This window comes from Pseudomonas sp. RC10-4-2 (assembly GCF_050433085.1).
In the GTDB taxonomy this organism is placed as follows: domain Bacteria; phylum Pseudomonadota; class Gammaproteobacteria; order Pseudomonadales; family Pseudomonadaceae; genus Pseudomonas; species Pseudomonas aeruginosa.
Genome location: NZ_JBNPXX010000004.1, coordinates 224,736 through 340,078, shown reverse-complemented (window position 1 = coordinate 340,078; position 115,343 = coordinate 224,736). Strand labels below are relative to the sequence as shown.

Here is a 115,343-nt window from a genome sequence, read left to right as displayed (position 1 = left end):
CCGGCGTCGGCGACCCCGTTCCAGGCGTCGGCGACCGAGTCGCCCAGCGCCAGCGCCAGTTCTCCACGCCCGGCCTGCAACAGGTTGAGGTTCTCGACCGAAGCCTTGGTGGCCTGCACCGAGGTTTTCGCGCCCTGGATATCGTGTCCGTAGATCTGCGAGAGGCCGACCCCTATGGGGTAATAGACCCCGCTGGTGCCGCCGGTGAGGATATTGATGAAGGTCGGCGCGGCAAAGACCGCGGTACTGAAGGTCACCGTTGCGGCAAGCGTGAAAAGACCGAAGCGTCTGCTCAGCGACATGGGAAGTCTCCTGTTCTTATCGTTGTTGTCGCGCTGTCGCGGAAGCGTCCCGGCTTCCTTCGACCGCGCAGGACTTCGTGCAGACTAGACCGCCCCGCCACGCAGGACAATCAGCAAGGACCGATTGCGCGACCGGCTCCGCAAGGGAGCCGGTCGCCGGCGTTCAGGCGTACAGGTCGCGCCGCGACCAGGGCAGCTCGTGGGAGCCATCCTCGTGGGGGCGAATGGCGAGGATCTGGTGCAGGTTGATCCAGCCGCGCTTGAAGCCGTAGGCGCATCCGGCCAGGTACAGCCGCCAGATCCGCAGGGTTTCCTCGGGCACCAGGCGAGCCGCCTCCTTCAGCCTGGCTTCCAGGTTGGCGCTCCAGAAGTCCAGGGTCCGGGCGTAGTGCAGACGCAGGCTTTCCACGTCGACTACTTCCAGCCCGGCTTCGCTCATCCGCGCCACCGCCAGCGACAGGTGCGGCAGCTCGCCGTGGGGAAACACGTAGCGATCGATGAAGTCGCCGGCCCCCTTGCCAACCGGGCGGCCGTCGGTGTAGCGCGAGGTGATGCCGTGGTTCATCACCAGGCCGCCGGGACGCACCGCATCGTACAGTTGCTGGAAGTACAGCCCCAGGTTGGCGTGCCCGACGTGCTCGAACATGCCGACGCTGACCACCTTGTCGAAGCGGCCATCGCGCGGCAGGTCGCGGTAATCCAGCAGCTTGAGGGTGACTCGGTCCTCCAGGCCTTCGGCCTTGACTCGCTCCCGGCCGAGCGCCAGCTGCTCCTTGCTCAATGTGATGCCGGTGACCTCGACGCCGAACTCGCGAGCGGCCAGGCGCGCCAGCCCCCCCCAACCGCAACCGACATCGAGCAGCTTCTCGCCCGGCTGCAAACGCAGCTTGCGGCACAGGTGACGGAGCTTGGCCAGTTGCGCGGTGGCGAGGTCTTCCTTGCCGGTCTCGAAATAAGCGCAGGAATAGACCATTTCCGGATCCAGCCAGAGCTGGTAGAAGTCGTTGGACAGGTCGTAGTGGTAATGGATGGCTTCGGCGTCGGTGTCCTTGTCATGGCTTTCGCGAACCGGCGGCGCGCCGCCATCGGGTTCGCCGAGCGCTTCGCTGAGGGCATCGCCGATACCGATGACCTGGCTGATCGGTCCTTCGATGTCGAGACGCTTCTCGACGTAGGCCTTGCCCAGCGCATCGAGGCTGGGATGGGTGATCTCGGTTAGCAGCGAGGGGTCGCGAATGACCATGGTTACCTGTGGATCCGGCCCCAGATCGAACGCCTGAGCATCGCCGATGCGGATCCGCAACGGCAGTTGCAGGGACAGCAACTCAGAGGGGAGCTGTGCAATCATGCCAAACCTCCTGGTCACAAGACGGGAACACTATAGTCCAGTACCTGATAGAGTTTTGCTATCGACTACTTAGCCTCCTATCTATCGATGCAAAACCCCTGAGCACTCCGATTCAGGTTAGCAGCCAGTCTGCCCATGGATAGTTGACAGTTCTGATATACAAACTTTCCCTTGCTGCAATAACGGAATGACGCATACACCCTGTCAAAGGAAGCGGAAGCGACATAAGGAATGCCGATGAACGAGACCGTATCCCTCGAAACACGCGAAGTACGCTTTCTCTCCGTGTTCGACTTCGACGGTACCCTGACATACCGAGACAGCTTCGTGCCCTTCCTGCGTTTCGCCTTCGGCAACCGGGTGTTCGTCCGCCGCATGCTGCGCATGGCAGGACCCAGCCTGGCCTATCTCTGCCGGCGTATCGACCGCGACGACCTGAAGGCGCGCCTGATCGCCACCTTCCTCACCGATGTGCCCGTAGATGTGCTGGAAGAGCGGGCGCTGGCCTACCAGAACCGCTTCTGGGAAACACTGATGCGTCCCCACGCATTGACCGCGGTGGCCGACCAGGTCAGCAGCGGCAGCACCGTGACCATCTGTTCCGCCTCCCCTTCGCTGCTACTCAGGCCGTTCGCCGAGAAGCTCGGCGTGCACCTGATCGCCACCGAGCTGGAAGTGGTAGACGGCGTACTGACCGGCAGGATCGTCGGCCGCAACTGCCGGCGCGACGAGAAAGTCTGCCGCCTGGAGCGGCACTACGGTCCGCTGACCCAATACTCCCTGCGCGCCTGGGGCGACTCGCGCGGCGATACGGAACTGCTGGCGGCGGCGCTGGAGCGCTTCTGGAAACCGTTCCGCTGACCGGTTCGCCTCAAGGAACCGTAACCCACTTGAAACGGGACTGCTGGTAGCGCTCCCCCTTCGGAGCCGAAGAAAGCTGGCTGGCCTGAAACCATCGCCTGCGAAAAAGCCGATGCCCGCAGAAAAATAGCCTTTCGCCATCAACCGATGGCCAAAACCAGATCGACGTTTGGTCGGAACCGGCAAGAGGAATCTGGTCTGCCGGAAACCTCTTCGGTCATCTCGAAGCGGCAGTCAGCGAAAAAGAAAATTCTCGGTCTGGCTTGGACTTAGGCCTATTGGTGGCTATTTGCCCTATAGGGCTTCCGGCAATATCCGGAAATCTGGATTTCTTCTCCGCCCATTAAAATTAATAGTTGTTCGATATTCTACAGCGCTTACCCTCACAACGCCCAGAAGTTGCGAAAACCAATTTACGCAAATAATTCGAACAATTCATTATTTCTGGAATTAGCCAATGAACCTGATAGCGGAAGATTTCAGCACACGAAGCCTTCTAGCGGGTGAGCGGTATAAAGCGAAGATCGCTTTCGTTTCACCACACACCAGGCGTAACAGTTTTGAGGACGAGCCAAAGTGCTTTCTGGGCGTCAGCCTGGAAAATAGAAATTTCACTCCCAACCGCTTCCATTCCATGGTCGAGTGGGCGGCTCGGCGCTTTGAGAAATGCAGTATTTTGATAGGCGACCATATTCACCGGATTACCTTGCAGTCCACGCGGGACATGCCCGAGGAAGATGCCCGCCGCGAGGCCGTCAGACTGGGCGACGCGTTCATGGAGGAAAGCCGGCTCATCGTCGATGCCTACCGACACGCCACGGACTTCGAGTACATAACCTGTTCGGAGATCCAGGCCAGTACAGAATGCAAGGATTTCTATACAAGTTTGCGTAACTATTTCCTGGAGCACTCTGGATTCCGAGATTCGGTGGAAAAGTTTGGAAGAAACTACCACCGGCATAATTGGGAGAAGTTGAGTGAAGAACAGCAGAGGCATCGCCTCGACTTTTCCTCGCGATATTTTCTCGAAGAGTTTTCCGTATTCGCCTGCCTAGTAAGAAAAGGCTTCAAAGTCATGGCCTATCCCGGTGCTTTCAGTACGTTGGCAGAAATAGCAGCGGGTGACTTTCCAGGAATGCTCGATGAATTGCAGAAACTTACCGTGGTTTCCCTGCAATTGAAAAGGAGATAGGAATGAGTTCCTCTCCCAAGCCGGTGGCCTGGCAATTGAACCGAGGTTCGATCTACCAGGATGTCTACGAGAAGAGAATCGATAAACGTCCTGTAGATACCCTGGCAAAACTGCAAGAGGCCTATCTGGAGGACGAGCATCTGGTCTTCCCCTCCGAACAAACCCGCGTGGCGGCGTTGAGAGATGGCGTTTTCCTGTTGCGAATACCGGACGATTTCCAGGTCCGCGACTGCGACCTGTTCGCCAGCAATTTCTTCAAGGGCCCGGCCATCGCCCCCTACGGTGCATTTCGCGAACTCACAGCGGAAACCTTCGACGATCCCCTGCTGGGTTTTCATGAACGAATCAACCAGATCGAGCAATTCCTGCTGGAACGACGCTTCTGGAAAACCCACTACCCAGAGGAAATCCTCCAGGCCGGCGAACAGCTGACCGCTTACAGTCGGCAGTTGCTGCGTGCCATCCTGTCGCTCACCGACATCGATCCGGAATTCTGGAGCCTGGCTACCGGCGGTGCCTCGGACGCCCAGGGTTCCTACCATTTAACCTTCAATCACTATCGCCCGCGCTTCGCGGGTGTCGGGCTGGCTTCCCACAAGGACGATGGGTTCCTGACGCTGTTACGCACCACCGAACCGGGGCTGGAAGTCAACCGCAATGATCGCTGGGAGGCGCTGGAGCCCTCACCCGATCATTTCGTGGTCAACTTTGGTCTCTCCATGGAAGTGCTTACTCGCGGCTCCTCCACACCCGTCAGGGCCATCATGCACAGGGTCAGGCATCAGACCCACGACCGCTGCAGCTTCGCTCATTTCACCTCCAGTCACTGCACTCCCGGCACCGAGGCAGGCATCTACAGCTATGCAACGGGAGAGGGACTCAGGAGAGTCTGCAGTTCGCGCGACATCATCGACGCGAACGACGAGGAGATCTACCAGGGTACGGTCATCAGGGAGACGGACAATCCATGAGCGGGCTTCCCCAGTTCCATCCCTGCAAGGCCTATCTGGATGATTCCAGGCACCTGGTCTTCAACCAGGCGGATGGCTTTGCGCGGGCGCTACGCGACGGCTTCTTCGCCCTGCGTATTCCAGAAGAACTGGATCTCGCACCAGGTATCCGCTTCGCCCAAGAGTTCTACCAACCTGCCGTGGAAGAGCCCCATGCAGACGCCCGTTACCGGGGTTTCAGGAACCTTCCCGACATCTATTTCGACCGGGAGAACTTCCAGACCGAACATATCCTTGCCGACGCCAGACAACGCCAGGCGTCGTTTCCAGACGAAGTGAACCGACTGTGCGAACGGATGCACGAGATCGCCCGGCTCATCCTGCGTGAGATCCTCGGCAGCCTCGGCGTAGCGCCACGGTTGTGGCCCGACGTCACCGGCGGGACCAGCGAAGGGAAGGGCGTCACCTGGTTCGCCGTCAGCCACTACCGACCCGAGCGCAACATGCAGGGCGCTCCAGCGCACAAGGACACCGGCTTCGTCACCGTCTTGTACTGCGACCAGCCAGGCCTGCAGGCGCGACTCGAGGAAGGATGGGTCGAGGTCCCCCCCATGGAAGGGCATTTCCTGATCAATTTCGGGGGCAGCCTGGAACTTCTCACCGCCAGGTTGCCAATCCCGGCCGCCGCGGTTCTCCACCAGGTCCGACAGAGTTCATCGACGGTGGAGCGGGGCGATCGCTACTCCTTCGCGGCATTCCTCAATCCACCTGCGACCGGCGCGCTCTACAGCCTCACCGCCGACGGCCAGCGCGCCGAGCCGGTCATTCCGGTAGAGACCTTCCTTCGCGAATTCAACGAGCAGACCTGGAAGGACAGCTATACCGATTTCGGCATCGCCGAAGGGCCTGGGGCCGCCGCCCCAGCCGACGACCACGCAAACCGGTACCTGCGCCCATGAACAGCAAAGAGAATAGCGCGCCCTTCCCCGGCCTCATCGCCCATCATTCCGGCTCTTGTCCGGCTACCGGACACGCCGAGGCTTTCCACCATGCCACGGTGTGCCAGGGCCTGGACGCCTCCACCTACTTCGCCCGTTCCGGCATCGCGGAACTGGCGGAGAACAACGAAGGACTCTGTACCTTCTGGCTCGGAGACGACCTGGCGCTCTACCAGACGACCAACGCGCCCCTCGTCGACGACGAGGATCTGGCGCCCTCGATCAATGCGAACGCCGAGCTCTTCGGTTCCTTCCTCGGTTCCCTGCCCGCGCAGGACGAGCGACGCAAGGCCAAGCGCGCCGTGGTCGAACGCGTGCTCGGCAGCAACCGGTTCGTTACCAGTCTGGACCCGCATGTACGCGAAATGGCCCAACACTACCTGCGAGAGGTGGCAGGTCGCTCGCTGCCCTTGCAGGACTTCTGCCTGCACATGGTAGCGCGCATCGACAGCGGGTTGCCCGGCGTCCTGGATTTTCATCAGAAGCCCCTGACCCACTACCTGCAAAGCACCGAATACGGAGTGATCGCCAGGGACTTCTTCGAGATCGCCTCGGAGGTCATCAGCAAGATGAATCCGGAATCGATCGAGAACGCCGACATGATCGTCGAGATGACGCGCGACATGCTGGATTCGAACTACGAATCGATTGTCCGGGCTCCTCCAACGAACATGATCCTCGCCCAGTTCGACTGCTTCTCCCGGCCCTTCACACGCGAAACCATACGAGCGCTGGATGCCGCATCACTCAAGGAACTGGGTACGATCATCGTCGCGACCTATGACACCACGGCCCTCAGTCTGCTCTGGACGCTCACCTACCTGGAGGACAATCCAGCCGAGAAAGAACGTCTGCTGGGTGTAGTAGACAACCCGGAACAAGCGCTGGACGAGGCCTACCTACTGGTGCTTGAAGCGATCCGCCTGGGTGGCAGCAACCCCACTGCATTGTGGCGCCGGACCAACCGGCCGATACGCATCCGCCATCGCGGCACCGAGGTTACGATTCCCGCCAATACGATGCTCTGGCTCGATCGACGGCGGGCCAATCGCGACGCGTCGCTGTTCCCCCACGCCGAGCGGTTCGATACGGACAACATCCGGCAGCTCATCCGCAACCAGACCAGCCACGGCCAGGCCGTGTCGCTGCTGGCCAGGAACCGCTACGAAATCAACTCCTTCAACATGGTCAACACCCATAGAAGCCCGCGCAAATGCCCAGGCCGCCTGTTCTCCGTCAGGGAACAGGCGCTGATCCTGACGGAGCTGTACCGCCTCTACAAGGTCTGCGTGACAGAAGCCGACTCCACGCTGGCACCTCACAGTTCCATGCCGCGGCCCCGACGTTCGGGAAACATCATCCTCACTGCCAGGGCCGCCGCCCTGTGAACCTGTACGTCATGGAGAACGCTTGATGAGCAATATCCTTCCATCCGCCCGGATGCTCGACGGCATGCTGCACTTCAAGGAAGAAGACGGTTTCAGTCGCGCGCGCAAGCTAGGTGCCTTCCACCTCGAGCACCCACGGGGCTGGGACTTTTCGGCCGGCATCGCCCTGGCCCAGAGCTATTATCTGGAACCCGAGGTAGACGCCGACAACGCCTTCCGGGGGTTCCATCGCAAGGATCTCGGCAAGTCCCTGCTGGGCTATTCCCGCACAGGTGCCGACCAGGACGAACTGCTGCAGATCGAATGCGGCCTGTGGCGGGAATATCTTCCCGCCCCCGCCGCCGACCTGCTTTGGGCAATGAACGACCTGAACCGCAGTGTTCTCTCGCAACTGTTCGCGCTGGTCGGCATCGAGGAAAGACATTTCGACCTGATAGCCGGCGGCATGTCTTCCAACCAGGCGCTGCAGTACTGCATCTTCAATCATTTCCGCGCTGACAGCGCCCACCCGGTGGGTCTCACCGCCCACAAGGACAGCGGTTTTACCACCCTGCTCTACACCACGGAGCCTGGGCTGGAGTCGCTGGAAAATGGCTCCTGGATTCCTTTCGATCCCATGCCCGGCCATTTCACCCTGGTACTTGGACACTCCTTCGAACTCCTAACCGAGAAGTCCGCCACCCCTGTCCAGGCCAGCTATCACCGCGTCCGCAGAATGGAACCGCAAGAGCGAAAAGCGGACAGGTTCACCTTCGGTTCCTACATCGGTCCGCGCTGGGACCAGGACCTGTACCAGATCAGCGGCGAGACCGTTAAGCCGGTGCAATCCTTCCTCGAGTTTCAGAAACGCAAAGCCGCGGAAATGGGTTACGAATTCCATCCCAAGGTGGAGACGGCTCATCGCTGAGCCCATACATCCTTCGCAGGAGGCGCCAGTGAACACGAAACCGAAAACCGCCAGCTCTCCGACGCTACGCGCTCCGGTCAACCTTCCGGCAATGCCACTGGAGAGCCAGGTCCACCAATACCCACCCATCGAGATGGCGCGATCGCGCCTGCTGGAAAGCAGACTCGTCTTCGATCATCCAGACGGCTTCGAACAGGCGCGCAGGCACGGCTTCTTCCTGCTGGAAGTTCCAGCTCGGATGGACTTCTGCCCTGGCGACCTATTCGTCCGCAATTGCTTCCTTCCCCGAGCAGAGGGCGCCTTGTCCACCTATACGGGGTTCAAGGAATGCCAGATACCAGGGGCCTACCAAGGCTATTTCGACAGGGAGCACGATCAGTGGGAGAACGTCTACATCGAACGAGGCAACTGGTCTCTTATACCTGAGGCCGTGGCTGCACTGGGCGTACAAATGGCGGAGCTGGGTATTGGCGTCCTGCGCGCGGTGCTCGCGGAGCTAGACATCCCCCGCGCGGAATGGGCACGCCTGACCAGCGGCCTGTCCGAAGGACAGGGCCACCAGATGTTCGGCTTCAATCATTTCCGCGCCAGCAAGCCGATCCGTGGTTCCAAGTTCCATCGAGACTCGGGCTGGGTCACCGTCCTGCGCTCCACCGAACCCGGACTGATCGCCTATATCGACGGCCAGCTCCGCTCGATCAACCCACTGCCTGGCCATCTCATCATCAACTTCGGCAGTTCCATGGAAGTACTTTCCGAACACCTGTCGAGAAAGGTCCACGCTAATGTCCACGGGGTAGCCCGCACCGAGCGCGCGAGCCCGGACGAACGCTACTCCTATGTCGTTTTCCTGGATAGCGATCTGGGCGGCGACATCTACCGATACGGTCCGGCCGGAGCCCAGAAGGTACAGACGGTCCTCGAATTCGCCGAACAGGAGGTCAGCCGGACCTACAACGACGACATCCTCCTCTGACCCCATGCCAGAGGAGTTCACCCAACCGGTCCCGGGGATGACAAACGATGAACCCAAACGCCACCTATGCTCTGGCTTCGGCCGAACTGATCGACGGAAAGCTACGCTTCGACAGCAGCGATGGCTTCGCCCGCGCCATCGCCGACGGGTTCTTCTTCGTCAAGTCACCGAGCCTGGACCTGGCAGCCGGCGATACCTTCGCCCGCAACTTCTACCTGCCTCGCCAGGAGGGCCTCGGCGCGCCCTACCAGGGTTTCTCGCAGTGGACCGAAGATCGGCTGGCGCGCCGGGAAGGATATTTCTCCCGCGACGTCGACCAGGTCGAGCAGTTCTTCCTCGAGAGCCGATTCTGGCAGACAGTGTTCCCAGGCCCTTTGCTGCGGCAGGCCGAACGGATGCGGAGTTTCAGTCTCGAGGTGCTGCGGGCCGTACTCGCGGAACTGGACCTGCCGGTAGAGCTGTGGGACGAGGCCACGGGACGCTGCCTCTCCATGCAAGGCACCTATCACCTGACCTTTAACCATTTCCGCAGCCACGTCCGGGCCCGCGGGCTGAATGTGCACAAGGACTCGGGTTGGGTGACCATCCTGCGCTCGCTGGAGCCTGGACTTGAGGTTCTTCGCGAGGGAGACTGGCTGCCGGTCTCGCCCCGTCCCGGCGAATTCATCGTCAACTTCGGCTGCGCGATGGAGATACTGACCCGTCACTCGGCCACTCCTGTCGCCGCCGTCGCTCACCGAGTGCAGGAACAATTGCCAGGCCAAGCCGATCGCTTCTCCTATGCCCTGTTCGTGGATAGCAGCCTGGACCCACGGACATGCCCTGGCCTGTTTCGCTATCTTCCAGGCCACGGCCTGGTGCTGGAAGCAGATTTCGAAATGTTCCTCAACGAAATTCTGCACAATACTTACCAAGAGAATACCCAGGGTCTATATTGACCCTCCTCCCCGCAGTACCTGCATTCCCCGGAGAGCCGCCGCAAAGTCGGCTTTCCTTCCCCAGTCCTCGGCAGATCAACTCATCCCTGACCCTGGCGCCGGCTCCACGAGCCGGCGCCCACTTGGCGTTCGTCCGCTCATTCAGCCAAAGAGAACATCATGAAGCAGAAAATTTCCCCGCCTTCACAGAAGCTCGACGGCCTGTTCCTGCTGGCCCTGTCGATGGCCGTATTCTTCGTCGGCGTGACCGAGTTCATGCTGTCCTCCATGCTCGGGCCGCTGGCGCAGGCGTTCCACACCACTACCAGCGGCGCCGCCTGGCTGATCTCCAGCTACGCGTTCTCCTATGCGATCGCCGCGCCGTTGCTGGGCTACTTCTCCGACCGCATGCAACGCAGGAAGCTGCTGCTGCTCGCCCTGGTCCTCTTCGCGGTCGATACTCTGGCCATCGTCATCGCCCCGACCCTGGAAATTGCCGTCGTCCTGCGGGTGATCGGGGGCATCGCCTCGGCAATCATCATCCCGACCACCTTCGCCCTGGTCGCGGAGGTGGTCGCCCCGCAAAGACAGGCCGGTGCCATGGGCCAGGTGATGCTCGGCATGACCCTCGGCATTGCCGCCGGCCCGGCACTGGCCGGCCTCCTCTCGGACTTCTTCGGCTGGGCGGCGCCCTTCCTGATGGTCTCGTGCGGTTGCGTGCTGGTCTTCCTGATGGCACGCCAGCGCCTTCCCGTGCAAGCCGTGGCACCGCGCGCCGAGGGCCATGCGCTGGGCTGGTGCAGGCAATGGAGCATCCTCAGGCCACTGATCGCCAAGGGTGCCTGGAACGGCACCGGGGTCGCCGGCCTGCTTCTCTCGGGAGAGGTGCTGCGCCAGCGCTACGGCTTCAGCACCGCGCAGATAGGCGTCAGCATCGCCGCCTTCGGCGTGGGCCTGGCCGTGGGCAACCTCGCCGCGGGTTACCTGCGACGTTATCTGAAGCGCGACGAAGACATGCTCCTGCTGGTGCTGGCGCTCCTGGTGCTATCGATGTCGACCTTCATGCTCCTGCCGCTACCGTTACCCGTGGCGCTCTGCTGCCTGGGCGCCTGGGGCGCCGCGCTGGGCCTGGGCGCGCCGGCGGGCACGGTGGTACTCGCCTCGCGCTCCGGGCCGGACAAGGGCATGGTGCTGTCGTTCGCCGAGACGTTCAACAACATCGCCATTCTCGCCAGCGTGCCCCTGGCTGTGCGACTGCTGGAGCTGAAGGGGCCGCCCGCCACCCTGTGGGTATTGGGCATCGGCCTGGGGATCGGCGCCTGGCTCACCGTGCTGGACTGGTTCGCCAGCCGCAGGAGCGACGAGGCGCTGCCGTTGCGCGATTGACGGCGAGCGCCGGGGCCGCATGCCTGCCCCGGCTTTCGGGTACGCGGCCGGCGTTACTCGACGGTGACCGACTTGGCCAGGTTGCGCGGCTGGTCGACGTCGGTGCCCTTGAGCACGGCGACATGGTACGAGAGCAATTGCAACGGGATGGTGTAGAGGATCGGCGAGAGCACGTCGCCGATGTGCGGCATGCCCACCACATGGGTGCCCTCGCCGGCCTCGATGCCCGCGCCTTCGTCGGCGAACACCACCAGTTCGCCGCCGCGGGCGCGGACTTCCTGCAGGTTCGACTTGAGCTTCTCCACCAGCTCGTTGTTCGGCGCCACGGTAACCACCGGCATGTCGCTGTCCACCAGCGCCAGCGGGCCATGCTTGAGTTCGCCGGCCGGGTAGGCTTCGGCATGGATATAGGAAATTTCCTTGAGCTTCAGCGCGCCTTCCAGGGCCACCGGGAACTGCGCGCCACGGCCGAGGAACAGGGTGTGGTGCTTCTCGGCGAACAGCTCGGAAACCTTCTCCACCGTCCGGTTCATCGCCAGCGCCTCGCCCAGCCGGGTCGGCAGGCGACGCAGTTCGTCCACCAGCTCGGCTTCGACGCCATCGGCCAGGCGCTTCTGCACCTGGCCGATGCCCAGGGTCAGCAGCAGCAGGGCGACCAACTGGGTGGTGAAGGCCTTGGTCGAGGCCACGCCGATTTCCGGGCCGGCCTGGGTCAGCAGGGTCAGGTCGGATTCGCGCACCAGCGAACTGGTGGCAACGTTGCAGATCGCCACGCTGGAGAGGAAGCCCAGCTCCTTGGCGTTGCGCAGGGCAGCCAGGGTGTCGGCAGTCTCACCGGACTGGGAGATGGTGACGAACAGGCAATCCGGCTGCACCGCGACCTTGCGGTAGCGGAACTCGCTGGCGACCTCCACCTGGCAGGGAATCCCGGTCAGGCTTTCCAGCCAGTAACGGGCGACCATGCCGGCGTGGTAGCTGGTACCGCAGGCGACGATCTGCACGTTGCGAACCTTGGCGAACAGCTCCGCCGCCTGCGGGCCGAAGCTTTCCACCATTACCTGGTTCTGCCCGAGGCGGCCTTCCAGGGTGCGCTGCACGACGCTGGGCTGCTCGTGGATTTCCTTGAGCATGAAGTGCCGGTACTCGCCCTTGTCGGCGGCTTCGGCGCCTTCGTGGTACTGCACGGTCTCGCGCTGCACGTCGTTGCCCTGGACATCCCACAGGCGCACGCTGTCGCGACGGATCTCGGCGATATCGCCTTCTTCCAGGTAGATGAAACGGTCGGTCACCTGGCGCAGCGCCAGTTGGTCGGAAGCGAGGAAGTTCTCGCCAAGCCCGAGGCCGATCACCAGCGGGCTGCCGCTGCGGGCGGCGACGATGCGGTCCGGCTGCGCCGCGCTGATCACTGCCAGGCCATAGGCCCCGTGCAATTCCTTGACCGCGTCCTTCAGCGCCAGGGTCAGGTCGCCGATGGACTGCAGCTTGTGATGCAGCAGGTGGACGATGACCTCGGTGTCGGTTTGCGAGGTGAACACGTAGCCCAGGCCCTTGAGCCGCTCACGGAGAGGTTCGTGGTTCTCGATGATGCCGTTGTGCACCACCGCCAGTTCGTCGCTGGAGAAATGCGGGTGGGCATTGCCTTCGGTTGGCGCGCCGTGGGTCGCCCAGCGGGTATGGGCGATGCCCAGGCGGCCGAGCAGCGGCGTACCGGCCAGGCCTTCCTCCAGGCTGGCGACCTTGCCGACCCGGCGGCAGCGCTGCAGCCTGCCTTCGTTATCGAAGACCGCCACGCCGGCGCTGTCGTAGCCGCGATACTCGAGGCGCTTGAGGCCTTCGATGAGGATGGGGGTGATGTTGCGCTCGGCGATCGCGCCTACGATTCCACACATGGGGTCTTTCTCCTTTCAGGCCTCGACCGGGGCGCAGATCAGCGTGACGCCCCGGGCGGTTATCTGTTCGCGCGCGGAAGGTTCCAGGCGCTCGTCGGTAATCAGGGTATGGATGCTGCTCCAGGGCAATTCCTGGTTGGGAATGCGCCGACCGACCTTGTCGGCCTCGGCCATGACGATCACCTCGCGGGCGACCTCGGCCATCACCCGGCTCAGGCCCAGCAATTCGTTGAACGTGGTCGTCCCGCGTTCGAGATCAATGCCGTCGGCACCGATGAATAGTTGGTCGAAGTCATAGGAACGCAGCACCTGCTCGGCAACCTGCCCCTGGAACGACTCGGAATGCGGATCCCAGGTCCCCCCGGTCATCAGCAGCACCGGCTCGTGCTCCAGTTCGCGCAGGGCGTTGACCACGTTCAGCGAGTTGGTCATCACCACCAGGCCCGGCTTGTGCCCAAGCTCGGGGATCATCGCCGCGGTGGTGCTGCCACTGTCGATGATGATCCGCGCATGCTCGCGGATGCGCGCCGCGGCGGCGCGACCGATAGCCTGCTTGTAGGGCGAGACGGGCTGTGCGGCTTCGCCGATCAGTTCCTGCGGCATCGGCACCGCACCGCCGTAGCGACGCAACAGCAGGCCGTGGCTTTCCATGGCGGCGAGGTCCTTGCGGATGGTCACTTCCGAGGTGGAAAAGCGCTTGGCGAGTGCGTCCACGCTGACCTCGCCCTGCTCGGAAAGCAGCGCGAGGATGGCATGGCGACGTTGCGGCGTATTACGTTTCGAGATCACTTAAGTTTCGTTTCGAAAGAAAAGTGTGCGAATCAAAACTTATCCGGCGATTCCCGTCAATGACTTTTCATCGGCTCGGCAGCACCGTATTGGGATCGAGGTAGAACATTTTCTTCCAACCCTGGGTGCTGGCGTCGGCCAGCCAGGGATAGGGCAGCAAGGTGATGATCGCGTAGTGCAGGTGGGCCGGCTTGCCGCGCGCGTTGCCGGTGGTTCCGACCGCACCCAGGCGGGAACCGGCGAGGACCGGCTGGCCCGGATAGGTGTCGAGGCTATCGAGATGGGCGTAGTAATGCAGGCGCCACTTGGGCGCCAGCACCAGGACGACCTTGCCGCCGAGGGCGATCTCCCCGCGATAGAGCACCAGGCCGTAGCTGGCGGAGCGTACGGGGGTGCCGCTGCGGGCGAAGATGTCGATGCCCTTGTGCACTCCGGAGCGCCCCCAGGGCTCGAACCAGAAGGTTCGCGGATTCCAGTCGCGGGCACTGGCGCCTTCGACGGGTATCCGCGGCCATTCGGGCAGCACCGCCCAGGCTATGAGCAGCCCCAGCACGATCCGTTTCGCAGGCTTCGGCATCCGTGCCGCTCCGTTACTTCTTGATTTTTTCCGGGCGCTTCCAGTTTTCCAGGTTCTTCTGCCGGGCGCGGCCGAAGGCCAGGTTCTTCGCCGGAACCTCATGGGTGATGGTGGAGCCGGCCGCGGTCGTCGCGCCATCGCCGATCTTCAGCGGCGCCACCAGCGAGTTGTTCGAGCCGATGAACACATCGTCGCCCAGCTCGGTGCGGAACTTGTTCGCGCCATCGTAGTTGCAGGTGATGGTGCCGGCGCCGATGTTGCAGTTGGCGCCCAACTCGGCATCGCCCAGGTAGCTCAGGTGGCCGGCCTTGCTGCCCTCGCCCAGGCGGGCATTCTTCAGTTCGACGAAGTTGCCGACATGGGCCCGAGCGCCGAGCACGCTGCCCGGACGCAGGCGGGCGAACGGACCGGCATCGCTACCCTCGCCCAGCTCCGCGCCTTCCAGGTGGCTGTTGGCCTTGATCACCGCGCCACGCCGCAGGACGCTGTCGCGAATCACGCAGTTCGGTCCGATGCGCACGTCGTCCTCGATCACCACGCGGCCTTCCAGCACCACATTGACGTCGATCAGCACGTCGCGGCCGACCGAGATTTCGCCACGGACATCCAGGCGCTGCGGATCGAGCAGGGTCACGCCCTGGCGCATCAGCTCCTCTGCGCGCAGGCGCTGGTAGTGACGCTCCAGCTGGGCCTGTTGCATGCGGTCATTGACGCCCTGCACTTCCATCGCGTCCAGCGGTTGGGCGCTGGCCACCACCAGGCCGTCGCCGACCGCCATGGCGATCACGTCGGTCAGGTAGTACTCGCCCTGGGCGTTGTCGTTGGACAGGCGGCCGAGCCAGTCGGCAAGGCGCTTGCCCGGCACCGCGAGGATGCCGGTGTTGATCTCGCCGATCTGGCGCTGCGCCGGGGTCGCGTCCTTGTGCTCGACGATGGCCTGCACCGCGCCCTGGTCGTCACGGACGATACGGCCGTAGCCGGTGGGGTCGAGCATGTCGACGGTGAGCAACGACAACTGGTCCGGGGTGACTTGCGCCAGCAGGCGCTGCAAGGTGTCCAGCTGGATCAGCGGCACGTCGCCGTAGAGGATCAGCACCTGGTCTGCACTGAGGAACGGCAGGGCCTGGGCCACCGCATGGCCCGTACCGAGCTGTTCGGCCTGGAGCACGAAATTCAGGTCGTCGGCGGCCATCCGCTCACGCACCAGATCCGCGCCGTGGCCGATCACCACGTGGATCCGTTCCGGCTGCAACTGGCGCGCGCAGTCGATGACGTGGCCGAGCATCGGCTTGCCGGCAATGGGATGGAGGACCTTGGGCAGGGCCGAACGCATGCGGGTGCCCTGGCCGGCGGCGAGAATCACGATTTCAAGGGACATGGACTGGACTACCGTTCCTGGTGGTCACAGGCAAAACCTGTGAGTGAAGATGCAAAACGAAAAAAGGGTAGCCCACAGGCTACCCTTTTCCCTGACACCGCTAGAAGTACCGGCTGGAAATCAGCCGCCGAACTTCTTGCGCAGTTGCTGGACGGTGCGCAGCTGGGCTGCGGCTTCGGCCAGACGCGCGGCAGCGGCGCTGTAGTCGAACTCGGCGCCCTTGCCCTGCAGCGCCTTTTCGGCAGCCTTCAGGGCTTCCTGGGCGGCCGCTTCGTCGAGGTCGCCGGCACGAACCACGGTGTCGGCGAGGACCTTGACCATGTTCGGCTGGACTTCGAGGAAACCGCCGGAGATGTAGTACACCTCCTGCTCGCCGCCCTGCTTGACCAGGCGGATGGGGCCCGGTTTCAGGTCGGTGATCAGCGGCGCGTGGCCCGGGGCGATACCCAGGTCACCCAGAGCGCCGTGCGCGATAACCATCTCGACCAGGCCGGAGAAGATCTCCGCCTCGGCGCTGACGATGTCGCAATGGACTGTTATGGCCATACGCTTGCCTCACATGAGCGCCCGTCGCCGGGCGCACAGGATTACAGTTTTTTGGCTTTCTCGACCGCTTCTTCGATACCGCCGACCATGTAGAACGCCTGCTCCGGCAGGTGATCGTAGTCGCCGTTGAGAATGCCCTTGAAGCCAGCGATGGTGTCCTTCAGGGAAACGTACTTGCCCGGCGAACCGGTGAAGACTTCCGCTACGAAGAACGGCTGGGACAGGAAGCGCTGGATCTTACGAGCGCGCGCCACCAGCAGCTTGTCGGCTTCGGACAGTTCGTCCATGCCCAGGATCGCGATGATGTCCTTCAGCTCCTTGTAGCGCTGCAGAACATACTGGACGCCGCGAGCGGTGTCGTAGTGATCCTGGCCGATCACCAGCGGATCGAGCTGGCGAGAAGTGGAGTCCAGCGGGTCGACCGCGGGGTAGATACCCAGCGAGGCGATGTCACGGGACAGTACGACGGTCGCGTCCAGGTGGGCGAAGGTGGTCGCCGGGGACGGGTCGGTGAGGTCGTCCGCGGGAACGTATACGGCCTGGATCGAGGTGATCGAGCCTTTCTTGGTGGAGGTGATGCGCTCCTGCAGAACGCCCATCTCTTCGGCCAGGGTCGGCTGATAGCCCACCGCGGACGGCATACGGCCCAGCAGTGCGGACACTTCGGTACCGGCGAGGGTGTAACGGTAGATGTTGTCGATGAACAACAGAACGTCACGGCCTTCGTCACGGAACTTCTCGGCCATGGTCAGGCCGGTCAGTGCGACGCGCAGACGGTTGCCCGGCGGCTCGTTCATCTGGCCGTATACCAGGGCTACCTTGTCCAGTACGTTGGAGTCCTTCATCTCGTGGTAGAAGTCGTTACCCTCACGAGTACGCTCGCCCACACCCGCGAACACGGAATAACCGCTGTGCTCGATGGCGATGTTACGGATCAGTTCCATCATGTTGACGGTCTTGCCCACGCCGGCGCCGCCGAACAGGCCTACCTTGCCGCCCTTGGCGAACGGGCAGACCAGGTCGATCACCTTGATGCCGGTTTCCAGCAGCTCGTTGCCGCCAGCCTGGTCGGCATAGGACGGAGCTTCGCGGTGGATGCCCCAGCGCTCTTCTTCGCCGATGGGACCGGCTTCGTCGATCGGGTTGCCCAGTACGTCCATGATCCGGCCCAGGGTCGCTTTACCGACCGGCACGGAGATGGCAGCACCAGTGCTGTCCACGTTCAGGCCACGCTTGAGGCCTTCGGTGGAACCCATCGCAATGGAACGAACCACGCCGTCGCCCAGCTGCTGCTGGACTTCCAGGGTGGTTTCAACGCCCTGAACCTTCAGGGCTTCATAGATGCTCGGCACGGCATCGCGCGGGAATTCCACGTCGATCACGGCGCCGATGATTTGAACGATACGTCCGCTACTCATGTCTGGTTCCTCTGAATTTTGAACCTGTTCTTACACCGCGGCAGCGCCGCCGACGATTTCCGAGATTTCCTGGGTGATCGCCGCCTGACGCGCCTTGTTGTAGATCAGCTGCAAATCGCTGATCAGCTCGCCGGCGTTGTCGGTAGCGTTCTTCATTGCAATCATCCGGGCCGCCTGCTCACAGGCGTTGTTCTCAACCACGGCCTGGTACACCTGGGATTCCACGTAACGCACCAGCAGCCCGTCGAGGAGCGACTTGGCGTCGGGTTCGTAGAGATAGTCCCAGTGGTGCTTCAGCTCCTGATCGTCATCGGCCACCAGCGGAATCAGCTGTTCCACGGTCGGCTTCTGGGTCATGGTGTTGACGAACTTGTTGGAGACCACGAACAGGCGATCGATACGGCCTTCGAGGTATGCGTCGAGCATCACCTTGACACTGCCGATCAGGTCGTTGATCGAAGGCTCTTCGCCGAGGTGGCTGATAGCTGCCACGACGTTGCCGCCGAAACTGCGGAAGAACGAAGCGCCCTTGCTACCGATCACGCAAAGGTCGATTTCCGCCCCTTGCTCGCGGTAGCCGCTCATGTCCTTGACGAGGGACTTGAACAGGTTGATGTTCAGACCGCCGCACAGACCACGGTCACTGCTCACCACGATGTAGCCGACGCGCTTGACTTCACGCTCGACCATGAACGGGTGACGGTATTCCGGGTTGGCGTTGGCCAGATGGCCGATCACCTGGCGAATACGCTCCGCGTAGGGACGGCCGGCCGCCATGCGCATTTGTGCCTTGCGCATCTTGCTCACCGCCACTTTTTCCATGGCATTGGTGATCTTTTGCGTGCTTTTGATGCTCGCAATCTTGCTGCGAATCTCTTTTGCGCCTGCCATTTGACACCTATCGGGTTAGCAGGCGGGAGCCTCGCGGCTCCCGCTGCGGCTTACCAGGTTTGGGTGGCCTTGAACTTCTCGATGCCAGCCTTGATGCCCGCGTCGATTTCGTCGTTGAAGTCACCTTTCTCGTTGATCTTCGCCAGCAGAGCGGCATGCTCGCGCTGGAAGTAGGAGATCAACGCCTGCTCGAAGCTACCGACCTTGGCGATTTCGACGTCCTGCAGGAAGCCACGCTCGGCGGCATACAGGGACAGCGACATCTCGGCGATCGACATCGGCGCGTACTGCTTCTGCTTCATCAGCTCGGTAACGCGCTGACCATGCTCCAGCTGCTTGCGGGTCGCTTCGTCCAGGTCCGAGGCGAACTGGGCGAAGGCCGCCAGTTCACGGTACTGGGCCAGAGCGGTACGGATGCCGCCGGACAGCTTCTTGATGATCTTGGTCTGGGCCGCGCCACCTACGCGGGATACCGAGATACCGGCGTTGACGGCCGGACGGATACCCGAGTTGAACATGGCGGATTCCAGGAAGATCTGGCCGTCGGTGATCGAGATCACGTTGGTCGGAACGAACGCGGAAACGTCGCCGGCCTGGGTCTCGATGATCGGCAGCGCGGTCAGCGAGCCGGTCTTGCCGGTCACGGCGCCGTTGGTGAACTTCTCGACATACTCTTCGGAAACGCGGGAAGCGCGCTCCAGCAGACGGCTGTGGAGATAGAACACGTCGCCCGGGTAGGCTTCGCGGCCCGGCGGACGGCGCAGCAGCAGGGAGATCTGGCGATAAGCCACGGCCTGCTTGGACAGGTCGTCGTAGACGATCAGGGCGTCTTCACCGCGATCGCGGAAGTATTCGCCCATGGTGCAACCGGAGTACGGCGCCAGGTATTGCAGGGCGGCGGACTCGGAAGCGCTGGCGGCGACCACGATGGTGTTGGCCAGGGCACCGTTTTCTTCCAGCTTGCGTACGACGTTGGCGATAGTGGACTGCTTCTGGCCGATGGCCACGTAGACGCACTTAATGCCGCTGTCTTTCTGGTTGATGATGGCGTCGACCGCGAGGGCGGTCTTGCCGATCTGGCGGTCGCCGATGATCAGCTCGCGCTGGCCACGGCCTACCGGGATCATGGCGTCGACCGACTTGTAGCCGGTCTGTACCGGCTGGTCTACCGACTTACGCCAGATCACGCCCGGAGCGACCTTCTCGACCGCGTCGGTGGCCTTGGCGTCGATCGGACCCTTGCCGTCGATCGGATTGCCCAGTGCGTCGACTACGCGACCCAGCAGTTCCGGACCGACCGGAACCTCCAGGATGCGCCCGGTGCACTTGGCGTTCATGCCTTCGGCGAGGCCCTGGTATTCACCCAGGACCACGGCACCCACGGAATCCTGCTCCAGGTTCAGCGCCATACCGTAGACGCCGCCCGGGAACTCGATCATCTCGCCGTACATGACGTCGGCCAGACCGTAGATGCGCACGATACCGTCGGACACGCTGACGATGGTGCCTTCGTTTCGTGCTTGGGAGGCGACGTCGAGTTTCTCGATGCGCCCCTTGATGATTTCACTAATTTCGGAAGGATTGAGTTGCTGCATGCCGCTGCCCCTTCAAACTCAAGATTTCAACGCTTCGGCCAGTTTCGCGAGCTTGCCGCGCACCGAGCCATCGATTACCAAGTCACCGGCGCGAATGATCACGCCGCCGATCAGGCTCGCGTCTTCCGACGCATGTAGCCGCACTTCGCGACTGAGCCGGGCGCTGAGAGCCTTGGCGAGTTTGTCCTGCTGTTCTTTGCTCAAGGTGAAGGCACTGGTGACTTCTACCTCGACCGACTTTTCCTGCTCGGCCTTCAACTGCTCGTACATCTCAGCGATGGTCGGCAGCAGTTCGAGCCGCTTGTTCTCAGCCACAGTCCGGACGAAGTTCTGGGCTGGTGCATTCAGCTTGTCGCCGCACACATCGATCAGGCTCTGGGCCTTGGCCGAAGAGGTCAGCTGAGGCTCTTTGAGCAGCTGGCGCACGGTGTCGTCCTGCGACACTGCGGCCAGCACACCCAGCGCAGCCGACCAATCGGCCAGTTGCTGATGAGCCTGGGCGTACTCGAAAGCCGCCTTTGCGTAGGGACGAGCCAACGTGGTCAGTTCTGCCATAGCGCCCTCGCTTAGATCTCGGCTGCCAGTTTGGAAACCAGCTGCTCGTGCGCGTTTGCGTCGATCGAAGCACCCAGGATCTTCTCTGCGCCGGTGACGGCCAGGGCACCCACTTGGGCACGCAGGGCGTCCTTGACGCTGTTCAGTTCCTGTTCGATTTCCGCTTGGGCCTGGGCCTTCAGGCGTTCGCCTTCGGTACGGGCCTGGTCGCGGGCTTCATCGACGATCTGGTTAGCGCGTTTCTTCGCCTGTTCGACGATTTCGGCTGCCTGAGCCTTGGCTTCGCGCAGTTGCTGGCCCGCTTTCTCATGAGCCAGCTCCAGATCACGAGCCGCGCGGTTGGCAGCGTCCAGGCCGTCAGCGATCTTCTTCTGACGCTCTTGCAGAGCCGCGATGACCGGAGGCCACACGAACTTCATGCAGAACAGCACAAAGATGAAGAACGCAACGGACTGGCCAATCAGGGTTGCATTAATGTTCACGCCAACACCTCGCTCGTTCGTTGTCCGTCAAACACTCAAATCGAATGATTCGAGTGATTAGCCGGCGATTTGACCAACGAAGGGATTCGCGAAGGTGAAGAACAGGGCGATACCCACACCGATCATGGTCACGGCGTCCAGCAGGCCGGCGACGATGAACATTTTCACCTGCAGCATCGGAACCATTTCAGGCTGACGAGCTGCGCCTTCCAGGAACTTGCCACCCAGCAGACCGAAACCGATGGCGGTACCCAGGGCACCCAGGCCAATCAGCAGAGCAACGGCGATAGCAGTCAGTCCAACTACAGTTTCCATTTTTCCTCCCGACTTTTTGTCGTGTTGGTTAAAGGTTGAAGCGAATCGATTAATGGTTGTCTTCGTGCGCCATCGACAGGTAGACGATGGTCAGCATCATGAAGATGAAGGCCTGCAGGGTGATGATCAGGATGTGGAACACAGCCCACGCCCAGTTCAGGGCTACGCCCAGGGCACTCAGCAGGAACATTCCGCTACCGAACATGACGGCGATCAGAATGAAGATCAGTTCGCCGGCATACATGTTGCCGAACAGACGCAGCGCCAGCGAAACCGGCTTGGCGATCAGGGTCACGAACTCGAGCAGGAAGTTCACCGGAATCAGCAGGATCTGAACGACGATGTTCTTGCTGCTGAAGGGGTGCAGGGTCAGTTCACCGAGGAAGCCGCCGATGCCCTTGACCTTGATGCTGTAAAAGACGATCAGGGCGAACACCGAGATCGACAGGCCGAGGGTGGCGTTCGGGTCGGTGGTGGCCACCGCGCGGAAGAACAGGTGCTCGTCGCCGGTGATCTTCGCGGCCAGCATCGGCAGGTAGTCCACCGGTACCAGGTCGATCAGGTTGAGCAGGAAGATCCAGACGAACACGGTCAGGGCCAGGGGCGCGATCAACGGGTTCCGCCCGTGGAAGGTGTCCTTGACGCTGGTGTCGACGAACTCGACCATCACCTCGACGAAGTTCTGCAGTCCACCCGGCTGGCCGCTGGTGGCCTTCTTGGCCGCCAGGCGGAAGATGAACAGGAACACCACGCCGAGCAGTACCGACCAGCCCAGGGTGTCTACGTGGAATGCCCAGAAGCCCATTTCCTTGGCTTGCTCGGCGGTGTGGGCGAACCCCCAATCACCATTAGGCAGACGCCCGAAGGTCAGGTTCTGCAAGTGGTGCTGGATGTAACCCGAAGCGGTTTCTGCTGCCATGTTTGCCTCAATCGCTCTAAGGTCTTGTAAATGTTTTTCCCATCAGCAGGGGTGCGCACCAGCTGACCATCAGGGTCAGCAGATAGACACCGAACAGAGCCGGCGCCATCAGTGGCTTCACGCCTGCGAACGTCAGTGCGAAGAGCACCGCCGTCAGAATCAGTTTCCCGGCTTCGCCCGCATAGAAAGAGCGAACGATTTCCCGGGCAGCCCGCGCTCCGCTGAAACGGAACGCCTTGTAGGCGAAATAACAATTCGGCAACCAGGCGATCATCCCTCCCAGCAGTCCGGAATATCCGGCTACCGGTCCCCAAGAAATCCACAGGGAGATCGCAGCAACAAGCACTACTACCAGTTGGACGAGCAGCAATCTGAATGCCGGCAGGCGACTTGGCATGCGGGACTCCATCGCGCTCTCAGTCTTCTGGTGTCGGCACTGCCAAATCAACGACTTGGCATAAAAAGTGCCCACAAAATAGCGCGCAGAGTATAGGGGGGGAGTCCCCCCTGTTCAACTGGCTGGTAGTGATTTCCGACTACCCGCTACAACCCAAAGTGTGTCAACGGATGTGGGCGAGAACGCCCTGCAGTTCATCCAGGGAGCTGTAGCGGATGACCAACTGTCCCTTGCCCTTCTGACCATGCCGGATCTGCACCGAAGCGCCCAGGCGCTCGGCCAGGCGCTGTTCCAGGCGGGCGATGTCCGGGTCGCTCTTGACCGGTCCCGCAGGCTTGCCCGGGGCATGCGTCCACTGCCGAACCAGGGCTTCGGTCTGACGTACGGTCAGCCCATGTGCGACAACATGTCGCGCCCCTTCCACCTGCCGTTCTGCCGGCAGACCGAGGAGCGCACGGGCATGGCCCATCTCCAGGTCGCCATGGGAAAGCAGGGTCTTGATCTCTTCCGGCAGGCCGATCAGGCGCAGCAGGTTGGTAATGGTCGCGCGCGACTTGCCGACCGCTTCCGCGACCTGCTGCTGGGTCAGCTGGAACTCCTGCTGCAAGCGCTGCAGGGCAGCGGCTTCCTCGATCGGGTTGAGGTCCTCGCGCTGGATGTTCTCGATCAGCGCCATGGCGATGGCCGCTTCGTCCGGCACGTCGCGCACCAGCGCCGGGATCTTTTCCAGTCCGGCCTGCTGGCTGGCCCGCCAGCGCCGCTCGCCGGCGATGATCTCGTAGCGGCCATTGGCGATCGGCCGCACCACGATGGGCTGCATCACGCCCTGGGCCTTGATCGACTGCGCCAGTTCCTCCAGCGCCTGAGGGTCCATGTCGCGACGCGGCTGGTACTTGCCGCGCTGCATCAGGTCGAGGGGGATCTGCTGCAACTCGCGGCGGTCGGCCTGTACGGCTTCCTCCTGCAGTTTGGCGGGACTCGAGCCGCCCAGCAGGGCATCGAGCCCGCGTCCCAGTCCACGTTTCTTGGCTGCCATGCGGGTTCCTTATGCGGTTGCGGCGCGGCCTTTGGCGCGCTGGCGGCGGACCAGCTCGCCGGCCAGCGCCAGGTAGGCGATGGCGCCGCGGGATTGCTTGTCGTAAACCAGCGCCGGCATGCCGAAGCTGGGGGCTTCGGCGAGGCGCACGTTACGCGGGATGACGGTGCTGTAGAGGGTGTCGCCGAAATGCTCCTGCAACTGCGCGGAGACATCGTTGGTCAGGCTGATGCGCGGATCGTACATGGTCCGCAACAGACCCTCGATCTTCAGCGTCGGGTTGAGCAACTGGCCGATGCGCTGGATGCTGTTCATCAGGTCGGTCAGCCCCTCCAGCGCGTAGTACTCGCACTGCATGGGGATGATCACGCCGTCGGCGGCGGTCAGCGCGTTGACGGTGAGCATCGACAGCGACGGCGGGCAGTCGATGAGGATGTAGTCGTAGTTCTCGCGGATCGGCGCCAGCGCGTTGCGCAGGCGATTTTCCTTCATGTCCATTTCCAGCAGCACCACTTCCGCGGCGGTCAGGTCGCGGTTGGCCGGCAGCAACTGGTAGCCGCCGTGTTCGGAGAACTGCATGGCCTCGGCGAGGTTGCACTCGCCGGTGAGCACGTCGTAGATGGAGTGCTCCAGGTTGTGCTTGTCGATGCCGCTGCCGGTGGTGGCGTTGCCCTGGGGATCCAGGTCCAGCAGGAGGACGCGGCGCTTGGTCGCCACGAGGGAGGCCGCGAGGTTGATACAGGTCGTGGTCTTGCCGACACCGCCTTTCTGGTTGGCGATCGCGAATACCTTAGCCATGGTTATCCCTGTTCCCCCTCATGCTGTGCGCCGCAGTATCAGCAGATGCCGCTGACCTTGGCAACCGGGTACCGCCAGCGCGTGCTCGGCTTCGACCCGGAAATCCTCCGGGAGTGCCGCCAGCTCTTCGTTCGGATGCACGCCCTTCATCGCCAGCCAGCGGGTTTCCTGGCCACCGAGGTGGCGGGTCCAGTTGGCGAAGTCCTCCAGGCTGCTGAAAGCGCGGGAAACGATGCCATCGAAGGGGCTCTCGGGACGGAAGGCTTCCACCCGGCTGTGCACGACTTCGAGGTTGGCCAGCTTCAGCTCGAGCTTCACCTGGGTCAGGAAGCGGGTCTTCTTGCCGTTGCTGTCGAGCAGGGTCAGGCGCTTTTCCGGGAACAGGATGGCCAGCGGCACGCCGGGCATGCCGCCGCCGCTGCCGACATCCAGCCAGTTATCCCCAGCCTCGGCATAAGGCACGATGCTCAGGCTGTCGAGCAGGTGGCGCGAAACCATCTCGTCCGGGTCGCGTACGGCGGTCAGGTTGTAGGCCTTGTTCCATTTGATCAGCAGGGCCAGGTAGGCCAGCAGCTGGCGTTGCTTGTCGGCGTCGAGGGCGACGCCTAGCTCGTCAGCACCGCGCGCGAGTTCGTCGGCGTGGTGTTGGGTTACCGCAGACATCAAGCGCTCTGCTCCAGTTGGCGGCCAGAGGCACGCTTCTTCAGGTGGATCAACAACAGCGAAATCGCAGCCGGCGTGACGCCGGGGATTCGCGAAGCCTGTCCGAGGGTTTCCGGACGGGCCTGGTTCAGCTTGTTCTGGATTTCCTTCGACAGGCCGGAAATCCCCAGGTAATCGATATCCACAGGCAGGCGGGTATCTTCGCTGGCGCGCAGCCGGGCGATTTCCTCCTGCTGGCGGTCGATGTAGCCGGCGTACTTGGTGCGAATCTCCACCTGCTCGGCCACCTGGGGGTTATCCACAGCGTCGCCGGTGATCTCCACCAGGCCGGCGTAATCGATCTCGGGGCGGCTCAGCAGGTTGAGCAGGTTGTATTCATGGGTCAGCGGCGTACCGAAGCGCTCGGCGATGGCGTCGCCCTGCGGGGTATTCGGCCGCACCCAGGTGCTCTTCAGCCGCTGTTCCTCGCGTTCGATACCTTCGCGCTTGGCTTCGAAGGCAGCCCAGCGCCGATCGTCGACAAGGCCCAGCTCGCGTCCCTTCTCGGTGAGACGCAGGTCGGCGTTGTCCTCGCGGAGGATCAGGCGGTATTCCGCCCGCGAGGTGAACATACGGTACGGCTCCTGGGTGCCGAGCGTGATCAGGTCGTCCACCAGCACGCCGATGTAGGCCTCGTCGCGGCGCGGGCACCAGCTGTCCTTGCCTTGCGAACGCAACGCAGCATTGGCGCCGGCCAGCAGGCCCTGGGCGCCAGCTTCCTCGTAGCCGGTGGTGCCGTTGATCTGGCCGGCGAAGAACAGGCCGCCGATGACCTTGGTCTCCAGGCTGTACCTGAGATCGCGGGGATCGAAGAAGTCGTACTCGATCGCATAGCCCGGCCGCACGATGTGGGCGTTTTCCATGCCACGGATGGAACGCACGATCTGCAGTTGCACGTCGAACGGCAGGGACGTGGAAATGCCGTTGGGATACAGCTCGTGGGTCGTCAGGCCTTCCGGCTCGAGGAAGACCTGGTGGCTTTCCTTGTCGGCGAAGCGATGGATCTTGTCTTCGATCGAAGGGCAGTAGCGCGGGCCGATGCCTTCGATCACACCGGAATACATCGGCGAACGATCGAGGTTGGCGGCGATGATCTCGTGGGTCCGGGCGTTGGTATGGGTGATCCAGCAACTGACCTGCTCGGGATGCTGTTCCTTCGAACCGAGGAAGGACATCACCGGGATCGGCGTGTCGCCCGGCTGCTCGGTCATCACCGAGAAGTCCACGCTGCGCCCGTCGATCCGCGGCGGCGTACCGGTCTTCAGCCGGCCGACCCGCAGCGGCAATTCACGCAGACGACGCGCCAGTGCGATGGACGGCGGGTCGCCGGCGCGTCCGCCGGAGTAGTTCTCCAGGCCGATGTGGATAAGTCCGCCGAGGAAGGTGCCGGTAGTCAGGACCACGTTGTCGGCATGGAAGCGCAGTCCCATCTGGGTCACTACGCCGCGGACCTGATCCTGCTCGACGATCAGGTCGTCGCAGGCCTGCTGGAATATCCACAGGTTCGGCTGGTTTTCCAGTGTATGGCGGATAGCGGCCTTATAGAGCACGCGATCGGCTTGTGCACGAGTGGCGCGCACTGCCGGCCCCTTGCGGCTGTTAAGGATGCGGAACTGGATACCGCCCTTGTCGGTGGCTTCGGCCATGGCGCCGCCAAGGGCGTCGATTTCCTTGACCAGATGGCTCTTGCCGATGCCGCCGATAGCGGGGTTGCAGCTCATCTGCCCCAGGGTTTCCACATTGTGGGTCAACAGCAGGGTTTTCACACCCATGCGCGCAGCCGCGAGTGCGGCTTCGGTGCCTGCATGGCCACCGCCGATCACGATTACGTCAAAACGGGTAGGGAAATCCACCGCGCACCTCGGCCTGTTCAGAAGCAGGAATTCAGGAAAGCCGGACAGTATAAGGATTTAGCGAACCTGAATGAAGACTCCTGGACAAAAAATAGCCAATCCAGATCGAGGGAGCAAAACGGCTCGGCGGGCTTACAAAAAATAAAATAAAAGGAAAGGAATGTTTATATCTTTTTAGAACTTGTGTTTATTACTTGGCAGCGGCTTTTCTGTTGATAAGTACTTCGAGCCCAGTAAAGACATAGCCTGTAGCGAATGATAAGGCTGTCCCAAACCCTATCTGGGCCCTGTTGATAAGCGTTTTTTAGCTGTGGATGGAATGGCCCGTTATCAACATGTGGAGTTATGCACAGAGCTTCGGCGGGTTTATCTACCCTCCTGTCCCTGGGGTTTTCCACAGGTTTCAGGCGAGCGTATCCGGGCCGCGGCAGGACCGCAGCCAGGTAGGAAGAAGGAGGTGGAAAGGCGTGGGAAAGGCTCAGTCGTTGCCGCTTTCCAGCGTATCGATGGATGACGACAGGCGCTCGAAGCGGCGCTTGGCGGAGACCTGGAAATCCCGCTCGGAGCCCTCGTTAGCGGGTTTGCGCAGCAGTAGCCGAGCACTGAGCCCGCTAGTGCGGTCGTAACTGCCGAACCAGTCGATCATCTGTCCGACATGGCATTCGCCGCCGAGCCATACCGCCAGGTTGGCTACGATCTCCATGTTGTAGTGTCCGAGTGCTCGCCCTGGGACGCCTTGGGAGCCGAAGGCGAGGGCCGCGCCTGGCCGGTATCGACGGAGTCCAGGGTCTGCAACAGCTCTTTTCGCAGAATCTCTTCCAGGCTTGTGGATAACCGCTTACCGGGTTGTCTTGCGTGCACGGAACGTCCCGGCGCGTGGCGATAGCGCCAGGCGGGACAACGGGATAGATACGCCGTTCGAGAGGGAGATTGACCACAGCGCAGCGCCTTCGCGGACTCCGGATCGGAGCGCGGTGCCTGTGCATAAACCTCTCCCAGGTGGATATCCATCCCATGCAGACCGACATCGGCGCAGATGGTTTTCTCCGGGACGAAGCGGCGCGCCGGCAATCCATGCCTGCGTGGTTGAGTGCCGGCGGCAAGGGGCACAGTGAAAGGAAAGTACGCAGAACCGGAGCGAACCTTGCCCTGGTTATCCACAACTCGGCGTGGGCCGAGCCCCATTACTTGCCGATGCAGAAGCTCGAGAAGATGCGACCCAGCAGGTCGTCGGGGGTGAATGCGCCGGTGATTTCACCCAGGTGCTGCTGGGCCTGGCGCAGATCCTCGGCCAGCAGCTCGCCTGCGCCATTGTGGATAAGTTGGCTGTGGCCATGCTCCAGCGCCTGGCCAGCCTGGCGCAGCGCCTCCAGGTGGCGCCGGCGGGCGCTGAAACCGCTTTCCGCGGTCTGTTCGAAGCCCATGCAGGCCTTCAGGTGTTCGCGCAGCAGCTCCAGGCCGGCGCCGGTGCGCGCCGAGAGGGTGATGGTGACGTGGCCGTCCGCGCTTTCCTCGAGGCCAATGGACTCTGTGGACAAATCCGCCTTGTTGCGTATCAGGGTGACCTTGCCCGGTTCCGGTCGCTGGTCGAGAAACTCCGGCCATAGGGAAAACGGGTCCGCTGCTTCCGGGGCGGTGGCGTCCACCACCAGCAGCACGCGATCGGCTTCGCCGATGGCTTTCAGCGCACGTTCCACGCCGATCTTTTCCACATGGTCCTCGGTATCCCGCAGGCCTGCGGTGTCCACCACATGCAGGGGCATGCCATCGATGTGGATATGTTCGCGCAGTACATCGCGGGTGGTGCCGGCTATGTCCGTGACGATGGCCGCCTCGCGACCGGCCAGGGCATTCAGCAGGCTGGACTTGCCGGCATTCGGTCGTCCGGCGATGACCACGGTCATGCCGTCGCGCAGCAGGGCGCCTTGGGAAGCTTCGCGCTGCACTGTGGATAATTCTGTGCGTACTTTTTCCAGAAGCCCCAGTACATGGCCATCGGCGAGGAAGTCGATTTCTTCCTCGGGGAAGTCGATGGCGGCTTCGACATAGATGCGCAGGGAAATCAGTTGCTCGGTCAATGCATGTACCCGGCGCGAGAATTCGCCCTGCAGGGAACGCAATGCATTGCGCGCGGCCTGCTCCGAGCTGGCCTCGATCAGATCGGCGATGGCTTCGGCCTGGGCCAGGTCGAGCTTGTCGTTGAGGAACGCGCGCTCGCTGAACTCGCCCGGTCGCGCCTGGCGGGCGCCCAATTCCAGACAACGCTGCACCAGCAGGTCGAGTACCACGGGGCCGCCGTGCCCCTGCAGTTCGAGTACGTCTTCGCCGGTGAACGAGTTCGGGCCGGGGAAATACAGTGACAGGCCTTCGTCGATCACCTGCCCACCGGCATCGAGGAACGGTCCGTAATGCGCATGCCGGGCTTTCAGCTGGCGTCCGCTCACGGCCACGGCCATCTGTCCGGCGAGAGGTCCGGAGACGCGGACGATTCCCACGCCGCCGCGGCCCTGGGCGGTAGCGATCGCGACGATGGTTTCGGTGGCGGCTTGCATGTGGATATCTCCGGATAGCAAGACGCCCCTCGAGGGGGCGTCTTGTTGTGGACAGTTTTCGCGATAGACGTCAGGCGGTCTTCGCGGCTGCCTCGATCTTGCGGGTAATGTACCACTGCTGAGCGATCGACAGGCAGTTGTTGACCACCCAGTACAGCACCAGACCGGCTGGGAACCAGAGGAAGAAGAAGGTGAAGATGATCGGCATCAGTTTCATCACCTTGGCCTGCATCGGGTCCGGCGGGGTCGGGTTGAGCATCTGCTGGATCAGCATGGTGCCGCCCATGACGATCGGCAGGATGAAGAACGGATCCTTCACCGACAGGTCGGTGATCCAGCCGAGCCACGGCGCCTGGCGCATTTCCACGCTTTCCAGGAGTACCCAGTAGAGGGAGAGGAAGACCGGCATCTGGACCAGGATCGGCAGGCAGCCGCCCAGCGGATTGATCTTCTCCTTCTTGTACAGCTCCATCATCGCCTGGGACATCTTCTGCCGATCGTCGCCGTGCTGTTCCTTGATCGCCTGCATCTTCGGCGACACCGCGCGCATGCGCGCCATCGAACGGTAGCTGGCGGCGGACAACGGGAAGAAGGCCAGCTTGATCAGGACGGTCAGGGCGATGATCGACCAGCCCCAGTTGCCGATCAGGCTGTGGATATGTTGCAGCAGCCAGAAGATCGGCTGGGCGATGAACCAAAGGAAACCGTAGTCGACGGTCAGTTCCAGGCCCGGGGAGAGTTCCTTCAGGTGCTTCTGGAGTTTCGGGCCGGCATACAGGGTCAGGTCGGTTTCCACCTTGCTACCCGCCGGAACGCTCAGGGTCGGGCCGGTGAAACCGACGATGTAGTTGCCCTGGCCATCCTTGCGGGTCATGACCTGGTGCTGCTCGCCCTTGGTCGGAACCCAGGCGGTCACGAAGTAGTGTTGCAGCCAGGCGACCCAGCCACCCTGCACGGACTCCTTGAACTGTTCCTTGTCCATGTCCTTGGTGGAGATCTTCTTGTACGGCGAATCCGGGGTCCAGACCGCGGCGCCGAGGTAGGTGGACACCCCGGTGGCGGTGGTCGAGGACGGGTCGGCGCTGCCGTCGCGCTTGAGCTGGGCGAACAGGTTGCCGCTCCAGGTCTTGCCGCTCTGGTTGTCGATCAGGTAGCTGACGCCGACCTGATAGGCGTTTTCATTGATGCACTCGATCTTCTTCTGGGCCTTTTCCTTGTCCGAGCAATCGGCTTTCAGGCCACGGTGGAAGGTGAAGCGCTTGATGTAGTTGACACCGTCGTGGCTGAAGCTCAGGTCCACGACCAGTTCGTTCTGGCCGTCGGCCAACTGGTAGCTGCTCTGCGCACTGTGGAACAGCGGGCGGCCGGCGCTGCTGGCGTCCGGGCCGTCGGCACCGGTGAGGCCGCTCTGCGCCAGGTAGGTACGTTCGCGACCGTTGTCGAACAGCGGGAACGGCACGTCCGGACGGTCCAGGCGGCGCGGATACTGCAACAGGCCGAGCTGGACGATATCGCCGCCACGGGGATCGATGGCCAGGTCGAGGACGTCGGTCTTCACCTGGATCAGCTTGTCGCTGACCGCAACCGGCTTGTCGGCGGCTTCGCTGCCGGCCGCGCTGCTCTGGGCAGTGGGAACGTCACTGCTGGTGCCCGAGGCGGACGGAGTGTCCGGCAGGCCTTGCGTGGTGTTCATCGAAGCGCTGGCGGCGGGCAGCTCAGGCTGACCGTAATCCTTGTTCCACTGGAGAACCAGCAGGTAGGACACGACTGCAAGGGCGACGATGAGAATCGAGCGTTGAATGTCCATGGTTACTCGGCCATCGAGAAAGGGCGGTGCTTGAAGGAAACTGACAGTAGCAGATCGCGGCTACGGGATTGCCAGTGATGGAGCCGAGTGGAGGAAACCGCACTCGGGCGACCATTGCGTCGCGGGCCATGCTGCGCGATAGCCTCGTACGCTAGGGAAGTACAACTTGGCTGGGAACGACGGTGCCGGGTCATCGAAGGGGGGATGACACTACAGGGATCGGGATGCGCGGGCATCGACCTATGCATGAGTACCGTCGGCCACGCCAGGGGCGTCAGCAGGGCTTTCCGTGCGAGGTCGATTGCGCAACAGGCGTTTCCAGAGCTTGCCGAACTGCTGGTGCAGCTCCGGATTTTCCAGTTCGCCCAGGCCTTTGCGCGCGATCACCACGATATCCCAGCCAGCCAGGGTTTCCTGGTTATGGCGGAACGATTCGCGGATCAGGCGTTTGAGGCGATTGCGCTGGACGGCGAGCTTGACGTTCTTCTTGCCGATCACCAGGCCCAGGCGGGGGTGATCGAGACCGTTCTCGCGCGCCAGCAGCAGGACGTGCTTGCCGGGGACCTTGCCGGTCGGAGAGTCGAAGACTGCGCTGAATTGCCGGGCTGTCAGTAGACGCTTGTCCCGGTCGAAGTCCCGACTCACCACCCGTACCGGATAAATCAGACGGTCAGACGCTTACGGCCTTTGGCGCGACGACGCGACAGAACCTGACGGCCGTTCTTGGTGGCCATACGGGCGCGGAAACCGTGGACGCGAGCGCGCTTGAGGGTGCTGGGTTGGAAAGTACGTTTCATGATTCGGTACCTGGGTTGACGACTTGAGGTCGCAGTGACCCCGTTTAAAGAGACCGGCGATTCTAGTGAAATCGAACGGGCAGGTCAATTTCCAACCAGCGATGACGTAATAGATAGATACAAGGAAGTCATTTTTCTTTTAAAGGATAGAAACGGTTAATGCTCTTGGGACGGCGCTTTTCTGTGCATAACTCGATGAAGCCCAGCAATTGCGTGTTTCTCCGGCAGGCAAAAGGTTGTCGAGAACCGGTGTCGAGGCTGTTTCCTTCCTGAGCGAAGCCTGGGGATGAACGAGATGGTTATCCACAGCGGTTTTTTCCACACGGCTGTGCGCAGGGATGTACCCCCTTCAAAGCAAGGGTTATCCACAAAGTCCAGGACGACCGTCCGTCGGCCTGCCTGCTTTTATTAAGGTCTTGATTTGCTTGGGGCCTCAGCGCATCGGCATGTGGATAAGTCCGGCCCGTCCGGCTACAATAGGCGCTTATTTCGTTGTGCCGCCTTTCCAATCTTTGGGGGATATCCGTGTCCGTGGAACTTTGGCAGCAGTGCGTGGATCTTCTCCGCGATGAGCTGCCGTCCCAACAATTCAACACCTGGATCCGTCCCTTGCAGGTCGAAGCCGAAGGCGACGAATTGCGTGTGTATGCACCCAACCGTTTCGTCCTCGATTGGGTGAACGAGAAATACCTCGGTCGGCTTCTGGAACTGCTCGGTGAACGCGGCGAGGGTCAGTTGCCCGCGCTTTCCTTATTAATAGGCAGCAAGCGTAGCCGTACGCCGCGCGCCGCCATCGTCCCATCGCAGACCCACGTGGCTCCCCCGCCTCCGGTTGCTCCGCCGCCGGCGCCAGTGCAGCCGGTATCGGCCGCGCCCGTGGTAGTGCCACGTGAAGAGCTGCCGCCAGTGACGACGGCTCCCAGCGTGTCGAGCGATCCCTACGAGCCGGAAGAACCCAGCATCGATCCGCTGGCCGCCGCCATGCCGGCTGGAGCAGCGCCTGCGGTGCGCACCGAGCGCAACGTCCAGGTCGAAGGTGCGCTGAAGCACACCAGCTATCTCAACCGTACCTTCACCTTCGAGAACTTCGTCGAGGGCAAGTCCAACCAGTTGGCCCGCGCCGCCGCCTGGCAGGTGGCGGACAACCTCAAGCACGGCTACAACCCGCTGTTCCTCTACGGTGGCGTCGGTCTGGGCAAGACCCACCTGATGCATGCGGTGGGCAACCACCTGCTGAAGAAGAACCCGAACGCCAAGGTGGTCTACCTGCATTCGGAACGTTTCGTCGCGGACATGGTGAAGGCCTTGCAGCTCAACGCCATCAACGAATTCAAGCGCTTCTACCGCTCGGTGGACGCACTGTTGATCGACGACATCCAGTTCTTCGCCCGTAAGGAGCGCTCCCAGGAGGAGTTCTTCCACACCTTCAATGCCCTTCTCGAAGGCGGCCAGCAGGTGATCCTCACCAGCGACCGCTATCCGAAGGAAATCGAAGGCCTGGAAGAGCGGCTGAAATCCCGCTTCGGCTGGGGCCTGACGGTGGCCGTCGAGCCGCCGGAACTGGAAACCCGGGTGGCGATCCTGATGAAGAAGGCCGAGCAGGCGAAGATCGAGCTGCCGCACGATGCGGCCTTCTTCATCGCCCAGCGCATCCGTTCCAACGTGCGTGAACTGGAAGGTGCGCTGAAGCGGGTGATCGCCCACTCGCACTTCATGGGCCGGCCGATCACCATCGAGCTGATTCGCGAGTCGCTGAAGGACCTGTTGGCCCTTCAGGACAAGCTGGTCAGCATCGACAACATCCAGCGCACCGTCGCCGAGTACTACAAGATCAAGATATCCGATCTGTTGTCCAAGCGGCGTTCGCGCTCGGTGGCGCGCCCGCGCCAGGTGGCCATGGCGCTCTCCAAGGAGCTGACCAACCACAGCCTGCCGGAGATCGGCGTGGCCTTCGGCGGTCGGGATCACACCACGGTGTTGCACGCCTGTCGTAAGATCGCTCAACTTAGGGAATCCGACGCGGATATCCGCGAGGACTACAAGAACCTGCTGCGTACCCTGACAACCTGACGCAGCCCACGAGGCAAGGGACTAGACCATGCATTTCACCATTCAACGCGAAGCCCTGTTGAAACCGCTGCAACTGGTCGCCGGCGTCGTGGAACGCCGCCAGACATTGCCGGTTCTCTCCAACGTCCTGCTGGTGGTCGAAGGCCAGCAACTGTCGCTGACCGGCACCGACCTCGAAGTCGAGCTGGTTGGTCGCGTGGTACTGGAAGATGCCGCCGAACCCGGCGAGATCACCGTACCGGCGCGCAAGCTGATGGACATCTGCAAGAGCCTGCCGAACGACGTGCTGATCGACATCCGTGTCGAAGAGCAGAAACTTCTGGTGAAGGCCGGGCGTAGCCGCTTCACCCTGTCCACCCTGCCGGCCAACGATTTCCCCACCGTAGAGGAAGGTCCCGGCTCGCTGAACTTCAGCATTGCCCAGAGCAAGCTGCGTCGCCTGATCGACCGCACCAGCTTCGCCATGGCCCAGCAGGACGTGCGTTACTACCTCAACGGCATGCTGCTGGAAGTGAACGGCGGCACCCTGCGCTCCGTCGCCACCGACGGCCACCGACTGGCCATGTGCTCGCTGGATGCGCAGATCCCGTCGCAGGACCGCCACCAGGTGATCGTGCCGCGCAAAGGCATCCTCGAACTGGCTCGTCTGCTCACCGAGCAGGACGGCGAAGTCGGCATCGTCCTGGGCCAGCACCATATCCGTGCCACCACTGGCGAATTCACCTTCACTTCGAAGCTGGTGGACGGCAAGTTCCCGGACTACGAGCGTGTACTGCCGCGCGGTGGCGACAAGCTGGTGGTCGGTGACCGCCAGCAACTGCGCGAAGCCTTCAGCCGTACCGCGATCCTCTCCAACGAGAAGTACCGCGGCATTCGCCTACAGCTTTCCAACGGTTTGCTGAAAATCCAGGCGAACAACCCGGAGCAGGAAGAGGCCGAGGAAGAAGTGCAGGTCGAGTACAACGGCGGCAACCTGGAGATCGGCTTCAACGTCAGTTACCTGCTCGACGTGCTGGGTGTGATCGGTACCGAGCAGGTCCGCTTCATCCTTTCCGATTCCAACAGCAGCGCCCTGGTCCACGAGGCCGACAATGACGATTCTGCCTATGTCGTCATGCCGATGCGCCTCTAATCACGCTGAATGTCCCTGACCCGCGTTTCGGTCACCGCGGTGCGCAACCTGCACCCGGTGACCCTCTCCCCCTCCCCTCGCATCAACATCCTCTACGGCGATAATGGCAGCGGCAAGACCAGTGTGCTCGAAGCCATCCACCTGCTGGGCCTGGCGCGTTCATTCCGCAGTGCGCGCTTGCAGCCGGTGATCCAGTATGAGGAAGCGGCCTGCACCGTATTCGGCCAGGTGATGTTGGCCAACGGCATCGCCAGCAACCTGGGGATTTCCCGTGAGCGCCAGGGCGAGTTCACCATCCGCATCGATGGGCAGAACGCCCGGAGTGCGGCTCAATTGGCGGAAACTCTCCCACTGCAACTGATCAACCCGGACAGCTTTCGGTTGCTCGAGGGAGCGCCGAAGATCCGGCGACAGTTCCTCGATTGGGGAGTGTTCCACGTGGAACCTCGGTTTCTGCCCGTCTGGCAGCGCCTGCAGAAGGCGCTGCGCCAGCGGAACTCCTGGCTCCGGCATGGTAAACTGGACCCCGCGTCGCAAGCTGCCTGGGACCGGGAATTGAGCCTGGCCAGCGATGAGATCGATGCCTACCGCAGAAGCTATATCCAGGCGTTGAAACCGGTATTCGAGGAAACACTCGCCGAATTGGTTTCACTGGATGACCTGACCCTTAGCTACTACCGAGGCTGGGACAAGGACCGGGACCTCCTGGAGGTCCTGGCTTCCAGCCTGTTGCGCGACCAGCAGATGGGCCACACCCAGGCGGGACCGCAGCGTGCGGATCTTCGCATACGGTTGGCAGGTCATAACGCTGCGGAGATTCTCTCGCGCGGTCAGCAGAAGCTGGTGGTATGCGCCCTGCGCATCGCCCAAGGCCATCTGATCAATCGCGCCAAGCGCGGACAGTGCGTCTACCTGGTGGACGACCTGCCCTCGGAACTGGATGAGCAGCATCGAATGGCTCTTTGCCGCTTGCTTGAAGATTTGGGTTGCCAGGTATTCATCACCTGCGTAGACCCGCAACTATTGAAAGACGGCTGGCGCACGGATACGCCGGTATCCATGTTCCACGTGGAACATGGAAAAGTCTCTCAGACCACGACCATCGGGAGTGAAGCATGAGCGAGAACAACACGTACGACTCTTCCAGCATCAAGGTGCTGAAGGGGCTGGATGCCGTACGCAAGCGCCCCGGCATGTACATCGGCGACACCGACGATGGCACCGGTCTGCACCACATGGTGTTCGAGGTGGTGGATAACTCCATCGACGAAGCGCTGGCCGGTTATTGCAGCGAAATCAGCATCACCATCCATACGGATGAGTCGATCACTGTCCGCGACAATGGACGCGGTATTCCGGTGGATATCCATAAGGAAGAAGGGGTTTCTGCGGCGGAAGTGATCATGACCGTCCTCCACGCCGGCGGCAAGTTCGACGACAACACCTACAAGGTGTCCGGCGGCTTGCACGGTGTGGGCGTCTCGGTGGTGAACGCGCTGTCCCATGAACTGCGCCTGACCATCCGTCGCCACAACAAGGTCTGGGAACAGGTCTACCACCACGGCGTTCCGCAGTTCCCACTGCGCGAAGTGGGCGAGACCGATGGCTCCGGCACCGAAGTTCACTTCAAGCCGTCCCCGGAGACCTTCAGCAACATCCACTTCAGTTGGGACATCCTGGCCAAGCGCATCCGCGAGCTGTCCTTCCTCAACTCCGGCGTCGGCATCCTGCTGCGCGACGAGCGTACCGGCAAGGAGGAGCTGTTCAAGTACGAAGGCGGTCTGAAGGCCTTCGTCGAGTACCTGAACACCAACAAGACCGCGGTGAACGAGGTATTCCACTTCAACGTCCAGCGTGAAGAGGACGGCGTGGGTGTGGAAGTCGCCTTGCAGTGGAACGACAGCTTCAACGAGAACCTGCTCTGCTTCACCAACAACATCCCGCAGCGTGACGGCGGCACCCACCTGGCCGGTTTCCGTTCGGCGCTGACGCGTAACCTGAACAACTACATCGAGGCCGAAGGCCTGGCGAAGAAGTTCAAGATCGCCACCACCGGCGACGATGCCCGCGAAGGCCTCACCGCGATCATCTCGGTGAAGGTACCGGACCCGAAGTTCAGCTCGCAGACCAAGGACAAGCTGGTCTCCTCCGAGGTGAAGACTGCGGTGGAACAGGAGATGGGCAAGTACTTCGCCGACTTCCTGCTGGAGAATCCCAACGAAGCCAAGGCCGTGGTCGGCAAGATGATCGACGCCGCCCGTGCCCGCGAGGCCGCGCGCAAGGCGCGCGAGATGACCCGCCGCAAGGGCGCGCTGGACATCGCCGGCCTGCCCGGCAAACTGGCCGATTGCCAGGAAAAGGACCCGGCGCTCTCCGAACTGTACATCGTGGAGGGTGACTCCGCGGGCGGTTCCGCCAAGCAGGGCCGCAATCGCCGGACCCAGGCGATCCTGCCGCTCAAGGGCAAGATCCTCAACGTCGAGAAGGCGCGCTTCGACAAGATGCTCTCCTCCCAGGAGGTCGGTACGCTGATCACCGCCCTGGGCTGTGGCATCGGCCGCGAGGAATACAACATCGACAAGCTGCGCTACCACAACATCATCATCATGACCGATGCTGACGTCGACGGTTCGCACATCCGCACCCTGCTGTTGACCTTCTTCTTCCGCCAGATGCCCGAGCTGATCGAGCGTGGCTACATCTACATCGCCCAGCCCCCGTTGTACAAGGTCAAGCGCGGCAAGCAGGAGCAGTACATCAAGGACGACCAGGCCATGGAAGAGTACATGACCCAGTCGGCCCTGGAAGACGCCAGCCTGCACGTCAACGAGCACGCTCCGGGCCTGTCCGGGGCGGCGCTGGAGAAACTGGTCAACGAGTATCGCGGGGTGATCGCCACCCTCAAGCGCCTGTCGCGCCTGTACCCCCAGGAGCTGACCGAGCACTTCATCTACCTGCCTACCGTGTCGGTGGACGACCTGGCTAACGAGTCGGCCATGCAGGGCTGGTTGGAGAAGTTCCAGGCGCGCCTGACCGCCGCCGAGAAGTCCGGCCTGACCTACAAGGCCAGCCTGCGCGAAGACCGCGAGCGCCACCTGTGGCTGCCCGAGGTGGAACTGGTGGCCCACGGCCTGTCCAGCTACGTCACCTTCAACCGTGACTTCTTCGCCAGCAATGACTACCGCTCGGTGTCGCTGCTCGGCGACCAGCTGAACAGCCTGCTGGAAGACGGCGCCTACGTGCAGAAGGGTGAGCGCAAGCGCCCGATCAGCGCCTTCAAGGACGGCCTGGACTGGCTGATGGCCGAAGGTACCAAGCGCCACAGCATCCAGCGATACAAGGGGCTGGGCGAGATGAACCCTGAGCAGCTGTGGGAAACCACCATGGATCCGAACGTCCGGCGCATGCTCAAGGTGACCATCGAGGACGCCATCGCCGCCGACCAGATCTTCAACACCCTGATGGGCGATGCCGTGGAGCCGCGCCGCGACTTCATCGAAAGCAACGCGCTGGCGGTGTCGAACCTGGACGTGTGACAGGTTGTAGGTGGGCAAAGTTATTTGCCGTTTCGGTCAGAGTTAAATGGTTCGGCCAAAGTAATTTGCCTGTGACCACCTACGAAAAAGCCCCTGCTGGACTACGTTAGCAGGGGCTTTTTGCTTAGCTGAAGGAGCTATTGGGCTGCGTTCCAGTCAGCCAAGAAGGCTTCAGTCAGGCGATGCTTGGTCTTGTACTCCTCAACGATCCCAGCTGATTTCATTCTGCTGAAGGTCGCATTCATCGAGGCTTTGTTGGTTTTGTTTCCCGGTATATGCCTGGTTTGTAGTGGTCTACTGATCCCGGACACCGATTTAGGCGAAAATCCTCGCCGTGAGAGAGGTGTCTGATGAGCAAGCAACGACGTACGTTTTCCGCCGAGTTCAAACGAGAGGCCGCGGCCCTGGTGTTGGACCAAGGCTACAGCCATATCGACGCCTGCCGTTCGCTGGGGGTGGTGGATTCGGCCTTGCGCCGTTGGGTGAAGCAGCTCGAGGCGGAGCGCCAGGGTGTGACCCCGAAGAGCAAGGCGTTGACGCCTGAGCAGCAAAAGATCCAGGAGCTGGAAGCCCGGATCAACCGGTTGGAGCGGGAGAAAGCGATATTAAAAAAGGCTACCGCTCTCTTGATGTCGGACGAACTCGATCGTACGCGCTGATAGACCAGTTGAGTGAGCAGGAGTCGGTGGAAGTGGTCTGTTCAGCTTTCGATGTGGCGCGGTCTTGCTACTACGTCCACCGTCTTCGACGGCGGCGTGTCGATGCTCGCCGCGTGGCGCTACGCAGCCAAGTCAACCAGTTGTTCAGGCTCGGCCGGCAGCCGCAGCATTCTGGACATGCTGCGCGAAGAGGGCGTGACCATCGGCCGTTTCCGAGTGCGTCGGTTGATGCGTGAGCTAGGCCTGGTCAGCAAGCAACCGGGCTCGCACGCCTACAAACAGGCCACGGTTGAGCGGCCGGATATCCCGAATCGGCTGAACCGCGAATTCGCGACCGAGCATCCCAATCAGGTGTGGTGTGGCGACATCACCTACGTCTGGGCGCAAGGCCGTTGGCACTACCTGGCCGCGGTGCTGGATCTGCATACCCGGCGGGTGATCGGCTGGGCGTTCTCGGCCAAGCCGGATGCCGAACTGGTGATCAAGGCCCTGGACATGGCCTACAAACAGCGCGGCAAGCCACAGCAGGTGCTGTTCCATTCAGACCAGGGGCAGCCAGTACGCCAGCCGCCTGTTTCGGCAACGGCTCTGGCGCTATCGGATGCAGCAGAGCATGAGTCGCCGAGGGAATTGCTGGGATAACTCGCCGATGGAGCGCCTGTTCCGCAGTCTGAAGTCGGAGTGGGTCCCGTCAACGGGTTACCTGACGGCGCAGGAGGCCCAACGGGACATCAGTCATTACTTGATGCACCGCTACAACTGGATCAGGGCGCATCAATTCAACGACGGGTTACCGCCTGCGGTGGCCGAAGAAAAACTCAACCCACTGTCCGGGATGGGTTGACCACTACACTCTTCGCTGAAGCTGAACGCTGCTGCTTCGCTCAACTGCTGCTGAAGCTTGATATTGCCGATGCTGCTGCCGTCCTTCGGGAGTAATTGAAGGATCAGGTCGTGCAGGCTGGCGTCGTGTTGACTCATGGTGTTCTTCCTTAACTAAAACGGGGCGGCGCTTGGCCTAAAGTGTGCGAACTCAGTGCTGCTGCGTCCAGCCTGCGGCAGCCCAGTCCAAATTCTCGGGTATCAGGTAGCGGTTACTGGCATCGGCCAGTCGCTGGTTAGCCATTTCTTCTGCAACCTTGAACAGCCCTTTGGAGGATTCAGGGTCGGGGTTATGGGGGCTGTGCTCCGCAGGTGCCAGTAGCCATTGGCTGGCTTTTGCAGGATTCAGCTTGGCTTTACCATCGTTAACCTGGATGGTCACAAACTCCTGCCGCATGCGTTTACCCTGGGGGCCTTGCCAGTGCAGCATGGCCCCAAGCAGAGCACCCTCTTCTAGTTCTGGTGCTTTGAGCATTGCAGCCAGACCGCCAAATTCGTACTCGCAGGCCTTGCCCAGCAGGTACTGCATCAGCTTGGAGTTGAGGTCGAGCATGTGGGTGTCAGGGCGATTGGCTGCCAGCATGCGATCCAAGGTCACATCCATACGCTGCGAGCCCTTCGGGGATAGCCCCATTTCGCGCATCACCTGCTCGGACAATCGGATTCGCAGCAACCGTTCTTTGTGGCTGCGCTCAGCGACCTCAATACCCAATTGATCGAACATCCCAAGGACGAAGCTGTAGAGATGATCGACAGTAATTTCGAGTTCATCGCGCAGTTCATTGGGGTTGCTGGTGGCCGCATGGGCAAACAGCTCTCGTTGTTTAGCGGCAGCAGTACGCGCCTGCTTCAGCGCTTCGTCAATGCGCTCCCGGGTACGGTCTATGCCAAGTTTTGTTGCCTCTTGCAGGATGTTTTCTACGTCGATGAGCTCGGCAAGCTGGCCGAGGATTTCATCCTTCAGACCTTCGTTAAACTCATGCCGCTGAACCTCGGCGAGGTCGGTCACCACGCTGTCGATTCGCTCATACATCAGGTCGACGATGTTCTGATCCAAGCTGTCGGTTTGCTGGATGTTGAATACAACAACCTTCTTTTTCTGGCCATAGCGATACAGGCGGCCAATGCGCTGTACGAGGCGCATTGGGTTCCAGGGCAGGTCATAGTTGACCATGACGTGGCATTTGCTCTGAAGGTTGATGCCTTCCCCGCCTGCCTCGGTCGAAATCAGAAAGCGGCCTTGCTCCTCGAAACGCTTGATGGCCTCGCGTCGCTCAGCATGTTGCATGGAGCCATTGATGAGCTCGACTTGGTCGCTGCCATAGTGGCCAGCCAATGCTTCGCGCAGGTAGTTTTGAGTGGTGCGGTATTCGGTAAAGATCAGCACCTTCTCGTCGGCATTGGCGGCGTGGATCTTGCCGATGATATCTTCGATAAACAGCTTCAGCTTGAGGTCGTTTGCTTTCAGGGCCGCTGCTTCGGCAATCAGGTCTTTAAGCAGCTGCACTTCACCAGCGAAGAATTCGCGGGCATCACTGGTGAACTGTTCTTCCCACTCACCCAGGTAACGCTGGTCTCTGGGCTCTTCATCTGAGAGCCCGTTGGCCTCATCGTCGAGCAGGCGCTGAAGGCGGTTGCACAACGCCCGATGAATAGCCGCTGCACTGGAGGCTGCCAACTTGCGGTAGACGGTCATCACGAAGCCAATGGCATTACCGGTTCGCCCCAGTGCTTCACCCGCGTCATAGCCCTTGCGCAGATAGTCCTGAAGGGTTTTATCGAACTCGATGGATTCCGTGCTGCTGGGTACCTGCAAGGCACTGGTTATTTTGCCTTGGAAGATGAAATTGCCTTCTGCATCCGTCACATCTGCTTTGTGGTTACGGAACACCATGTCATGCAGGATCTCCGGCTTGACGTTGAGTGCCATGAGATCGGTACGTCGCTCGGGGCGAAGCAGTTCCAGTAGAGCGACAAACTTGTCTTGCATGCCTTGGTGAGGGGTCGCACTCAGCAACAGCATGTGCTCGGTTTGACTACGTAGGCTTTTCGCCAGGTCGTAGCGCTCAGAGCTGTCCAGCTTCTGGCCGTATTGGCGACGGCTGAGTCGATGGCCTTCGTCAAATATCACCAGATCCCAGGGCTCAGCCTGGAGCAGGCTCTCCAAGTGACCCTCCTGCTTGAGTCGATCCATGGAGCCAATGACACAGTCGTGCATCTTCCATTGGCGAGGTTCATTGATGAAAAAGTCCTCACCATAGATTTCAAAGTCTTCGATCTTGAACTTGTGGTACAGCTCTTCCTGCCACTGCTTGGTCAGGCCGGCGGGGGTAACCAGCAAGATGCGTTTGATCAGGTCTCGTTGCCGTAGCGCATGCAGGAGCATTCCGGTCTCAATGGTTTTCCCAAGGCCCACATCGTCAGCGATCAACCAGTTGTAGTTGCCGGAGGCGATAATGTGGTGCACCAAGTGAATCTGATGAGGTAGCGGTTCAATCTCTAGGTGAGAAAGGGCCCCCGTGTTTTCATTCCATACCTTGATGGCATGGGCGAGCATGCGCAGTCGCATGCGTTCCGCATCGACCGCTTCGCCTTTACTGGCAGTGACAAACCGATGCTTAACGCCCTTCACCTGACGCAGGTACTGATAGGGCAGCCAATGGCGTTCGCCTCGCTCAGGAAAGTCGACAAGGACTTGCTCGCTCCCCGCCAAGGTGCGTTGCTGCATGATCACGCCCTGCCCTAGTGAGCGAACACCGCTACCAGGTGTTTCGTCGACTACGTCCATGCCATTTTGAAAGCCTGAGCGCACGGCAGATGCATCGACATAGGCCAGTTTCTTCTCCGGACTGAACCAGTGAACCTGAAGCTGATCTTCGGCTTCTTTAGCAATGGCCATTTTGACGATGCCCCGGCGTTCGCCCTGGCCGCTGGGTAGAGTCTGGCTGACCCAGCAACCAGGAACGTGGGAGAGTTTGAGGGGCTTCATGGGCTAGTCCTTTATCCTTACGGCTCAATGCTTGGCGAAGGTTGGTCGATATTCTGTGTGTGCAAGGCAGATGCGAGCGGTGCAGCTGACCATTGAGGCACAGCCGAATCCTCTTCAACACCGTCGATACCTGCGGTGTCATCCTCGATATCTGAAAGAGGCTCTGTGTCTGCGGGATCAGCCTTCACCTGCTTTCTTTTTCCTGAGGCATTAAGGCTTGGCTCTTCTTCTCTGACATAGGGCTTGTCACTGAAGTAGCAACTGGGCTCCTGAGGATGCTTTGTCTGGAATACACCAAATTCCCGCAGGCGCTCGGTCTTCTCGATTTCTAGCGTGTCGCAAATTCCCAGATCACTGTATTCCTCAGCTGGCAGCTCGCGAGGAACATGGAAATCAAAGTGCTGGCTGGCGGGCAAGCAACCTTCCAGGTTGGCAAACCTGAACCATAGGTAGCGTGCAAAGGCTTTAAACGCGCGGCGCAATGTGCTGTTTTCGTACCAAGACGCAAATAGGTTTTCGAGGAAGACCTCGATCTCTTCTACCTGGGGAAGCGACTCAAAGGAGCGCACGATCAGCAGCGCTGTCGGCCAGGACAGAACGTAGTAGGACAGGCGACTACTGCCGGTTTTATCGAAGGCGATCCAGTAGATATCGTTTTCGGCCCAGATCACTTTGATGTGCGCAGCAAGGATCAGCTCCTCAGGAGTGAGCCCCTTTTCGATCTCTCTCTCCAATGCAAGACGAGTTGCCCCCCAGCCGCTCATGACAAAAATCTGCTGAACCAAGGGCAGTGTGCTGAGTGGCCAGTTGGCTTTTCCAATCAGTTCCGCAGCTTTCTGAAGTGCGCGATCTTCACGGGAAAGCTTGTCTGCCAGCCAATCAGTGGATTCGGCTGCTGACGGCTCCTCATTGTCGAAGACTTCATCCGGGTCAAAGGCATAGGCAGCGTAGTCATCGTCTACATCACGGAAGTCATCCAGAGCGGCGTTGGTGTCCCTGTCGTGTTCTTTGCCCAGCTCGATGATGGTCAGATCATGCAGGTCATGATCGAAGTCGATGTCATCTTCAGGATCTTCAAGCCCCAGGCCCATTTGCACCGGACTAAGTACGTCCAGCTCAAGTTCATCTTGAGGAAGATCATCATCGTACTCGTCGAGGATCTCGTCATGAACCTCGGAGGGGATGACAGGTTCTTCGGATACTGGAGCAGTATCCGGCGGCTCGGGTAGCTCATCAGTGTCTGGCCCCGGTGGGCTCAACGGTGATGTAGGGATGATTCTTAGAGGTCGTCCCGATTTATTGAATACTTTGACGCTGGCCTTCGATTCGCCGGGCTCAGTGGGTTTTCTTGGCAAGCCAAGTTTGAGAAGGGGCTTTTTAGGAGTTGGTGAAGAGGTCTCGTCTTCATCTATCTGTTCTACCACATCTTCTGTAATGGCCGGGGCTGCATCAAGAGCGTCGGTCTCCTCACCAGCATCGGTGAGTTCAGTCGTTTCAATAGAGGCGGGTTCAACATGGTTTTCCCACCAACCGTCCTGGTTTAAGGGAGGGAGCTGGGCAGAAGCCTGTTGAATGAAACTGAGCTCGTTGTCGACTGCCACAGTCGAGGTCTGGGCACTGGGCACCGATGGGAGTTCCAGTGTCGCCAATGACGTGGCTGAGTCATTTAGAAATGCCAGGTCGCTAGCTGTCGGTAAGTCGTCTTCTGAATCTAGATCTGGCTCTACAAAAGCCTCTTGTTGGCGTTTTAGCAGTAGTGCACGTTGCATTGCCTTGGCCCCGTCAATAGGGCGGCGTTGCAGCATATACACGCGGCTGAGTAGGTTCAGAAAGTCAGGCTCTTCGCTTGTATCGATAGCCTCAAGCAGGAGTGACTCAGCCGCTTGCAATTTGCCAGCGGCGACGAGGTGATTGACGTCTTGTAGCAGAGTCTCTTTGTTGTGTTGCTTGCTCTTAAGCGAAAGGGGTTGGGGGGCGCGACTTTTCTTGAAATACAGAATGAGCTCAAGACGGCGGCCGATATCTGCTGCTGCCTGGTGGCTTTTAAGGAACTCACTGAGATGCGTTCGGGCGGTGGCGTGCTGCCCTTGGGAAATTAGAAGCGCAACTGCTTGAAGCAGACCTTCTGAGGAATGACCTTTCAAGCACGCGCGAATCTTCGTCTCCAGCTCATTTGGATCCGATGCGGCATAGCTCCACAGTTCGTCTAACAGCGCTTCCCAATCCATTTCCATACCAATTCCGTGAGGACACAGCCCAGACCTGCACAAATCGTGGAGTGTAGGGCGCGCACTACCTCATAGGAGTGGGCCTGTGTCGTCTATCACATTATCCAGACCGACCTTGTGGGTAAAGGCAAACAGCCACTACAACGTTAAATTCTTGTCTGCACGGCCAGTGCTCGCTCGTTGCCGGATTCACTCACTTCAATGCGTCTTGAAAGCTGTATCAACTGCGCCTCATGGGCTCGAAGCATGGCTTTAAGCTCTGCGTTTTCATGTTCCAGCCCAATGATCGTGCGGAGGCGTAGCTCGCTTATCTGGGTCTGGCCGCTGAGCAGGGTTTGGATGACCAGAATGTTCTGGTGCATGACCAGGCCAATCTATCCCGAGACTGCGAGGGCGAGAACCACTAGCTCTCCATAAACCCACGGCTCCATGTGTGGGCAGCGGTCGCCGGTCGGTTCGGTCGATCGTTTCCAGCCGGCCTTGCTTTGCGCCTCGCGTGAAAACAAGAAGCCCCGCTATGGCGGGGCTTCTTTTATCGAATCGGCGCACAGTGCGCCTTGCAGGGGGCTTTGCGGCCCTTCACGAGACCACCGACGGCTCCGGATGGCTGACCCGCTGCTGGATGGGGCTGATCTCGGCCATGGTCTCGCTGACCCAGGCTTCGGCGCGCTGGTTTAGCTCGGCGATGGCGCGCGGGCCTTCGCCTTCGGCGTGCATGGCCGGGCCGATCACCACCTGGATGGTGCCCGGGTACTTGGCCCAGCCGGCCTTGGGCCAATACTGCCCGGCGTTGTGGGCGATCGGCAGTACCGGTAGCCCGGCGTTGACCGCCAGGGCGGTGCCGCCGCGGGAGAACTTGCCCATCTGCCCCACCGGAATACGCGTGCCTTCCGGGAAGATCAGCACCCAGGCGCCTTTCTTCAGGCACTCGTCGCCCTGCTTGGCCAGTTGCTTGAGGGCCAGCTTCGGCTGGCTGCGGTCGATGGCGATGGGCTTGAGCAGGGCCAGGGCCCAGCCGAAGAACGGCACGTAGAGCAGCTCGCGCTTTAGTACCTGGCTGAGTGGCTCGAAGAAGCCGGAGAGGAAGAAGGTTTCCCAGGTGCTCTGGTGCTTGGAGAGGATCACGCAGGGCTTTTCCGGGATGTTCTCCAGTCCGCGCACCTCGTAGCGGATGCCGGCGACCACGCGGGTCAGCCAGATCGCGAAGCGGCACCAGTTCTGTACCACGAAGCGGTAGCGGGCGCGGAACGGCAGGATCGGCGCGATGAAGAAGCTGAGGGTGCCCCAGACGAACGCGCTGGCGGACAGCAGCAGGTAAAAGAGGACGGTTCTGATGGCCTGCACTGTCGACATGTATTCTGACCTTACTGAAGTAATGCGCTGGCGACTGCCGCCAGATCGTCGAATATCAGGGTGCCCTCTGGCAAGGGCTTGCCCAGCGTACGTACACCTTTTCCGGTCTTTACCAACACCGGCTGACAATCGACGGCCCGCGCCGCCTCCAGGTCACCGATGCTGTCGCCGACGAACCAGATACCCGACAGATCGACCCCGTAGTACTCGCCGATCTGCCGCAGCATACCCGGCTTCGGCTTGCGGCATTCGCAGCCGTCGTCCGGTCCATGCGGACAATAGACGATGAGGCCGACCTCGCCGCCCTGCTCCGCGACCAGTTCGCGCAAGCGCGCATGCATGGCCTCGAGCACCGCCAGGTCGTAATAGCCACGGGCGATGCCGGACTGGTTGGTAGCCACCGCGACGGTCCAGCCGGCCTTGCTCAGGCGGGCGATGGCCTCGATCGAGCTGGGGATGGGGATCCACTCGTCGAGGGTCTTGATGTAATCGTCGGAGTCGAGGTTGATGACTCCATCGCGGTCGAGAATCAGCAGGGAACGGGACATCGATGCGCAGTTGGCCATGAACGGAAAGGATCGATTCTACCTCAGCCAGCCGGAGCATCGCGGATGGATCGACGAGCCCCCTACGCTGGACAATCTGTACTAGATTCAATAATGGCAATGGAATGGCAATCCCAGGCCAGGGAGTCATTTGGCACGCAGCAGTGGGTGTCTCGGAGTACGTGCGAACCCCTTGGCGGGTGGATCACCGGAGTAACGCAGTAAGCGCCTATCGCATGCCAGCACGGCCGACCGGCCGTGTTTCCACCACAGGTGGAGCGGGCATGACGACGGGGAGTTCCGGGGCGTCTGCCCGTTCCCAAGGACGGTAACCGTGAAACGCCTGAAAAAGACACTGCACCTTTCAAGCTTGTCCCTCGTTTCCCTGGCTCTTTCTTCCGCCGCCCTGGCGGCCGCTCCGGTCATGCTCGACCAGGGCAAGGAATGGACCGAAAGCCACCGCCAGGACTTCTACAGCCGCGACCAGGGCTCGCAGGTGATGCCCCTGCCCTGGCTCAAGGCGTTGCGACAGCCGGATGGAACGCCTTTCCTCGCCGACAGCCTGGCCCGCTACGGCTATTTGCCCAATCCCAAGGCGCCCGCGGAAGGCCTGCCGGTGGGCTTCACCGTAGCCGGCACGGGCGCCCGGCAGATGGTCGGCATGACCTGTTCGGCCTGCCATACCCGGCAGATCGAGGTGAAGGGCACGGCCTATCGGATCGACGGCGGTCCGGCGATCGTCGACTTCCAGGCATTCCTCGCCGACCTTGATCGGGCCGTGGGACCGCTGACCAGCGATGACGCCGCCTTCGACGCCTTCGCCAAGCAGATCCTCGGGGCCAATCCGCCTCCCGGTGCGCGTGACGCCCTGCTCGCGGCGGTGAAGGAATGGTACGAGCCCTATCACACGCTGATCGAGCGCGCGCTGCCCAAGGACACCTGGGGACCGGCGCGACTGGACGCGGTATCGATGATCTTCAACCGCCTTACCGGGCTGGATATCGGCACCGCGCCGCCCTATCTGATTCCCGACAACATCAAGGCGGCGGATGCGCCGGTGCGCTACCCGTTCCTGTGGAACGCGGCGCGGCAGAACAAGACCCAGTGGCCCGGCTTCGCCGCCAACGGCAACGACCTGCTCGGCCTGGCGCGCAATGTCGGCGAGGTCTACGGGGTGTTCGCCACCTTCCACCCGCAGAAGAGCAAGTTCCACCTGCTGGGCATGGACTACCTGAAGGTCAACTCGGCCAACTTCCACGGGTTGGGCAAGCTGGAGGAGCTGATCAAGAAGATCGGCCCGCCGAAGTGGCCCTGGGCGGTGGACAAGCACCTGGCCAGGAAAGGCGCGCTGATCTTCGCCCGCAAGACCGACGAGGGTGGCTGCGTGGAGTGCCACGGCATCCGGATCAAGGACCTGGTGCTTTGGGACACTCCGCTGAGGGACGTCGGCAGCGACAGCCGCCAGCACGCCATCCTCGATGGCCAGGTGCAGACCGGCGTGATGGAGGGCGCGCGGATGCCGTTCGGCCAGCCGCTGAAGGCGACCGACGGAGCCTTCGATGTACTCGCCGTAGCGGTGGCCGGTTCGATCCTGCAGCACTTCGTGCCGATCCTCGGTGAGAAGCACGATGCCAAGGCGGCGGCGGTCAAGCCGGAAAGCGTGATGACCGACGAAACCCGGCAACTGCTGACCGCCTTCCAGAAGCCGGTGCGTACCCAGGCCGACCCCTACCCCTACGAGTCGCGGGTCCTGCAGGGGATCTGGGCAGCGGCGCCGTACCTGCACAACGGCTCGGTGCCGACCCTGGAAGAGTTGCTGAAGCCGGCCGCGGAGCGGGTGGAATCCTTCCCGGTGGGCTCGGCCTACGACGTGGAAAAGGTCGGCCTCGCCGCCCAGCAGACCCAATTCGGCAGCTATGTGCTGAAGACCACCGGCTGCGAGCAGCGTGATTCCGGCAACAGCCGCTGCGGCCATGAGTACGGCACCAGCCTGTCGGCCGAGGAGAAGCGTGCGCTGCTGGAGTATCTGAAGGTCCTGTAGTGAAAAAGGCCCGGTGTCGCGAGGACGCCGGGCCTTTTCTTCGAGGCGGGACTGGCTCAGCCGAGCAGCGAGATGTCCGCCACCCCGAGGAACGACCCGCGCAGCTTGGCCAGCAGCGCATAGCGGTTGGCGCGCACCGCCGCGTCGTCGACATTGACCATCACATCGGCGAAGAACGTATCCACCGGCTCGCGCAAGGCCGCCAGGCGGGCCAGCGCGGCGCGATAGTCGCGTGCCGCTGCCAGCGGCGCGACTTCGCTTTCGGCGTTCGCCACGGCGCTGCCCAGGGCCTTCTCGGCGGCTTCCACCAGCAGGCTGGCATCCACGTTCGGCGGAACCTCGTCCTCGGACTTGGCGAGAATATTCGACACCCGTTTGTTCGCCGCGGCCAGGGCCTCGGCTTCAGGCAACTGGCGGAAGGCCTGGACGGCCTGTACGCGCTGGTCGAAGTCCAGCGGCGAGCTTGGCTTGAGCGCGCGCACCGACTGGTACACGGCCACGTCCACGCCTTCGTCCTCGTAGCGCGCGCGCAGGCGGTCGAACACGAAGTCCAGCACCTGCTCGGCCAGGCCGGCGGCCTTGACCTTGTCGCCGTATTGCTCGACGGCGGCGTTGACCGCGGCTACCAGGTCCAGGTCGAGCTGCTTCTCGATGAGGATGCGCAGCACGCCCAGCGCAGCGCGGCGCAGCGCGTAGGGGTCCTTGCTGCCGGTGGGAAGCATGCCGATGCCGAAGATACCGACCAGGGTATCGAGCTTGTCGGCCACCGCCACGGCGGCGCCGGTCAGGGTCGAGGGTAGCTCGGCGCCGGCGCCGCGCGGCATGTACTGCTCGTTGAGGGCCAGGGCGACGTCTTCCGCTTCGCCGCCGTGGGTGGCGTAGTAGTAGCCGGCGATGCCCTGCATTTCGGGGAACTCGCCGACCATCTCGGTCGCCAGGTCACACTTGGACAGGATGCCGGCGCGCGAGGCGTTCTGCGCATTGCCGCCTATACGTTCGGCGATGTAGGCGGCCAGGCCGGAGACGCGCTGGGCCTTCTCGAACACGGTGCCGAGCTGGGCCTGGAACACTACGTTGCGCAGGCGCTCATTGAAGCTTTCGAGCGGCTGCTTCTTGTCCTGCTTGAAGAAGAACTCGGCGTCGGTGAGGCGCGGGCGAACCACCTTCTCGTTACCGCTGACGATGTTCTCCGGCGCCTTGCTCTCGACGTTGGCGACGGTGATGAAGCGAGGCAGCAGCTTGCCGTTGGCGTCCAGCAGGCAGAAGTATTTCTGGTTGTCCTGCATGGTGGTGATCAGGGCTTCCTGCGGGACCTCGAGGAAGCGCTCCTCGAAGGAGCAGACCAGCGGCACCGGCCACTCGACCAGTGCAGTCACTTCGTCGAGCAGGCTCGGCGGCACGATGGCGCTGCCCTGTTGCTCGGCGGCCAGTTCGGCCACGCGCTTGGCGATCAGCTCGCGGCGCTCGGCGAAATCGGCCAGCACATGAGCGCCGCGCAGGTCTTCCAGATACGCTGCCGGGCTGGAAATACGCACATTGTCCGGATTGTGGAAGCGGTGGCCACGGGATTCGCGCCCGGCTTTCTGGGCGAGGATCTCGCACTCGACCACATCGTCGCCGAACAGCATCACCAGCCATTGGGTCGGACGCACGAACTCCTCGCGGCGAGCTGCCCAGCGCATCCGCTTGGGAATCGGCAGTTCGTTCAACGAGGCCTCGACGATGCCCGGCAGCAGGCCGGCGGCCGGTTGGCCGGCGATGGTCTGGCTGAAGCGCAGCTTCGGACCGCTCTTGTCGATCTGCTGCAGATCCACGCCGCACTTCTTGGCGAAGCCCAGGGCGGCCTGGGTCGGGTTACCGCTGGCGTCGAAGGCGGCCTGTAGCGGCGGACCGTCTAGGTTGACGGTACGGTCGGGCTGCTGCACGGCGAGTTGCTCGACCAGCACGGCGAGACGGCGCGGCGCCGCATAGAAACGCGCAGCGGCATAGCTCAGACCGGCAGCCTTGAGGCCCTTCTCGATACCGCTGAGGAAGGCTTCGCCGAGGCTGTTGAGGGCTTTTGGCGGCAGCTCTTCGGTGCCCAGTTCGACCAGGAAATCCTTGGCGCTCATCATTCGGCCTCCTTCAGCTTGGCCAGTACTTCGTCACGCAATTCGGGGGTGGCCATGGGGAAGCCGAGGCGCGCGCGGGCCTGCAGGTAGCTCTGCGCCACGGCGCGGGCCAGGGTACGCACGCGAAGGATGTAGCGCTGGCGCTCGGTGACCGAGATGGCGCGCCGCGCATCCAGCAGGTTGAAGGTATGCGAAGCCTTGAGGACCATCTCGTAGGTCGGCAACGGCAGCTCCAGCGCGATCAGGCGGTTGGCTTCGCTTTCGTAGAAGTCGAACAGTTCGAACAGCTTCGGCACGTTGGCGTGCTCGAAGTTGAAAGTGGATTGCTCCACCTCGTTCTGGTGGAACACGTCGCCATAGGTGACCTTGCCGAACGGGCCGTCGGTCCAGACCAGGTCGTAGACCGAGTCCACGCCCTGCAGGTACATGGCCAGGCGCTCCAGGCCGTAGGTGATCTCGCCGGTGACCGGATAGCACTCGATGCCGCCGACCTGCTGGAAGTAGGTGAACTGGGTGACTTCCATGCCGTTCAGCCAGATTTCCCAACCCAGGCCCCAGGCGCCGAGGGTCGGCGACTCCCAGTTGTCCTCGACGAAGCGGATGTCGTGGACCAGCGGGTCGATGCCGATGGCTTTCAGCGAGCCGAGGTACAGCTCCTGGAAGTTCTCCGGGTTCGGCTTCAGGACCACCTGAAACTGGTAGTAGTGCTGCAGGCGGTTGGGGTTCTCGCCGTAGCGACCGTCGGTGGGGCGGCGGCTCGGCTGGACGTAGGCGGCGTTCCAGGTCTCCGGGCCGATGGCGCGGAGGAAGGTGGCGGTGTGGAAGGTGCCGGCGCCCACTTCCATGTCGTAGGGCTGCAGCACCACGCAGCCCTGCTCTGCCCAGTAGTTCTGCAGGGCGAGAATCAGGTCTTGGAAGGTGCGCACGGCGGGCGTAGTCTGGCTCACGAAATTCACCTGTGCTGAGGCTTCGATACAAAACGCGGAAGTATACCCGATTCCCGCGCCGCCTCGCCCGTCCCCCCGATCCCTGGAAAACCACGGAAAGCCTTATGCCACGCTGCTTCTGGTGCAACGACGATCCCCTCTACATGGCCTACCACGATGAGGAGTGGGGTGTGCCGCAGCGCGATCCCGACGCGCTGTTCGAACTTCTGCTGCTGGAGGGCTTCCAGGCCGGGTTGTCCTGGATCACCGTGCTGAAGAAGCGCGAGCGCTACCGCGAGGTGCTGTTCGGCTTCGACGTGCAGCGGGTGGCACAGATGAGCGACGCGGAGATCGACGAACTGATGCTCGACCCCGGCATCATTCGCAATCGGGCCAAGCTCAACGCTGCGCGGCAGAACGCCCAGGCCTGGCTGGAGCTGGACGACCCGGCTGGGTTCCTCTGGTCCTTCGTCGGCGGCCAGCCGAAGATCAACCATTTCGCCGGTCGCGCCGAGGTGCCGGCGATTACCCCGGAAGCCGAGGCCATGAGCAAGGCGCTGCGCAAGGCCGGCTTCAACTTCGTCGGGCCGACCATCTGCTACGCCTTCATGCAGGCCAGCGGCATGGTCATGGACCATACCCAGGACTGCGACCGTTACGCCCAACTCGTCGGCTAGCCGGGCGCTCCCTGACGGATGCGTTCGGATGTTCCACGTGGAACATCGGCGCGCAGCATAGCTGGTCGCCCCGCTTCCTTGGCTGCCGCCCTCGCCTTCTTCCTGGCGTACAATGCGCGTTCGAGTCGAGCGAGGAGTGTTTCGTGGAGAAATTCAAAGGTGCCCTGGTGGTGGGGGCCCTACGCCTGTTCGCGTTATTGCCCTGGCGTGCCGTGCAAGGCGTCGGGGCCGGCATAGGCTGGCTGATGTGGAAATTGCCGAATCGATCCCGCGAGGTAGTGCGGATCAACCTGTCCAAGTGCTTCCCCGAGTTGTCTGAAACCGAACTGGAAAAGCTGGTCGGACAAAGCCTGATGGATATTGGCCGGACCCTCACCGAAAGTGCCTGCGCCTGGATCTGGCCGCCTGAAAAGTCGCTGAGATACATCCGCGAGGTCGAAGGCATGGAGGTGCTGGAGGAAGCGCTGGCTTCCGGCGATGGTCTGGTCGGCATTACCAGTCACCTGGGAAACTGGGAAGTACTCAACCACTTCTATTGCTCCTACGCCAAGCCGATCATCTTCTATCGTCCGCCCAAGCTGAAGGCAGTCGACGAATTGCTGAAGAAGCAACGCGTGCAATTAGGCAACCGCGTCGCACCTTCCACTCCGGAGGGTATCCTCAGCGTCATCAAGGAAGTGAAGAAAGGCGGTTGCGTAGGAATTCCCGCCGACCCCGAGCCCGCGCGTACCGCTGGGCTCTTCGTGCCCTACCTGGGCACCACTGCATTGATCAGCAAGTTCGTCCCGCAGTTGCTTTCACGCGGCAAGGCGCGTGGAGTGTTCTTCCATGCGGTGCGCCTGCCCGATGGTAGCGGTTACAAGGTGATCCTCGAAGCGGCTCCGGCGGACATGTACGACAAGGACCTGGAAGTGTCTGTAGCAGCCATGAGCCGCGAGTTGGCGAAGTATGTACGAGCCTATCCCAGCCAGTACATGTGGAGCATGAAGCGCTTCAAGAACCGCCCGGATGGCGAGAAAAAATGGTATTGAGGAAAGGGCGTCGGAAGACGCCTTTTTCATATCCGGGTACTATGCTCAGCTCTGCCGCCTCCTCCGCAGGTCCCGAGGGACTCGATGGATAATCAACGACAATACCCACGAACCCCGCTCAAGTGCCGAATCCGTATCAGTCACCCGTTATTTGGCGAGCTGATGGCGCAGACACGCGACCTCTCCGACACCGGGGTCTATGTCAAACACCCGGAGCTGACCCAGCTCCCAACAGGCAGTGTCGTTACTGGCCAGGTACAGGACTTGCCGATCGACGCGCCGATCCTGCAGATGGAAGTCGTGCGAGTCGATGCGGAAGGCGTCGGCCTGCGCTTTCTCAGCGAAGCCTGAACGGTGGTGTTCCACGTGGAACCCCAGGCATGAGCCACTGATCACAGAGTTGGCGAAACCGCTGCCGGTTATCGGCTAGAATGCGCGCCGCTCGGCATGGTGCCGGGCATGGGTTCCCTCACCCCATCGCGCAAAAAGGACAGCACATGTCAGCCTCTTCTCCGGCGGCCTGGCGCGGCACCCTGGCCGGCCTGATCGCCTTCCACATCTTCATCATCATCGCCAGCAACTACCTGGTGCAGTTGCCGATCACCCTGTTTGGCTGGCACACCACCTGGGGCGCCTTCAGCTTTCCGTTCATCTTCCTGGCTACCGACCTCACCGTGCGCCTGCTGGGCAAGGGCCCTGCCCGGCTGGTCATCGCCCGGGTCATGATCCCGGCGTTGATCGCCTCCTACGTGGTCTCGGTGTTGTTCCAGGAAGCGGCGTTCCGTGGTTTCTCCGCGCTGCTCGAGTTCAACACCTTCGTCGCCCGGATCTCCCTGGCAAGCTTCCTCGCCTATGTGCTCGGACAGATCCTCGATATCCAGGTATTCGACCGCCTCCGTCGTTCCCGGCACTGGTGGACCGCGCCAGTCGCCTCGACCATCCTCGGCAACCTGCTGGACACCTTCACCTTCTTCTTCGTGGCGTTCTGGCGTAGCGACAATCCGTTCATGGCGCAGCACTGGGTGGAAATCGCCACGGTGGACTACGGAGTGAAGCTGAGTATCAGTCTTCTACTGTTCGTGCCGCTCTACGGCATGCTACTCAACGGCATCCTGAAGATGCTGCCGGGGCGGCCGCAGAGCAACGCTTGAGGCTCATCGAGGCAATCTGGAGGAAGGGCGCAACAGGCCGTGATGACCGTTGCGCCCTTCTTCGTTCAGGAGGTGGTAGCCCGGTGCGCGGCCGTGAGCAGCGTCAGGGCATCGCCGCCGAGCGTGACCAGGATGTGCGCCACGCGCTGAATGGGAACGCCCTGCCCCGTCCGCACTTCGATCCTTTCCAAGGCATGGAGGAGGCCGAGGAGAGCCCTGAGGCGCTCCTGTACGGATTCGAGCATCTCATTGGCGGAGGCGTTCCGGTGAACGTAGAGAATCGCTTGCTCGTATGGGTATTCGACATAGGACGGGACTGAACGCTCTTGCTTCGACATGTTGGCTCCGGAAAAGTAGTTGAAGTCAGGTGTCGCGTTCGGGCTTTGACCGAAGCGATGAGTCGAAGCTAGAGGGCCGGCAGCGGTCGCTCAATGGGGTGTTGGGCGTTCGGGATGCAGGCTACATCGTTGACAGAAGTTGCCTACGAATGTGTGGAACAGGTCTTTGTAAAAGTGTCGTCGGGGCGTGCTCGAACCGTTCTGCCAGCGCTCGATGAGCACGCCCGACCCGTCTGCCGGAACTCCGGCCGGCGGGTGGCGAGAACGCGCTGCGCAAGCCTTGGCCGGACGCTCAGGTTCTCGCCCTGTCGAGCTTGCGCAGGAACACCGTCATTTCCTTTTCGGCCTGCTTGTCGCCATGCGTCGCGGCAGTTGCCAGGCCCTGCTCCCAGGCCTGCCGGGCGCCCGCGAGATCGCCGGCAGCCTGGCGCGCCTTGCCCAGCAGCTTCCAGCCGGCGGAATACTTCGGGTCCTGCTCTACGCAGCGCTGGAGGTGTTCCGCCGCGCGTTCGGCGTCGCCCGCGTCCAGGTAGCCCTTGCCCAGGCCGAAGCGCAGCAGCGCATTGTCCACGCCTTTGGCCAGCATCTTTTCCAGACCTTCGATCATCATCCTGCCCTCTTCCAACGATGTCGGCCATTGTGCCCGGCTCCGGCCAGGCTTTGCACGGAACAGAGGGATTCGGCCGTTGCGAAGGAGGCACGCGGCCCCTTGGTGTTCGTAGGCCGAAGCCCTATCGCCGTTCGCGATAGGGCGTGCCTCAGAAGAACGTCAGGCCGGCCTGGAACAGTCGCTCGACGTCGCGGATGTATTTCTTGTCGACCAGGAACAGCAGCACGTGGTCGCCGCTCTCGATGCGGGTGTCGCCATGGGCGATCAGCACTTCCTCGTCGCGCACCAGCGCGCCGATAGTGGTGCCCGGCGGCAGCTTGATCTCGTTGATCGAGCGACCGATCACCTTGCTCGACTTGGCGTCGCCATGGGCTACCACTTCGATCGCTTCGGCTGCGCCGCGGCGCAGCGAGTGTACGCTCTCGATGTCGCCGCGGCGAACGTGGGCCAGCAGGGTGCCGATGGTCGCCAGTTGCGGGCTGATGGCGATGTCGATCTCGCCGCCTTGCACCAGGTCGACATAGGCCGGGTTGTTGATCAGGGTCATCACTTTGCTCGCGCCGAGCCGCTTGGCCAGCAGCGAGGACATGATGTTGGCCTCGTCGTCGTTGGTCAGGGCGAGGAACACGTCGGTCTCGCCGATGTTTTCCTCCAGCAGCAGGTCGCGGTCGGAAGCGCTGCCGTTGAGCACGATGGTGCTGTCCAGGGTATCCGAGAGGTGCCGGCAGCGCAGCGGGCTGCGCTCGATGATCTTTACCTGGTAGCGGCTCTCGATGGCCTCGGCCAGGCGCTCGCCGACATTGCCGCCGCCGGCGATGATGATCCGCTTGTAGCTGTCGTCGAGCCTGCGCATCTCGCCCATTACCGCGCGGATATGGGCCTTGGCGGCGATGAAGAAGACTTCGTCGTCGGCCTCGATCACCGTGTCGCCCTGGGGAATGATCGGCCGGTTGCGGCGGTAGATCGCGGCGACGCGGGTATCCACGTTCGGCATGTGCTCGCGCAGCTGGCGCAGCTCCTGCCCTACCAGAGGGCCGCCGTAGTAGGCCTTGATCCCGACCAACTGCGCCTTGCCCTCGGCGAAGTCGATGACTTGCAGCGCGCCGGGGTGTTCGATCAGGCGCTTGATGTAGTTGGTGACCACCTGCTCCGGGCTGATCAGCACGTCCACCGGGATCGCCTCGTTGTCGAACAGCCCGGTACGGGTCAGGTAGGCCGGCTCGCGGACGCGGGCGATCTTGGTCGGGGTGTTGAACAGGGTGTAGGCGACCTGGCAGGCGACCATGTTGGTCTCGTCGCTATTGGTCACCGCCACCAGCATGTCGGCGTCGTCGGCGCCGGCCTGGCGCAGCACCGTGGGGAACGAGGCCTTGCCTTGCACGGTGCGGATGTCGAGGCGGTCGCCGAGGTCGCGCAGGCGGTCGCCGTCGGTGTCGACCACGGTGATGTCGTTGGCTTCGCTGGCCAGGTGCTCGGCCAGTGTGCCGCCGACCTGGCCGGCACCGAGGATGATGATTTTCATGGCAGGAAACGGCTCGTCAGGTTTCGATCAACGGGCGGATATCTTGATCAGCTTGGCATAGTAGAAGCCATCGTGGCCCTCCACCTGCGGCAGCAACTGGCGGCCGTGGGGCTGTTTCATGCCCCAGGGGCCGGGAAGGTCCAGTTCGCGGGCGCCGGGCGTGCGGGCGAGGAAGGCGGCGATGCTGTCGCTGTTTTCCGCCGGCATCACCGAACAGGTGGCGTAGAGCAGTACGCCACCGACTTCCAGGGTAGGCCACAGCGCGTCGAGCAATTCACCCTGCAGGTGCGCCAGGGCGGCGATGTCTTCCGGCTTGCGCGCCAGCTTGATGTCCGGGTGGCGGCGGATCACCCCGGTGGCCGAGCACGGCGCGTCGAGGAGGATGCGCTGGAACGGCTTGCCGTCCCACCACTCCCCGGTGGCCCTGGCGTCGGCGGCGACCAGGCTGGCTTGCAGGCCGAGCCGCTGGAGGTTTTCCCGGACCCTTATCAGGCGGCTCTCCTCGAGGTCGACGGCGACCACTTCGGCCAGTTCCGGCTGGGTTTCCAGCAGGTGGCAGGTCTTGCCGCCAGGCGCACAGCAGGCGTCGAGGACACGCTGGCCGGGCGCGCTTTCGAGCAGCTCGGCGGCCAGTTGCGCGGCTTCGTCCTGAACGCTGACGCGGCCCTCCGCGAAGCCCGGTAGTTCGCGCACGTCGCGCGGCGCGGCGAGCTGGATGCCGTCGCGGCTGTAGTCGCAGGCGCGGGCCTCGATTCCGGCTTCGGCGAGTTCGGCCAGGTAGGCATCGCGCTCGCCGTGGCGCCGATTGACCCGCAAGGTCATCGGCGGGTGTGCGTTATTCGCTGCGCAGAGCGCGTCGAGTTGCTCCGGCCAGGCCTGCTTGAGCGCTTTCAGCAGCCAGCGCGGATGGCCCAGGCGCGCCGAGGGATCGCGGTCGACCTCGGCCAGCAGCGTCTCGCCTTCGCGCTGCGCGCGGCGCAGCACGGCGTTGAGCACGCCCTTGGCCCAGCCCTTCTTCAGCTTGTCGGCGCAGCCGACGGTCTCGCCGATCGCGGCGTGCGGCGGAATCCGCGTGTAGAGCAACTGGTAGAGGCCAATCAGCAGCAGGGCGTGGATATCGGTGTCGGCGGCCTTGAACGGCTTCTGCAACAGGCGCACGGCCAGGGCCTGCAGGCGCGGTTGCCAGCGCGCCGCGCCGAAGGCCAGCTCCTGGGTCAGGCCGCGATCGCGCGGGGCGACCTTGTCCAGTTGCGGCGGCAACGCGCCAGACAGCGAGGCGCGTCCGGCGAGCACCGCGGCCAGCGCCTGGCAGGCGGCGAGACGCGGGTTCATTGGCCGAGCACCTGGCCGGCGGCGAATTGCTCGCGGCGGCTGTTGTAGAGGTCGGCGAAGGCCAGTGGCTTGCCGCCAGGCAATTGCAGGCGGGTCAGGTGCAGGGCGCCTTCGCCGCAGGCGACCAGCAGGCCGTCGCGGCTGGCCTCGAGGATGGTTCCGGGCGCCCCGCTGCCCTGCCCCAGGCTGGCGCCGAGGACTTTCAGCGGCGCATCGGCGAGGCTGGTGTGGCAGACCGGCCAGGGGGTGAAGGCGCGGACCTGGCGCTCCAGTTCGACGGCCGGACGGCTCCAGTCGAGGCGTGCCTCGTCCTTGTTCAGCTTGTGCGCGTAGGTGGCCAGGGCGTCGTCCTGGATCTCGCCATGCAGGGTGCCGGCGGCCAGGCCGGCGATGGCTTCGACCACCGCTTTCGGGCCGAGCGCGGCGAGCCGGTCGTGCAGGCTGCCGCCGGTGTCCGCGGCGGAAATCGGCGTGCTCACCTTGAGCAGCATCGGGCCGGTGTCGAGCCCTGCTTCCATCTGCATCACGGTGACGCCGCTCTCCGCGTCGCCGGCTTCCACCGCGCGCTGGATCGGCGCGGCGCCGCGCCAGCGCGGCAGCAGCGAGGCGTGGCTGTTGATGCAGCCCAGGCGCGGGATATCGAGTACCGCCTGGGGCAGGATCAGGCCATAGGCGACCACCACCATCAGGTCCGCGCGCAGGGCCGCCAGCTCCGCCTGGGCCTCGGCATTACGCAGGCTCTGCGGCTGCATGACCGGCAGGCCATGCTCCAGGGCCAGGCTCTTCACCGCGCTGGGCATCAGTTTCTGCCCGCGGCCGGCCGGCCGGTCAGGCTGGGTGTAGACGGCGACGATCCGATGTGGGGTGTCGAGCAGGGCCTTGAGATGCTCGGCGGCGAATTCCGGGGTTCCGGCGAAGACGATGCGCAATGCTTGGCTCATGCGGGGCTCGCTAAAAGAAAAAGGCTTGCCGGGGCAAGCCTTTGGGGGATGGGGTCACGCCTGCTGTCGATGCTGCTTTTCCAGCTTCTTGCGGATGCGGTCGCGCTTGAGGGTGGACAGGTAGTCGACGAACAGCTTGCCGTTGAGGTGGTCGCATTCGTGCTGGATGCATACCGCCAGCAGGCCTTCGGCGACTTCCTCGAAGGGGTTGCCATCGCGGTCGAGGGCCTTGATCCGGACCTTCTGCGGTCGGTCCACGTTCTCGTAGAAGCCGGGTACCGACAGGCAGCCTTCCTGGTACTGGTCCATATCCTCGGTCAGCGGTTCGAACTCGGGGTTGATGAATACCCTCGGCTCGGACTTGTCTTCGCTGAGGTCCATGACCACGATGCGCTTGTGCACGTTCACCTGGGTCGCGGCGAGGCCGATGCCCGGGGCTTCGTACATGGTTTCGAACATGTCGTCGATCAGCTGGCGCACCGCGTCGTCGACCACCTCCACCGGTTTGGCGATGGTCCGCAGGCGCGGATCGGGGAATTCGAGAATGTTCAGGATGGCCATATGCGTTTGTGATGCACTTGTGGAATCGATTGAAAATCCGCTGCTAAGATGGCGCGCAGCTTGAAAACGGCTTCAGACCGCGATTCTCGCGGGCTTCGGGCGTTTCGCGTATGTCGACATGATAAAGGGATTCACTGCATGAGGAAATCACTAGTCGCCCTTCTGCTCCTTGCCGCGAGCGGTCTGGCGCAGGCCCAGGTCGACCTCAGGGAAGGGCATCCGGACCGCTACACGGTGGTCAGGGGCGATACCCTGTGGGACATCTCGGGGAAATTCCTCCGCCAGCCATGGAAGTGGCCGGAACTCTGGCACGCCAACCCGCAGATCCAGAATCCCCACCTGATCTACCCCGGCGACACACTCAGCCTGGTCTACGTTGATGGCCAGCCGCGCCTGGTGCTGAACCGTGGCGAATCGCGCGGGACCATCAAGCTGTCGCCGAAGATCCGCAGCACGCCGATCGCCGAGGCCATCCCGACCATCCCGCTGGACAAGATCAACAGCTTCCTGCTGGCCAACCGCATCGTCGATGACGAGAAGACCTTCACCAGTGCGCCGTACATCGTCGCCGGCAACGCCGAGCGGATCGTCAGCGGCACCGGCGACCGCATCTACGCTCGCGGCAAGTTCGCCGACGGCCAGCCGGCCTATGGCATCTTCCGCCAGGGCAAGGTCTACATCGATCCGAAGACCAAGGAAGTCCTCGGCATCAACGCCGACGACATCGGCGGCGGCGAGGTGGTAGCCACCGAAGGCGACGTCGCGACCCTGGCACTGACCCGCACCACCCAGGAAGTGCGCCTGGGCGACCGCCTGTTCCCCACCGAGGAGCGTGCGGTGAATTCCACCTTCATGCCCGGCGAGCCGAGCCGCGAGGTGAAGGGCGAAATCATCGACGTACCGCGCGGCGTGACCCAGATCGGCCAGTTCGACGTGGTCACCCTGAACCGTGGCCAGCGCGACGGGCTGGCCGAGGGCAACGTGCTGGCGATCTACAAGGTCGGCGAGACGGTGCGCGACCGCGTTACCGGTGAGTCGGTGAAGATTCCCGACGAACGCGCCGGCCTGCTGATGGTGTTCCGTACCTACAAGAAGCTGAGCTACGCCCTGGTTCTGATGGCCAGCAGGCCGCTCTCGGTAACCGACAGGGTGCAGAATCCCTGACTCGAAACCCCCGCCTCGGCGGGGGTTTCGCGTTTCTGGGGGAAGGAAATTTCATACGACGGTTTCCAGGATGGAAGCCGGACCCTTCCCTTCTTCCTGTCAGCGATGGACCTGCCTGCTATGGATGAGTCGCAATGAAGAACCATTCTCCAGCCGAACTGGAAGCACGGCTGCGTCTGCATGGCCTGCCCGAACTGGGACCCATGCGCTTCCTGCGCTTGATCGAGGCCTTCGGTTCGGCCTCTTCCGCGCTTGCCGCGCCAGCCGGCGCCTGGCGCACCCTGGGAGTGCCTGCCGAGGCCGCTGCCGCGCGGCGCAGCCCGGCGGTGCGGGAAGCGGCGGGTGAAGCCCTGCGCTGGCTGGAAGGTCCGCGCAGGCACCTGCTGATGTGGGACGACCCGGGATACCCGGCACTGCTCGCCGAAGTCGCCGATGCCCCGCCGCTGCTGTACGTCGAAGGCACCCCGGAGACTCTGGAACGGCCGCAACTGGCGATGGTCGGCAGCCGCCGCGCCAGCCCCGCCGGGCTGGGCACCGCCCGGAGCTTTGCGCGCAGCCTGGCGCAGGGCGGCTTCGCCATCACCAGCGGGCTGGCCCTGGGAATCGATGGCGCCGCCCACGAGGGCGCGCTGGAGATTGGCGGCGCGACCGTGGCAGTCCTCGGCACCGGCCTGCGCAGGCTCTATCCGCGCCGCCACGAGGCGCTGGCGCGGCGCATCGTCGAGGATGGCGGCGCGCTGGTTTCGGAACTGCCGCTGGACAGCCCGCCGCTGCCGGCAAACTTTCCCCGGCGCAACCGCATCATCAGCGGACTCTCGCTGGGTGTGCTGGTGGTCGAGGCAAGTCCCGCCAGCGGCTCGCTGATCACCGCGCGGCTGGCGGCGGAACAGGGTCGCGAGGTGTACGCCATCCCGGGCTCCATCCACCATCCCGGCGCACGTGGCTGCCACCAGCTGATTCGCGATGGCGCGCTGCTGGTGGAAAGCGTCGGGCACGTGCTCGAAGCACTGCGCGGCTGGGCGCAGGCGGAGCCAGCGGAAGCGCCGGTGCAGCCCCTGCCCCACCCTTTGCTGGCGCTGCTGCGCGCCGCGCCCTACACCAGCGAAGGCCTGGCCGCCGCCAGCGGCATGACGCTGCCCGACGTGCTGGCGACGCTCAGCGAACTGGAACTCGACGGCCGGGTCGCCTGCGAGGCCGGCACCTGGGTGCATCGCTCCGGCTGAAACCGTACACTTCGCGCACCCTGTCCGCTGGAGTGAGTCGATGATCAGCAGCTTTCGTGCGCAATGCGCCGCCCGGGTCGTCCGCGAGGGCGGCGTGATCGCCTATCCCACCGAGGCGGTATGGGGGCTCGGCTGCGACCCGTGGAACGAGGATGCGGTGTATCGCCTGCTGGCGCTGAAGGCGCGGCCGGTGGAAAAGGGCCTGATCGTGGTGGCGGCGAACATCCACCAGCTCGACTTCCTTCTCGAAGACCTGCCGGACGTCTGGCTGGACCGCCTGGCCGGTACCTGGCCGGGGCCGAACACCTGGCTGGTGCCGCACCAGGAGCGCCTGCCGGAGTGGGTCACCGGCGTCCACGACAGCGTCGCCGTGCGGGTCACCGACCATCCCCTGGTACAGGAACTGTGCCATCTCACCGGTCCGCTGATCTCCACCTCGGCCAATCCGGCCGGGCGCCCGGCGGCGCGCACGCGGCTGCGGGTGGAGCAATACTTCCACGACGAGCTGGACGCTATCCTCGGCGGCGCCCTTGGCGGGCGCCGCAACCCCAGCCTGATCCGCGACCTGGTGACCGGACAGGTCATCCGCCCGGCCTGAGTACGCGCTTCAGGGCAACAGTACGGTCGAGCCGGTGGTTCGCCGTGCGGCCAGTTCGGTATGCGCCCTGGCTGCTTCGGCCAGGGCGAAGCGCTGGTTGATCTCGATGCGGATGTCGCCGCGCTCGATCAGGCCGAACAGCTCGTCGGCCATCGCCTGGAGTTTTTCCGGGGTATCGGCGTAGCTGCCCAGGGTCGGCCGGGTCACGTACAGCGAACCCTTCTGCGAGAGGATGCCCAGGTTGACCCCGGTCACCGGCCCCGAGGCGTTGCCGAAGCTGACCAGCAAGCCGCGCGGCGCCACGCAGTCCAGCGAGGTTTCCCAGGTATCCTTACCCACCGAGTCGTAGACCACCGGGCACTTCTTCCCGTCGGTCAGTTCGAGCACCCGCCGCGCCACGTTCTCATGGCTATAGTCGATGGTCTCCCAGGCACCGTGCTGCCTGGCCAGGCGTGCCTTTTCCGGCGAGCTGACGGTGCCGATCAGCTGCACTCCAAGGGCCTTGGCCCATTGGCAGGCGAACAGGCCCACGCCGCCCGCGGCGGCATGGAAGAGAATGGTTTCGCCGCCCCGCAGTTCGTAGGTCTGGCGCAGCAGGTATTGGGTGGTGAGCCCCTTGAGCATCACCGCGGCGGCCTGTTCGAAGTCGATGCCGTCGGGCAGGTGGACCAGCTTCTCCTCCGCCAGCACATGCAGTTCGCTGTAGGCGCCCAGGGGGCCGGTGGCGTAGGCGACGCGGTCGCCGACCTTGAAACGGGTCACTTCGCTGCCCACCGCCTCGACCTCGCCGGCACCTTCGCTACCCAGTCCCGAGGGTAAGCCGGGGGCCGGATAGAGGCCGCTGCGGTAGTAGGTGTCGATGAAGTTCAGGCCAATGGCGCGATTGCGCACGCGGACTTCCCGGGGGCCCGGCTCGGCGGGTTGGTAGTCGCGGTATTCGAGGACTTCGGGGCCGCCGTAGGCAGCGAACTGGATGCGCTTGGCCATGCTGGAACTCCTGCTTCGTCAGGGTTTCGGACGGTCGCGCCGGGTGGGCGACCCTGGGTAAAGGCCTTCATCCAAGCCTTCCCCTTGACGGCCGTCAAGCGCCGGCTACCCATCCAGGGTGGTATGCTTGCGCCCTCGTTTCGTCGCCAGCCCGCGCCCCGCGCGGCCTCCCCGCTCCAAGGTGAACTCCGTGACCGACCGTATCGCCGCTGTCAAAACCTACCTGCTCGACCTGCAAGACCGCATCTGCGCCGCCCTCGAGGCGGAGGACGGCAAGGCCCGCTTCGCCGAGGACGCCTGGGAGCGTCCGGCCGGTGGCGGCGGACGGACGCGGGTAATCGGCGACGGCGCATTGATCGAGAAGGGCGGGGTGAATTTTTCCCACGTCTTCGGCGATAGCCTGCCGCCCTCGGCCAGCGCCCATCGGCCGGAACTGGCCGGGCGCGGTTTCCAGGCGCTCGGCGTGTCGCTGGTGATCCATCCGGAAAACCCCCACGTGCCGACGTCCCATGCCAACGTGCGTTTCTTCTGCGCCGAGAAGGAAGGCGAGGAGCCGGTCTGGTGGTTCGGCGGCGGCTTCGATCTGACCCCCTACTACGCCCACGAGGAAGACTGCGTGCATTGGCACCGGGTCGCTCGCGACGCCTGCGCGCCGTTCGGCGCGGACGTCTACCCGCGCTACAAGGAATGGTGCGACCGCTACTTCCACCTCAAGCACCGCAACGAGCCGCGCGGCATCGGCGGCCTGTTCTTCGACGACCTCAACCAGTGGGACTTCGACACCTGCTTCGCCTTCATCCGCGCCATCGGCGATGCCTATATCGACGCCTACCTGCCGATCGTCCAGCGCCGCAAGCACACGCCGTTCGATGAACGGCAGCGAGAGTTCCAGGCCTATCGTCGCGGTCGCTATGTGGAGTTCAACCTGGTCTTCGATCGTGGCACCCTGTTCGGCCTGCAGTCCGGCGGCCGTACCGAATCGATCCTGATGTCGTTGCCGCCGCAGGTGCGCTGGGGCTATGACTGGAAACCCGAGCCGGGCAGCGAGGAAGCGCGCCTGACCGAGTATTTCCTCGCCGACCGCGATTGGCTCGCCGGCCAGCCCTGACCCGCCCGCAGGGGACGAGTCCGCTCGTCCCGTCCCACTCCGGCAAAGGAACGACCCATGGACCGCTACTGCGTATTCGGCAACCCCATCGGCCACAGCAAGTCGCCGCTGATCCACCGCCTGTTCGCCGAGCAGACCGGCGAGGCGCTGGTCTATGACGCGCAGCTGGCGCCGCTGGACGATTTCCCCGGGTTCGCCCGGCGCTTCTTCGAGCAGGGCAAGGGCGCCAATGTCACCGTGCCGTTCAAGGAAGAGGCCTATCGTCTGGTGGACGAATTGAGCGAGCGGGCCACCCGGGCCGGGGCGGTGAACACCCTGATCCGCCTGGCCGACGGTCGCCTGCGCGGCGACAACACCGACGGCGCGGGCTTGCTGCGGGACCTGACGGCGAACGCCGGGGTCGAGCTGCGCGGCAAGCGGGTTCTCCTGCTCGGCGCCGGCGGTGCGGTGCGTGGGGTGCTCGAACCCTTCCTCGGCGAGTGCCCGGCGGAGTTGCTGATCGCCAACCGCACGGCGCGGAAGGCCGTGGACCTGGCCGAGCGGTTCGCCGACCTCGGCGCGGTGCACGGCTGCGGTTTCGCCGAGGTCGAAGGGCCTTTCGACCTGATCGTCAACGGCACCTCGGCCAGTCTTGCCGGCGACGTGCCGCCGCTGGCGCAGAGCGTGATCGAGCCCGGCCGTACCGTCTGCTACGACATGATGTATGCCAAGGAACCGACTGCCTTCAACCGCTGGGCCGCCGAACGCGGTGCGGCGCGTACCCTGGATGGCCTGGGCATGCTGGTGGAGCAGGCCGCCGAGGCATTCTTCCTCTGGCGCGGCGTGCGTCCTGCCTCGGCGCCAGTGTTGGAGACGCTGCGCCGACAGTTGGCAACTGTCTGAGTTGTCAGGCGGAATTTGAGACGTACGTCTCAAATTGGCTTCCATCTGACATGTAGGAATCACAAAACCGGGTTAAGACTTCAGGCTTCACTCACTCTCGAGCGCTGCCGATGAAAACCTTCGCCCGCCTGGCCGCCGGTCTCTGCATCTGCGCCATCGCCAGCCAGGCCAACGCCTGGTCGCAACCGACCCATAAGAACATCGTCAAGGACGCCCTGGCCTTCATGAACTCCTCCTACGCCACCGAGGAGATGCGCCAGGCCTACCGGTTCTACGTGAGCGCCGCCGGCAGCGAGGCGCAGGCCGGGGAGATCCTCGGCCAGGCGGCCTTCGACGTGGACGACTTCAAGGACACCCGTCTCGGGGGCTGGTGGGTCGGCTACGAACACGCGCCGCTGTGGGGCGCGGCTTCGGGCATCGTCAACTACACCTCGTACTGGCACTTCCTCAACCTGGCCCGGGACGGCGACTCCCATGGCAACCCCCACGGCGGCTACGACTACCGCTACCACAAGGTCGACGGCGGCATCGCCGACGTCGACTGGTACGCCATGGTCTATCTCTACAACCGCGAGCTGAAGCGCGAGGACTTCGACACCACCGAGGCGCACTACCGCCAGGGCACCCGCTCGGACTGGCAGGAGCACTACGGCGACTTCCAGACCGCCGCCTTCCAGCCGATCGACAACCTCGCCACCTACTGGTTCGAGCAGTTCCGCGCCGCGCCTTCGCTGCAGACCATCGGCTATGCCCTGCACGCCACCGGCGACGTGGCCCAGCCGCACCATGTGTGGATCACCTCGGCCAACGGCCATTCCAGCTGGGAAGGCTGGGTCGACGACCACTACGCCAGCGAGAAGCTCAACGACCCGGCGGCGGTGGCCAACCTGGTGGGGCGCTACGATCCGAGCAAGAGCATCCGCGACCTGCTCACCCAGACCGGCCAGGTCGCCTACGCACGTCCCGAACCGCTCTACGACACCAGCTACGAGACGCGCCTGCGGGTGGCGAAGGAGCTGATTCCCGAGTCCATCGCCCTGACCGTCACCGTACTGACCAAGGGCGCCAACAGCTTCGATGCACCGACTGCTCTCTGATCGCGCCCGGGGCTGGCGTCGCGCACTGTGCGGGATCGTCCTCGGGCTGCTGGCGTGGAGCGCCCATGGCGTCCCCGCCAAGGCGCCGCAGGATCTGCGGATCGACGGCGAGGTGCTGCCGGGGAAAAGCGTCGACCTGCTCGAGCAGGCCCTGTCGCGGGTCAAGTTCAACACCGACCCGCAGCAGTTGCGCCGCGGCCTGGTGGAAAACCGCCTGCTGGCGCGCGCGGTGGAAGACCAGCTCACCGCGCAGAGCCGCGCCGATCTCGACGCCAGCGTGGAGATCGAGGCCGGCAACCTGCTCGAACAGGTATACGGCAGGCGCTACCGCGAGGACCTCGGGCCATACCTGCGCCAGCCCCGGGCCCTGAGCGCGGAGCGTTTGCGCGAGGTGCTGGCGCCGAGGAGCCGCGGCCTGGTGGAAAACAGCCTGCTGCTGGATGAGACGCAGCGCCGCGAGGCGGCCGGGGTCGAGCTGATCGGCTGGCAGTTTCCCGGCCAGCCGGCACAGGTCCTCGACCTGCTATCGCTGTACGAAGGCGACAACGTCCAGGGCCAGGTGGAATTGCAACAGGGCAACCTCGCCTACCTGGCGCGCCAGGTCCAGACCCGCATCCGCCGCGACTACCTCTGGTACCGCCTGGCCCGGGACGGCTTCGGCCCGGCAGAGCGGCAGGGCGTGAGGACCCTGGTGCGGGACAAGCTGGTGCGCCATCGCTATCTGCACCAGATCGGCCTCTACAGTGATTTCCACCATGAGTCCGATGCGCTGCGGGAACTCGCCGGCAAGGTCAGCGACAAGGACGCCGAGGCCTACTATCGGCGCAACCTGGAGCGTTACCGCAACGTCGCGCAGGTGCAGGCGGCGCATATCCGCCTGGCCGACCAGGCGAGCGCGGACAAGGTCTACGCCGAGTTGCGCGGCGGCCTGGCCTTCGACGAGGCGGTACGCCGCTATTCCCTGGCCGACGACAGGGACCGCGACCCGCCCGGCGACCTAGGCCTGATACGGCCCCAGGACGGCCGGCTCGACCTGCTGCGCAAGACTGCGCTGATCCAGAAGGCCGATACGGTTTCCCAGCCGATGCGCATCGACGGCGCGTTCGAGATCGTCCGGGTGCGTAGCCGCGAGGATCGCCAGTTGCCCCTCGACGACCGCAGCGTGCGCTTCGAGGTGAACCAGGCGGTGGCGCGCGAGCAACTGGCAGCACAGTTCGAGACGCGCCTGCGCAACCTGCTGGCCGGCGCCAGGGTGGAAGGCCTGTGACGCGCTGGCTCGGCGTTGCCCTCGGCTGCAGCGGGCTGGCGATCGCCCTGGCCTGCGCCGGCGTGTTGCTGGCGCCCGCCGATATGGCCGCTTCCTCGTCTTCTCCGCCGCCAGCCAGGACGGTTGCGGCGCTGCCCGCGGTCGACGACCGTCCGCCGCCGCTGGCGCCGGTACGATCGCAAGCGGTGGCACCGGCGTACGAGGCGGAGCCGCCGGCGGCGGAACTGGATCGCGAGCAGGCGATCCAGTTCATGCAGATGCTGCGCGACGAGGGCGACCCGCGCAGCCCGCCGCTCGGCGGCCTGCAACCACGCCAGGGCGCGACGGCGCAGGAGCTGGCCGATCCGAAGCAGTACCAGGCCTTCGAGGAACGACAGACTCGCGAACTGGTACAGGCCTACACCAGCGGCGTACAGCAGATCCCGGAAATCCGCGCGCGGATCGAGGCGGCCGAACAGGGTGGCGAGCGCAGCGCCGAGGAAATCGACGAGGCTCGCGCCGCCCTTGGACAGTTGGAGATGATGCGCGACAAGCTGCAGCGGGAATCGCCGCAACTGCTGCCCGGCGACAGCGCACCGACATCGCCGGCGGCGCCCTGAGCGTCAGCCTTCGTAGTGCAGGCGGCAGCCTTCGTCGGCCTGCCGGCCCAGTGCTTCGCGGACCTGCGGGCGAGCGTGGCGCAATACCAGGCGGCGTCCCTCGGCGTGCAGGCGGCGGGCTTCCTGCTGCAACAGCACTGCGCCGGCGAAGTCGATGAAGTTCACCTGGCGGGCGTCCAGCACCAGCCGTGGCCTGTCGCATTGGCGCATGAGGCGTTGCAGGTAGTCGCAGGCGCCGAAGAAGATCGAGCCTTCGATGCGTAGCACTTCTTCCTCGTCGTTGCGCTGGCGCAGTACGCGTGGTGTCGAGGTGCGCCGCAGGTAGAAGAACAGCGACGCCAGCACTCCCGCGTAGATGGCGTTCTGCAGCGGCAACAGCAGCGTGGCCAGGGCGGTTAGGCCGGCCACCAGGCATTCGGCGCGGCCGCTGCGGTAGAGCGCGCGGAGCGCCGGGCGGTCGATCAGGCCCCAGGCGATCAGCAGGATGCCTGCGGCCATCGCCGGCAACGGTACATGTTCGATCAGGCGCGCACCGAGCACGGCCAGCAGTGCCACCCAGAGCGCCGAAAACGCACCCGCCAGCGGGGAGCGCGCACCGGCTTCCAGATTGAGCCCGGAGCGGGTGAAGGAACCCGCCGACAGGCTCGCCGACAGCCAAGGCCCGAGCAGGTTCGACAGGCCCTGGGCGCGGACCTCCTGGTTGGCATCGAACGCGTCTCCCTGGCGCGCGGCCAGGGCGCGGGCGATCGACAGGCTGGTGACCAGCCCGAGCATGCCGCAGGCCACCGCCGCAGGTAGCAGGTCGAGGATCGATCGGGGATCGAAGACCAGCGGATTCCAACCCGGCAGTGCACTCGATAAGGCCTGCACATGGGCTACCGAGGCGAAGGTCCCGGGTAGCGCCCAGACCAGCGTGGCACCGCCCAGCAAGCCAAGCAGCAGGGCCGGCCAGCGCGGTCGCAGGCGCCTGACCAGCAGGCTGAGCGCGAAGCTGAAGCCGCCCACCAGCAGCGATGGGCCATCGAACTCGGCGAACCGCGCCAGCAGCCGCCAGCCGTTTCCCGGCGCTGCGCCCTCCCCGCTCGCGGCCAGGCCGAGAAGATAGGGCAGTTGGCCGAGGACGATCAGCAGCGCCGCGCCAAGGGTGAAGCCGAGCATCACCGAATGCGAGACGAAATTGACCAGCGACCCGACGCGCAGGACGCCGAGCAGCCACTGGAAGGCGCCGGCGAGAAAGGTCAGCAGCAGCACGGCCTGGACGTATTGCGGGCTGCCCAGCGGCGCCAGGGGGGCCACCGAACTGAACAGCAGCACCGAGATCGCCGCGGTGGGACCGCTCACCAGGTAGCGCGACGAGCCCCACAGGCAGGCGATCGCCACTGGCAGCATCGCCGCGTACAGGCCGTACTCCGCTGGCAGGCCGGCGATCAGCGCATAGGCCATCGATTGCGGCAGTGCCAGGATCGCGCCATTCAGGCCGACCCAGGCCTCGCGCCCGAGCGTGCCCCGGCGTAGCCCCGGTAGCCAGGCGAGGAACGGCAGCAGGCGCGTCCACATGGCGCTATGGCTGGCCGCGAACCGCGGCCAGGGCGTCGCCGCCGTCGCGGCTGGTCACCCCTTGCAGCCAGGCCTCGAGCACCTGCGGGTTGGCCTTGAGCCAGGCGCGGGTCGCCGAGGCCGGAGTCGCCGTGCCTTCCAGCGCGTCGCTCATCAGGCGGTTCTCCATGTCCAGGTCGAAGCGCAGGTTGGCCAGCAGCCGCGCCGGGTTCGGGCACTGCGCGGCGTAGCCCTTGCGTGCCAGGGTGTAGACCTGGCCGCGGTCGCCGAAGTACTGCTCGCCGCCTTCCAGGTAGCGCAGGTCATGGCGGATGTTCATCGGGTGCGGCGTCCAGCCGAGGAACACCAGCCAGCGCTGGCGCTTCTCGGCCCGGCCGAGTTCGGCGAGCATCGCCTGCTCGCTGGACTCCACCAGCTTCCAGTCGCCGAGGCCGAACTGGTTGGCGTCGATCATCTTCTGGATCGACTGATTGGCCGGCGCGCCGGAGCCGATCCCGTACAGCTTGCGGTTGAAGCGTTGCCCTTGCGCGGCGAGGTCCTCGAAGCGGTGTACGCCGGCGTCCCAGACGTAGCGCGGCACCGCCAGGGTGAAGCGGGTGCCGTCGAGGTTGCGACCGAGGCGTTCGACCTGGCCGCTGGCGACGAACTTGTCGTGATAGTCCTGGTGCGCGGGCATCCAGCCGCCGAGGAAGGCGTCCACCTGGCCGTCGCGCAGGCCGCCATAGATGATCGGCACCGACAGGGTATCGATCTTCACCTGGTAGCCGAGGCTTTCCAGGAGAAACGCGGCGGTGGCGTTGGTCACCGCGATATCGCTCCAGCCTGGATCGGCCAGCCTGACGCGGGCACAGGCGGGGTCTTCGGCGTATAGCGAGGCGCTGCCCAGGAACAGGGTGGCGGCCAGCAGGCAGGTGGGAAGCCGGTTCATGGAGGTGCCCTCGTGCTCAGGGTTGCGGGAAGCGCGCGCGGCGCTCGAGATCGTCCAGGTCGATATGGTTGCGCATGTACTGCTGGCTGGCATCGACCCACGGCTGGTGGTCCCAGCTGGCCAGCCGTCCTCGCGCCAGCGCGGCGGCCACCAGGCGTCGGCGGCGCTGGCTGTCGAGTACGGCGCGGGTGATCGCGGGGATGTCCCAGCGTCGCCGGGCCTCGTCGAGGAACGCCTCGAACGTTCCGCGATGGGCCGGACTGGCGGCGAGGTTCTCGCGCTCCTGCGGGTCGTTGCGCAGGTCGTAGAGCAGGCAGGGGTCCTGCTCGGAGTAGATGAACTTGTAGTCGCCGCGGCGGATCATCATCAGCGGGCTGAGGGTGCCCTCGGCGGTGTATTCGCCGATCACCTCGTCATGCCCGCTGCCATCGCGCAGGTGCGGCAGCAGCGAGCGGCCTTCCAGCGGCAGGCGTGGATCGACCTGGCCGCCGGCCAGCTCCACCAGGGTCGGCAGCAGGTCCACGGTGGATACCGAAGCGCCGATGCGGCGCGGCGCGAAGCGCGCCGGCGCATGGACCAGCAGCGGCACGCGCGCGGCCATCTCGAACCAGTGCATCTTGTACCAGAGGCCGCGCTCGCCGAGCATGTCGCCATGGTCGCCGGAGAACACCACGATGGTGTCGTCGGCCAGCCCGCATTCCTCCAGGGTCGCCAGCAGCGCACCGATCTGCGCGTCGACGTAGCTGCAGGCGCCGAAGTAGGCACGCCGGGCGGCGCGGATGCGCTCCTCGGGCAACGGCTTGTCCCACAGGTCGATGACCTTCAGCAGGCGTTGCGAATGAGGGTCCTGCTCCTCCTGGGCGAAGCGCTGGCGCGGCAGCGGGATGTCCTCGTCGCGGTAGAGATTCCAGTAGCTCGCCGGGATGCTGTAGGGGTCGTGCGGATGGGTCATCGACACGGTCAGGCAGAATGGCTGGCCGGCGTGCTGGCGAACATGGTCGTAGAGGTACTGGCGGGCCTTGAACACCACCTCCTCGTCGAAGTCCAGCTGGTTGGTGCGCACGCAGGGACCGGCCTGCAAAACCGAGGACATGTTGTGGTACCAGCTCGGGCGCACCTCCGGCTCGTCCCAGTTCACCGCCCAGCCATAGTCCGCCGGATAGATGTCGCTGGTCAGGCGTTCCTCGTAGCCGTGCAACTGGTCGGGACCGCAGAAGTGCATCTTGCCCGACAGCGCCGTGCGATAGCCGAGGTTGCGCAGGTAGTGGGCGTAGGTGGGGGTATCGGCGGCGAAGTCGGCGGCGTTGTCCCAGGCGCCGATGCGGGTAGGCAAGCGACCGCTGACCAGGGTGAAGCGCGACGGCGCGCAGAGCGGGCTGTTGCAGTACGCCGAGTCGAACACCACGGCCCGTTCGGCGAGGCGCGAGAGGTGAGGCATGCGCAGCACCGAGCGCGGATCGTGAAGCGGCAGCAGCGGCGCGGCCATCTGGTCGGCCATGATGAACAGGATGTTCGGCGAGGTCTTCATCGGGCGGCTTATCCCATGCGATTGGGTTATGCGATAGTGCTGCGTCGATCATCAGTGCATCGAAATCCCTGGTAAACCGCATGGGGCTGGATGCGTTGGATAAGCCTGGCTTATGGGAGAACGCCTCATGCCGCTGTGCCTCGACCTGCTCCGGGTATTCGAGTCCGCCGCCCGCCAGCTCAGCTTCACCGCTGCCGCCGAGGAGCTGGGGACCACCCAGCCTGCGGTCAGCCAGCAGATCAAACGCCTGGAGAAGGAGCTGGCGACCCCTCTGTTCCAGCGCGTCCATCGAGGCATCGTGCTCACCGACGCCGGCCAGCTCCTGCTCCGCCACGTGGCCGCCGGCCTCGAGACGATCGATGCCGGCATCGCCGCGCTGGGCGCGCGCCAGCGCCACGAGGTGCTCCAGGTGGCCACCGACTACGCCTTCGCCGCCTACTGGCTGATGCCGCGCCTTCCGCGCTTCCACCAGGCCCATCCGCATCTGGACGTGAGCCTGGTGACCAGCGAGCGCGGCCTGGCCGGCCAGCGCGGCGATATCGACGTGGCGATCCTGTTCGGCGACGGTCGTTCCAAGCACGGCGAAGCGCACCGGCTGTTTCGCGAGGAGGTGTTCCCGGTCTGTAGCCCGCGCCTGGTCGAGGGATTGCAGTTGCCGCTGGCCAAGGTGCACCTGGCGCGCCTGCCGATGCTGCATCTGAAGCCGGCGCAGCACGCCCGCTGGTTCGACTGGCCGGCGTTGTTCGAAGCGTTGGCCATCGATCGGCAGCCGATTCCGGCGGTGCTCAGCTTCGACAACTACACCTTGCTGATCCAGGCGGCCATCGCCGGCCAGGGCGTGGCCATCGGCTGGCGCCACCTGGTCGACGGCCTGCTCGAACAGGGGCTGCTTTGCCGGCCCATTGGCGAGAGCTGCCTGTCGCGATACGGGTACTATGCGGTATTGCCGGAGCGCAAGCGGCGCCAGCGGCTGGTCGACGGTTTCGTCGACTGGCTGCAGGCCGAGTTGCAGGCCGGCGGCGCTTGAAGAGGTGACGATGAACGAGTATTCCACCCCCCGCATCCAGGGCTTCCATGCTCACGTCTATTTCGATGCGCAGAGCATCGAGCGAGCCCGCGCCCTTTGCGAAGAGGCGGCGCGGCGCTTTCCGCTGAAGATGGGGCGGGTCCATGAGCGGCCGGTAGGGCCGCATCCGGACTGGAGCTGCCAGCTGGCATTCGCTCCCGAGGTGTTCGGCGAGCTGGTGCCCTGGCTGGCCATCCATCGGCAGGACCTGGTGGTGTTCATCCACCCGGTCACCGGCAACGATCTGCTCGACCATCGCGACCGAGCCATCTGGATGGGAGCCATTCGCCCGCTGGACCTGTCGATCCTGGACGAAGGCCCGCAACGCTATGACTTCGCCGTGCCTTGAGGCGCGGTCATCGTCATCCAGTCGTGCAGTTCGCATTGCAGCTCGCCCAGTGCCGTCACCAGGTCGTCGACGGCATCGGCGAGCTTGCGCACGGAGCTTTCGCCGCAGGCGATCTCCAGTTGGTGGCAGGCGCGTTCCACGGCGTGGGCGTGGATCAGCGAGGCCATGCCCGCCAGGCGGTGCGCCAGCTCGTTGAGTTCCTGGGTCTGCTCGCGCTCCTGGGCGCGCCGCAGCTTGCGGGTGTCTTCGTTGTTGCTGGTCATCAGCTGCGCGACGAGCAGGCGGCTGATCTCCGGTTGGTTGGCGCGGTCGCCCAGGGCGGCGGTCAGGTCGAACGTTCGCATGGGATCCTCAGATCAGCTCGTGGCGGCGGGCGAAATCGATCAGGCCGGCCAGGGAATGGGCGTTGAGTTTCAGCATGATGCGTGACTTGTAGGTGCTCACGGTTTTCTCGCTGAGGAACAGCTGCTGGGCGATGGCCTTGTTGGTATTGCCGTTGGCCAGGTACTGCAGCACGGTCATCTCGCGGTCGGAAAGGCTTTCCAGCATGCGGGCCTCGTTGTCGCGGCTCTGCTGGTTGATGCTGCGCAACGCCCCGGTGGGGAAGTGGATGTAGCCGGCCAGCACGGCCTTGGCGGCGAGCAGCAGCTCGGAGAGGTTTTCCCTTTTGCTGACGAAGCCCATGGCGCCGGCCTGCAGGCAGCGCGGGGCGAACTGCGCCGGATTCTGCCGGGTCAGGACCAGGACCTTGGTGTCCAGCTTCAGGGACTTCAGGCGGGCTATCACTTCGAGACCGTCGATCTTGGGGATGCCGATGTCCAGGATGGCCAGGTCGGGAGACTTCTTGCGGGCTACCTGCAGGGCTTCGGCACCGTTGTCGGCCTCGCCGACGATGGTGAAACCGTCGCGCTCGAACAGCAAGCGCACGGCCAGGCGGATAGCGGGATGATCATCGACGATCAGCACCTTACTCATGCGAACCTTCTTTGAATGCGTTGGCTATTTGGGTGAGGCGCTATTCAAGGCTTCGGCAGAGTCGGCGGACAATAAGACGTTTCTGAAAGTGACCGTGAATTTTTCCTCACGGTTCTGGCAGCGTGCAACGCAAGGCCAGGCGCAGCGGGTTGCCTGCGCCTGGCGAATGCCGCTGTCAGGGTCTGTCAGCGTGCGTTGCGCACGCCTTCGGCCAGCTCGCCGCACAGGGCGAGGACATCCTTGACCGCCTGGGCATTGTCGCGGGCCTTGGCGATCCGGTCGATCAGCGCCGAGCCGACCACCACGCCGTCGGCCAACCGCGCGACCGCGGCGGCGTGTTCGGCGCTGCGGATGCCGAAGCCGATACCGATCGGCAGGTCGGTATGCCGGCGCAGGCGCGCCACCGCTTCCTCGACGTGTTCCAGGGTCGCCGCGTTGGCGCCGGTGACGCCGGCCACCGACACGTAGTAGACGAACCCGGAACTGCCTTCTAGCACCGTCGGCAGGCGCTGGTCGCCGGTGGTCGGGGTGGTCAGGCGGATGAAGTCGATGCCGGCGGCCTGGGCCGGGTGGCAGAGGTCTTCGTTGTGCTCCGGCGGCAGGTCGACCACGATCAGGCCGTCCACCCCCACCTCCTTCGCCTCGGCGATGAAGCGTTCGACGCCGTAGTGGTGGATCGGGTTGAAGTAGCCCATCAGCACCAGGGGCGTCTCGCTGTCGCCGCTGCGGAATTCGCGGACCATCTGCAACGTCCTGGCCAGGGTCTGGCCGCCGTCGAGGGCGCGGATGTTGGCCAACTGGATGGCCGGGCCGTCCGCCATCGGATCGGTGAACGGCATGCCCAGTTCGATCACGTCGGCTCCGGCCGCCGGCAGGCCTTTGAGGATTTCCAGGGAAGACGCGTAGTCCGGGTCGCCGGCGGTGACGAAGGTCACCAGGGCGGCGCGGTTTTCCTGCTTGAGCTGGGCGAAGCGGGTCTGCAGGCGGCTCATGCTTTCGACTCCTGTTGCATGTGGTGCATGACGGTCTGCATGTCCTTGTCGCCGCGACCGGACAGGTTCACCACCATGATGTGCTCCTTGGGCAGGCTGGGCGCACGCTTGAAGACCTCGGCCAGGGCATGGGAGCTTTCCAGTGCCGGGATGATGCCTTCGAGGCGGCAGCAGGTGTGGAAGGCCTCCAGGGCTTCGTCGTCGGTGATCGAGGTGTACTCGACGCGGCCGGTGTCGTGCAGCCAGGCGTGTTCCGGGCCGATGCCGGGATAGTCGAGGCCGGCGGAGATGGAGTGTGCGTCGATGATCTGGCCATCCGCGTCCTGCAGCAGGAAGGTGCGGTTGCCGTGCAGCACGCCGGGAACCCCGCCGTTCAGGCTGGCCGCGTGCTTGCCGGTGTCGATGCCGTGGCCGGCGGCTTCCACGCCGACGATCTGCACCCCGGCGTCGTCGAGGAACGGGTGGAACAGGCCCATGGCGTTGGAGCCGCCGCCGATGCAGGCGACCAGCGAATCGGGCAGGCGCCCTTCCTTCTCGGCCAGTTGCTCGCGGGTTTCCTTGCCGATCACCGCCTGGAAGTCGCGGACCATCGCCGGGTACGGATGCGGGCCGGCGACCGTGCCGATCAGGTAGAAGGTGCTATCGACGTTGGTCACCCAATCGCGCAGCGCCTCGTTCATGGCGTCCTTCAGGGTACCGGTACCGGCGGTCACCGGGATCACCTCGGCGCCCAGCAGCTTCATGCGGAAGACGTTGGCCTGCTGCCGGTCGATGTCGGTGGTGCCCATGTAGATCACGCACTGCAGGCCGAAGCGCGCGGCGACGGTGGCGGTGGCCACGCCGTGCATGCCGGCGCCGGTCTCGGCGATGATGCGTTTCTTGCCCATGCGCCGGGCCAGGAGGATCTGGCCGATGCAGTTGTTGATCTTGTGCGCGCCGGTATGGTTCAGCTCCTCGCGCTTGAGGTAGATCTTCGCCCCGCCGCAGTGCTCGGTCAGGCGCTCGGCGAAGTACAGCGGGCTCGGCCGACCGACGTAGTCGCGCTGGAAGTAGGCCAGTTCCTCCTGGAACGCCGGGTCGTCCTTGGCCTTCTCGTACTCGCGGGCGAGGTCGAGGATCAGCGGCATCAGGGTCTCGGCGACGTACTGGCCGCCGAAGCGGCCGAACAGGCCCTTTGCGTCGGGGCCGTTGCGATAGGAAGTCATGGAGGGCTCCAGGAAATGACGTATGGGCAGAATCTAATCCCCCCGCCGGGTAAAAGAAACCGATAAGATTGCGCAAACCTGTCAGGAAAACTCACGAATAGCCATGAGCCGCGACCTCCCTTCCCTGAATGCCCTGCGCGCTTTCGAAGCCGCTGCCCGGTTGCACAGCATCAGCCTGGCGGCCGAGGAACTGCACGTTACACATGGCGCCGTGAGCCGGCAGGTGCGGTTGCTCGAGGACGATCTCGGGGTGGCCCTGTTCGGCAAGGATGGACGCGGCGTAAAACTCACCGATTCCGGCGTTCGCCTGCGTGACGCCTGCGGCGATGCGTTCGAGCGACTGCGTGGCGTCTGTGCCGAGCTGCGCCGGCAGACCGCCGAGGCCCCGTTCGTCCTCGGCGTACCCGGCAGCCTGCTGGCGCGCTGGTTCATCCCGCGGCTGGACCAGCTCAACCGTGCCCTCCCCGACCTGCGCCTGCAACTGTCCACCAGCGAGGGCGAGTTCGATCCGCGTCGTCCCGGCCTGGACGCCATGCTCTGGTTCGCCGAGCCGCCCTGGCCGGCGGACATGCAGGTCTTCGAACTGGCGCCCGAGCGCATGGGCCCGGTGGTCAGCCCGCGCCTGGCGCAGGAAACCGGCCTGGCCCAGGCGCCCGCCGCGCGGCTGTTGCAGGAGCCGCTGCTGCATACCGCCTCGCGACCCCAGGCCTGGCCGGCCTGGGCCGCGAGCCAGGGGCTGGCGGCGGAGGCGCTGCGCTATGGCCAGGGGTTCGAGCATCTCTACTACCTGCTGGAAGCGGCGGTGGCGGGCCTCGGCGTGGCCATCGCCCCGGAGCCGCTGGTCCGCGACGATCTCGCCGCGGGCCGCCTGGCGGCGCCCTGGGGCTTCATCGAGACCGATGCGCGCCTGGCCCTGTGGGTACCGGCACGCCTCCACGATCCGCGTGCCGGGCGCCTGGCGCAATGGTTGCGGGAGCAGTTGGCAGGCTGAGCGCTGGCGATTTGCTGCACTTTTCCGGCTCGGCTAGTGTCCATTGAACAGAGGCGCCCGTCGGGCGCGAAGAACCAGGCATCGTCCGGGGAGAGAGTTCATGTCCAATCACCACACCTACAAGAAGATCGAACTGGTCGGCTCGTCCAAGACCAGCATCGAGGACGCCATCAACAACGCCCTCGCCGAAGCGGCGAAGAGCATCCAGCATCTGGAATGGTTCGAGGTGGTGGATACCCGCGGGCACATCGAGAACGGCGCCGTCGGCCATTACCAGGTGACCCTGAAAGTAGGGTTCCGTATCGCCAATAGCTGATGGCACCCTGGAAACCTGTCCACGATCGCCTGCGCCCTGGAAAGGCCGCCGTGTCTTTCCGCTTCGCCGGATCATGCACAGGCTATGAGGGCGGCGTGCCTCCATGGGCGGCGCGCTCGTCTCAACCTTGCCGCATTTGGCAAGCCTGACCCGTTCGGGTCTTCATCCATGCAACGAGGGAATGTGTTCATGAAGAAGTTGATGTTGGCAGTCGGCCTGTTTGCCGTGGCGGGCAGCGCATTCGCCGCCAAGCCCTGTGAGGAACTGAAAGCCGAGATCGATGCGAAGATCAAGGCCAACGGCGTTCCTGCCTACACCCTGGAAATCGTCGACAAGGGCAGCGTCACCGACAAGAAGGTAGTCGGCACCTGCGACGGCGGCACCAAGGAAATCGTCTACCAGCGCGGCTGATGCAGCGCCTGCGACGAGCAGTATCCGGGGCCGGCTTTCCCATGGGAGCCGGCCCTTTCTTTTTGCCGCGATGAGTACCCTGCCAACGATGGGTCTTGTTGCAGCTCGTCGAGAAAGCGTGCCATCTAACGGATTAATCCCAAAGTCTGTGTTAGGTTTTTCGGCACGCCCAGATGGCCTTGTGCCTTACTTCCGGATTGTCCGACTCATGGAAGACGGATTTCGGAATATTCCTGCTTACCCGCTGTAGCCGCTGGGCCAACATCGCGCCTTTCTGTATTTCAAGGAATGAAATCGTGGCTCTCCATCGCCTGGCCTTTATCTTCCTGTGCCTGCCGCTCATGGCCAGCGCCGCCCCCTTCACCTCCCCCGGCGACCGCGACCTGATCCGCGACCGCCAGCAGCGCCTGCTGGACGAACAGCGCAAGCGCCTGGAGGAACTCCAGCAACTGCCCGGCAAGGGAGCGCCCGCCGCTGCGGATGCCTCCGGCGACGACGAGCGCTGCTTCGAGATCCGCCGCATCGAGCTGGAGGGCGCCGGGCACCTCGGCGAAAGCGCGCGTCGCCAACTGCTGGCGCCCTACCAGGGGCGCTGCCTGGGCGTCGGCCAGCTCAATGCGCTGCTCAAGGCCGTCACCGACCATTACCTGGATCGCGGCTACGTCACCACCCGCGCCTACCTGCCACAGCAGGACCTGGCCTCCGGGACCCTGCGCATCATCGTCGTCGAAGGCCGCCTGGAGGGCCTGGACAGCTCCGCGCTGGCCAGCCCGCGCGAACTGACGATGAGCTTTCCGGGCAGGACCGGCGAGTTGCTCGACCTGCGCGAGCTGGAGCAACTGGTCGACCAGTTGAGCCGCCTGCCGTCGCGCCAGGCGCAACTGGAGCTGGTGCCCGGCAGCGAGGTCGGCGGCAGCCGGGTGCGTCTCAAGGGCGAGCGCGACAAGCCCTGGCGGGTCTCCGCCACGCGCAACAACGACGGCGACGTCAGCACCGGCGAGCAGCAGATGGGCCTGGGCCTGGACTGGGACAGCCCGCTGGGCCTGGCCGACCAGCTCAACCTGCGCGCCAACCGCGACGCGGTGACCGACCGCTGGCGCCATTCCGACAGCCAGAGCCTGTTCTACAGCCTGCCCTGGGGCTGGTGGACCTTCACCTACGGCTACAGCCAGAGCGACTACCGCACGCGCAACGAGGCCAGCGGCTTCCCCTTCAAGCTCGATGGCGACAGCCGCAGCCACCAGTTCCGCGCCGAACGCGTGCTGCACCGCGACGGTGTGAGCAAGACCGCCATGAGCCTGGGGCTCAGCCACCAGCGCACCAACAACTATGTCGAAGACACCCGCCTGGAAGACCAGAGCACGCGGATCACCGAGACCCAGCTCGGCTTCAACCATGGCCGGCGGATCGGCAGTGGCTTCGTCAACCTCGACCTCGGCTGGCAGCAGGGCATCGGCGCCCTTGGCGCGCAGGGTCGCGGCCACCCGCACGCGGGCGATCCGAATGCGCGCTACGACAAGTACAGCCTGACCCTCAGCTACCTGCAGCCGTTCCAGCTATGGGGTGAGCGCTTCAGCTTCGACAGCCTGGCCACCGGGCAAAGGAGCGAGGACGTGCTGTTCAGCCCGCAGCGCATCAGCCTCGGCGGCAACAGATCGGTGCGCGGCTTCAAGGACCAGACCCTGACCGGCGACAGCGGCGGCTACTGGCGCAACCAGTTGCGCTGGCGGCGTGCGGTGGAATGGGCGCCGCTGCGGCCCTGGCTGCAGGAATACGGCGTGGCCTTCGCCTACGACGTCGGCGTGATCCGCCACGACCGCTACAACGACGGCGCCAGCGGGCGCATGAGCGGCAACGCCATCGAACTGGATGCCCGCGGCCGCTATTTCGCCGCCAGCGTCGGCTTCGCCCGCTCGCTGGAGCGGCCCAGCGCCATCGAGCGGCGCGAGCACCCGATCTATTTCCGGGTCGACGCGTTCTTCTGAAGACGCGGCGACCTCCTGAACGCTTTAGGAAAGCGCCTACCTGCATCGAGGCCCTTTCCTTGGAAAACCTTGCTTAACCTCGCCGGGCCCCTACCCGCCAAGGAGTAACGATATGGACATCCGCAGCCCGCTGAACCAGTGCATCGCCCTGTCCCTGGCCGGCATCCTGTTCCTCAACCCGATCGTCGCCGCGGCGGCGGGGCTGGCGCTGGACAAGGCCGCCGGCGGCAACACCGGCCTGAGCCAGGCGGGCAACGGCGTGCCCGTCGTCAATATCGCCACGCCCAACGGCGCCGGGCTGTCGAACAACCATTTCCGCGACTACAACGTCGGCGCCAACGGGCTGATCCTCAACAACGCTACCGGCAAGACCCAGGGTACCCAGCTCGGCGGGATCATCCTCGGCAACCCCAACCTCAAGGGCCAGGCGGCGCAGGTGATCCTCAACCAGGTCACCGGCGGCAACCGCAGCACCCTGGCCGGCTACACCGAGGTGGCCGGGCAGTCGGCGCGGGTGATCGTCGCCAACCCGCACGGCATCACCTGCCAGGGCTGCGGCTTCATCAACACGCCGCGCGCGACCCTCACCACCGGCAAGCCGATCATGGACGGCCAGCGCCTGGAGCGCTTCCAGGTGGATGGCGGCGACATCGTCGTCGAAGGCGCCGAACTGAACGTCGGCAACCTCGAACAGTTCGACCTGATCACCCGCAGCGCCAAGCTCAACGCCAAGCTCTACGCGAAGAACCTCAACATCGTCACCGGCCGCAACGACGTCCAGGCCGACAGCCTGCAGGCCACGCCGCGCGCCGCCGATGGCAGCGAGAAGCCACAGCTGGCGATCGACAGCTCGGCGCTGGGCGGGATGTATGCCGGGGCGATCCGCCTGGTCGGCACCGAGCAGGGCGTGGGGGTGAAGCTGGCCGGCGACATGGCCGCCAGCGGCGGCGACATCCGCATCGACGCCAGCGGCAAGCTGAGCCTGGCCCAGGCCTCCAGCCAGGGCGACCTGAAGATCGCGGCCCAGGCCGTGGAGCTGAACGGCAAGACCTACGCCGGTGACAGCGCCGAGATCCGCAGCGCGGAGGAACTGGTCAACCGGCAGAGCCTGGCGGCGCGCGAACGCATCGCGCTGGAGGCGGCGCATATCGACAACGCCGGGGTGATCGAAGCCGGCGTCGAGCCAGACGAGCGACGCAACGCGCGCGGCGACCTCGAGCTGCGCAGCGGCACCCTGCGCAACGCCGGCAGCCTGGTGGCCAGCCGCGCGCTGGAAGCGAAGGCGAGCCAGGCGCTGGACAACCAGGGCGGCAGCCTGAAGGGGGCGACCGTCCGGGTCGACGCCGGGCACCTGAACAACCGTGGCGGCAAGCTGCTCGCCGAGGGCGAACTGCGGGTCGAGGCGAGCAGCCTGGACAACCGCCAGGACGGCCTGTTGCAGAGCCGGGACCGCGCCGTGGTCAAGACCCGTGGCGATCTCGACAACCGTGGCGGCCAGGTGATCGGCCTGAACGATCTGGAGGTCGGTGCGGCGACGCTCGACAACGGCCAGCAAGGCCTGCTCGGCAGCCAGCAGTCCACCCGCGTCAGCGCCCAGGCGCTGGTCAACCGGGGGGATGGCGAAGTCTCCGGCAAGCGCGTCGAGGCCCGCGTCGGCAGCCTCGACAATCGCGGCGGCAAGCTGATCGGCGACGACCTGCTGGTGGTCGCCAGCGGTGCCATCGACAACCGCCTCGGCTTGTTCTCCGCGGCCAACCGCCTCGACCTGCGGGCGCGCAGCCTGGACAACAGCGGCAAGGGCACGCTGAGCAGCCGGGGCGGCCTGGAGGTCAGCCTCGGCGGCCTGCTGGACAACCGCGATGAAGGCAACCTGCTCAGCCAGGGCGCGCAGCGCGTGACGGTGGGGCAACTGGACAACCGCGCCGGCGGCCTGCTGTCGAGCCGCAGCGAGTTGAACGTCCACGGCGCCAGCCTGGACAACCGTGGCGGCGTGCTGGTGGCCGACGCCGGCCTGAGCGCCACGGGAGGCGCCTTCGACAACCGCGACGGCGGCAGCGCCAGCGGCAAGGCTGGCGTGCGCGTGGAGGTCGCCAGCCTGCGCAACGACCAGGGTGGCAAGCTGCTCAGCGATGGCCGCCTGGACCTCGCAGCGAACGCCGTCGGCAACGCCGGAGGGCGTATCGCCGCCAAGGGCGACCTGCAGGCGACGCTTGGCAGCCTGGCCCAGCAAGGTGGCGAACTGGTCAGCGAAAAGACCCTGAAGGTCGCGGCCGACACGCTCGACAACAGCCAGTCCGGGCTGATCGCCGCGAATGGCGGCATCGCTATCGAGGCGCGGCAGGTCGACAACCGCGCCGGCGAGATTTCCAGCACCTCGAAGGTCGCCGTGAACGCCCGCGAGCAACTGGACAACCGCGGCGGCAAGGTCATCGGCGACAGCGGCCTGCGCCTCACCGTGCAGCGCCTGCTGAACCAGGCCAAGGGGGTGCTGGCCGGGCGCGACGGCCTGAGTCTGGACGGCGGCGAACTGTTCAACGGCGACGGCGGTCGGCTCGACAGCCAGAACGGCCTGAGCGTGAGCCTCGGCGGCGTGCTGCACAACCAGGGCGGCGCGCTGGTCAGCGAAGGCAGCCTGACGGCGCGCGCCGCGCGCCTGGACAACCGTGGCGGAACCTTCTCCAGCGCCGGTGCGCTGGCGCTGACCAGCCAGGCCGCGCTGGACAACCAGGGCGGCAGGCTGCTCAGCGATGCCGGCGTGACGCTGAAGGGCGCCAGCCTCGACAACAGCCGTTCCGGCGTGATCAGCGCCAAGGGCGCGGTGGATATCCGCACCGGCGTGCTGGACAACAGCCGCAACGGCGGCATCGGCAGCAACGCCGGCATCACCCTGGTGGCCGCCCGGCTGGACAACGGCCAGCAGGGCCGGGTCAGCGCCAAGGGCCTGCTCGACGCCAACCTGAAAGGCCTCGACCAGCGCGGAGGCGGCGTTCTGGTCAGCGAAACCGGCGTCACCCTCGACCTCAATGGCGGCACGCTGGTCAACCGCGACGGCGGCCTGATCGCCACGCCCGGCGCGCTGCTGCTGCGCCAGCTCGGCGCGGTGGACAACGGCGCCGGCGGGGAAATCTCCAGCGACCGCGCCTTCACCCTCGCCGCCGCCAGCCTGGACAACCGTGGCGGGCGCCTGATCGGCGCCGCCAGCCTGACCCTGCGCATCGCCCAGGCCCTGGACAACAGCCTGGCCGGGGTGATCTCCGGCGCCGCCGGCCTGGACATCGCGGCCGCTCGCCTGGACAACAGCGCCAAGGGCACCCTGGCCAGCCGCGCCGGCATCGACCTGCGCGTCGACGGCGCGCTGGACAACCACGCCGAAGGCACCGTCTCCGGCGCCCGCCTGACGCTCGCCAGCGCCTCGCTGGACAACAGCGGCAAGGGCCTGCTCTCTGGCGACTCCGGCCTGACCGTCGTCACTGGCGCGCTGGACAACGCTGAGGGTGGCCAACTGATCAGCCAGGGCGTGCTGGACGTCAGCAGCGCCGACCTCGACAACCGTGGCGGCGCCCTCAGTGGCAAGCAGTCGCTGCGCCTGAGCGCCGCCAACCTGGACAACCGTGGCGGCCTGCTCACCAGCGACGGCGAACTGGAACTGACGGCAGGGCGCGTCGATTCCGCCGACGGCGGCGAAATCTCCGCCCGGGGCGACCTGCGCCTGACGGTCGAGCGCCTGGTGCAACGCCAGGGCCGGCTGGTCGGCGAGCGCGGCGTCAGTCTCGACCTGCGGGGTGGCGACCTGGATAACCAGGGCGGCCTGATCAGTGCCCGCGGCCCGCTGAGCATCGAGCGGCTGAACGTCCTCGACAACCGCCAGGGCGGCGAGATTTCCAGCCAGCAGGGCTTCGAGCTGCTGGCCAGGCGCATCGACAACGGCCAGCAGGGGCGCATCATCAGCGCCGGGAAACTGCGCCTGGACGCCGACGCGCTGGGCAACGCCGGCGCCGGCCTGCTCTCCGGATGGCAGGGCCTGACGGTGACAGGCGGGAGCCTGGACAACAGCGCCGGCGGCACCCTTTCGAGCAAGGACGGCGAGCTGGCCATCAGCCTCGGCGGCGCGTTGGACAACCACGGCCAGGGCGCGCTGGTCAGCAAGGGCGCGCAACGGATCGACGCCGCCAGCCTGGATAACGCCCAGGGCATCGTCTCCGGCGAAAGCGACGTGACCCTGAGCATCGCCGGGAAGCTGGACAACGGCCAGGGCGGCCTGGTCTCGGCGCAGCGCGCGCTGAGCTTCGAGCGCGACGATACGCTGCTGAACAACGCCGGCGGCCGGATCAACGGCGGCAGCCTGCTGCTCAAGGGCGCCAGCCTGGATAACAGCGACGGCCAGTTGATCAGCCAGGGCCGGCTCGACGCCATCCTCGGCGGCGCCCTGGTCAACACCGGCGCGGCGCGCCTGGCCAGCGGCGGCGACCTGCTGCTGCGCAGCGCCAGCGTCGACAACCGCGGCGGCAAGCTGGTCAGCCAGGGGCTGCTGGAGATCAGCGCCGGCAGCCTCGACAACAGCGCCTCCGGCACCCTCGCCAGCCAGGCCGACATGAGCCTGCGCCTGGTCGGCGGCGCCCTGCGCAACCAGCAGGACGGCCTGATCTTCAGCCAGGCCGGCGCCCTCGAGGTGCAGGCCGGCAGCCTGGACAACCGCCAGGGCACGCTCCAGGCCCAGGGTGACAACCGGCTGCGTATCGGCGGCGCGCTGGACAACCAGGGCGGCCGCCTGGACAGCCGGGCCGGCAACCTCGACCTGCAGAGCGGCAGCCTCGACAACGGCTCCGGCGGCGTGCTCAACAGCGCCAAGGGTTGGCTGAAGCTGGTCACCGGGCTGTTCGACAACAGCGCTGGCGTCACCCAGGCGCAGTCGCTGGAGATTCGCGCCGGGCAAGGCGTGCGCAACCAGCAGGGCCATCTCTCGGCGCTGGGCGGCGACAACCGCATCGTCACCGCCGACTTCGACAACCAGGGTGGCGGCCTCTACGCCAGCGGCCTGCTCAGCCTCGACGGCCAGCGTTTCCTCAACCAGGGCGCGGCGGCGGGCCAGGGCGGCAAGGTCGGCGCCGGGCGCATCGACTTCAGCCTGGCCGGCGCGCTGGCCAACCGCTTCGGCCAGTTGGAAAGCGAAAGCGAGCTGCACCTGCGCGCCGCCGCGATCGACAACAGCGGCGGCAGCCTGCGCGCCCTCGGCCGCAGCGGCAGCACGCGGCTGGTCGCTGGCGGCCTGAACAATGCCTACGGCGTGCTGGAAAGCGCCAACCAGGACCTCGACCTGCAACTGGGCAGCCTGGCCAACGCCGGCGGGCGCATCCTCCACACCGGCAACGGCACCTTCGGCCTGGATTCCGGGCAGGTGATCCGCGCCGGCGGCGAACTGACCACCAATGGCCTGCTGGACATCCGCGCCAGCGAATGGACCAACAGCAGCGTGCTGCAAGCCGGACGCCTGAACCTGGACATCGGCACCTTCCGCCAGACGGCCGAGGGCAAGCTGCTGGCGGTGCAGTCCTTCACTGGCCGCGGCGGCGACTGGAGCAACGACGGCCTGCTGGCCAGCGACGGCAGCTTCCGACTCGAGCTGAGCGGCGGCTACCGTGGCAACGGCCGCGCCACCAGCCTCGGCGACTTCGCCCTGAACGCCGCCAGCCTCGACCTCGGCAACGCCGCCAGCCTCGCCGGCGGCGCCAATGTCACGCTCGGCGCCGGCAACCTGCTGGTCAACCGTGGGCGGATCACCGCCGCCGGCGACCTCGTGGCCAGCGCCGCGAGCCTGAACAACTACGGCACCCTGGGCGGCGGCGGCAACCTGCGATTGAACGCGCCCGCCCTGCTCAACGAGCGCGGGTTGCTGTTCAGTGGCGCCGACATGACCCTGCGCGCCGGCGACATCACCAACCTCTACGGGGATGTGTACAGCCTCGGCAGGCTGGATATCGCCCGCGACGATGCCGGCAACCGTGCCGCCAGCCTGCGCAACCTTTCCGGGGTGATCGAGAGCGGCAAGGACTTCAGCCTGCGTGCCAGCCTGATCGAGAACCGTCGCGCCGTGCTGGAAAGCAAGTCGGGTCTGTACACCGCGAAGATGGAGCAGACCGCCTGCATCGAAGGCGTCAACGCGGGCGACTGCAGCGGCAAGCGCAACGCCATCTGGACCATCACCCAGCGCGACAAGACCGAGGTCACCGCCAGCAGCGCCATGGGGCAACTGCTGGCCGGAGGCGACTTCGCCATCGACGGCGGCACCCTGAACAACCTTTCCAGCCTGATCGGCAGCGGCGGCAACCTCACCGCCAACCTCGAAGTCCTCGACAACCAGGGCCTGGAAACCGGCGAGCTGGAAACCATCCGCGTGCTGCGTACCGCTCGCGGCGGCGATATCGGCGGCATCGACCAGAAGTCGCGCAACTTCACCAACCTCTACTGGTACCAGAGCGCCAACTTCGACCCGGCGCGCGCGGGCGAGATCCCCGCCGCGCTCAACGCGATCCTCAGCGACTGGTCCTTCGAGTACGAATTCCCGAGCAAGGGGCCGACCCCGATCAGCAGTGGCGACCAGTCCTACGCAGCGGTGATCCAGGCCGCCGGCGACGTCACGGTCAATGCCAGCACGCGCATCGACAACGGCGTCACCCGCCCCGGCTACACCTTCGTCGGCAGCGGCCGCCAGGTGGGCGACAGCGCGGTGGGCGGCAGCGGGGTTTCGGTGGTCGTGCCGCTGACCTCGCAACTGCCGCCCGACCTGGCGCGGCGCCAGGTCAACCCGGTTACCCTGCCCGGCTTCAGCCTGCCCCAGGGCGACAACGGCCTGTTCCGTCTCAGCTCGCGCTTCGCCGAGGACGGCAATGGCAGCGCCGCGCTCGGTGCCGGCGCCGACCGAACCCTGGGCGGTAGCGGCGTCTCGGTCGGCCAGCAAGGCGCCGGCAACGTCGCCGGTACCTGGCAGGGCCAGGGCGTGCGAGTCGACGGCCTGGCTGGCGCGGCCAACGTCCAGGGTCAGGGCGGCAGCACGCTCGGCGGTAGCCTGCCGGGCGTCGCCCGGGTCCAGGGCGTGCCCGGCAACGCCACGCCGAGCGCCAGCCACAAGTACCTGATCGAGACCAACCCGGCGCTCACCGAACTGAAGCAGTTCCTCAACTCGGACTACCTGCTCAGCGGCCTGGGCATGAACCCGGACGATAGCAAGAAGCGTCTCGGCGACGGTCTCTACGAGCAGCGGCTGATCCGCGACGCGGTGGTGGCGCGCACCGGCCAGCGCTACATCGACGGGCTGAGCAGCGACGAGGCGCTGTTCCGCTACCTGATGGACAACGCCATCGCTTACAAGGACCAACTGCACCTGCAACTGGGTGTGGGTCTGAGCGCGGAGCAGATGGCGGCGCTGACCCACGACATCGTGTGGCTGGAAGAGGTCGAGGTGAACGGCGAGAAGGTCCTCGCGCCGGTGGTCTACCTGGCCCAGGCGGAGGGTCGGCTGGCACCCAACGGTGCGCTGATCCAGGGCCGCGACGTGAAGCTGGTGAGCGGCGGCGACCTGCATAACGTCGGCACCCTGCGCGCGCGGAACGACCTCTCGGCGACGGCCGACAACCTCGACAACAGCGGCCTGATCGAGGCCGGCAAGCGCCTCGACCTGCTCGCCGGCGACTCGATCCGCAACCGCCAGGGCGGGGTCATCGCCGGGCGTGACGTGAGCCTCACCGCGCTGACCGGCGACGTGATCAACGAACGCAGCGTGACCCGCTACGACAGCGCGCTCGACGGCCGCACCTGGGAACGCAGCTTCGCCGACAGCGCCGCGCGGGTGGAGGCGGCGAACAGCCTGAACGTCCAGGCCGGACGCGACATCGCCAACCTCGGCGGGGTGCTGCAGAGCCGCGGCGACCTCAGCCTCGACGCCGGACGCGACGTCACCGTCGCCGCCGTCGAGGACCGCCAGGGCCAGACCCGCTGGAGCACGTCGCGGCTCCAGAGCGTGACCCAGCTCGGCGCCGAAGTCAGCGCCGGGCGGGACCTGAACGTCAGCGCCGGCCGCGACTTGACGGCGGTGGCCAGCACCCTCGAAGCGCGCCGCGACATCGCCCTCTCCGCCGGGCGCGACGTGACCCTGGCGGCGGCGGCGAACGAGGAGCACAGCTTCGCCACCGGCAAGAAGGTGACGGCGAAGAACGATCGGGTGGAACACCAATCGACCGTGGTCAGCGCCGGCGGCGATCTCAGCGTGCAAGGCGGCAATGACGTGACCTTCGTTGCCAGTCAGGCGAAGGCCAGCAACGAGGCCTATCTGTACGCCGGCAACGACCTCAATCTGCTGGCGGCTCACGACGAAAGCTATTCCTACTACTCGAAGAAGAAAAAAGGCTCGTTCGGGCGCAGCAGTAGCCGGATGAGCGAGAGCGAAGCCAGTACCGTGGTGTCGTCGTCGATCCAGGCGGGACAAGGGGCGGAACTGGTCGCCAAGCGTGACGTCAACGTCGAGGCCTCTTCCGCCTCCAGCACGAAGGGCGAGCTGGCGGTCGTGGCGGGGCGCGATGTGAACCTCACGGCAGCTGAGAACAGCTACTCCAGCGTGTCCGCGAAATCCAAGTCCGGAGGCTTGGGGCTGTCATCCACCAGCAAGGCCAACGCCCAGTCCTCTTCCTACACCAGCGTTCAGGGCGCCACGTTGAGTGGCGATACCACCGTGGTGCAGGCGGGAAGGGACATCTCGGTGGCCGCCAGCAATGTGGTTTCTACCGGGAAGACTGCGCTGCGTGCCGGCAACGACATCATCATCGACAGCGTGGCGGAGACGTCGGAGTCGCATCGCAGCGAGTCGAAGAAGAAGTCCGGCCTGATGAGTTCCGGAGGGATCGGCATCACGCTCGGCACGGCGAAGAATGCCTCGACACAGGACACCCGTACCGTCGTCAACCAGGGCAGCACCATCGGCAGTGTGCTCGGCGATGTCGACATGCGGGCGGGCAAGAACCTGTCTATCACGGCTTCGGATGTGGTGGCCGGCAAGGACATCAACCTCGTCGGGCAGAACGTGAGCATTCTCGCTGCCGACAACCAGAACGTCAGCGAGCAGACCCGCAAGACCAGCAAGAGCGGCTTGACGCTGGCCTTGTCGGGAACGGTCGGTAGCGCAATCGACGCCACCTACCAGAATGCCAAGCAGGCCAGGAACGAAGACGACAGTCGCCTTTCCGCGTTGCAGGGGATCAAGGCCGGCTTGAGCGGCGTCCAGGCCTGGCAGGCAGCTCAGCAGAGCGGCGGCATGACGGGCGAGAACAGCGCGCAGTTCGTCGGCATCAGCGCTTCGCTGGGCTCGCAGAAGTCCAGCTCTCGGCAGCGCCAGGAGCAGCAGATCAGCCAGGGAAGCACGCTCACCGCCGGTGGCAACCTGAACATTATCGCCACGGGTTCCGGGGCTGTCGGCGAAGACGGCGACTTGCGCGTGCAAGGCAGCAAGCTGCAGGCTGGCAAGGACCTCCAACTGATCGCCAACCGCGACGTCGTGCTGGAAGCCGCGGCCAATACGCAGAAGCTCGATGGCAAGAACAAGAGCAGCGGCGGCGCTGTCGGGGTAAGCGTCGGCGTTGGTTCGGGCGAGGCTGGCATCAGCATTTTCGCCAACGCCAACAAGGGCGCCGGCAAGGAAATCGGCAACGGCACCACCTGGACCGAAACCACCCTGGACGCGGGCCAGAAGGCCAGCTTGGTCAGCGGGCGCGACACCACGCTGAAAGGGGTGCAGGTCAATGGTGAAAGCATCCTGGCGAAAGTGGGTCGTGACCTTACCCTGCAAAGCCTGCAGGATCGCGATTACTACGATTCCAAGCAGAAGAACGTCGGTGGTGGGGCGAGTTTGGCTATCGTTGGCCAGGGTGGCGGCGCCAACTTGAGTCTCAGCCAGAGCAAGCTGCATTCGAAGTACGACAGCGTGCAGGAGCAGACCGGGCTGTTCGCCGGCAAGGGCGGCTTCCAGGTGGAGGTGGGCAAGCACACGCAGCTGGATGGCAGCGTGATCGCCAGCACCGCCGAAGCCGAGAAGAATCGCCTGAGCACAGGCTCCTTGGGCTGGAGCGAGATCCGTAACAAGGCCGAGTACAAGAGCCAACTTCAGAGTGTCAGTGTCAGCAGCGCCAACGATGGCGCCGGTGCGTTCGTCAGCAACATGCCTAGCGGCATGCTCATTGCCTACAACCACGGCGATAGTGCCAGCGGTACCACGGGTTCGGCGATATCCGAAGGCACCCTGGAGGTTCGCGATCCGGCGCGCCAGCAACAGGATGTGGCGACGCTCAGCCGTGACCCGAGCCGCGCCAACGATAGCGTCAGTCCGATCTTCGACAAGGAGAAAGAGCAGAAGCGTCTGCAGCAGGTCCAACTGATCGGCGAGATCGGCACCCAGGCCATGGATATCCTGCGGACGCAGGGCCAACTCGACGCCGACAAGGCGGCGCGGGCCGAACTGGAAGCGCGGGGTATCTCCGCGCCGGACGCCGGCGCCAGCGAGCGGCAAGTCGAGGACTACCGCAAAGCGCTTCTGGGCACGAATGCCTACCAGGACATCATGGGCAAGTACGGCACCGGAGGCGACTACCAGAAGGCCGCCCAGGCGGTGACCGCAGCCTTGCAAGGGCTGGCCGGCGGCGACATTGGCTCGGCGTTGGCGGGAGCTTCCTCGCCCTATGTGGCGGGTGTGATCAAGCAGGTGGCAGGCGACAATGACACGGCGCGGATCATGGCCCACGCGGTTCTTGGCGCGGTGGTTGCGCAGGCCCAGGGCAATTCGGCTGCTGCGGGGGGCGCAGGAGCGGCGGGGAGCGAACTGGCGGCGCAGGTGATCAGCGAGCGACTGTACGGAACCCGGGACAGCTCGACGCTGAACGAAGCGCAGAAGCAGACTATCACCGCGCTGGCCAGCCTGGCCGGCGGATTGGCCGGCTCCGTTGTCGATGGGAGCAGCGGAGGAGCCATTGCCGGGGCCGCAGGCGGGAAGAACGCAACGGAAAACAACTTCCTTGGCGGCGGAACCCCGCCGGGCTTGATCAGCTATGGTCAGGCAGCGAGCTCCTTGACCGAGTACATGCGCAAGAACGGGGCGACAGCCGAGGAGATCACCCAGGCGCAACGTGATCTGGCCCAGGGACAGGGCTTCGATGGCGTACAGCCAGCGAATGAGTTCATCAAGGCCTGGGGCGAGGCCATGGTTGCGGAGGCTGCCGGCCTTGGGATTGTTGCGGGGTTGGGTAGGTTTGGGTTGTGGGTTGGGAAAGGGGCGGGAGAAACTGCCATAGCCGTTCCCGGTCGTGTCCAATCTCGTATAAATATTGCCAATGGCCGCACAGCAACTACACCGCTTCGCGATACCGGAAGGCCAGTATCTGCGGGGTTTGACCATGTTCTACAAGGGCATTTCGGAGTAGAGGTTTCCAACTCACGGTCTGTGTTCACTATCACTCCGAGTGAACTGAAGGATGTACTTCAGAGCAGCCCTGTTGTTAAGTCACCAGTTATGGCATTGCCTGATGGGCAATTCGTGAGGACCGTTGATGTAGGTAAAGTAATTGGCACTACCAATTTAAAGGATGGAGGAGTGCCCACCTCGGTATTAAAAATATTTACTGACAGAGCTGGTAATTTGATCACAACCTTCCCAATCAAGGCGGTGGATTAATTGAGCTATCTTCCAATACGTGTATGGACTGACTTTCAATCAGCTGTAAGACTGCTGAGCGCTGAGGCTTCTCCAAAAGAAGTTCTTGATTTAATTCTAAATTGGATAAAAAGGAATAGAAAATTTTTCCTGTCTGGCTCATTTGCTGTTTATGGGTTTGAGGAGTTCCTGGGTCTAAGTGGAGAGGAGATGCCTGTTAACTTTTCAAATTTTTCATCATCCGAGTTAGAGAATTTTAAGAAATTTACTTTCAAATATCAGGCTAAGGATGTGGACTATATTGCGCAATTTTTAAGAGATGTTATTGAGACTTTGATAACTGTAGAGGTTGATAAAAAATGTCCTAATTGTAATTCTGAAGGGATGCATGTCTTTATAGGGAAGTATAATAACCTAGTGGCTTATCAATGCAATGTGTGTGGGCACTCGCAATACTCGGACGGCTCAAAAGTAGAAGTCGGCGGTTTGGAGTTTATAACGGAGAGAAAGCTTCGAGATCTAAAGTTAATTTAAAATTTCATAAAGATGAATGATTTATTTTTCCTGCTCTAACTTCTGAGTATGGAGACATCCGCGATTCCTAGGCAAGGGCGAGGGCGCTGATGTCGAGTGAATCAGTTCTCTCAAAAAGTCGGAATTAAGTGTCGGGGTAATATGTCTAGTCATTATTAGTCACCGGCACCTGCTGCATCGAAAGTGGGTTTGTCACAAGAAAATTTTTCTCCGCATGATGACTAATGGAAGCCATGATTGACGATTCGATTTTTGAAAAAATTGATAATCTGATTGGCAGGTTGTCAGTCAGTAGGTCTACGGTAGATGAAAATGAGCTTTGCCGTGTTGCGAGGGTTTTGCCTGGCGATAGGGAGTTAGATGTTATAGAGAGGCTGAAAAACAAAGGGGACGTATTTATTTTTGCTGCTCTAAAGATAAAAGGCAGGTAGGTTTTCCCTGTTCAGTAATTTCTTGCTCTTTAAAAATTTACCTTTTCGATTTAGAAGAAGAGCACCGTGCAAGACCTCCCTGTCGCCACATCCGCAGAGTCCTGAACCCCCGGCCCTGTCATCCCTGACGGGTCGCTCGCCGGGGCAACGCATGCCTTGCCTGTTTCCGGCTCGCCCTACAAGGACCAACTGCACCTGCAACTGGGTGTGGGTCTGAGCGCGGAGCAGATGGCGGCGCTGACGCACGATATCGTGTGGCTGGAAGAGGTCGAGGTGAACGGCGAGAAGGTCCTCGCGCCAGTGGTCTACCTGGCCCAGGCGGAGGGTCGGCTGGCACCCAACGGTGCGCTGATCCAGGGCCGCGACGTGAAGCTGGTGAGCGGCGGCGACCTGCATAACGTCGGCACCCTGCGCGCGCGGAACGACCTCTCGGCGACGGCCGACAACCTCGACAACAGCGGCCTGATCGAGGCCGGCAAGCGCCTCGACCTGCTCGCCGGCGACTCGATCCGCAACCGCCAGGGCGGGGTCATCGCCGGGCGTGACGTGAGCCTCACCGCGCTGACCGGCGACGTGATCAACGAACGCAGCGTGACCCGCTACGACAGCGCGCTCGACGGCCGCACCTGGGAACGCAGCTTCGCCGACAGCGCCGCGCGGGTGGAGGCGGCGAACAGCCTGAACGTCCAGGCCGGACGCGACATCGCCAACCTCGGCGGGGTGCTGCAGAGCCGCGGCGACCTCAGCCTCGACGCCGGACGCGACGTCACCGTCGCCGCCGTCGAGGACCGCCAGGGCCAGACCCGCTGGAGCACGTCGCGGCTCCAGAGCGTGACCCAGCTCGGCGCCGAAGTCAGCGCCGGGCGGGACCTGAACGTCAGCGCCGGGCGCGACCTCAGCGCAGTGGCCAGCGCCCTCGAAGCGCGCCGCGACATCGCCCTCTCCGCCGGGCGCGACGTGACCCTGGCGGCGGCGGCGAACGAGGAGCATGCCTACAGCAAGACCAGGAAGGTCACCTACCAGGAAGACAAGGTTGCCCAGCAAGGCACCCGCGTGGACGCCGGCGGCGACCTGGCGATCAATGCCGGACAGGACCTGCGCCTGATCGCGAGCCAGGCCAGCGCCGGCGACGAGGCCTACCTGGTGGCCGGCGACAAGCTGGAACTGCTGGCCGCCAACGACAGCAACTACTACCTGTACGACAAGAAGAAAGGCGACTTCGGCCGCAAGGAAACCCGGCGCGACGAAGTCACCGACGTCAAGGCGGTGGGCAGCCAGATCAGCAGCGGCGGCGACCTCACCCTGCTCAGCGGCGGCGACCAGACCTACCAGGGCGCGAAGCTGGAATCGGGCAACGACCTGGCCATCGTCAGCGGCGGCGCGGTGACCTTCGACGCGGTGAAGGACCTGCACCAGGAGAGCCACGAGAAGAGCAAGGGCGACCTGGCGTGGAACAGCGCCAAGGGGAAAGGGCAGACCGATGAAACGCTTCGGCAGACCCAGATCGTGGCCCAGGGGAATCTGGCGATCAAAGCAGCGGACGGGCTGAAGATCGATGTGAAGCATATCGACCAGAAGACCGTTTCCGAGACCATCGATGTCATGGTCAAGGCCGATCCGAGCCTCGCCTGGTTGCGGGAGGCCGAAAAACAGGGTGACGTCGATTGGCGCAAAGTCCGGGAAGTACATGACAGCTTCAAGTACAGCCATTCGGGGTTGGGCGCTGGCGCGGCATTGGCCATCGCCATTGTGGTTACCTACCTGACCTGGGGTGCGGGTAGTTCGATGGCAGGCGTCGCGGCCAAAAGCGCAACAGGTGTCGCTGCCAACTCCGTCGCCAGTGCCGTAGCCACCAACGCGGCGATCAGCACGGTGAACAACCGCGGCAACCTTGGCGCGGTGGCGAAAGACGTGTCCTCCAGCGACAGCCTGAAGGGCTACGCGGTCGCCGGTATCAGCGGCGGCTTCATGCCCAGCAGTCTGGGTGCCCAGCTTGCCGTTCGCTCCGCGCTGAACACCGTGGTGAACGGTGGCAAGTTCAGGGACAACGTCGCGCAGGCTGCGATCAGCATGGCGGCGGACGCGCTAAGCGGCGCGATCTTCGACAAGGTCGGAGATGCGTTGGTCGGCAGCGGCCTTCCCAAGAAGGTGGCGGTCCATGCGATTGTCGGCGGGTTGATCGGCGAGGCTGCCGGCGGCGATTTCCGTACCGCAGCCCTGGCTGCTGGCGCCAACGAGGCATTGGTAAGCCTCGTCGGTGAAAAGATCTTCCCTGGCGAGGCTCATGAGCGCGTGCTGGCGATGACCTCGCAGTTGATAGGGATGACAGTGGCTGCGGCGGCCGGAGGCGATACCAAGGCCCAAGAGAAAGCCGCCTGGGTGGCTCAGCAGGCCACGGTGTACAACAACCTGAATCACGCGGCGGCGGAGAGCCTGCTCAAGGAAATCAAGGATTGTCGCGCGGCAGGCGGCTGTGGCGAGGAGAAGTTGCAAGGCATCCTCGGCAAGTACGAAAAGCTGTCGGCCGAGCGTTCAAACGCTATCGGCCAGTGTGCTTCGCGCCAGTGTGTGGACGACATCGTCGACAGTTCGATCCGGATGGACGATCCGGTTTCCAAAGAGCTGCTCAGCCTACTGCGGCAGACCACCTACGACACACCCGGCTTGTTGCAGGGCAATCCCGACGCGGTCGTGTCGCAGACGCCGAATCCAAGTGGCTGGGGAGATCTCTTTGCCCTGGACAAGCAACTGGCGTTCGCCAAGAACCTCAAGGAAGGCTGGCTGACACCGGAGGAAACGGCTGATCTGGATCGCTGGAATGCGTCCACTTCCTGGCTGGATCGCACTGCTGGCCGACAACTGGATCCCAAGGAGAAGGCTTACCTGCTCTCGGAGCTGGGGGGCGCGGCGGCTATGGCGCTTCTTGGGGGGAGGGGGAGTGTTGGAGCGGGTGCAAAGGGAGCGACTCCTGTTGTAACTGCTGAGGGGCGAATCGGTAACTCAGTATTTACGGATGTTAACCAGACGGCTAGACCAGCAGCCCAGGCGAATCCCAACCAACCGACCTTGATTGCCGATCGAGTGGACGCAAAGATAGCGGCTAAGGGGACGCCTCACCCGAATGGGAATATGGCGGATGCTCATGCAGAGATTGGCGTTATTCAGAAGGCATTTAATGAAGGTAAAACGGTAGGCTCCGATATGACCATGAACGTAGTAGGTAAGGATGTTTGTGGATACTGCAGAGGTGATATTGCTGCGGCAGCTAGCAAGTCTGGTTTGAAATCTTTAACTATTCAAGCCAAGGATGATATTACAGGTTTGCCGAAGACGTATTACTGGGAGGTAGGAATGAAGTCAATTAGAGAGAAAAAAATATGATTGTTCTTGGTGGGTATTTGATTGCTCCTGAGGCTAAAAGAACTCAATTTCCGGTGGTGTCTGATCCTGACGAAGAAGAAGTTCTGGCAGCGCTTTCTAAGCTTCGCCACAGTTCGGGGGTGTTGGTTCTAAGAGTTAAGCCGGAACCTGAGATTGGCGCTTATGAAGTGGCGCTTCATGCAGAGAGTGGACGATTTATAGTTATGCTTAGCCAGCATGCTGAAGATGGTGAGCATGAGGTTTTCACGTTAAGAGGGGCTGGTGAAGGTAATGGATTTACTTATATTTTAGGCGAGGCATATCCTATGGCGGCAGTGACAGAAAATTTTGGGTTGATATGTAATTGTTTCAAAAAATTTTTGCTAGAGAGGGAAGTGTCTTCTGATGTGTGGGTTTAATGTTTCAACGTAAATGAAATAATAAAGGGAATAAAGGGAGCAGGTTTATTTTCCCTACTCTAATCTTCTGAGCAAAGGCTCCAGCGCAGATGCCGTAAAGGAACTTCGCGATGCCTAGGTAAGGGCGCATGGTTTAGCGAATTATTTGCTTTGAGCGTTTCAGAGTGGGCGCAGTCGCCGAAATTAGAGTAGTAAAAATAAATCTGTCCCCTTTTTTACTGGCAGGGCCGTTACGAAGCATCCTGAGTACTTTGGATTCAGTACAACACAGGAGCTACGGAAGATATACCGGACAGACTCTCAGATTAATGAGCTTGCTGGAAAGGCAATAAATGAAATACTTCAGAGTGGAGTGAAGAGTAATGGCGCCGGGGGAAGATACCCGGGAGGCTGGATAACTTATACATTACCAGACGGACGGGCTGCTAGTTGGGGTGGGGATGGTAAATTTATTGGCTTTAGAGGCGTGCAAAAATGAAGGTAAATTTGATTTTTGAAAAAGTTGGAGATATTAATAGTGATTATCCATATCTTTGTGTATATAGGGAGGGGGAGAGAGAGCCTTTTATGGAGATATCAGTGAGTAAAGAAAGAAAGATTGAGTTTGTTTTTTATTCTAGAACTGATAATTTTACCCTAAGCTCTGAAGAGTTCTATGAGATATATGGTAGGGCGGAAGCTTTTTTGCCTCAAGCTTTAGAGAATGAAGATTTGCTGTAATATTTAAATAAAGAGACTGCTTATAATGGGGATTTTTATTTTCCTGACTCTAGTGTTATCCGACGGAAAATATGAATTCGATACTTTGATTTCAGCAGCATAAAGGGGACAAGCATAAAGGGGACAGCATAAAGGGGACAGATTTATTTTCCCTACTCTAATTTTCTAAGCAGGGAGGCTCCAGTGCAGACGCCGTAAGGAGGCTCCGCGATGCCTAGGCAAGGGCGAGTGGTTTTACCGAATTATCCGCTTCACGTGGTCCAGCGGGGACACAATCGGCAAGTGGTATTCGCCGAGGACGAGGACTACCAGCGTTACCTCTCCGATCTACGGGACCTCAAGGATGCCTTTGGTATCAAGGTCTACGCATTTTGCCTGATGACCAACCATGTCCATCTGCTCTTGGCGCCTGGTGATTCGCTGTCTGGCTTGGCGCAACTGATGAAAACGCTGGCGGCGCGCACGACACGATATCGGAATCGCTTGGAGGGCCGTTCCGGAACGTTGTGGGAAAGTCGCTATAAATCGAGTGTCGTACAGAGCGATGCCTACCTGCTGGCGTGTTGCCGGTACATAGAACTGAACCCTGTTCGGGCGCGGATGGTGGACGATGTGGCGGCCTATCCCTGGTCAAGTTATGGGCTGCGGGCGGATTGGTTGAAGGAGCCAAACTGGTTGGATATGGATCCCTGCTTCATTGAGCTAGGTCAGACGGCCGAAGAGCGATATCGGCGATACGTAACGTTCATGAAAGAGGCGATACCGGCCGAGGAATTGAGGCTGATTCGCGAGGCGGTTCAGCGTGGACAACTGACGGGCAATCAACGGTTCGTGGACGAGATCGAGCGGGTAGCCGGGGTGAGAATAGAGCGGCGTGGGCAAGGGCGGCCGAGATTAGAGCAGGGAAAATAAATCTGTCCCCTTTTTTTCTTTTTTTCAGTCCCCTTTTTTTCAGATGGAAATTTTAAAGGGTTTTTTGAATGATGAAAGAATTGTTTGAATTGATTTTTGAGGGTGTGAATCCTAGTAGGCTTTTTTCCCTTTTAAAAGAGATTGAAAGTAAAAGTGATCGCATTTTTGATTTTAATTTTTCTGAAGATTTTTTTAGCTCTAATGTTGATATTTTTAGTGAATTATTGATCGATTCTTTCTTGGGTTTTAATGGTGATTTATATTTTGGTGTGTCCATGGAAGGGTTCAGTGTTAAGGATGGCTTGAAGTTGCCAGTCGTTCTCTTAAGGGTTTTGAAATATCAGGGGGAGGTTGATGTGGGGTTGTGTTTTTATATGAATGATTTTAATAGTGCGGGTAAAATTATGTTAGAGTTTCAAAAGTATATGAATGAAATCTCTGCTGATTTTGGTTTCGAAAATTTCTATGGAGGTTTGGAGCCAGCCTCGGACCAAGAGACTAGGTTTTTTACTAATAACAGACAGGGTCCTCTTCTTTAGGGTTATCAAACAAAGAAAATAAAGTGACAAGAAAATAAAGTGACAGATCTATTTTTCCTACTCTAATTTTCTAAGCAAGGAGGCTCCAGCGCAGACGCCGTAAGGAGGCTCCGCGATGCCTAGGCAAGGGCGAGTGGTTTACCGAATTATCCGCTTCACATGGTCCAGCGGGGACACAGTCGCCAAGTGGTATTCGCCGAGGACGAGGACTACCAGCGTTACCTCTCCGATCTACGGGACCTCGAGGATGCCTTTGATAACAAGCTCCATGCATTTTGCCGAATGACCACCCATATCCATCTGCTCCTGGCGGCTTGCCGGCCCTCCTTTTTACTGCTCCCGTCGCACAGCGCCCCAATGTACTAGTACACCGGAAACCGCCGTCTCCCGTTGAACGGGCGGGCCCCGGCCCCCTACCATTCACAGCACACCGACCCGCGCAAAGGGAGCGGGATGCCGCGTAGGCAGGCCGCCATGGAAGGAGAAGCACATATGCCGGTACTGGCTCTGAGACTCACCGCCCTGGCGGCCCTTGCGATCAGCGTGTCGGGGTGCGTCATGGAGGCCTATGGCAGTCGCGCGCGTAGCGATGCGCAGTCTTGGATCGGCTTGCCGATCCAGGACGTGATCAAGCGCTTCGGCGAGCCGGAACGTGTGACGGGGGATGCCGCCAGGCAGAAGTACGTGTGGAAGGAGTACGAGAACTATAGCCACGACTACGACTACACCTACTACGAGCAGGGCCATGGCAATACGCCCAACAGCTCGGTCCTGAACCAGAAGACCGGCACGGCCAACCAGAGCGGCTATTACACCTGCATCTACGAGTTCTTTGCCGACGCCTCGGGCAGGGTGGTCGATGCGACCGCGCGGGGTGAGTGCCGCTAGTTCCGGGCGCCCTTCGCGCCGCAAAGGGCGATTGGCTCAGCCAGCCACCGCCTTGTCTCCGACGTCGCAGAGACGCCTCAGTCCAACCGAAGGCGTCCCCTCCCCTCGCTCCGCCGTGATCGCCAGGCCGCCCTGCCTCACCCGGGTCCTGGTCCGGTCCTTGGCCTTGAAACCCGGCCGTTGCAGCCAGTAGCCGCGCAGGTTGATGCGGGGCGCCAGGCGGTTGTCGTCGCGTTCGTCCAGCGGCGCTCCGGGGTTTCCCCGGCGCCTCACAGCAGGATCAGCAGCGCTCCTACCAGCAGCCCCGCCAGGCTGAAGGGTAGCGTTTGCAGGGCCAGCCGCTTGCCGCCCACCAGCACGACCAGGCCGGCCTTGACCAGGCTGTTGCTCAGGGCGGCAAGGGCGATGCCGCGGCTGGCCACGCCTGGATCGAGTTCGCCCTGCGCCGCGCGGGCCAGGGACAGGGTGATCGCGTCGACGTCGGCGAGGCCGGAGAGCAACGCGACCGCGTAGATGCCGGCATCGCCGAACAGCCGCCGGCCGACCTCCACCAACAGCAGGATCGCGCTCAGCAGGGCGGCGAAACGCAGGGCCGGGAGCAGTTCGAAGGGGTTGCGCAGGCCTGGCTCGTCGGGCGCCTCCTGGCTGGCGCGGCCGCCGCGCAGGGCGTGGAACAGCGTGCCGCCAAGGTAGACGAGGGTGGTGGCGGCGAATGGCAGGGCCAGCTCCTTCAGCAAGGCCGGGTGGATCGCGCCGATCTCGACGAGGATGCGCGGGAACATCAGCGCCGAGGTCGCCAGCAGGGCGCACGCCAACAGGGCGTCGGGCATGCGCTCGCGCAGGCGCGCCAGGGTCAGGGTCATCACCGTGGAGGACACCAGGCCGCCGAGCACCGCGGTCAGCAACAGGCCCTTGCGCGAGCCGATCAGGCGGATGGCCAGGTAGGCGGAGAAACCGAGGGCGGCGATCAGCACCACCATCCACCAGGTCAGGTAGGGATTGAAGAACGCCCAGGGACCGTAGCCCTGGTTGGGCAGCACCGGCAGCAGGACCACGGAGATGAACAGCAGCTTGAGGGTGCCCGACAGCTCCTCGGCGGTCAGGCGCTTCAGCAGGGCGTGGAGCTTGTCCTTGAGGCTCAGCAGCAGGGTCAGCACGATGCCGCCGGCGGCAGCCAGCAGGCGCTGTTCGGTGAGGGCGAGGCTGCCGAGGAGGAAGGTCATCAGCAGGGCGATCTCGGTGGTCATGCCCTGGTCGCCGCCACGCCTGACGTCGCTCACGTAGCCGGCCACGGCCAGCGCTGCGAGGGCCAGCAGCAAGGCTACCCAGACTGCGCTGCCCAGTTCGCCCGCGAGCAGGGTGGCGAAGCCGCCGAGCAGGCCGGCCAGGCTGAAGGTGCGGATTCCGGCGATCTGCCGCGCATCTTCGTGGTCGCGCTCCTGCCAGCCGCGCTCGGCGCCGATCAGGAGGCCGATGGCCAGGGCCGTGCACAGGCTCAACAACAGATCCAGGGAAAGCGTCATGCTCGATTCCATTCGCCGGGAGAGAGGATGGCGACGTGCCTGTGCGCACCATAGCAGCAGACGACCCCGAGGTGCCTGCGCGGTGGTACGCCGTCCGCCATGAGGCCGGCGCTGCCGCCGGTATCCATCGGGTTCTCCGCCCCGGTGTAGGCGCACGGGAGCTGGCGTAGGGAAAGTCCGCTGTTTTTCGGCCGCTGACGGTTCTCTTTCCGCGTGCTCCGACGGCCGCCAACAGTAAAAAAACCACGGCCAATCCTGATAGGCGGAGGGGCGCCTCGTTCCTAGACTGGCGGGGAAACATCAGGAGACGTCAATCATCATGCATATTCAATCATCTCAGCAGAACCCGTCTTTCGTGGCTGAGTTGAGCCAGGCTGTGGCCGGGCGCCTGGGACAGGTCGAGGCCCGCCAGGTGGCCACTCCCCGGGAGGCGCAACAACTGGCCCAGCGCCAGGAAGCACCGAAGGGCGAGGGCCTGCTCTCCCGCCTGGGGGCTGCCCTCGCGCGTCCCTTCGTGGCGATCATCGAGTGGCTGGGCAAACTGCTGGGGAGCCGTGCCCACGCCTCCACCCAGGCGCCGCTCTCCCGTCAGGACGCGCCGCCTGCCGCCAGTCTCTCGGCCGCCGAGATCAAGCAGATGATGCTGCAAAAGGCACTGCCCCTGACCTTGGGCGGACTTGGCAAGGCGAGCGAGCTGGCGACTTTGACAGCGGAGAGGCTGGCGAAGGATCACACGCGCCTGGCCAGCGGCGACGGCGCCCTGCGCTCGCTGGCCACCGCCCTGGTCGGGATTCGCGATGGCAGCCGGATCGAGGCTTCCCGTACCCAGGCTGCCCGCCTGCTCGAACAGAGCGTTGGGGGGATCGCGCTGCAACAGTGGGGGACCGCGGGCGGTGCCGCCAGCCAGCATGTACTCAGCGCAAGCCCGGAGCAACTGCGCGAAATCGCCGTCCAACTGCATGCGGTAATGGACAAGGTCGCCCTGTTGCGCCACGCGGTAGAGAGCGAGGTAAAGGGCGAGCCTGTCGACAAGGCGCTGGCGGATGGCCTGGTGGAGCACTTCGGGCTGGAGGCGGAGCAGTACCTAGGCGAACACCCGGACGGGCCGTACAGCGATGCCGAGGTGATGGCGCTCGGTCTTTATACCAACGGCGAGTACCAGCACCTGAATCGTTCCCTGCGTCAGGGGCGAGAGCTGGATGCGGGCCAGGCGTTGATCGACCGGGGCATGTCTGCCGCGTTCGAAAAGAGCGGACCGGCTGAACAGGTCGTGAAGACCTTCCGCGGCACCCAGGGCAGGGATGCCTTCGAGGCGGTGAAAGAGGGCCAGGTCGGCCACGACGCCGGCTATCTCTCCACCTCCCGGGACCCCAGCGTTGCCAGGAGCTTCGCGGGCCAGGGCACGATAACCACCCTGTTCGGCAGATCCGGGATCGATGTCAGCGAGATATCGATCGAGGGCGATGAGCAGGAGATCCTCTACGACAAGGGGACCGACATGCGCGTGCTTCTCAGCGCCAAGGATGGGCAGGGTGTGACCCGTCGGGTGCTCGAAGAGGCCACGCTGGGGGAACGGAGCGGCCACGGCGAGGGACTGCTCGATGCCCTGGACCTGGCAACCGGGACGGATCGTTCAGGCAAGCCCCAGGAACAGGACCTGCGCCTGAGAATGCGCGGCCTCGACCTGGCCTGACCGGTCGACGGCAGAGACGGACACTCCCAAGGGGTGTCCGTTTTCATTTGCGCCGTACAGCGTCGGGCGCAATGGGCGGCAAGGAGGCCTGCCTGGCTGCCACCGGTTGGTGGCGGACACCGGTGCCCGGCGTCCCACCTCGATCCTGCGAACGAGACGCAGTCAGAATTCTCCGAGTATGCTTCCTGCATAACGAAACGATCGGAATAACTGTGGTAACTTTGCCGCCCACCGAGATGGCCTATTGATGGCTCATACGGTTCGTGCATCGCTTCCCGCACGATTGTTTCGGATTTCCAAGGCCGGCCGGGAGCGCCGGTTGATCGACGCATTCGTATTTCAAGGAAAGAAATCGTGGCCACCCCATTTCGCCCCTCGCCTTGGCGCGCCGCCGTGCCGCCTGGCCTTCCTCGATTTTCACTACGCCCTCTTTTCCGCACACGGGTCGGCTAGAAGCCGCTCCGCGTCGATAGCGTTTTTTTCCAGGAGAACCCCATGAGTCACAGCGCCAAGAAAGCACTACTGCCGCTCCTCGCCGTCGCCACCCTGGCCGGCCTGGCGGGCTGCGCCACCGAGACCTCCACCGCGTTGCCGGTACAGCAGGTCGAGAGCGTCAACCGACCCTACAGCGGCGTGCGTTCGCCGATTGCGGTAGGCAAGTTCGACAACCGCTCCAGCTACATGCGCGGGATCTTTTCCGATGGCGTCGACCGCCTCGGCGGCCAGGCCAAGACCATTCTCATCACCCACCTGCAGCAGACCAATCGCTTCAACGTGCTGGACCGCGACAACATGAGCGAGATCCAGCAGGAAGCGGCGATCAAGGGCCAGGCCCAGCGCCTGAAGGGTGCCGACTACGTGGTGACCGGCGATGTCACCGAGTTCGGCCGCAAGGAAGTCGGCGACCGCCAGCTGTTCGGCATCCTTGGCCGCGGCAAGTCGCAGATCGCCTACGCCAAGGTGGCGCTGAACATCGTCAACATCTCTACCTCGGAGGTCGTCTATTCGACCCAGGGCGCTGGCGAGTACGCCCTGTCCAACCGCGAGGTGATCGGCTTCGGCGGCACCGCCAGCTACGACTCGACCCTCAACGGCAAGGTTCTCGACCTGGCCATGCGCGAGGCGGTGAACAAGTTGGTCAACGCGGTCGATAGCGGCGCCTGGAAGCCACAGAACCAATAATCCACCAGAAACCAGGGAATCACGGCACACATGAGCAAGACGATCACATGGACGGCGGCGCTGCTGGGGAGCATGGCGCTGGCCGGGTGCAGCGGACCGAAGACGCTGTACCAGTGGGAGGGCTACCAGGCCCAGGTCCACGAATACTTCAAGGGTGAATCCAAGGAGGCCCAGGCGCAGGCGCTGGAAGCCGACCTCGAGAAGATCCGGGCGAAGAACGGCGCGGTGCCGCCGGGCTACCACGCCCAGCTGGGGCTGCTCTATTCCAGCATCGGCAAGGACGACCAGATGGTCCGCGAGTTCGAGACCGAGAAGGCGCTGTTTCCCGAGTCGGCGACCTACATGGACTTCCTCCTGAACAACGCCCGTGGAGGTGCCCGTTGAAACTCGCCCGACTGTCCGGCCTGGTGGCCGGTTTCACCCTGCTGGCCCTGCTCGGCGGCTGCGCGCCGACCAAGAGCGTCGACTACTCGGCGTTCAAGCAGGCCAAGCCGCGCTCGATCCTGGTCCTGCCGCCGCTGAACGAGTCGCCCGACGTGAAGGCGACCTACAGCATGCTCTCGCAGGTCACCTTCCCGCTGGCCGAGGCCGGCTACTACGTGGTGCCGGTGGCGCTGGCCGACGAGACCTTCCGCCAGAACGGCCTGACCAGCGCCGGCGACGTGCACCAGGTGTCCCCGGCCAAGCTGCGCGAGATCTATGGCGCCGACGCGGCGCTGTACGTCACGGTGAGCGACTACGGCACGCGCTACATGGTGATCAGCAGCGCGACCATCGTCACCGCCAGCGCCAAGCTGGTCGACCTGCGATCCGGCACCACCCTGTGGACCGGCTCGGCGACCGCCTCCAGCGAGGAAGGCAACGGCGGCAACAACGGCGGCCTGGTGGGCATGCTGATCACCGCGGCGGTCAAGCAGATCATCAACAGTTCGGTGGAGGACGCCGGTTATCCGATCGCCGGGATGACCAGCGCGCGCCTGCTCTCGGCCGGCCAGCCGGGCGGACTGTTGTACGGCCCGCGCTCGCCGAGGTACGGCAGCGACTGAGCCGTGCGCCGGGGCTACGGGGACGTCTCCGTGGCCTCGGTGCAAGCCGCCGGGAGGGGCTTGGCCGCTGCGTTGCGCTTGGCCATGTACTGGCGGATCAGGTCGTCGAGCAACGCCCGGATGGCGCGCCGCTCGTCCAGCCGCAGGCGGCCGATGGCCTCGAACTGCAGGCGCAGGTCTTCCGGTAGCGCCTGCCGCTCGCTGCGCTCGCAGACCAGCCAGTCGAGGGGCACCGCGAAACGTCCGGCGATGGTTTGCAGCACCACCAGCGACGGGTGCCCGCCCTTGGTTTCGAAGTGCCGCAACTGGCTCACGGTGACGCCCAGTCGCTCGGCCATCTGCCGTTGGGTCAGGGCGTTCTGCTGGCGTAGGCGTAGGAGATTCTGCGCGAAGCTCATGGAAAACTCTCCAAGTCAGGGGAAATCCTTGCCACCGCCCCGGTGATGCGGGCGATGGCGGTTGTCTCCATCATCGGCGTTCGCACTCTTCGACTCTGCCCTACCGTTCCGGCGCGGGCCTGGGAAAGCTCCGGGTCGTGAGTCCGAGGTTTCCCCGCGTGCCGCCTTTTTCGATTCAGTAGAGGCTGAAGCGACGGGCTACCGTCCCGTTGGCCTGCGTCGGCGGCAGTTTGGCTCCGCGGCGAAGCGATAGGACGCGAGGGCCTTGCGCCTGGCGAGGACTAGTCCGCTTGCGCCCCCTGCGCCAGGGCGTTGCCGACGCCCACCAGCAGCGCCCGGGTCTGCGCCACGATGGCGCTGCGGTAGGCCTCGTAGCGGGCGTCGCTGATGGCGTTGTCGTTGCGCGCGCCGCCGCCGCTCGCCGGTACGCCGGTGTAGTAGTTGTTCATCACCGGGACATGGATGTGCCCGGCGGGAATCTCCAGGCGGAACGCGTCGCGCAGCACCGTGTTGCGGTAGGCGCTCTCGTTGGACAGGTAGTCGCCGCCACCGCCGTTGCGCGCGCAGATCCGTCGGTTCGGCGGGAGCACCAGGGAGGGATCGGGCATGGCGTTCATCACCCCGTTGGTCGGCACGTTTTCGGTGCGCGGGTTGGCGCAATCGGGGAAGAAGTCGTAGTTGGTGTGCCAGGTGACGTCGAAGCCTTCCGCGGCCTGGCTGGTAGCGCCCGGCGGCCGCTCGATGCCGCGCCAGGTATCGGCGGCGAGCAACTGGCGGACCGGCAGCGAGGCCTTGGAGAACTGTGCCGGCAGGTTCTGCCGCCAGCGGCTGGCGCTGTCGTAGCCGAGCCAGCGGCGCGGCGGGTTGATATTGCAGCCGGAGCCCCGCAGGGAAATCGGCGCGGTGCCGGGATTGGTCACGCTGCCCAGGGGAAGCACGTAGTTGGGCAAAGCGCTGTCGGCGGGGCAGTAGACGATGCCGTCGTTGCCGGCGGAGGAGCCGTGGAAGCGGCCGTTCCAGGCCTCCAGCCAGAACTGGTTGGCGCCGCCCTGGCTGATGGTGATGGAGGCGTCGACCCGGCGCGGGCCGGGGCGGAACCAGGGGCCCAGGGTGTCTTCCTGCATGCCGCGGTTGAACGGGTCGTAGCTGACCGGCAACAGGTAGGCCTCGATACGCAGCAGGCTGCCGTCGGCCAGCCTGAACTCGCGGCCGTCCAGCGCAAGGGCGGTGGCGCCCGAGGGGTTGCCGTTGCGCAGGCCGGTGTTCGCCGTCCCGGGAGTGCCCAGGGTGAAGACGTCGAAGCCGCTGATGATCATCCGCCGGTAGCGCGAGCCGTCGGCGGCGTAGCGGCGCGGCAGGTCGATGTCCAGCTGTCCGCGCGAGGCGCGTTCGAAGCGCCATTGCAGCGCCTGGGCCTGGGCCTTGCCGAGGTGGAAGGATGGCGCCCACTGGCGCAGGGTGCGGGTCATGTAGAGGCGCGTCCAGTAGAGCATGCGGTCATCGCTGGCCGGCAGCGCGCCGGCGGGAATGGCGCGGCGACCCTGGGCCCGGTCGACGGCGGCGCGCCACAGCGCGCGGCCCTCTTCGGTGACCAGCTTCAGTGCCTTGGCGTAGCTGGTGACCGGGGTGCGGCCGTCGGCGGCGCACAGGCGCTTGGCGAAGGCCGGTTCGAAGCCGTCGAAGCCGGCGCCCTTGACGATGCGCTCGGCCAGCGGCGTCTGGTCATGGGTGACGACGTTGGCGCCGCTGAACGGCAGCGGCGTGTCGAGCCGGCGCTCCTCGTAGGACAACGCTGCCTCGCGGTTCCAGGAGCAGGCGACGCTGGGCGGCTTGCGGGCGCCGGCGAGGTCGCCGTTGGCGGCCCAGCCGGCGCCGGGCAGCAGGGCTGCCGAGACGGCCAGGGCGAAGAGGGAGTATCGGCTTGCGTGACGGGCGTAGCGCATCGGGTGGACTCCTGTTCTTGTTCGGTTCATGGGTCGATCGGTGCGGCGGGCGGAGCGCGGGCGAGCGGCGCCCGCCGGCGGCGGGGGCCGGGACCGACGCAAGGTGCGTCGCGGGTTGCTGCGGTGGCGGACGCGAGGGCGGTGCTAGGGGGCGCGTGTCGCCGGTAGACGGAGGCGCGCGGAGGGAGGGTTGCGGGACGACGCGGAGGCGTCTGGGAAAGTCAGGTCCTTTGCCATGGATGCACCGATCGTTGTTCTTGCTGTTGTGGGGCGTCGGTGGGTGCACGGCCGGACTTCGCACCCGTGCGGCATTCTTGGAGGCGCCGGCGCGGTGCGTCCAACGAATTTATGTGGCCGCCGGGGATAGGAAAAGTTGATGGCGAACCGGTGCCGAAGCCCCCTGCCCCGGTACTTTCGCTGGCGCTGCGGCAATCCACCGCACTGGTGCGTTCGCTCGGGCTGGTCTTTGCTCTCCGGGGTCCGGCGGCTCGCCGGCGAGTCTTGCGGTGCGCCGCGAGCGGACGGGCGTTCGGTCCTTCTGCAGGCAAATGCCCTTGTTTTCGGAGAAGGACACGGATCGTTGATCGCTGTTTCGACCAAGGAGGTCAGATGAAAAGGAAGATGCTGGCGGCTTCGCTGCTGCTGTGGATGTTCTCGCTGACGGCGCAGGCGGACTGCGCGGTGCTCGGGCCGGGGGAAGATCCCTGCGCGGGCCCGGTGCTGGGACCGACCGTCTGCGAGTGCCCGTGATGACCGACTGTACCCTCGACCAGGGACAGGGAGCGTTCGATTACCAACCAGGAGGTTGCAAATGAAGAAAGTACTGTTGGCTGTGTTCCTGCTCTGTGGCTTCTCTCTTACCGCCCAGGCCGCGTGCCCGGTTTTCGGCCCGTCCGAGGACCCGTGCAGCGGGCCGGTGTTCGGTCCGTCGACCTGCGAATGCCCTTGAGGTAGGTCGTCTGGCGGGCCCGGTGCAGCGGGCCCGCTTCCGGATGTATCGCTCGCTCGAAGTTGCCTTCTTTAATTCTCCATTCCCCGCGCCGCCCTACTTTTCCCGCTCGTCCATCGTCGCGTCGAACGTTGCCACGAAATCAGCGTCGGTGGACAACTCTTATATTCAATAGTTGTACGATCTGAGTTTGTTGTAGTCATTTGCTTAGTTGGCTATCCATATGATTGCCGTAAAGCAATTATAAGTTTAATTGGATTAGCTTTCTAAGTCTTTGGAAAGAGCCGTGAACGACCCTGTAATATCTGGTTGAAGAGCCGCGTAATGATGTTTCAGGATGTTTCATTAATTTTGTAGATTATTGTTTTTCCTTTGTTTTTTTAAAAACAGCTACCAGATTTAGATAGATATTAATTAACTCGGCCACGTTTTTTCCTGTTCTATCATTGGCCTTCCTTGGGCGCAGGCCTGCCGAAACTGATTATCTTCAGGTCCTCGAAAAGTTCATACATCGACCGCCTTGGGCGAAGCATTCGTACGCCGGCAATCTGGCCGGCCGCACGGATGTTTTCAGCATGTCTCTGGATGAGTTTCCCGATAAACATCAATTAGAGGAGTTTCCCTATGTGCGGTCTCGCGGGTTGGGTGGATTACACGCGCAAGCTCGACGACGAGTTTCCGGCGATCTTCGCCATGACCGATACGCTCGCCTTGCGTGGGCCGGATGCCGAGGGCATCTGGAAGCACCGCAACGCCCTGCTGGGTCACCGGCGGCTGGCGGTCATCGACCTCAGCGGCGGCGTGCAGCCGATGTCCTATCGCTTTCCCACCGGCCAGGAGGTCACCCTCGTCTACACCGGCGAGGTGTACAACCACGATGCCCTGCGCGAGCGGTTGCGCCGGGCCGGACATGAGTTCCGCACCCGCAGCGATACCGAGGTGGTTCTGCACGCCTATCTGCAATGGGGCGAGCGTTGTTGCGAGTACCTGACCGGGATGTTCGCCTTCGCCGTCTTCGATGGCCGCGACGGCCACCTGCTGCTGGTGCGCGACCGCCTGGGCATCAAGCCGCTGTATTACGCGCGGCACCGCGAGGGACTGCTGTTCGGCTCGGAGATCAAGTCCATCCTGGCGCATCCGGAATTCGCCGCCAGGCTCGACGCGGTCGGCCTGGTCGACCTCCTGACGCTGTCCCGGGGCATTTCGCAGACGCCGTTCCGCGAGGTCCAGGAACTGCTGCCCGGCCACCTGCTGTCCTGGCGTCCCAATTCCCAGGCGAAGTTGCGCCGCTATTGGGAGGTACGCCGCCAGGAGCATGCCGACGACCTGCAGAGCACCGTGCAGCGCACCCGCGAACTGGTCACCCGCGCCCTGGGGGCGCAATTGCACGCCGACGTTCCGGTGTGTTCGCTGCTATCGGGTGGGCTCGATTCGACCGCCCTGACCGGCATCGCCCAGCGCATCGCGAAGGCGGAGCACGGCGGCGACATCAATTCATTCTCGGTGGACTTCGTCGGCCAGGCCGAGCAGTTCCGCAGCGACGACCTGCGTCCCGACCAGGACCAGCCGTTCGCCCTGCTGGCCGCGCAGTACATCGGCAGCCGTCATCGCACCGTGCTCATCGACAATGCCGAACTGGTCTGCGAACGAGCGCGCGAAGAGGTATTCCGGGCCAAGGACGTACCTTTCACCTTCGGCGACATGGATACCTCGCTGCACCTGATGTTCGGCGAGATCCGCCGGCATTCCACGGTGGCCATCTCCGGTGAAGGCGCCGACGAGCTGTTCGGTGGCTACGGCTGGTTCCGCGATCCGCAGGCGGTGGCTGCGGCGCGCTTCCCCTGGGCCTCCAGGGTGCGCCTGCCAGCCGGCTTCATCGACGCCGGTTTCAACCGCCGCTGCGATCTCCTCCAGTACCAGCAGGCCAGCTACGACGATGGGCTGCGCCAGGTCGAACACCTGGCCGGCGACAGCCCGGAGGAGCGGCGGATGCGCGAGTTCAGCCACCTGCATCTGAAGCGCTGGATGGTGCTGCTGCTCGAACGCAAGGATCGCCTGAGCATGTGCAACGGCCTGGAGGTGCGGGTGCCCTACACCGACCATGAGCTGGTGGAGTACGTCTACAACGTGCCCTGGTCGATCAAGAGCCGGGACGGCGAGGAGAAGTGGCTGCTCAAGCGGGCCTGCGCCGACTATGTCCCGGAAGCCGTGCTCAAGCGCCGCAAGAGCCCTTATCCGACTTCTGCCAACCTCGGCTACGAGCGTTTCCTGCGCGGGAGCGTGCGGCGTCTGCTGGAGGACGCGGCGAACCCGGTGTTCGGCATCGTTTCGCGAGAGTTCCTGGCCGCCGAACTGGAGCATCCGGAGGGGTACTTCAACACCCAGGTGAGCCGCCACAACCTGGAGACCGCGCTGGCGCTGGAAGGCTGGCTCAGGTTGTACGGGCTCTCCGCCTGAGCGTGACGCGGGGCGTGGCGGGTTCGGGCTGCTGTCCGGCCCGCCGGCGTCTTCAGGCGTCGGGCATTTCGCCGCGTTCGCCGAGCCCCACCGGCATGCCTTCCACGCCGGCATGGAACAGCAGGGCTTCCACCGGTTCGGCCCCGGCTATCAGGCGATGGATGATGTTCATCAGGCAACCCGCCGCCTCGCCTTCCAGCACCCGCGTGCTCTGGGCTCCGTCGCGGGTCTCCAGGCGCAGTTCGCCCTTGAGCACGTAAAGCGCGCTGGGCATCGGATGGACCTGCCAGTCCAGGCGTTCGTGGGCGGCCAGGCTCAGGCGCTGCACGGTGAGCTGCGGCTGGCCAAGGGGATAGCCGAGGTAGAGCGAGCCGTTCCAGGCGCAGCCGCTGCGCAGCAGGGTTTCGCGCTGCGGACTGGTTGCGGCCGGGAGGTCGCGGCTGGGTGGGAACACATGCACGTGGCTGGGGCGAAGGTCCATCGGGCGTCCTGCGCTTGTCGGTGTTTTTCCTCAGTCAAGCCGGCTTTCACCGCCTGCTCCACTGCCGCTTCTGCTAGGCGGCAGCGGGCCATCAAGGAGGCGGTTGGTTCATCGCAGGCGGCGGCTTTCTCCTTTTAGCCTCGGCGCATCGGCGGATAACGCTGCGCGTTATGCGCCCTACGACTTCCCGATGAGAGGCGATGCCTTCTCAAGCCTCGCGGATGAACCGCACGGCTACCCGCTCGGTCAGCCAGACGCCGTTCTCCGCCTGGTGGAATAGGTGCCCGGCCAGATGCATGTCGCGCGCGTCGATTTCCAGCAGAACCGGGCTGCCGTAGCGGCGGCCGACTTCCAGGGCGGTGGCGCGGCGGGCGGAGAGATGGACGTGGTGGCGGCTGCCGGGAACCAGGCCGCGCTCGCGGATGGAGTCGAGGAAGCGGCTGGCGGTGCCGTGGTAGAGCACTGCGGGCGGGACCGCGGGGGCGTAGGCGATGGCCACCGCGGCATGCGAGTGGCCTTGCACGGCGCGGATGCGCTGGCCATCGGCGGAGAGGGCGAAGCGCTTCTTGTCGTTGTTCTCGACCACCGCGCCGAGCAGCATGCGGTCGAGGGCGCGGCCGTCCCGCGCCGCGCCGGCGATCAGGGCGTCGATGTCGGCCCAGCCTTCGCCGTCCAGCGTCAGGCCGATGGCCTCGGGCTGGTGGCGAAGGACATAGCTGAGGAACTTGCTGGTGTCGTCGAGGGTTTTCCGATCCATTCCATGGTCCTTGTGCGTGCCATCCCGGCGCGGGAACCTCAGGCGCCGCCGAGGAAGTCCATCTTGCCCAGTTCGACGCCGTTGTGGCGGAGGATGGCGTAGGCGGTGGTGACGTGGAAGAAGAAGTTGGGCAGGGCGAAGCCGAAGAGGAAGTCGCGGCCGTTGAAGCTGATCTCCTGGCCGCGCACCTTGAGGGTCACGTTGCGCTCTTCGGCGCCGTCCAGTTGTTCCTCGCGGATGCCCTCGAGGAACTCGACGGTGCGGGCGATGCGTGCCTGGAGTTCGTCGAAGGTGGTTTCCGTATCCGCGTAGCTCGGCACTTCCAGCCCGGCCAGCCGCGCGCCGGCGCCCTTGGCGGCGTCGCTGGCGATCTGCACCTGGCGCGCCAGGGGGAACATGTCCGGCGCCAGCCGGGCGTCGATGAAGATGCGCGGATCGATGTTCTTCGCTTCGGCGTGGGCGGCGGCTTTCTTCAGGATCGCCGAGAGGTTGCCGAGGGTGCGCAGGAAGGTCGGGATCGAAGCCTGGTAGATCGACAGGGACATGGACGTGCTCCAGACAGGGGATAAAGGTGCGTCGAAGGCGGCGCGTCCAGCAGTCTACCCGGCTTTCACGCCAGCGCCAGGGGGCCCGCCTCGTCCCAGTGCGGATCGGCCGCCATCCGTTCGACCAGGAAGTCCAGCAGCGCCCGCAGCGCCGGCGGCATCTGCCGGCGCGAGGCGTACACCGCGTGGATGCCGAGCACCTGCGGCGACCACTCCGGCAGCAGCGCCACCAGGCGTCCGCTACGGATCAGCGGGGCTGCCGAGTACAGCGGCTGCTGGCTGATCCCGGCACCGGCGGCGGCGGCCTCCAGCAGCACGGTGGATTCGTTGGCGCTGAGACTGCCACCCACCGGCACGCTGGTCGGCTCGCCGTCGCGCTCGAACTGCCAGAGACTGCGGCCGAAGTAGGAGTAGGTCAGGCAGTTGTGCAGCGCCAGGTCCTCCGGGCGCCGCGGGGTGCCGTGGCGGCGCAGGTAGTCCGGCGCGGCGCAGATCA

General features: G+C 63.8%; 99 protein-coding genes and 4 pseudogenes (2 of these 103 cut by a window edge). 50 read left to right on the top strand and 53 right to left on the bottom strand.

Annotated elements, in window-relative coordinates:
* Together FHW81_RS20375 and cfaB are read right to left on the bottom strand one after the other, a co-directional pair.
* Positions 1–302: the start of a TAXI family TRAP transporter solute-binding subunit gene (locus FHW81_RS20375; protein WP_003097103.1), read on the bottom strand. Its footprint begins 658 nt before the window's first position; 302 of the gene's 960 nt are visible here — the first part of the coding sequence; its start codon is at positions 300–302; the stop codon falls past the left edge of the window.
* 163 nt (positions 303–465) lie between these two features.
* Positions 466–1,650, bottom strand: a complete 1,185-nt coding sequence (gene cfaB, locus FHW81_RS20370; RefSeq protein WP_003099645.1) for a C17 cyclopropane fatty acid synthase CfaB — start codon at positions 1,648–1,650, stop codon at positions 466–468.
* 237 nt (positions 1,651–1,887) lie between these two features.
* Between cfaB and FHW81_RS20365 the strand changes: the two genes are divergently transcribed.
* From FHW81_RS20365 to FHW81_RS20325, 9 genes are all read left to right on the top strand, one after another.
* Positions 1,888–2,511 carry an HAD-IB family phosphatase gene (locus tag FHW81_RS20365; RefSeq protein ID WP_004351894.1) on the top strand — a complete coding sequence of 208 codons (624 nt, stop codon included), beginning with the start codon at positions 1,888–1,890 and terminating at the stop codon, positions 2,509–2,511.
* A 457-nt stretch (positions 2,512–2,968) separates the two neighbouring features.
* Positions 2,969–3,703, top strand: a complete 735-nt coding sequence (locus FHW81_RS20360; protein ID WP_017001986.1) for a tRNA-dependent cyclodipeptide synthase — start codon at positions 2,969–2,971, stop codon at positions 3,701–3,703.
* 2 nt (positions 3,704–3,705) lie between these two features.
* Positions 3,706–4,674, top strand: coding sequence for a 2OG-Fe(II) oxygenase family protein (locus FHW81_RS20355; protein ID WP_003100204.1), 969 nt, complete (start codon positions 3,706–3,708; stop codon positions 4,672–4,674).
* Positions 4,671–5,612 carry a 2OG-Fe(II) oxygenase family protein gene (locus FHW81_RS20350; RefSeq protein ID WP_003100208.1) on the top strand — a complete coding sequence of 314 codons (942 nt, stop codon included), beginning with the start codon at positions 4,671–4,673 and terminating at the stop codon, positions 5,610–5,612. Before FHW81_RS20355 ends, FHW81_RS20350 begins: the two co-directional genes overlap by 4 nt.
* On the top strand, positions 5,609–7,039 hold the full coding sequence (locus tag FHW81_RS20345) for a cytochrome P450 (protein WP_023131431.1): 1,431 nt from the start codon (positions 5,609–5,611) through the stop codon (positions 7,037–7,039). The genes FHW81_RS20350 and FHW81_RS20345 overlap by 4 nt, the downstream gene beginning before the upstream one ends.
* 25 nt (positions 7,040–7,064) lie before the next feature.
* Positions 7,065–7,946: a 2OG-Fe(II) oxygenase family protein gene (locus FHW81_RS20340; RefSeq protein WP_003100213.1), complete on the top strand. Its 882-nt coding sequence runs from the start codon at positions 7,065–7,067 to the stop codon at positions 7,944–7,946.
* Between the two features lie 28 nt (positions 7,947–7,974).
* Entirely contained in the window at positions 7,975–8,922 is a 948-nt protein-coding gene (locus FHW81_RS20335) for a 2OG-Fe(II) oxygenase family protein (RefSeq protein WP_014603451.1), read from the top strand.
* Between the two features lie 47 nt (positions 8,923–8,969).
* A complete protein-coding gene (locus FHW81_RS20330; protein ID WP_003100219.1) occupies positions 8,970–9,860 on the top strand; it encodes a 2OG-Fe(II) oxygenase family protein in 891 nt (296 codons plus the stop codon).
* A 159-nt stretch (positions 9,861–10,019) separates the two neighbouring features.
* Complete coding sequence (locus FHW81_RS20325) at positions 10,020–11,225, top strand: MFS transporter (protein WP_023131432.1); 1,206 nt, start codon at positions 10,020–10,022, stop codon at positions 11,223–11,225.
* A 53-nt stretch (positions 11,226–11,278) separates the two neighbouring features.
* On the opposite strand, the gene glmS is transcribed toward FHW81_RS20325, so the two are convergent.
* The 22 genes from glmS to rpmH form a co-directional block, all read right to left on the bottom strand.
* Positions 11,279–13,114: a glutamine--fructose-6-phosphate transaminase (isomerizing) gene (gene glmS / locus FHW81_RS20320; protein ID WP_003097120.1), complete on the bottom strand. Its 1,836-nt coding sequence runs from the start codon at positions 13,112–13,114 to the stop codon at positions 11,279–11,281.
* Positions 13,115–13,129: 15 nt separating this feature from the next.
* A complete protein-coding gene (locus tag FHW81_RS20315; RefSeq protein ID WP_003458389.1) occupies positions 13,130–13,903 on the bottom strand; it encodes a DeoR/GlpR family DNA-binding transcription regulator in 774 nt (257 codons plus the stop codon).
* A 67-nt stretch (positions 13,904–13,970) separates the two neighbouring features.
* The gene (locus FHW81_RS20310; RefSeq protein ID WP_106120532.1) at positions 13,971–14,480 is read right to left on the bottom strand and encodes a M23 family metallopeptidase; all 510 of its coding nucleotides are present in this window, start codon (positions 14,478–14,480) and stop codon (positions 13,971–13,973) included.
* A gap of 13 nt (positions 14,481–14,493) precedes the next feature.
* Positions 14,494–15,858: a bifunctional UDP-N-acetylglucosamine diphosphorylase/glucosamine-1-phosphate N-acetyltransferase GlmU gene (gene glmU, locus FHW81_RS20305; RefSeq protein WP_003114651.1), complete on the bottom strand. Its 1,365-nt coding sequence runs from the start codon at positions 15,856–15,858 to the stop codon at positions 14,494–14,496.
* 120 nt (positions 15,859–15,978) lie between these two features.
* Positions 15,979–16,404 (bottom strand): F0F1 ATP synthase subunit epsilon, encoded by a 426-nt coding sequence (locus FHW81_RS20300; RefSeq protein ID WP_003097128.1) that lies wholly within the window; start codon positions 16,402–16,404, stop codon positions 15,979–15,981.
* Positions 16,405–16,445: 41 nt separating this feature from the next.
* Entirely contained in the window at positions 16,446–17,822 is a 1,377-nt protein-coding gene (atpD, locus tag FHW81_RS20295) for a F0F1 ATP synthase subunit beta (protein WP_003097130.1), read from the bottom strand.
* 30 nt (positions 17,823–17,852) lie between these two features.
* Positions 17,853–18,713, bottom strand: a complete 861-nt coding sequence (gene atpG, locus FHW81_RS20290) for a F0F1 ATP synthase subunit gamma (protein ID WP_003097132.1) — start codon at positions 18,711–18,713, stop codon at positions 17,853–17,855.
* 50 nt (positions 18,714–18,763) lie between these two features.
* A complete protein-coding gene (gene atpA / locus FHW81_RS20285) occupies positions 18,764–20,308 on the bottom strand; it encodes a F0F1 ATP synthase subunit alpha (protein WP_003097134.1) in 1,545 nt (514 codons plus the stop codon).
* An 18-nt stretch (positions 20,309–20,326) separates the two neighbouring features.
* Positions 20,327–20,863, bottom strand: a complete 537-nt coding sequence (locus tag FHW81_RS20280) for a F0F1 ATP synthase subunit delta (RefSeq protein ID WP_003097135.1) — start codon at positions 20,861–20,863, stop codon at positions 20,327–20,329.
* Between the two features lie 11 nt (positions 20,864–20,874).
* Positions 20,875–21,345 (bottom strand): F0F1 ATP synthase subunit B, encoded by a 471-nt coding sequence (locus FHW81_RS20275; protein WP_003100235.1) that lies wholly within the window; start codon positions 21,343–21,345, stop codon positions 20,875–20,877.
* Between the two features lie 57 nt (positions 21,346–21,402).
* Positions 21,403–21,660, bottom strand: coding sequence for a F0F1 ATP synthase subunit C (atpE, locus tag FHW81_RS20270; protein WP_003097235.1), 258 nt, complete (start codon positions 21,658–21,660; stop codon positions 21,403–21,405).
* Positions 21,661–21,709: 49 nt separating this feature from the next.
* Entirely contained in the window at positions 21,710–22,579 is an 870-nt protein-coding gene (gene atpB / locus FHW81_RS20265; RefSeq protein WP_003100237.1) for a F0F1 ATP synthase subunit A, read from the bottom strand.
* A gap of 16 nt (positions 22,580–22,595) precedes the next feature.
* A complete protein-coding gene (locus FHW81_RS20260; RefSeq protein WP_003118473.1) occupies positions 22,596–22,976 on the bottom strand; it encodes a F0F1 ATP synthase subunit I in 381 nt (126 codons plus the stop codon).
* A 163-nt stretch (positions 22,977–23,139) separates the two neighbouring features.
* Entirely contained in the window at positions 23,140–24,012 is an 873-nt protein-coding gene (locus tag FHW81_RS20255) for a ParB/RepB/Spo0J family partition protein (protein WP_003100240.1), read from the bottom strand.
* A 9-nt stretch (positions 24,013–24,021) separates the two neighbouring features.
* Positions 24,022–24,810, bottom strand: coding sequence for a chromosome partitioning protein Soj (gene soj / locus FHW81_RS20250; RefSeq protein ID WP_003097243.1), 789 nt, complete (start codon positions 24,808–24,810; stop codon positions 24,022–24,024).
* A gap of 18 nt (positions 24,811–24,828) precedes the next feature.
* Entirely contained in the window at positions 24,829–25,473 is a 645-nt protein-coding gene (gene rsmG, locus FHW81_RS20245; protein ID WP_003100242.1) for a 16S rRNA (guanine(527)-N(7))-methyltransferase RsmG, read from the bottom strand.
* On the bottom strand, positions 25,473–27,365 hold the full coding sequence (gene mnmG / locus FHW81_RS20240) for a tRNA uridine-5-carboxymethylaminomethyl(34) synthesis enzyme MnmG (protein WP_003100244.1): 1,893 nt from the start codon (positions 27,363–27,365) through the stop codon (positions 25,473–25,475). Before mnmG ends, rsmG begins: the two co-directional genes overlap by 1 nt.
* A 478-nt stretch (positions 27,366–27,843) precedes the next feature.
* Positions 27,844–28,068, bottom strand: coding sequence for a hypothetical protein (locus FHW81_RS20235; RefSeq protein ID WP_003097251.1), 225 nt, complete (start codon positions 28,066–28,068; stop codon positions 27,844–27,846).
* Positions 28,069–28,549: 481 nt separating this feature from the next.
* On the bottom strand, positions 28,550–29,917 hold the full coding sequence (gene mnmE / locus FHW81_RS20230; RefSeq protein WP_003122297.1) for a tRNA uridine-5-carboxymethylaminomethyl(34) synthesis GTPase MnmE: 1,368 nt from the start codon (positions 29,915–29,917) through the stop codon (positions 28,550–28,552).
* A gap of 70 nt (positions 29,918–29,987) precedes the next feature.
* Entirely contained in the window at positions 29,988–31,724 is a 1,737-nt protein-coding gene (yidC, locus tag FHW81_RS20225; RefSeq protein ID WP_003097255.1) for a membrane protein insertase YidC, read from the bottom strand.
* A 240-nt stretch (positions 31,725–31,964) separates the two neighbouring features.
* Positions 31,965–32,372 carry a ribonuclease P protein component gene (gene rnpA, locus FHW81_RS20220; RefSeq protein ID WP_003100251.1) on the bottom strand — a complete coding sequence of 136 codons (408 nt, stop codon included), beginning with the start codon at positions 32,370–32,372 and terminating at the stop codon, positions 31,965–31,967.
* Between the two features lie 14 nt (positions 32,373–32,386).
* Positions 32,387–32,521, bottom strand: a complete 135-nt coding sequence (gene rpmH, locus FHW81_RS20215; protein WP_003100258.1) for a 50S ribosomal protein L34 — start codon at positions 32,519–32,521, stop codon at positions 32,387–32,389.
* 525 nt (positions 32,522–33,046) lie between these two features.
* Between rpmH and dnaA the strand changes: the two genes are divergently transcribed.
* The 5 genes and pseudogenes from dnaA (at position 33,047) to FHW81_RS20190 (ending at position 40,762) form a co-directional block, all read left to right on the top strand.
* On the top strand, positions 33,047–34,591 hold the full coding sequence (dnaA, locus tag FHW81_RS20210) for a chromosomal replication initiator protein DnaA (protein WP_003109151.1): 1,545 nt from the start codon (positions 33,047–33,049) through the stop codon (positions 34,589–34,591).
* A gap of 28 nt (positions 34,592–34,619) precedes the next feature.
* Positions 34,620–35,723, top strand: a complete 1,104-nt coding sequence (gene dnaN / locus FHW81_RS20205) for a DNA polymerase III subunit beta (RefSeq protein ID WP_003097262.1) — start codon at positions 34,620–34,622, stop codon at positions 35,721–35,723.
* A gap of 9 nt (positions 35,724–35,732) precedes the next feature.
* Positions 35,733–36,835, top strand: a pseudogene (recF, locus tag FHW81_RS20200) (DNA replication/repair protein RecF).
* Positions 36,836–36,838: 3 nt separating this feature from the next.
* Positions 36,839–39,259 carry a DNA topoisomerase (ATP-hydrolyzing) subunit B gene (gyrB, locus tag FHW81_RS20195; RefSeq protein ID WP_003097268.1) on the top strand — a complete coding sequence of 807 codons (2,421 nt, stop codon included), beginning with the start codon at positions 36,839–36,841 and terminating at the stop codon, positions 39,257–39,259.
* A gap of 350 nt (positions 39,260–39,609) precedes the next feature.
* Positions 39,610–40,762 (top strand): annotated as a pseudogene (locus tag FHW81_RS20190) (IS3 family transposase).
* Here the strand turns inward: FHW81_RS20190 and FHW81_RS20185 are convergent.
* The 6 genes from FHW81_RS20185 to gmhB all read right to left on the bottom strand — a co-directional run bounded on the left by FHW81_RS20185 (position 40,693) and on the right by gmhB (position 47,918).
* Positions 40,693–40,899, bottom strand: a complete 207-nt coding sequence (locus FHW81_RS20185; protein WP_019725661.1) for a hypothetical protein — start codon at positions 40,897–40,899, stop codon at positions 40,693–40,695. The pseudogene FHW81_RS20190 and the gene FHW81_RS20185 overlap by 70 nt on opposite strands.
* Positions 40,900–40,951: 52 nt before the next feature.
* A complete protein-coding gene (locus FHW81_RS20180; RefSeq protein ID WP_044266087.1) occupies positions 40,952–43,369 on the bottom strand; it encodes a helicase-related protein in 2,418 nt (805 codons plus the stop codon).
* Positions 43,370–43,806: 437 nt separating this feature from the next.
* Positions 43,807–46,023: a hypothetical protein gene (locus FHW81_RS20175; protein WP_003161077.1), complete on the bottom strand. Its 2,217-nt coding sequence runs from the start codon at positions 46,021–46,023 to the stop codon at positions 43,807–43,809.
* 140 nt (positions 46,024–46,163) lie between these two features.
* Positions 46,164–46,379: a hypothetical protein gene (locus FHW81_RS20170; RefSeq protein WP_010792430.1), complete on the bottom strand. Its 216-nt coding sequence runs from the start codon at positions 46,377–46,379 to the stop codon at positions 46,164–46,166.
* A 217-nt stretch (positions 46,380–46,596) separates the two neighbouring features.
* Positions 46,597–47,370: a lysophospholipid acyltransferase family protein gene (locus tag FHW81_RS20165; RefSeq protein WP_003100265.1), complete on the bottom strand. Its 774-nt coding sequence runs from the start codon at positions 47,368–47,370 to the stop codon at positions 46,597–46,599.
* An 11-nt stretch (positions 47,371–47,381) separates the two neighbouring features.
* On the bottom strand, positions 47,382–47,918 hold the full coding sequence (gmhB, locus tag FHW81_RS20160; protein WP_023086853.1) for a D-glycero-beta-D-manno-heptose 1,7-bisphosphate 7-phosphatase: 537 nt from the start codon (positions 47,916–47,918) through the stop codon (positions 47,382–47,384).
* A 331-nt stretch (positions 47,919–48,249) separates the two neighbouring features.
* Here gmhB and FHW81_RS20155 point away from each other — a divergent pair, with 331 nt between their 5' ends.
* Complete coding sequence (locus FHW81_RS20155) at positions 48,250–49,956, top strand: di-heme-cytochrome C peroxidase (protein ID WP_023091499.1); 1,707 nt, start codon at positions 48,250–48,252, stop codon at positions 49,954–49,956.
* A gap of 56 nt (positions 49,957–50,012) precedes the next feature.
* Here the strand turns inward: FHW81_RS20155 and glyS are convergent, their stop codons facing one another.
* Together glyS and glyQ are read right to left on the bottom strand one after the other, a co-directional pair.
* Positions 50,013–52,067, bottom strand: a complete 2,055-nt coding sequence (gene glyS / locus FHW81_RS20150) for a glycine--tRNA ligase subunit beta (protein WP_003120686.1) — start codon at positions 52,065–52,067, stop codon at positions 50,013–50,015.
* Positions 52,067–53,014: a glycine--tRNA ligase subunit alpha gene (gene glyQ, locus FHW81_RS20145; RefSeq protein WP_003097276.1), complete on the bottom strand. Its 948-nt coding sequence runs from the start codon at positions 53,012–53,014 to the stop codon at positions 52,067–52,069. Before glyQ ends, glyS begins: the two co-directional genes overlap by 1 nt.
* Before the next feature lie 104 nt (positions 53,015–53,118).
* On the opposite strand from glyQ, the gene FHW81_RS20140 reads away from it, so the two are divergent.
* The 4 genes from FHW81_RS20140 to FHW81_RS20125 all read left to right on the top strand — a co-directional run bounded on the left by FHW81_RS20140 (position 53,119) and on the right by FHW81_RS20125 (position 55,852).
* Positions 53,119–53,670 (top strand): DNA-3-methyladenine glycosylase I, encoded by a 552-nt coding sequence (locus FHW81_RS20140; protein ID WP_003097280.1) that lies wholly within the window; start codon positions 53,119–53,121, stop codon positions 53,668–53,670.
* A 143-nt stretch (positions 53,671–53,813) separates the two neighbouring features.
* Positions 53,814–54,701, top strand: a complete 888-nt coding sequence (locus tag FHW81_RS20135) for a lysophospholipid acyltransferase (protein ID WP_003097282.1) — start codon at positions 53,814–53,816, stop codon at positions 54,699–54,701.
* Positions 54,702–54,785: 84 nt separating this feature from the next.
* Complete coding sequence (locus FHW81_RS20130) at positions 54,786–55,052, top strand: PilZ domain-containing protein (protein ID WP_003100272.1); 267 nt, start codon at positions 54,786–54,788, stop codon at positions 55,050–55,052.
* Positions 55,053–55,198: 146 nt separating this feature from the next.
* Complete coding sequence (locus FHW81_RS20125) at positions 55,199–55,852, top strand: 7-cyano-7-deazaguanine/7-aminomethyl-7-deazaguanine transporter (protein WP_003097286.1); 654 nt, start codon at positions 55,199–55,201, stop codon at positions 55,850–55,852.
* 65 nt (positions 55,853–55,917) lie between these two features.
* Here the strand turns inward: FHW81_RS20125 and FHW81_RS20120 are convergent, their stop codons facing one another.
* From FHW81_RS20120 to def, 6 genes are all read right to left on the bottom strand, one after another.
* Positions 55,918–56,190 carry a hypothetical protein gene (locus FHW81_RS20120; protein ID WP_003107049.1) on the bottom strand — a complete coding sequence of 91 codons (273 nt, stop codon included), beginning with the start codon at positions 56,188–56,190 and terminating at the stop codon, positions 55,918–55,920.
* Positions 56,191–56,482: 292 nt separating this feature from the next.
* Positions 56,483–56,800, bottom strand: coding sequence for a tetratricopeptide repeat protein (locus FHW81_RS20115; RefSeq protein WP_003120685.1), 318 nt, complete (start codon positions 56,798–56,800; stop codon positions 56,483–56,485).
* A 148-nt stretch (positions 56,801–56,948) separates the two neighbouring features.
* Positions 56,949–58,322: a Trk system potassium transporter TrkA gene (trkA, locus tag FHW81_RS20110; RefSeq protein WP_003107053.1), complete on the bottom strand. Its 1,374-nt coding sequence runs from the start codon at positions 58,320–58,322 to the stop codon at positions 56,949–56,951.
* A 27-nt stretch (positions 58,323–58,349) separates the two neighbouring features.
* The gene (gene rsmB, locus FHW81_RS20105; protein ID WP_106120531.1) at positions 58,350–59,654 is read right to left on the bottom strand and encodes a 16S rRNA (cytosine(967)-C(5))-methyltransferase RsmB; all 1,305 of its coding nucleotides are present in this window, start codon (positions 59,652–59,654) and stop codon (positions 58,350–58,352) included.
* The gene (gene fmt / locus FHW81_RS20100) at positions 59,651–60,595 is read right to left on the bottom strand and encodes a methionyl-tRNA formyltransferase (protein WP_023089593.1); all 945 of its coding nucleotides are present in this window, start codon (positions 60,593–60,595) and stop codon (positions 59,651–59,653) included. The genes rsmB and fmt overlap by 4 nt, the downstream gene beginning before the upstream one ends.
* A gap of 54 nt (positions 60,596–60,649) precedes the next feature.
* Positions 60,650–61,156, bottom strand: coding sequence for a peptide deformylase (gene def, locus FHW81_RS20095; protein WP_003107059.1), 507 nt, complete (start codon positions 61,154–61,156; stop codon positions 60,650–60,652).
* Positions 61,157–61,294: 138 nt separating this feature from the next.
* Here def and FHW81_RS20090 point away from each other — a divergent pair, with 138 nt between their 5' ends.
* From FHW81_RS20090 to FHW81_RS20080, 3 genes are all read left to right on the top strand, one after another.
* Positions 61,295–62,320 (top strand): LysM peptidoglycan-binding domain-containing protein, encoded by a 1,026-nt coding sequence (locus tag FHW81_RS20090; RefSeq protein ID WP_003097294.1) that lies wholly within the window; start codon positions 61,295–61,297, stop codon positions 62,318–62,320.
* Positions 62,321–62,454: 134 nt separating this feature from the next.
* Entirely contained in the window at positions 62,455–63,543 is a 1,089-nt protein-coding gene (gene dprA, locus FHW81_RS20085; RefSeq protein WP_030047946.1) for a DNA-processing protein DprA, read from the top strand.
* Positions 63,544–63,583: 40 nt separating this feature from the next.
* Positions 63,584–64,141, top strand: a complete 558-nt coding sequence (locus FHW81_RS20080) for an L-threonylcarbamoyladenylate synthase (RefSeq protein ID WP_003097300.1) — start codon at positions 63,584–63,586, stop codon at positions 64,139–64,141.
* 9 nt (positions 64,142–64,150) lie between these two features.
* On the opposite strand, the gene FHW81_RS20075 is transcribed toward FHW81_RS20080, so the two are convergent.
* A complete protein-coding gene (locus tag FHW81_RS20075) occupies positions 64,151–65,128 on the bottom strand; it encodes an NADPH:quinone reductase (protein ID WP_003111202.1) in 978 nt (325 codons plus the stop codon).
* Between the two features lie 190 nt (positions 65,129–65,318).
* Here FHW81_RS20075 and hemF point away from each other — a divergent pair, with 190 nt between their 5' ends.
* The 5 genes from hemF (at position 65,319) to FHW81_RS20050 (ending at position 70,081) form a co-directional block, all read left to right on the top strand.
* Complete coding sequence (gene hemF / locus FHW81_RS20070; protein ID WP_003097311.1) at positions 65,319–66,236, top strand: oxygen-dependent coproporphyrinogen oxidase; 918 nt, start codon at positions 65,319–65,321, stop codon at positions 66,234–66,236.
* Positions 66,237–66,293: 57 nt separating this feature from the next.
* Entirely contained in the window at positions 66,294–67,118 is an 825-nt protein-coding gene (aroE, locus tag FHW81_RS20065) for a shikimate dehydrogenase (RefSeq protein WP_003111201.1), read from the top strand.
* A 110-nt stretch (positions 67,119–67,228) separates the two neighbouring features.
* The gene (locus FHW81_RS20060) at positions 67,229–68,215 is read left to right on the top strand and encodes a phospholipase C (RefSeq protein WP_003111200.1); all 987 of its coding nucleotides are present in this window, start codon (positions 67,229–67,231) and stop codon (positions 68,213–68,215) included.
* Positions 68,196–69,482 carry a peptidylprolyl isomerase gene (locus tag FHW81_RS20055; RefSeq protein WP_023095010.1) on the top strand — a complete coding sequence of 429 codons (1,287 nt, stop codon included), beginning with the start codon at positions 68,196–68,198 and terminating at the stop codon, positions 69,480–69,482. Before FHW81_RS20060 ends, FHW81_RS20055 begins: the two co-directional genes overlap by 20 nt.
* Entirely contained in the window at positions 69,479–70,081 is a 603-nt protein-coding gene (locus tag FHW81_RS20050; protein WP_106120530.1) for a hypothetical protein, read from the top strand. The genes FHW81_RS20055 and FHW81_RS20050 overlap by 4 nt, the downstream gene beginning before the upstream one ends.
* A 3-nt stretch (positions 70,082–70,084) precedes the next feature.
* On the opposite strand, the gene FHW81_RS20045 is transcribed toward FHW81_RS20050, so the two are convergent.
* Genes FHW81_RS20045 through betC form a run of 3 tightly spaced genes read right to left on the bottom strand, consistent with a single transcriptional unit; the run spans position 70,085 to position 74,094 of the window.
* The gene (locus FHW81_RS20045; RefSeq protein ID WP_106120529.1) at positions 70,085–71,638 is read right to left on the bottom strand and encodes a SulP family inorganic anion transporter; all 1,554 of its coding nucleotides are present in this window, start codon (positions 71,636–71,638) and stop codon (positions 70,085–70,087) included.
* A 4-nt stretch (positions 71,639–71,642) separates the two neighbouring features.
* Positions 71,643–72,566 (bottom strand): choline ABC transporter substrate-binding protein, encoded by a 924-nt coding sequence (locus FHW81_RS20040; protein ID WP_003118485.1) that lies wholly within the window; start codon positions 72,564–72,566, stop codon positions 71,643–71,645.
* Between the two features lie 16 nt (positions 72,567–72,582).
* Positions 72,583–74,094, bottom strand: a complete 1,512-nt coding sequence (betC, locus tag FHW81_RS20035; RefSeq protein WP_003097323.1) for a choline-sulfatase — start codon at positions 74,092–74,094, stop codon at positions 72,583–72,585.
* 112 nt (positions 74,095–74,206) lie between these two features.
* Between betC and FHW81_RS20030 the strand changes: the two genes are divergently transcribed.
* Together FHW81_RS20030 and FHW81_RS20025 are read left to right on the top strand one after the other, a co-directional pair.
* Complete coding sequence (locus tag FHW81_RS20030; protein WP_004347070.1) at positions 74,207–75,121, top strand: choline sulfate utilization transcriptional regulator; 915 nt, start codon at positions 74,207–74,209, stop codon at positions 75,119–75,121.
* 10 nt (positions 75,122–75,131) lie between these two features.
* Positions 75,132–75,509 carry a DOPA 4,5-dioxygenase family protein gene (locus tag FHW81_RS20025; RefSeq protein WP_003114635.1) on the top strand — a complete coding sequence of 126 codons (378 nt, stop codon included), beginning with the start codon at positions 75,132–75,134 and terminating at the stop codon, positions 75,507–75,509.
* Here FHW81_RS20025 and FHW81_RS20020 read toward each other — a convergent pair.
* The 4 genes from FHW81_RS20020 to trpB all read right to left on the bottom strand — a co-directional run bounded on the left by FHW81_RS20020 (position 75,488) and on the right by trpB (position 78,681).
* Entirely contained in the window at positions 75,488–75,853 is a 366-nt protein-coding gene (locus FHW81_RS20020; RefSeq protein ID WP_003097330.1) for an Hpt domain-containing protein, read from the bottom strand. The two genes, FHW81_RS20025 and FHW81_RS20020, sit on opposite strands and share 22 nt — an antisense overlap.
* A gap of 7 nt (positions 75,854–75,860) precedes the next feature.
* The gene (locus tag FHW81_RS20015) at positions 75,861–76,484 is read right to left on the bottom strand and encodes a response regulator transcription factor (RefSeq protein ID WP_003111192.1); all 624 of its coding nucleotides are present in this window, start codon (positions 76,482–76,484) and stop codon (positions 75,861–75,863) included.
* A gap of 185 nt (positions 76,485–76,669) precedes the next feature.
* Positions 76,670–77,476: a tryptophan synthase subunit alpha gene (gene trpA, locus FHW81_RS20010; RefSeq protein ID WP_003115801.1), complete on the bottom strand. Its 807-nt coding sequence runs from the start codon at positions 77,474–77,476 to the stop codon at positions 76,670–76,672.
* A complete protein-coding gene (gene trpB, locus FHW81_RS20005; RefSeq protein ID WP_003097340.1) occupies positions 77,473–78,681 on the bottom strand; it encodes a tryptophan synthase subunit beta in 1,209 nt (402 codons plus the stop codon). Before trpB ends, trpA begins: the two co-directional genes overlap by 4 nt.
* Positions 78,682–78,784: 103 nt before the next feature.
* Here trpB and trpI point away from each other — a divergent pair, with 103 nt between their 5' ends.
* From trpI to FHW81_RS19935, 14 genes and pseudogenes are all read left to right on the top strand, one after another.
* Complete coding sequence (gene trpI / locus FHW81_RS20000) at positions 78,785–79,672, top strand: trpBA operon transcriptional activator TrpI (RefSeq protein ID WP_003114633.1); 888 nt, start codon at positions 78,785–78,787, stop codon at positions 79,670–79,672.
* A gap of 100 nt (positions 79,673–79,772) precedes the next feature.
* On the top strand, positions 79,773–79,988 hold the full coding sequence (locus tag FHW81_RS19995; RefSeq protein WP_003097345.1) for a dodecin: 216 nt from the start codon (positions 79,773–79,775) through the stop codon (positions 79,986–79,988).
* Positions 79,989–80,171: 183 nt separating this feature from the next.
* Positions 80,172–80,399, top strand: coding sequence for a DUF1161 domain-containing protein (locus FHW81_RS19990; RefSeq protein WP_003097347.1), 228 nt, complete (start codon positions 80,172–80,174; stop codon positions 80,397–80,399).
* A 296-nt stretch (positions 80,400–80,695) separates the two neighbouring features.
* Positions 80,696–82,384: a two-partner secretion system transporter TpsB2 gene (gene tpsB2, locus FHW81_RS19985; RefSeq protein ID WP_106120528.1), complete on the top strand. Its 1,689-nt coding sequence runs from the start codon at positions 80,696–80,698 to the stop codon at positions 82,382–82,384.
* Between the two features lie 112 nt (positions 82,385–82,496).
* Positions 82,497–94,091: a hemagglutinin repeat-containing protein gene (locus FHW81_RS19980; RefSeq protein ID WP_106120527.1), complete on the top strand. Its 11,595-nt coding sequence runs from the start codon at positions 82,497–82,499 to the stop codon at positions 94,089–94,091.
* Positions 94,092–94,604: a hypothetical protein gene (locus FHW81_RS19975; RefSeq protein ID WP_023874766.1), complete on the top strand. Its 513-nt coding sequence runs from the start codon at positions 94,092–94,094 to the stop codon at positions 94,602–94,604. It begins immediately after the preceding gene.
* A gap of 224 nt (positions 94,605–94,828) precedes the next feature.
* On the top strand, positions 94,829–95,035 hold the full coding sequence (locus FHW81_RS19970; protein WP_123809523.1) for a hypothetical protein: 207 nt from the start codon (positions 94,829–94,831) through the stop codon (positions 95,033–95,035).
* Between the two features lie 177 nt (positions 95,036–95,212).
* A pseudogene (locus FHW81_RS19965) lies at positions 95,213–98,416 on the top strand (cytidine deaminase-like fold-containing protein); the annotation flags it as partial.
* Positions 98,413–98,814 (top strand): DUF6911 family protein, encoded by a 402-nt coding sequence (locus FHW81_RS19960; RefSeq protein WP_124097176.1) that lies wholly within the window; start codon positions 98,413–98,415, stop codon positions 98,812–98,814. The pseudogene FHW81_RS19965 and the gene FHW81_RS19960, both read left to right, overlap by 4 nt.
* Positions 98,815–99,288: 474 nt before the next feature.
* Entirely contained in the window at positions 99,289–99,534 is a 246-nt protein-coding gene (locus FHW81_RS19955; RefSeq protein ID WP_142901069.1) for a hypothetical protein, read from the top strand.
* 210 nt (positions 99,535–99,744) lie between these two features.
* A complete protein-coding gene (locus FHW81_RS19950) occupies positions 99,745–100,446 on the top strand; it encodes a transposase (protein WP_003114586.1) in 702 nt (233 codons plus the stop codon).
* 68 nt (positions 100,447–100,514) lie between these two features.
* Entirely contained in the window at positions 100,515–100,985 is a 471-nt protein-coding gene (locus FHW81_RS19945) for a hypothetical protein (protein WP_142901068.1), read from the top strand.
* Positions 100,986–101,100: 115 nt separating this feature from the next.
* A pseudogene (locus FHW81_RS19940) lies at positions 101,101–101,297 on the top strand (transposase); the annotation flags it as partial.
* A 180-nt stretch (positions 101,298–101,477) separates the two neighbouring features.
* A complete protein-coding gene (locus FHW81_RS19935) occupies positions 101,478–101,873 on the top strand; it encodes a hypothetical protein (RefSeq protein ID WP_003083536.1) in 396 nt (131 codons plus the stop codon).
* A 269-nt stretch (positions 101,874–102,142) separates the two neighbouring features.
* Here the strand turns inward: FHW81_RS19935 and FHW81_RS19930 are convergent, their stop codons facing one another.
* Positions 102,143–103,552 carry an MgtC/SapB family protein gene (locus tag FHW81_RS19930; protein WP_025999417.1) on the bottom strand — a complete coding sequence of 470 codons (1,410 nt, stop codon included), beginning with the start codon at positions 103,550–103,552 and terminating at the stop codon, positions 102,143–102,145.
* Positions 103,553–103,715: 163 nt separating this feature from the next.
* Here FHW81_RS19930 and exoT point away from each other — a divergent pair, with 163 nt between their 5' ends.
* The 4 genes from exoT (at position 103,716) to FHW81_RS19910 (ending at position 107,317) form a co-directional block, all read left to right on the top strand.
* The gene (gene exoT / locus FHW81_RS19925) at positions 103,716–105,089 is read left to right on the top strand and encodes a T3SS effector bifunctional cytotoxin exoenzyme T (RefSeq protein ID WP_004351946.1); all 1,374 of its coding nucleotides are present in this window, start codon (positions 103,716–103,718) and stop codon (positions 105,087–105,089) included.
* A 495-nt stretch (positions 105,090–105,584) separates the two neighbouring features.
* Positions 105,585–106,271 (top strand): CsgG/HfaB family protein, encoded by a 687-nt coding sequence (locus FHW81_RS19920; protein WP_003111706.1) that lies wholly within the window; start codon positions 105,585–105,587, stop codon positions 106,269–106,271.
* Between the two features lie 30 nt (positions 106,272–106,301).
* Positions 106,302–106,655: a DUF4810 domain-containing protein gene (locus FHW81_RS19915; RefSeq protein ID WP_003083569.1), complete on the top strand. Its 354-nt coding sequence runs from the start codon at positions 106,302–106,304 to the stop codon at positions 106,653–106,655.
* Positions 106,652–107,317: a DUF799 domain-containing protein gene (locus tag FHW81_RS19910; RefSeq protein WP_003083573.1), complete on the top strand. Its 666-nt coding sequence runs from the start codon at positions 106,652–106,654 to the stop codon at positions 107,315–107,317. Before FHW81_RS19915 ends, FHW81_RS19910 begins: the two co-directional genes overlap by 4 nt.
* 14 nt (positions 107,318–107,331) lie before the next feature.
* On the opposite strand, the gene FHW81_RS19905 is transcribed toward FHW81_RS19910, so the two are convergent.
* On the bottom strand, positions 107,332–107,715 hold the full coding sequence (locus FHW81_RS19905; protein WP_003118492.1) for a helix-turn-helix domain-containing protein: 384 nt from the start codon (positions 107,713–107,715) through the stop codon (positions 107,332–107,334).
* A 281-nt stretch (positions 107,716–107,996) separates the two neighbouring features.
* On the bottom strand, positions 107,997–109,658 hold the full coding sequence (locus FHW81_RS19900; RefSeq protein ID WP_004351950.1) for a hypothetical protein: 1,662 nt from the start codon (positions 109,656–109,658) through the stop codon (positions 107,997–107,999).
* A 609-nt stretch (positions 109,659–110,267) separates the two neighbouring features.
* On the opposite strand from FHW81_RS19900, the gene FHW81_RS19895 reads away from it, so the two are divergent.
* From FHW81_RS19895 to asnB, 3 genes are all read left to right on the top strand, one after another.
* The gene (locus tag FHW81_RS19895) at positions 110,268–110,408 is read left to right on the top strand and encodes a PA0050 family protein (protein ID WP_003083582.1); all 141 of its coding nucleotides are present in this window, start codon (positions 110,268–110,270) and stop codon (positions 110,406–110,408) included.
* Between the two features lie 61 nt (positions 110,409–110,469).
* The gene (locus FHW81_RS19890) at positions 110,470–110,607 is read left to right on the top strand and encodes a PA0050 family protein (RefSeq protein ID WP_003083584.1); all 138 of its coding nucleotides are present in this window, start codon (positions 110,470–110,472) and stop codon (positions 110,605–110,607) included.
* Positions 110,608–111,231: 624 nt separating this feature from the next.
* On the top strand, positions 111,232–113,064 hold the full coding sequence (gene asnB / locus FHW81_RS19885) for an asparagine synthase (glutamine-hydrolyzing) (RefSeq protein ID WP_106120524.1): 1,833 nt from the start codon (positions 111,232–111,234) through the stop codon (positions 113,062–113,064).
* A gap of 52 nt (positions 113,065–113,116) precedes the next feature.
* Here asnB and FHW81_RS19880 read toward each other — a convergent pair whose 3' ends face one another.
* The 4 genes from FHW81_RS19880 to osaR form a co-directional block, all read right to left on the bottom strand.
* Complete coding sequence (locus tag FHW81_RS19880) at positions 113,117–113,545, bottom strand: cupin domain-containing protein (RefSeq protein ID WP_023102760.1); 429 nt, start codon at positions 113,543–113,545, stop codon at positions 113,117–113,119.
* Between the two features lie 208 nt (positions 113,546–113,753).
* Positions 113,754–114,302: an RNA 2'-phosphotransferase gene (locus tag FHW81_RS19875; RefSeq protein ID WP_017148779.1), complete on the bottom strand. Its 549-nt coding sequence runs from the start codon at positions 114,300–114,302 to the stop codon at positions 113,754–113,756.
* A gap of 38 nt (positions 114,303–114,340) precedes the next feature.
* The gene (locus FHW81_RS19870) at positions 114,341–114,847 is read right to left on the bottom strand and encodes a DUF1993 domain-containing protein (protein ID WP_003083593.1); all 507 of its coding nucleotides are present in this window, start codon (positions 114,845–114,847) and stop codon (positions 114,341–114,343) included.
* Positions 114,848–114,912: 65 nt separating this feature from the next.
* On the bottom strand, positions 114,913–115,343 hold the final stretch of the coding sequence (osaR, locus tag FHW81_RS19865) for an oxidative stress response transcriptional regulator OsaR (protein WP_003083596.1). Its footprint extends 490 nt past the window's final position; only the last 431 of its 921 coding nucleotides appear in the window; the start codon falls outside the window, past its right edge; it ends in the stop codon at positions 114,913–114,915.

Excerpts from the sequence above, each read along its gene's own strand:
- FHW81_RS20310 (WP_106120532.1), bottom strand. The coding sequence starts at position 14,480 with ATGCCGAAGCCTGCGAAACGGATCGTGCTGGGGCTGCTCATAGCCTGG.
- FHW81_RS20170 (WP_010792430.1), bottom strand. The coding sequence starts at position 46,379 with ATGCACCAGAACATTCTGGTCATCCAAACCCTGCTCAGCGGCCAGACC.
- FHW81_RS19890 (WP_003083584.1), top strand. The coding sequence starts at position 110,470 with ATGAAGAAAGTACTGTTGGCTGTGTTCCTGCTCTGTGGCTTCTCTCTT.
- asnB (WP_106120524.1), top strand. The coding sequence starts at position 111,232 with ATGTGCGGTCTCGCGGGTTGGGTGGATTACACGCGCAAGCTCGACGAC.
- FHW81_RS20345 (WP_023131431.1), top strand. The coding sequence starts at position 5,609 with ATGAACAGCAAAGAGAATAGCGCGCCCTTCCCCGGCCTCATCGCCCAT.
- FHW81_RS19980 (WP_106120527.1), top strand. The coding sequence starts at position 82,497 with ATGGACATCCGCAGCCCGCTGAACCAGTGCATCGCCCTGTCCCTGGCC.
- aroE (WP_003111201.1), top strand. The coding sequence starts at position 66,294 with ATGGACCGCTACTGCGTATTCGGCAACCCCATCGGCCACAGCAAGTCG.
- rpmH (WP_003100258.1), bottom strand. The coding sequence starts at position 32,521 with ATGAAACGTACTTTCCAACCCAGCACCCTCAAGCGCGCTCGCGTCCAC.
- FHW81_RS20020 (WP_003097330.1), bottom strand. The coding sequence starts at position 75,853 with ATGCGAACGTTCGACCTGACCGCCGCCCTGGGCGACCGCGCCAACCAA.
- mnmE (WP_003122297.1), bottom strand. The coding sequence starts at position 29,917 with ATGCAAGCCGCCACCGAAACCATCGTCGCGATCGCTACCGCCCAGGGC.
- FHW81_RS20260 (WP_003118473.1), bottom strand. The coding sequence starts at position 22,976 with ATGCCAAGTCGCCTGCCGGCATTCAGATTGCTGCTCGTCCAACTGGTA.
- def (WP_003107059.1), bottom strand. The coding sequence starts at position 61,156 with ATGGCCATCCTGAACATTCTCGAATTCCCCGATCCGCGCCTGCGGACC.
- FHW81_RS20255 (WP_003100240.1), bottom strand. The coding sequence starts at position 24,012 with ATGGCAGCCAAGAAACGTGGACTGGGACGCGGGCTCGATGCCCTGCTG.
- glmU (WP_003114651.1), bottom strand. The coding sequence starts at position 15,858 with ATGTCCCTTGAAATCGTGATTCTCGCCGCCGGCCAGGGCACCCGCATG.
- fmt (WP_023089593.1), bottom strand. The coding sequence starts at position 60,595 with ATGAGCCAAGCATTGCGCATCGTCTTCGCCGGAACCCCGGAATTCGCC.
- FHW81_RS20130 (WP_003100272.1), top strand. The coding sequence starts at position 54,786 with ATGGATAATCAACGACAATACCCACGAACCCCGCTCAAGTGCCGAATC.
- FHW81_RS20090 (WP_003097294.1), top strand. The coding sequence starts at position 61,295 with ATGAGGAAATCACTAGTCGCCCTTCTGCTCCTTGCCGCGAGCGGTCTG.
- dprA (WP_030047946.1), top strand. The coding sequence starts at position 62,455 with ATGAAGAACCATTCTCCAGCCGAACTGGAAGCACGGCTGCGTCTGCAT.
- FHW81_RS19920 (WP_003111706.1), top strand. The coding sequence starts at position 105,585 with ATGAGTCACAGCGCCAAGAAAGCACTACTGCCGCTCCTCGCCGTCGCC.
- FHW81_RS20300 (WP_003097128.1), bottom strand. The coding sequence starts at position 16,404 with ATGGCCATAACAGTCCATTGCGACATCGTCAGCGCCGAGGCGGAGATC.
- FHW81_RS20025 (WP_003114635.1), top strand. The coding sequence starts at position 75,132 with ATGAACGAGTATTCCACCCCCCGCATCCAGGGCTTCCATGCTCACGTC.
- FHW81_RS20360 (WP_017001986.1), top strand. The coding sequence starts at position 2,969 with ATGAACCTGATAGCGGAAGATTTCAGCACACGAAGCCTTCTAGCGGGT.
- dnaN (WP_003097262.1), top strand. The coding sequence starts at position 34,620 with ATGCATTTCACCATTCAACGCGAAGCCCTGTTGAAACCGCTGCAACTG.
- trpB (WP_003097340.1), bottom strand. The coding sequence starts at position 78,681 with ATGACTTCCTATCGCAACGGCCCCGACGCAAAGGGCCTGTTCGGCCGC.
- FHW81_RS20365 (WP_004351894.1), top strand. The coding sequence starts at position 1,888 with ATGAACGAGACCGTATCCCTCGAAACACGCGAAGTACGCTTTCTCTCC.
- FHW81_RS20045 (WP_106120529.1), bottom strand. The coding sequence starts at position 71,638 with ATGTGGACGCGCCTGCTGCCGTTCCTCGCCTGGCTACCGGGGCTACGC.
- atpD (WP_003097130.1), bottom strand. The coding sequence starts at position 17,822 with ATGAGTAGCGGACGTATCGTTCAAATCATCGGCGCCGTGATCGACGTG.
- FHW81_RS19905 (WP_003118492.1), bottom strand. The coding sequence starts at position 107,715 with ATGAGCTTCGCGCAGAATCTCCTACGCCTACGCCAGCAGAACGCCCTG.
- FHW81_RS20120 (WP_003107049.1), bottom strand. The coding sequence starts at position 56,190 with ATGTCGAAGCAAGAGCGTTCAGTCCCGTCCTATGTCGAATACCCATAC.
- rsmB (WP_106120531.1), bottom strand. The coding sequence starts at position 59,654 with ATGAACCCGCGTCTCGCCGCCTGCCAGGCGCTGGCCGCGGTGCTCGCC.
- FHW81_RS19900 (WP_004351950.1), bottom strand. The coding sequence starts at position 109,658 with ATGCGCTACGCCCGTCACGCAAGCCGATACTCCCTCTTCGCCCTGGCC.
- trpA (WP_003115801.1), bottom strand. The coding sequence starts at position 77,476 with ATGAGCCGCCTGCAGACCCGCTTCGCCCAGCTCAAGCAGGAAAACCGC.
- trkA (WP_003107053.1), bottom strand. The coding sequence starts at position 58,322 with ATGAAAATCATCATCCTCGGTGCCGGCCAGGTCGGCGGCACACTGGCC.
- rsmG (WP_003100242.1), bottom strand. The coding sequence starts at position 25,473 with ATGTCTGCGGTAACCCAACACCACGCCGACGAACTCGCGCGCGGTGCT.
- FHW81_RS19945 (WP_142901068.1), top strand. The coding sequence starts at position 100,515 with ATGATGAAAGAATTGTTTGAATTGATTTTTGAGGGTGTGAATCCTAGT.
- glmS (WP_003097120.1), bottom strand. The coding sequence starts at position 13,114 with ATGTGTGGAATCGTAGGCGCGATCGCCGAGCGCAACATCACCCCCATC.
- atpG (WP_003097132.1), bottom strand. The coding sequence starts at position 18,713 with ATGGCAGGCGCAAAAGAGATTCGCAGCAAGATTGCGAGCATCAAAAGC.
- FHW81_RS20115 (WP_003120685.1), bottom strand. The coding sequence starts at position 56,800 with ATGATGATCGAAGGTCTGGAAAAGATGCTGGCCAAAGGCGTGGACAAT.
- FHW81_RS20325 (WP_023131432.1), top strand. The coding sequence starts at position 10,020 with ATGAAGCAGAAAATTTCCCCGCCTTCACAGAAGCTCGACGGCCTGTTC.
- FHW81_RS20280 (WP_003097135.1), bottom strand. The coding sequence starts at position 20,863 with ATGGCAGAACTGACCACGTTGGCTCGTCCCTACGCAAAGGCGGCTTTC.
- FHW81_RS19915 (WP_003083569.1), top strand. The coding sequence starts at position 106,302 with ATGAGCAAGACGATCACATGGACGGCGGCGCTGCTGGGGAGCATGGCG.
- cfaB (WP_003099645.1), bottom strand. The coding sequence starts at position 1,650 with ATGATTGCACAGCTCCCCTCTGAGTTGCTGTCCCTGCAACTGCCGTTG.
- FHW81_RS19880 (WP_023102760.1), bottom strand. The coding sequence starts at position 113,545 with ATGGACCTTCGCCCCAGCCACGTGCATGTGTTCCCACCCAGCCGCGAC.
- soj (WP_003097243.1), bottom strand. The coding sequence starts at position 24,810 with ATGGCTAAGGTATTCGCGATCGCCAACCAGAAAGGCGGTGTCGGCAAG.
- FHW81_RS20165 (WP_003100265.1), bottom strand. The coding sequence starts at position 47,370 with ATGTCGACAGTGCAGGCCATCAGAACCGTCCTCTTTTACCTGCTGCTG.
- FHW81_RS20330 (WP_003100219.1), top strand. The coding sequence starts at position 8,970 with ATGAACCCAAACGCCACCTATGCTCTGGCTTCGGCCGAACTGATCGAC.
- FHW81_RS20015 (WP_003111192.1), bottom strand. The coding sequence starts at position 76,484 with ATGAGTAAGGTGCTGATCGTCGATGATCATCCCGCTATCCGCCTGGCC.
- gmhB (WP_023086853.1), bottom strand. The coding sequence starts at position 47,918 with ATGTCCCGTTCCCTGCTGATTCTCGACCGCGATGGAGTCATCAACCTC.
- FHW81_RS19960 (WP_124097176.1), top strand. The coding sequence starts at position 98,413 with ATGATTGTTCTTGGTGGGTATTTGATTGCTCCTGAGGCTAAAAGAACT.
- FHW81_RS19970 (WP_123809523.1), top strand. The coding sequence starts at position 94,829 with ATGGAAGCCATGATTGACGATTCGATTTTTGAAAAAATTGATAATCTG.
- exoT (WP_004351946.1), top strand. The coding sequence starts at position 103,716 with ATGCATATTCAATCATCTCAGCAGAACCCGTCTTTCGTGGCTGAGTTG.
- atpE (WP_003097235.1), bottom strand. The coding sequence starts at position 21,660 with ATGGAAACTGTAGTTGGACTGACTGCTATCGCCGTTGCTCTGCTGATT.
- FHW81_RS20340 (WP_003100213.1), top strand. The coding sequence starts at position 7,065 with ATGAGCAATATCCTTCCATCCGCCCGGATGCTCGACGGCATGCTGCAC.
- FHW81_RS19935 (WP_003083536.1), top strand. The coding sequence starts at position 101,478 with ATGCCGGTACTGGCTCTGAGACTCACCGCCCTGGCGGCCCTTGCGATC.
- FHW81_RS19895 (WP_003083582.1), top strand. The coding sequence starts at position 110,268 with ATGAAAAGGAAGATGCTGGCGGCTTCGCTGCTGCTGTGGATGTTCTCG.
- trpI (WP_003114633.1), top strand. The coding sequence starts at position 78,785 with ATGAGCCGCGACCTCCCTTCCCTGAATGCCCTGCGCGCTTTCGAAGCC.
- FHW81_RS19870 (WP_003083593.1), bottom strand. The coding sequence starts at position 114,847 with ATGTCCCTGTCGATCTACCAGGCTTCGATCCCGACCTTCCTGCGCACC.
- FHW81_RS19875 (WP_017148779.1), bottom strand. The coding sequence starts at position 114,302 with ATGGATCGGAAAACCCTCGACGACACCAGCAAGTTCCTCAGCTATGTC.
- FHW81_RS20055 (WP_023095010.1), top strand. The coding sequence starts at position 68,196 with ATGCACCGACTGCTCTCTGATCGCGCCCGGGGCTGGCGTCGCGCACTG.
- FHW81_RS19950 (WP_003114586.1), top strand. The coding sequence starts at position 99,745 with ATGCCTAGGCAAGGGCGAGTGGTTTTACCGAATTATCCGCTTCACGTG.
- atpB (WP_003100237.1), bottom strand. The coding sequence starts at position 22,579 with ATGGCAGCAGAAACCGCTTCGGGTTACATCCAGCACCACTTGCAGAAC.
- FHW81_RS20355 (WP_003100204.1), top strand. The coding sequence starts at position 3,706 with ATGAGTTCCTCTCCCAAGCCGGTGGCCTGGCAATTGAACCGAGGTTCG.
- FHW81_RS20350 (WP_003100208.1), top strand. The coding sequence starts at position 4,671 with ATGAGCGGGCTTCCCCAGTTCCATCCCTGCAAGGCCTATCTGGATGAT.
- betC (WP_003097323.1), bottom strand. The coding sequence starts at position 74,094 with ATGAAGACCTCGCCGAACATCCTGTTCATCATGGCCGACCAGATGGCC.
- gyrB (WP_003097268.1), top strand. The coding sequence starts at position 36,839 with ATGAGCGAGAACAACACGTACGACTCTTCCAGCATCAAGGTGCTGAAG.
- FHW81_RS20175 (WP_003161077.1), bottom strand. The coding sequence starts at position 46,023 with ATGGAAATGGATTGGGAAGCGCTGTTAGACGAACTGTGGAGCTATGCC.
- FHW81_RS19995 (WP_003097345.1), top strand. The coding sequence starts at position 79,773 with ATGTCCAATCACCACACCTACAAGAAGATCGAACTGGTCGGCTCGTCC.
- FHW81_RS20125 (WP_003097286.1), top strand. The coding sequence starts at position 55,199 with ATGTCAGCCTCTTCTCCGGCGGCCTGGCGCGGCACCCTGGCCGGCCTG.
- FHW81_RS19955 (WP_142901069.1), top strand. The coding sequence starts at position 99,289 with ATGAAGGTAAATTTGATTTTTGAAAAAGTTGGAGATATTAATAGTGAT.
- FHW81_RS20180 (WP_044266087.1), bottom strand. The coding sequence starts at position 43,369 with ATGCGACTGCGCATGCTCGCCCATGCCATCAAGGTATGGAATGAAAAC.
- FHW81_RS20185 (WP_019725661.1), bottom strand. The coding sequence starts at position 40,899 with ATGAGTCAACACGACGCCAGCCTGCACGACCTGATCCTTCAATTACTC.
- yidC (WP_003097255.1), bottom strand. The coding sequence starts at position 31,724 with ATGGACATTCAACGCTCGATTCTCATCGTCGCCCTTGCAGTCGTGTCC.
- FHW81_RS20075 (WP_003111202.1), bottom strand. The coding sequence starts at position 65,128 with ATGGCCAAGCGCATCCAGTTCGCTGCCTACGGCGGCCCCGAAGTCCTC.
- atpA (WP_003097134.1), bottom strand. The coding sequence starts at position 20,308 with ATGCAGCAACTCAATCCTTCCGAAATTAGTGAAATCATCAAGGGGCGC.
- FHW81_RS20040 (WP_003118485.1), bottom strand. The coding sequence starts at position 72,566 with ATGAACCGGCTTCCCACCTGCCTGCTGGCCGCCACCCTGTTCCTGGGC.
- FHW81_RS20140 (WP_003097280.1), top strand. The coding sequence starts at position 53,119 with ATGCCACGCTGCTTCTGGTGCAACGACGATCCCCTCTACATGGCCTAC.
- FHW81_RS20030 (WP_004347070.1), top strand. The coding sequence starts at position 74,207 with ATGGGAGAACGCCTCATGCCGCTGTGCCTCGACCTGCTCCGGGTATTC.
- glyS (WP_003120686.1), bottom strand. The coding sequence starts at position 52,067 with ATGAGCGCCAAGGATTTCCTGGTCGAACTGGGCACCGAAGAGCTGCCG.
- FHW81_RS20235 (WP_003097251.1), bottom strand. The coding sequence starts at position 28,068 with ATGGAGATCGTAGCCAACCTGGCGGTATGGCTCGGCGGCGAATGCCAT.
- FHW81_RS20080 (WP_003097300.1), top strand. The coding sequence starts at position 63,584 with ATGATCAGCAGCTTTCGTGCGCAATGCGCCGCCCGGGTCGTCCGCGAG.
- FHW81_RS20060 (WP_003111200.1), top strand. The coding sequence starts at position 67,229 with ATGAAAACCTTCGCCCGCCTGGCCGCCGGTCTCTGCATCTGCGCCATC.